The following is a 105,931-nucleotide window of genomic DNA, read 5'->3' on the forward strand; positions in this document are numbered from 1 at the left end:
CGCCGACAACTTACCCCACACCCCACCCCCCGCCCCGGGCAACCGGCACACGGGGGCACCGGGGACACCGCAGAACACCGCGTCCACTATACGGCTCCCAACCAACAACCCCGCCGGGGTCACGGTTGCACCAACCGCACAATTGCATCCACAGTCATCACTGTGACCAGATTTCCCCCCCACCCCGGCCCACCGGCCAGGGACCACGGCGGGGAGACAGAGTTACGGCGGTCATAGCGTGGGGGAAACGCCCGGTCCCATCCCGAACCCGGAAGCTAAGACCCACAGCGCCGATGGTACTGCACCCGCCAGGGTGTGGGAGAGTAGGACACCGCCGGACCACACCCAGGGTCGAGCCCCCGCACCACCCGGTGCGGGGGCTCCCCACACATCAGGCCCCCACCAGCACCGGTGCGGGGCCTTTTCTCATGGCTGCACGCGACGCAGGAGAAGCGCCCGACCGGCCTAGCATTAGCGGCCCTTCACAAATGAGCATGGGTAGGTGTCTTTCTCCACGGCCGGTGTCCGCCGGCGGCGAGCAGGGCGCGTAGACGGTAGTTCTCGAAGTTCCGGAACCCGCGGGCGACCCTGCGCATCGTCTCGATCACCCCGTTCACGGCCTCGGTGGGCCCGTTCGAGGCCCCGGCGGTGTCGAAGTAGGCCAGGATCGCGGCCTTCCACCGCCGCAGAGTGCGGCCGAGCCGGGCGACCTCCGGAATCGGGCAGGTGGGGAACGCATCGAGGACCTCGGCGACGAGCCGGCGCCCGTGCTCGGGGCGGGCGTGGTAGACGGCGCGCAGCTTCTGGTAGCAGTGCCAGGCCAGGGTCACCTCATGGTGCGGGTCCCCAGCCACCAGCTTCGCGTTGAGCCGGGTGATCTGCTTGGCGGTGAGGTGCTCGGCGCCGATCTGCAAGGTACGGCGGATCCCGTAGAGAGGGTCCCCGGCCCGGCCTCGGTGGCCGAGGGTGTCCTGCTGCACGCGGCGACGCACCTCGTCCACGACCTGCCCACCGAGCTTCACCACGTGGAAGGCGTCCAGGACGGTGATCGCCTCCGGGAGCTCGTCGCGGATCGCGTTGGCGTAGCCGTGGAACGGGTCCAGCGTCGCCGTGCGGATCCCGCTCGTGAACCCCGGCCCCTGGGTAGCAAGCCAGTCGCCGTAGGCCGCCCCCGTGCGCCCGGGCACCAGATCCAGCAACCTCGCCCGGGGCCGGCCGTCCTCACCGCGGGAGTGATCCACGATGCCGGTGACCAGCCCGGTGCCGGGCGGACCCACATGGCGCCAGACGTGCTCGTCGACGCCCAAGGCGTTGACCCCGGCCAGCCGGTCCTCGGCTGTCAGCTGGGTCTCGATGACGGGGACGATCGCGTGCCAGACGGTGTTCCAGGCGACCCCGAGCATCTCGGCCAGGGCCGAGACTGCGATGTCGTGGGAGCGCAGCTGCGTCACCGCCCAGGCGATCGCGCGGGTGGTGAGCTTGGCCCGTGGCGCGGCGAGTTCGTGGACCTCGCTGAACGTCGAGATCTCGCAGGCATCCTCCCGGCACCGGAGGATCCGCTTGCGCCACAGCACCCGCACGGGCACTCCGGCACACGGCAGATCGTGGAGCAGGACCTCCCGCCGGCCGTGACCGGTGGCGAGCACCCCGCATCCTGGGCAGCCCGCCAGCGATGAGGCGGTTTCCGCCACCACGGTGAACGAGCGTGGCCCGCGTTCCACCGTCAGGACGTGGACGTCGGTCAGGTCGAAGAGCGCGCACGCGGGTGCGCAGATAGCATGAGACACGTCGAGGCCTTCATGGATCAGGTTGCTTGGTCGCTACCCATCCTGGAGGCCTCGACCTCTACCCAGGCCTCACAACACGCGCTCCGGAACGTCCCCGCGCACCCCGCTACCCATGCTCATTTGTGAAGGGCCGCATTAGCGCATGCACCTGCGGCCGACCACCCCCGAGGATCTCGAGGTGCTCCGCACCTGGGTCCCCACCGAGACCGACATGTTCCTGTGGTCCGGGCCAACCTTCGCCTGGCCGTTGGACCGCGCGCAGCTCGAGGCCTACCTGTCGGACGAGCGCCGGCTCTACTGGTCCGGTTCCGCGGCGATCGCGGGGCAGATGTCCGGGCACGGCTCCCTGCTGGTGGACGAAGCGGCAGGCAGGATGCGGTTGGGCTGCGTCGTCGTCGATCCGGCGCTGCGGGGGCACGGGCTGGGCCGTCGGTTCGTGACCGCCGCGGTGCACGAGGCGTTCCGGATCTCGGACCTGCCGGTGCTGACGCTGGGCGTCTACGCCCACAACGCCGTTGCGCGGCGGCTCTACGGCAGTCTCGGTTTCCGCGAGACCGGTCTGGTGCGCGACACCAGGGTGGGTGAGCACATCTGGCGCGTGCTCGATCTGGAGCGTCCGCGCGTCCTGTGACCGTCTCCCGCGTCACGGGCGCCGGGTGATCACCTCAGTGGGCCCGGTGGAGCTGTCGACGTGCGTGCTGTCCGGCGCGGTTCCGTGGCCATCCGTCGGCATGGCACCGGACAGGACGTCGCTGGGCAGGGCACCACTGTTCCGATCGGCACTGTTCCGATCGGCACGGGACCGGACGTCGTCGGCCCGCTCGGCGCCGGAACCGCCTCGACGGAGCCGGAGGGCACCGGGGTCGGCCTCGACATTGGCCGGAGTGAGGGCGAGGACGACCAGCGCGACGCCGATGACGGTCAACCCGGTCCAGCCGAGACCCGACAGCCGCTCACCCACCACGAGCACGGCCAGCACGGCGGCGACAGCCGGTTCGGTGAGGGTGAGGGTGGTCGCCGTGCTCGGACGCACCCGGGTGAGGCCGAGGCCGAAGAGGAAGTAGCCCAGGAACATCGGCACCAGGGCCGTGTAGGCCGCGGCGGTGAACGCCTGCGCCGAGTGGAGCAGGGGCGCGCCGGTGAGCAGCAGGACGGGCATCAGCAGCGCCCCGCCGGCGCCGAAGACCGCGCCCATCGATGCCGCACGGCCCACCTCGTGGCCCATGAGACGGTGCACGACCCAGGAGTAGAGCGCATAGGTCGTGCCGGCGACCAGGCCGAGCCCGATGCTCGCCGCGGTGGCCGGAGCCGAGGCCGCCGAGTCCCCGGCCCTCGCCAGGCAGAGCATGCCGCTGCCTAGGATGCCCAGGAGCGCGGCCAGCTTCCACCACCGGCTGAGCGGAAGGCGTTCGATCACCCGCTCCAGGACGCCGGAGGCGAGCGGCGCGGAGGCCAGGGAGACCACCGTGCCGATCGCGACCCCACCCAGGCGCATCGAGCTGTAGAACGCCAGAGGATAGATCGCCACCGCGACGGCGCCGAGCGCCACCAGGCCCGCGTGCGTCCGCAGCGCCTGCTGGGCGCGGCGCAGGGCGGGCAGGGCGATGGCGGCCTGCAGGAGCCCGCCGATGCCCAGGGCGGCGGCGCCGATGGCCAGGGGCCCGGCCGCGGGGGCGAAGGTCGCGGCGGTCCCGGTCGTCCCCCACAGGACCGAGGTCACCAGGATCGCGGCGATGCCGCCGGCCCGGCCCCTCACCGGGCGGCCAGCAGGTCGGCGGCGATCGCGCGGGCACGCACCAGGCGGGTCGGCTCGCCCTCGAGCCCGGCGCGGGCCATGGAGCCCTCCAGCAGGAAGCTCAGGTGCTCCGCCAACCGATGGGCGGTGGCCGGGTCGGTCAGTTCGCCCAGCGGGTCGAGCAGGAGCTGCTCGACCTGCTCCTTGTGGCGGCGCACGGCGGTCCGCGCCGGGTCCGCGGCGGAGAGCTCGGCGGCCGCGTTGAGCAGCCCGCAACCCCGGAACCCTTGCTCGTAGGCGGCCGCCGCGTGGTCGGCGTAGGCGTCGAAGACCGCCAGGACGCGCTCCTGCGGGGTGCTGGTGTCCTGCACGCGGGCCCGGTACAGCTGGAGCCACTCCTCGTGGCGGGCCTCGACGTAGGCCTCGACCAGGGCCGCCTTGGAGGCGAAGTTGTTGTACAGGCTCATCTTGGCCACCCCCGCCGACGCGGTGATCGCGTCGATGCCGGTGGCGGCGATGCCGTCGGCGTAGAAGCGCGCGGCTGCGGCCTGCAGGATCCGCGACCGCGCGGATCCTTGACGACGGTCCACGGCGTGCTGGTCCGTGCTCATGGAACGACCTCCTCGGAGCTGGTTAGACCAGTCTACCTATTAGGGGTGCGGGGTGCGGGCGGGGCCGTCCGCAATTCGTGCCGGCGCCGGACGCTCCCGGGGGCGCATCCGGCCCTCCGAGGACCTACTCTGTCAACATGCTGATCACCACTGCGGCTCCGACCGCCCCTGTTGAGACCGCGCCGGAGGTCCTCCGATGAGCGGCGGTCTGATGGCCCTGCTGGACGACGTCGCCGCCCTGGCCCGCGTCACCGCCGCCTCCGTGGACGACATCGGCGCGGCCGCGGGCCGGGCGAGCATGAAGGCGGCCGGCGTCGTCGTCGACGACACCGCTGTGACCCCGCAGTACGTCCAGGACGTCACCCCGGCGCGCGAGCTGCCCATCATCTGGCGCATCACCAAGGGCTCGCTGCGCAACAAGCTGGTCTTCATCCTCCCGGCCATCCTTCTGCTGAGCCAGTTCGCGCCGTGGCTGCTGACCCCCATCCTCATGCTCGGCGGCAGCTACCTGTGCTTCGAGGGCGCCGAGAAGATCTGGGCCAAGGTCTCCGGCCACGGGCCCAAGACGAAGACGCCTGTGGTCGAGAAGGGCAAGAGCGCGGAGGACACGATGGTCGGCGGCGCGGTGCGCACCGACCTGATCCTCTCCGCCGAGATCATGGTGATCTCCCTCAACGAGGTCGCCGACGAGCCGCTGTTCTCCAGAGCGGCCATCCTCGTGGTGGTGGCCATCGGCATCACCGTCCTGGTCTACGGCGTGGTGGCCCTGATCATCCGGATGGACGACTTCGGTCTGCACCTGGCCGAGCGGTCCTCCTTGACCAGCCAGAAGATCGGCCACGGCCTGGTCAAGGGCATGCCCGGGCTGCTCGCGGTGATCTCGGTGGTGGGCACCGCCGCCATGCTCTGGGTGGGTGGGCACATCATCCTCGTCGGCCTCGACGAGCTGGGCTGGCACCCGCCCTACGAGGCCGTGCACCACGTCGAGGAGCTCGTGCACGGCGCCGTGCCCGGCGGGCTCGGCGCGGCGCTCGCCTGGCTCACGAACACCTTCTTCTCCGCGGTCCTCGGCCTCGTCTGGGGGGCCGTCCTGGTGCTGGTCTGGGAGCTGCTGCCCTTCGGCAAGGGGGAGCACGAGGCCGACCACGCCGCCCCCGGCCAGCACGAGGCCGAGCACGGCAGGCACGAGGACCACGGCGAGCACCACGGCAAGCACTCCAGGGCGGCCACGGACGGCAGCGCCGCCCCGGACGGGTCCGGCCGGACGCCTCCGGGCGAGGGGGGTTCCTCGGCGGTCCGGTGACCGCGGCCGGCCGATCCCGGAAGCCCGACCTCCCGGGACGTGCCGGGGACGTGCCGCCCAGCACGAGCACCCTCATGGCGATCCCTCCCGGACAGCCTCAGGCTTCCGGTCGGTGCGCACCTACCCCCACGGGTCGGCGTCGTCGGCGTCCTTGGAGCGGGCGTCGAGGTACTCCTGCAGGACGGCCGAACCCAGGTCCGCGGGATCCGGGGCGACCACCCGCCCGTCCACCCGTTCGGCCATCCGCAGCAGGAACCGCTCCAGCCCCGGGTCGTCGCCGAGCCGGAAGAACGTCGTCTGGGCGCCCAGGCGGCCCAGCCGGTCCAGCTCCTGGACGGTGGCGCGCAGGGTGGCGGGCTCGGCCGGCCAGGAGAACCAGCTCTCGCCGTCGGGCAGCAGGTGGGCCGTGGGCTCGCCGTCGGTGACGACGAGCAGCACGGGCTGGGCGGAGGGGTGCTTGCGGAAGAAGCGGGTGGCGAGCAGCAGCCCGTGGTGCAGGTTGGTGCCCTGCTCCCGCCGCGGCGGCAGGGACGTGAGCTCCTCGATCCGCAGGTCCCGGGCGTAGCGGCCGAACCCGATGAGCTGGAGCCGGTCCCCCCGGAACCGGGTCGAGACCAGGTGGTGCAGCGCCAGGGAGGTGCGCTTCATGGGCACCCAGCGTCCTTCGGCAGCCATCGAGAACGAGGTGTCCACGAGCAGCGCGACGGCGGCCTGGGTCCGCGCCTCGGTCTCGGCCACCTCGATGTCACGCACGTCGATCCGCAGTCCCCGCCCGGCGTCGCCGCCCTCGGCGACCGTCCGGGTGATGGCGTTGGTGAGGGTGCGGGTGACGTTCCAGGGCTCCGCGTCCCCGAACTGCCACTCCCGGGTGGCGCCGGTCGGCTCCCCGGCCGCGCCCGCCAGCCGGGTGTCCCGGGCGCCGGGCCGCCCGGAGAGCCGCTGGGCGGTGTCCCGCAGCAGCGACTTCCCGAGCCGCCGCACGGCCCGCGGCGAGAGGCGCAGGTCCCCGTCCTGGTCCCGCTGCAGATAGCCGCTCTCCCGCATGGCCCGCTCCAGCTCGGCGAGGGTCCGCGCGGACACTGCGGCGTCGTCGCCGAGCTGGCGGGCCAGCGCGTCGAGGTCGAGGTCGTCCAGGTTCGCGCCCTCGTGGTGCTGGGACAGCTCGTCGGCCAGCGCGTCGAGCTCGGCGATGTCCTGCAGCACCCCCGTGCCGTCGCCGAGACCCAGGCCCTCCCCGCCCTGGAAGCGCTCCGACCCGTTCCAGTCCTCGCCGGGGCGCAGCGCCTGCAGGTTGGCGTCGAGCTGGCCCAGCTGCGCCATGAGGTCGGGGGAGCCGAACGCCTGGGCCGAGAGCTGCATCAGCTCCTGGCGCTGCTCGGGGGTCATGGAGTTCAGCATCCGCTGGGCCGCCGCCGATCGCTGGGCCAGGGCGTCGATCAGCTCGTCGACCGACTGCGGGTCCTCCGGGAAGTGCTGGCCGTGCTTGGCCATGAAGTCCTGGAAGTCCTCGTCGGTGTCCTCGCCGCGCCCGTGCTTCTCCAGCAGCTCGTTGAGGTCGCGCAACATCTCGGCCACCGCCTCCCGGTCGGCGTCGGTGGCGTTCTCCAGGGCCTGTTTCATGCCGGCGAAGCGCTGGTCCAGGATCTCGCGCCCGAGCAGGTCCTTGATCTGCTCGTAGGCCTCCCGCGCGGAGTCGGACTGCCAGTCGTAGGAGGCGAGCTCGCTGACCGCCGCGGCCGTGGAGCGGGGCAGCCCGTCCAGCTGCATCTCGCGGAAGGACCGGTCCATCGGGTCCATCCGGGCGTCGCGCAGGAACTGCTCCCGCTCCAGGCGCAGGGCCTTCTCCAGCAGCTGCTTCGCCTCGTCGAGCGTGCCGCCCAGGCGGTGCTGCTTCAGCAGGTCGCGCCGCCGCTGGTGCACGCGCCGGGACAGGTCGTCGAGACCCTCCCGGCCGCGTCCGCCCCGGCGGAGGAACTCCCGCATCGCCTCCTCCGGCGAGTACCCCGCCATGACGTCCTCCGAGACGGCCGCCAGCGCCTCCGAGAGGTCCACCGGCGGGGCCAGTGGGTCCGGCCCTCCGGCGTACCGTCCGTACCGCGATGACCGGTGGTGTGCGGGCATGACGCCCCCTAACGTGTCGTGGCGCTGACGCGGCGAGCGGTCAGCCGTAGATGGTGCCGTCCTCGTCGGAGTCCTTGGAGATCTTCTGGGCCAGGAACAGCCCCTCGAGGGCCAGCTCGACGGCGCTGGCGCGCTGTCCGGCGCTGGTGGCCCCGAGCCGGGCCGCGATCTGGTCGTAGACCGCGCCGTCCCCGTCGGACTCCGGCAGCTCGGGCAGAGCGGCGAGGAAGTCCCGGGCCGAGACGTCGTCGCCGGTGGAGACCGTGGTGCGGCCGTCGAAGGCCTCCACGACCGGGCCGAGGTCCAGGCCGCGGAAGCGGTCCCGGACGGTCTCGGCGGTCGCCCGGCGCAGCAGGTGGTCGAGGATCGCGCGCTCGCGGCCCTCCTCGCCGGACTCGAACTCGATCTTGCCGCCCAGGACGTCGGTGGCCGTCTCGACGTCGACCATGCGCGCGACGGCGTCGTCCTCGCGGCGCACCGTGGCCCGCCGCAGGGCCGCCGCCGCGACCGTCTCCGCGCCCGCGATGGCGAACCGGGCCGAGACCCCCGAGCGCTGGTCGACGGCGGAGGAATCCCGCAGCAGGCGCGTGAAGCGGGCCAGGATCTCCAGGATCGTCTCGGGGACCTCCGCGACCAGCTCCGCCTCCTGGCGGATGACGGCGATCTCGTCCGCCAGCTCCAGCGGGTAGTGGGTGCGGATCTCGGCGCCGAACCGGTCCTTGAGCGGGGTGATGATCCGGCCCCGGTTCGTGTAGTCCTCGGGGTTGGCCGTGGCCACCACCAGCACGTCCAGCGGCAGCCGCAGGACGTACCCGCGGATCTGGATGTCCCGCTCCTCCATCACGTTGAGCATGGCCACCTGGATGCGCTCGGCGAGGTCGGGCAGCTCGTTGATCGCCACGATGCCGCGGTGGGCGCGCGGCACGAGCCCGTAGTGGATGGTCTCCGGGTCCCCGAGCCGGCGTCCCTCGGCCACGCGCATCGGGTCCACGTCACCGATCAGGTCGGCCACGGAGGTGTCCGGGGTCGCGAGCTTCTCCACATAGCGCTCCGAGCGGTGCCGCCACACGACGGGCAGCTCGTCGCCCTCGAGCAGCACGCGCCGCCGGGACTCCTCCGTCAGGGGCTCCTCGGGGTGCTCGTTGAGCTCCGAGCCCTCGATGGCGGGCGACCACTCGTCCAGCAGGCCGGCGAGCGTGCGCAGCAGCCTCGTCTTGCCCTGGCCGCGCTCTCCGAGCAGCACGACGTCGTGGCCGGCCAGCAGCGCCCGCTCCAGCTGGGGCAGGACCGTGCGCCCGAGCCCGTGCAGTCCCGGCCAGGGATCACCGCCCTCCGCCAGCGTCCTCAGCAGGTTCTCCCGGATCTCCTGGCGCAGCGGCCGGGGGGAGTGCCCGGCCGCGCGCAGCTCGCCGAGCGTCCGGATGTCGGGTCGATCTGTCCGATCAGTCACAGCGCCACATTAACCCCGGCGTCAAGGGGGGCCGGGGTCCTCGGCACCGGACCCTCTGGTCAGCGCCGCCCCGATCGGTACGCTGGTACATCATGGCAACGCGGAAGAGGCCCCGGAGCACGCTCGTGCTGCTCGTGCGCCACGGCGAGACGCCCACCACCGGCAAGGTCCTGCCGGGGCGGGCGCCCGGCCTGCACCTGTCCGACCACGGCCGGGCCCAGGCCGAGCAGGTCGCCGAGCGGCTCGCGGGGGTGCCCGTCGACGCGGTGCTCACGTCCCCCCTCGAGCGCACCCGGGAGACGGCGGAGCCCACCGAGGCCCGGACCGGCCGGGCGGCCGTCGTGGACCCCGGGCTGCTCGAGTGCGACTTCGGGGAGTGGACCGGGGCGGAGCTGTCCCGGCTGTCCCGGCTCACGGCCTGGTCGACCGTCCAGCGCGCGCCGTCGACCTTCCGCTTCCCCGGCGGGGAGAGCTTCCCCGAGATGCAGGCCCGGATGGTGGGCGCCGTCGACCGGGCCCGCGCCGAGCACGAGGGCGGGGTCGTGGTCTGCTTCTCGCACGCGGACCCCATCAAGGCGGTCCTCGCGCACGCCCTCGGGACGCACCTGGACCTCTTCCAGCGGATCGTGGTGAGCCCGTGCTCGGTCTCGGCGATCTCCTACGCGCCGGGGCAGGCGCCGGCCGTGCTCACGCTCAACTCCACCCACGAGCCGCTGAGCGGGTTGAGGGTCTCGTGAGCAGGTCCCGGTGAGCGAGCTCGCGCTCCTCGCGGAGGGGCGGATGGAGCTGCTCGGGATGATCCGGGGCAGCAGCAACTCCGCGCTGCTCGTGCAGGTGTGCCTGGAGGACCGTTCCGCATGGGCCGTCTACAAGCCGCGGGAGGGGGAGCGGCCGCTGGTCGACTTCCCCCCGGGGCTGCACCGGCGGGAGCGCGCCGCGTACCTGCTCAGCGAGATCCTGGGCTGGGGGATCGTCCCGCCCACCGTGCTGCGCGAGGACGGGCCGTTCGGCGTCGGCTCCCTGCAGCTGTTCGTGGAGCACGATCCGCTGGCGCACTACTTCACCCTGTACGACGGCGTCCCCGGCAGCCACGAGGCGCTGCGCCGGATCGCCCTCTTCGACGTCGTGGCGAACAACGCCGACCGCAAGGGCGGGCACGTGCTGCGCGGGACCGACGGCCGGGTGTGGGGGATCGACCACGGCCTGTGCTTCGCGGCCGGCTACAAGCTGCGCACGGTGGTGTGGGACTTCGGCGGCGACCCGGTCCCCGAGGGCCTGCTGGCGGCCCTCGCCCCCCTGGCGGAGTCCGTCCCGGACGAGCTGGCCGACCTGCTCACCGCCCCGGAGGCCGCCGCGCTCCGGCAGCGGGTGTGCCGGCTGCTGGAGCGTCCGGTCCTGCCCGTCGACGTCACGGGGCGCCGGGTCCCCTGGCCGCTGCTCTAGGATCCCGGACCCTGCCGGTGTCCCGTGCCGCCGCGGCGCGGTGGCCCGGGACACCTAGCGGCGCAGCGTCTCGACCGGGCTCTCGCCGTAGACCTGCCGGTGGCGGCGGGCGAAGTCCCCGGAGTGCACCATCCCCCAGCGCAGGGCGATGGCCCGGACCGTGTCGCCTGCCTCGGGGTCCGCCTGCAGGAGGTCCTGGTGGGCCGCCGCGAGCCGCAGCTCGCGGAGACAGCCCCCCGGCGTCGTCCCGGTGTGGGAGCGGAAGGCGCGGGTGAGCTCGATCGTGCTCAGGCCTGCGTGGCGGGCGACGTCCTCCACGGTGATCGGCGAGGACAGCTGCGCCCGCATGTACTCCACGGCACGCCGGTAGGCGGACTGCCGGTCGGTGGTCGAGGTGCGACGGGTGCGCGGGTCGCCGAGGAAGGCGAAGGTCTCCAGGGTCGCCACCGACATCCTCCGGAGCAGGTCGGTGCGCAGCAGGGGGACGGCGGCGACGGCGGGGTCGGTCAGGGCCTGTGACACGAACTCGTGGGTGCTGCGCCAGTACCGGGCGCGCCCCGGGGAGACCGGGTGCGGGCCGTCGAAGGCCACCTCGAGCGACTCGTCGCCGTGGACGTCCCGGGCCGTGCGGCGCAGGGTCTCCGGGCCGAGGTTCACCGAGGCGACCGACAGCCGGTCCACCTCGCCGTAGTACTCCTGTCCCGGCTGGAGCAGGAACAGGCCCGGTCCGCCTCCGGCCCGCCCGTCGATCCGCCAGCTGACTCCTCCGGCGCGCGGCAGCATGACCGAGAAGGCGCCGTCGACGACCATGTGCCCGGCGATCCTGCCGCGGAAGGTGAGCTGCCCCAGGTTGAGGTCGGAGTCGCCGTCCACGTCCTGGCTGTACAGGAAGGACGTCCGGTCCCGGACCGTGCCCATCCGCGCGCGGGAGTAGACCTGCTGGAGCGCCTCGTTGGCCGTGTCGGGATCGGTGGTCGCGAGGTGCAGGCTCACCGGTGTGGCGGGTGTCATCCTCTGGTCCTCTCGTGGGGTCAGGTGCGCAGCGTGACGGCCGGGGATCGCCCGTACCGGTCCCGGTAGGCGGCGGCGAAGCGCCCGCGGTGGGTGAAGCCCCACCGCGCGGCGACGACCTCCACGGTCGCCCCGGTGCTGGGGTCGGCGGCGACCAGGTCCCGGTGTGCGGCGTCCAGCCGGGCGGCGCGCAGATGGGCGGTCGGGGTGGTGTCCAGTTCGCGCCGGAAGGCCGCCTGGAGCCCGCGCACGCTCATCCCGGCGGCCGCGGCGATCTCGGCGAGGCCGATGTCCGCGTCCACGTGCTCGTCGATGTAGGCCACCGCGCGCCGGAGCCCCGCCGGAGCGGCGCGGGACTGCCCGGGCAGGGCCTGGCTCCGGTCGAGGAACGAGCCGGGGAAGGTGTGCAGCAGCGCGGTGGTGAGGGAGCGGGTGAGCTCGGCCCGGAGGAGCGGGCTGGTCAGCGCCTCGTCGTCGGCCAGCAGGTTCCGGCCGAGGTGGGCGACGGTGCCCAGCCAGTACCGGGACATGGCCGCGGAGACCGGGCGGGACCCGGCGAAGGCGAGCCGGAAGGTCTCGTCCCCGAGCAGCCCCCGTGCGTGGGCCTCCGCCGCCGCGGGGTCCACGGCCACCGTCATGGCCTCGATGTCCTCCCACCAGCTGGTGTACGTGCGCTGGGGGAACAGGAAGGGCCCGGTCCGCGGAAAGCGGTCGCCGGCGCTGACGGCGCTGACGGCACCCTGCGTCACGTGGCACACCCGCAGCACCCCGGCCCCGTCCGTGCGCCCGGTCGTGGAGGAGCCCATGAGCCGGACCCGCTCGTAGCTCACCGGGCCCACCGCGGTCTCGGACAGGTCCATCGAGAACCGGCCGTCCCGGTCCCTGCGCACGTCCCGGATGGCGAAGACCTCGTCGAGCACGGCGACGCCCTCGGCCGGGTCCCGGGTGCTGAACACGGAACGCCGCACCTGGCAGTTCATGCCTGAAACGCTACGCCTCGGCGCGGGCCGCGTCGACCGTTCCGCGCGCGGGAACCCGTCCTGCTCTCAGCCGCGCAGAGTGGCGGCGGGATTCTCGCCGAACCGCTCCCGGTAGGCGGCGGCGAAGCGCCCGGGATGGCTGAAGCCCCACCGGCCGGCGACCTCGGCCACGGTGGCGCCGGCCCCGGGGTCCGTGGTCAGCAGCTCGGCGCGCACCGCCTCGAGGCGCAGCGTGCGCAGGTGGGCCAGGGGGGTGGTGGACAGCTCCCGGCGGAAGGCCGCCTGCAGTCCTCGCGGGCTCATCCGGGCCGCACGGGCGATCTCGCCCAGGCCGATGTCCTCCGCGGCGTGCTCCTCCATGAACGACACCGCCCGGCGCACTCCGGCGGGCGCCGCACGCTCCGGCTCGGGCACGGCCGAGCGTTCGAGGAAGCTGTTCGGGAACGCGTGCAGCACCGCGGTGGCCAGGGCCCGGAACGTCTCGGCGCGCACGAGCGGGCTGGCCATGGCCTGCTCGTTGCCCAGCTGGTGCTGCCCCAGGGCGGTCACGGACCCGGTCAGGTACCTGGCCATGGCGGGGCTGACCGGTTCGGCGGCCGTGAAGCGCAGGCGGAAGTCCTCGGCGTCCAGCAGGCCGGCCGCGTGCGCCTCCACGGCGGCCAGGTCCAGGGAGAGCGTCAGCAGGTCCAGTTCGTCCCACCGGCAGGTGTAGGAACGCACCGGGAAGAGGAACGGGCTGGGGCCGGCCGCGGTGGACGTGGCGTCCGTGAAGGCGAGCCGGCCGCCCAGCACCCGTGCGACGCGCAGGGTGCCCGGGGCGTCGATCAGGGCCGCGGCGGGCGCGCCGCTGAGGCGCACCCGCTCCAGGCTCAGCCGCTCCACCGCCCCCAGGGCCTGGTGCATGGAGAAGGGGTTGCCCGGGGACACCCGGACCCGGGCGGCATAGACGCGCTCGAGGACCTCGACGCCCTCCGACGGGTCGTGGGAGATGAACCGGAGCTTGCGCACGGCCGGTCGCCGGTGCGCCGTCTCGTCCGCCCCCCACGCGCGGCGGGACACGGGCGCGGAGGGGACGTCCGGCGGGATCGAGACCTGCGCGTCGGGGGCGGGACGAGGCATGGAGGAGTCCTTCGGGTGCGGCGAACGCTCCGGCCGTCTGCTTGACCTGCCGGTGTGGAGCGGTCCCGCGCTGCGCTCTGCAGCCCGGGGCCGGGTGCACCGGTGCACTTGTCAGTGTAGTCACCACGACCCGCGCACCGCCGGACACCGATCCCGCACGAAGACCCCCGACCTCTGGCCAGAGGGGGTGCGCGCGATCTACTCTTGTCAAGAGACATTGCGTTTTTCGAACTAAGGTGCGCCCAGCGGGCCGTCATGATCCGACATCTCGCGGCCGGACCGTCCGGGGAGATCCGGGGCGGCTGCCGTCCCGGGGCTCTGCACGACGAGTGAGGAGGGCGTCTTGACCATTCCACAGCCTGCCGGTGCGAACCGGGCGGCGCAGGTGGTCCTGCGCCCGGCCCGGGTCTCCGACATGTTCCTGCTCATGGACCTCGCCGACCAGGTGGGGTACAGCCTCAACCCCGAGTGGATCCGCACGCGACTCCGGGCCGAGCCCGCGACCGAGGACCACGTGGTCGCCACGCTCCACGACATCCCGGTCGGGGCCGCGCACGTCTACCTGTCCCCGCGGCAGACGCCCGAGGACGCGGTGCGGGCGAGCGTCACGGCGCTGGTCGTGGACGAGGAGCACCGGGACGAGCGGATCGGGTCCCGTCTGCTGGACCGGTGCGAGGAACTGGCCCGGCAGATGGGGGCGCACACCTTGGAGATCGTCATCCCCTCCCGGCGCCACGAGGACCTGCACGGGTTCTGGCAGCGCCACGGCTACGCCCGTGACGGCTCCTCGCCCTTCGCCAAGGTGCTCGGCGCCCGCCCGTGAGGGCATGCCCTCGGGGAGGGCTCAGCCGCGGGTGATGCGGGCGAGCGCTGTGCGCACCGACCGGGTGCCGTACGGTCCCCGCCGGGCCGCCGCACCGGCTGCGCGCTCCGGGTGCAGCCCGAGGCCGAGCTCCGGGTGGAGCCCCAGCAGGGCGGCGCGGACCTCCGGGTCCGCGGCCGGGCGGGTCCGCGTCCTGCGGGCGGTGTAGCGGGTGCCGGGCCACTGCCACCGGGACACCGCGATCCGCGCCAGCCGCCGCGCGCCCGGGCCGGCGGCGAGCCGGGTCCGGGCCTCGGCGGTGAAGAACGCGAGGTGGCGTTCCTTGAGCCGCACCACGGCCCCGGTCGTGGCGGCCAGCCGCGGTTCGGCCGCCCCCAGCCGGCGGTAGGACTCGGCGAGCACCGCGGTGTCGAGCCGGCTGGTGAGCATCTGGGCGGCGGTGGTCTCGGCGCCCAGGAGGTTGCTGGCGATTGCGCCGAGCACCGGGCCGAGGCGCTCGTCCCGGGCGCGGCGCAGGCGCCCGAGGGCTGTGGCCCGGTCCTGCCCGGCGGCGCGGCCGTTGGCGGCCAGGACCGCTCCCAGGGTCTGGACGAGCCAGTGCTGCTCGTAGGCCCAGGTGGTGAGGAAGGCCGTCACCCTCGACTCCGCATGGGTGGGGGTCACCAGGAAGTCCCGCATGCGGTGCAGCAGGGCGCGCTCGGCGGCCTCCAGGCGGGTGAGCGCCTCCAGGGTGGCCGGGTCCAGGTCGCCCAGGGCGGGCAGGTCGAGGTCGGTGGGGCGCACCTGGAGCGGGTCGCGCATGTAGGCGCGCACGTCGAACCCGGTCGGGTCGCTCACGCCGGCACGCCCCGGGCGTCCAGGGCGTCGGCGACCACGGTGAGCCCCTCCATCCCGGGCAGCTTGGCGATCTGCCGGTCGATGGCCTCGATCTCCTTGCGCCCCTCGGGCCCGGCGAAGAGATGGGTCATCACGTGGGTGACCTCCTCCTCGGGCGAGACGCCGGAGCCGACCGGCTGCCACGCGGTGCGCAGCGCCAGGCGCGCCAGCTTCTGCGCCCGCGGGTTGTCCTGCAGCCGGGCCCGGGCCTGGGTGGTGTAGAAGGCGATGTGCTTGGTCTCCTGCGCGGCGATGCGCCGGACCAGCGGGGCGAGCACGGGGTGGTCCTCCAGCGCGGCCAGCCGCCGGTAGCCGGCGGCGGCCGAGCGCTCGTTCACCGCGCCCCAGAGCATGTGCACGGCGACGAAGTCCGTGCCCACGATGTTGGACAGCAGCGACTGCTTCACCGGGCTGATCCGGTCCCGCCAGCCCAGCTTCACGCGCTTGGCCTTGACCTCGTCGAAGGTCACGGTGATCCCGTGCAGGTCCAGGACGTGGGCGAGGGCCTCGCCGTGCCAGAACTCCTCGTGGTTCCAGATGGTCATGAAGGTGGCGACCTCGGGGTCCCGGCGGGACGGGCTGACGAGCATGTCCCGCAGGTAGCAGACGGTGTGGAACTCGACGTCGCACATGTAGCGCAGGGTGCGCAGCGTCTCCGGGGGCAGCGGGTCCTCGCGGAACGCGTCGAGCCTGAGGTCCTCCCAGTGCACGCTGGTGGACTCGTGGGCGAAGCGGTCGATGTCGAAGGCCATGACATCACTTCCTCTGGTCGTGGGGGCGGTCTCGTGGAAGTATTCGGAGCCGGTGGCGCAGCGGATGGGTGGCCGGCACCCCGGCCCGGCCGGGGGCGTGACGACGGCGGGGCCGGGTCCGCTCCGGCGGCCCGCCGGGGCGGTGGACCGTAGGCTCGTCAGCACGCCGCCCGGCCGTGCACCGGACCCGTGCACAGCATCGACAACCGTGAGGTGAGAACGTGGTGAGCAGTCCCCGGACGATCGTCTTCGACGTCAACGAGACCCTGTCGGACATGGCCCCGCTGGGGGAGGCCTTCGCCGCGGCCGGCGCCCCCGCCCACCTGGCGCAGGTCTGGTTCGCCGGCATCCTCCGCGACGGCTTCGCCGTCACGGCCGCCGGCGGCAACGCGGGCTTCGCCGAGATCGCCCAGGACAGCCTCGTGCGCCTGCTGGCGGAGGCCGGCGACGGGGCGGACGAGGCCGCCGCGGGCTCGATCCTGTCCGCGCTCAGGAGCCTGGAGGTGCACCCCGACGTCGTCGCCGGGATCGAGGCCCTGAGCCCGCTGGCCGAGCTGGTCACGCTGAGCAACGGTTCCGCGAGCGTGGCCGAGGGCCTGCTCGGCCGGGCCGGGGTCCGGGAGCGCTTCCGGACCCTGCTCAGCGTCGACGACGCCCCGGCCTGGAAGCCGGCCCGGTCCGCCTACGCCTACGCCGCGGCGCAGTGCGGCCGCCCGGCCGAGCAGATGCTGCTGGTCGCCGTGCACCCGTGGGACGTCCACGGGGCGCACGAGGCGGGACTGCGGACGGCGTGGCTCAACCGCACCGGAGCCCAGTACCCGGGCTACTTCGCCCAGCCGGACCTCGAGGTGGCCGACCTCCCGTCCCTGGCCGCCCAGCTGGGCGGCTCCCCGGCCTGATCCGCGGTGCCGCGACCCGCCGCACCGCGCCGGCCGCCTGGACGCCGTCGTCGCCCGGGTCCTTGCCGCGCGGCGGCCGCCGGCGTAGCTTGGGGCCATGTTCTCGTCCTGATGCCCCGGCCCGCGTCCGCGGCCGGCACCGTCGATCCGAGCCCGTGCGGCTCCGCGCATCCGGTGCCGCACCGGCCCGGCGGGCCCCGCTCCCGCATCGACAGGACCCCACCATGGCCTCGGCCCCGCACCGCCCCCTGCACCTGCGCCTGGACGGCGTCGCCTTCGGCTTTCCCGGCCGCCGCGTCCTCACCGACGTCTCCCTGACCGTTCCGGCCGGTGGGCGCATCGGCCTCATCGGCGAGAACGGCGCCGGCAAGACCACCCTGCTGCACCTGGCCGCCGGTCTGCTGGTGCCCGCCGCCGGCACCGTCCACCGCCCCGAGCGCACCGGGCTGCTCCGGCAGCAGCTGGACCTGCCCGGGCGGGTCACGGTGGGGACGGTGGTCGAGGACGCCGTCGCCGACGTCCGCGCCCTGGAGCACCGCCTCGCCGCGCTCGCCGCCGGGATCGCCCAGGACCCCGGCGACCCGGCGACCGCCGACGCCTACGACACCGTCCTGCGCGACGCGGAACGCCAGGGCCTCTGGGCCCTCGACGCCCGGATCGAGGCGGTCCTCGGCGGCCTGGGCCTCGGCGGGCTGCCCCGGGACCGCCGGATCGGGGAGGTCTCCGGCGGCCAGCAGCGGCGGCTCGCCCTCGCCGCGCTGCTGCTGTCCCGGCCCACGGCCCTGCTGCTCGACGAGCCGACCAACCACCTCGACGACGCCGCCGTGGACTTCCTCGTGGCCGAGCTGGCCGCCTGGCGGGGGCCCGTGCTCATGGCCAGCCACGACCGCTGGTTCCTGGACGCCGCCGCCACCGGGGTGGTCGACCTCGACCCCGCGCTGGGCCCGGACGAGTCCGCCGGCGGCCCGGCCCGGCAGGGCACCGTGTCCACGGGCGGCTACTCGGCCTACCTGGGCCGGCGCGAGTCCGCCCGCCGCCGCTGGGGCGAGCGCTTCACGGCCCAGCAGGAGGAGCGGCAGCGGCTGCAGGAGGTCGTCGACGTCTCCGGGCGGGAGATCTTCCACACCACCGCTCCCAAGTCCGAGGGCCGCATCACGCGCAAGTTCTACAGCGACCGCGCCGCCAAGACCATCGGCGGCCGGGTCCGCTCGGCCCGCCAGCGGCTCGATGCGCTCGAGCGCACCGCCGTCGGCGCGCCGCCGGCCCCGCTGCGCTTCGCGGGGATCGCCGGGACCGCGGACGACGACGCCGCCGGCACCCTGCTCCGGCTGAGCGGGGCGGCCGTCGCGGGGCGGCTGGCCCCGACCGACCTGGTGCTGCACGCCGGGGACCGGGTGCTGGTCCAGGGCCCGAACGGCACGGGGAAGTCCACGCTGCTCTCCGTGCTGGCGGGCGAGCTGCGCCCCGACGCGGGCACCGTGGAGCGTCGGGGCGGCGCCGTCGTCGGGCGCCTGGCCCAGGAGGACGACTGGCCGGACCTCGCGGTGCCCGCCGAGGCGGCCTACCGCGCCCGCCTGCGGGACCCCGTCCGCGCCCCGACCCTGCGCGACCTCGGGCTGCTGCGGGACGAGGACGCCGCCCGCCCCCTCGGGGAGCTGTCCCCCGGCCAGCGCCGCCGGGTGGCGCTCGCGGCCCTGGTCGCCGATCCCGCCCCGCTGCTGCTGCTGGACGAGCCGACCAACCACCTGTCCCTGGCGCTGGCGGAGGAGCTCGAGCAGGCCCTGGAGGACTTCCCGGGCACCGTGGTGCTGGCCACCCACGACCGGTGGATCCGGCGGCGCTGGACCGGCCGGGTGCTCTCGGTGCGGCCCGCCGCGGCGGACAGGTCCGCGGTGGGGCGCGGGGCGACCCTTGAGGGCGTTCGGAAGCTGGCTTAGTGTTGAGGTCCGTCGACAACCCACGGAGGAGGAGACATGGCCGCAGCAGCGGACAGGAACTGGTGGCGGAAGGTGCTGGTGATCGCGACCCTGCCGTTCGCGGCGCTGGGCGTCACCGGGTGCGACAACACGGAGCCGGGAGGCGAGGAGGGCATCGAGCAGGAGGCCACCACCGGGACCGAGGAGACCGCCGGCAGCGGGGAGACCATCGGCGAGGAGGAGAGCACGCCGGAGGAGGAGAGCGCCACGGAGGGCGAGCTGCCCTACGAGGACGGCCAGCAGGAGGAGGGACAGGGCGGGAACTGACCCCGCCGGGGCCCTGCTCCGCTCCGCTCGGCTCCGCGCGGGCGCGAGTGCGCCGTGCCCGCCCTGATCGACCGCCGTCCGGTCCAGCCCCACAAGAGGGGGCAGGGCCGGACGGCGCGCTCCTGCGGGGACCGGCGACCCCCCGGCGCGCGGCGGCACCGCACGTCAGCGCGGGGGCACGGGTCCGCCCCGCCGCGGCGCCGACCGGTGACCACGGGTGCCCGGCGTCGTCGCAGGCGGGTCACGGACGAGCACACGGTTCCGGTCGGCCGCCCCGCGGGGTCAGGATGAGGCCATCCCCGGCACGGACGATCGGGGGGACTCCGGCCGAGGCCGCCCGCCGGGGCCGCTCGCCGGTCCGTGCCGCTCGTCCTGACGGTCGTGCGCCGCGGACGGGCCGGACGCGAAAGGACCGCCGTGACCACGCCACTCGTTCCCGAACTGCCAGAGGTGCCCGGGACCGCGCGCCGCGCCTCCGACCGGGGGACGGGGCGCCACCGTGCGCCCGACCGCACGATCGAACGGGCCGCCGTGCTCGCCCTGCTGGCGCTCCTCGTGCTCGCCCTGGTCCTGGCCGCGTCCACCCGGGTCGCGCCGGTCGTGCCGCTGGTCACCGCGACAGCCCTGCTGCTCGTGGCCGTCGCCGCGCTCGGGCGGGACACCGCGGCCGACCGCCCGGCGCCGCCGGCCCGCCCGGCGGCGGACGGCGCGACGTGCGGGCTCGAGGACCGCTCCGACGTCCTGCGCTGCCACCGGCCGGCCGGTCACCCCGGTCCTCACCACGACGAGCGGGCCGACCAGGCGTTCGAGGACACGCTCGCCGCCCACATCGGCGACGCCGGGGCCTACTACCTCGACCGGCAGGGCCGCCCGGTGCCGATCGACGACGCCTTCTGAGCAACGCGTTCCGCCCGTCACGTCCTGCAGGAGGACTTTCCGGCGAGGTCGTGTCCGAATCGTGTCCGTCATCTTCCCGCCACGTCGGCCGTGCCCGCTGACCTGCGCCTACGTTGGGGATGTCGTACAGACACGGGGTTCGACGGGCGTCCGGGGGGACGCCGCGAGCCGGCACCAGTCGCGAAGCGGTCCCCGCTTCTCCACCGGATGGGACAGAACCATGAGAAGAACCACCAGGGCAGTCACGGCCGCCGTCTTCGCGGCGGGAGTCGGCCTCGCCGCGGCCGCACCGGCGCAGGCGATGGTGATCTCCGACATCAGCGACGCCACGCGGATCGCCGAGGGGGCGGCCGTCCAGGGCACCTACACGGTCTCCTGCACCGCGGGCAGCAACGTCTTCGTCTCCCTGAGCGTGACCCAGCGGGTCTCCGAGGGGCGCATCGCCAACGGCAGCTATTTCGAGCAGTGGGTCTGTGAGGGCGGCGAGATCGAGATGGACTACCAGGCCGTGGCCTTCAACATGGCCTTCGACGAGGGGCCGGCCGTCATCTCCGGGTTCATCCAGGAGTGCCAGGCCGAGTTCTGCGGGACCGGCACCAACCTGCCGCTGCAGGTCATCGAGATCAGGGACTGACCGCGGCCCGGCCCCGCTCCGCGTCGACCCCCGCGCCGGCGAGGGGCGGGGCCGCCCGCCGAGCGCACTCCGGGCACCGGGGCCCGGGAACTCTGCCCGAAAGTCCACTGCCCGGTCCCCGCTCCCCGACCTAGAGTCGAGCGCATCGACCGCACCGCCGTTTCCCCCCGCCCCCCGCAGTGGACCGACGACCGCGCCGTGCCCGTCCTCCAGGAGGAGGTCCTCACGAGGCAGCCGGCGCGGATCGACGCCGTGAGCGGGGCCGACCACGCCGTGCGGGGCTACCGCTCCGCCTTCCGGGAGCTCGTGGACCGGGTCCGGTCATGAGCGCCCCCGCCGTCGAGCTGCGCCGCCCCAAGGGCCGGCGGCACCTCCACCGGGAGCGGATCTGGGGCACCACGGTGACCGTCGACGTCCGCGCCGGGGAGGACGCCCTGCCGGCCGAGCGCGTCGTGCAGCACGCCCTGGACGTGGCCGTGGCCAACATGGGCTGGGTCGACGCCGTCTTCTCCACCTACCGGCCCGACTCCCTGGTGACCGCCCTGCGGACCGGTCTGCTCGACGAGCGCCGGCTCACCCGGGGCGACCCGGCGCAGGGGGCCCTGCTCGACGTGCTCCTCCGCTGCCGGGAGGGGCGGCTGCTGACCGGCGGCTGCTTCGACCCCTGGGCCGTGCGCGGCGGCTTCGACCCCTCCGGCTACGTCAAGGCCTGGGCCGCGGAGCGGCTCGCCGACGACCTGGTCCGCGCCGGCTGCGCGAACGTGTGCATCGACGCCGGCGGGGACGTGGTCACCCGCGGGGTCGCGGCACCGGGGGAGCCCTGGGCGGTGGGGATCCGCCACCCGGACGATCCCGGCGCGCTCTCGTGGACCGTCCTGCCCGGCGACGGGGCGGTCTCGACCTCCGGGACCTACGAACGGCCCGCCCACATCGTCGACCCCCGCACCGGCCGGCCCGCGGCCGGGGCCCGCTCCGCGACCGTCGTCGGCCCGGACGCACGCCTGGCCGGGATCCTGGCCACGGCCCTCGTGGTGGCCGGCCGGGACGGGGCCCGCTGGTTCACCGGCCTGGACGAGTGGTCCGCGTGGGTGGTGGACCCCGCTCCCGCGGACACCGCGTGGACGATCGGCCGGGACCGGCACCGGACCGGCTGAGTCCCGCCGCGCGCCCGCGGTCGCTAGGGTGGACGCGGTGAGCATCGACCTCGACACCACTGCGGCCATCGTCCCCGTCGCCGCCCGCTCCGGCATGGTCCGGGTCCGCGGGGCCTCCGAGCACAACCTGCGCCACGTGGACGTGGACATCCCGCGCGACGCGATCGTCGCCTTCACCGGCGTCTCCGGCTCCGGGAAGTCCTCCCTGGCCTTCGGCACCGTCTACGCCGAGGCCCAGCGGCGCTACCTGGAGTCCGTCGCGCCCTACGCCCGGCGCCTGATCCAGCAGGGGCACAACCCCGCCGTGGAGGAGATCACCGGTCTCCCGCCCGCCGTGGCCCTCCAGCAGCGGCGCGGCGCCCCCAGCTCCCGCTCCACGGTGGGCACCCTGACCACGCTGTCCAACTCGGTGCGCATGCTCTTCTCCCGGGCGGGCACCTACCCCGAAGGCGCCGAGGGCAGCCTGGACTCCGACGCCTTCTCGCCCAACACCGCCGCCGGCGCGTGTCCCGAGTGCTCCGGCCTGGGCACCGTGCACGACGTCACCGAGTCCTCCCTGGTCCCGGACCCCGGGCTGAGCATCCGCGAGGGCGCGGTGGCCGCCTGGCCCGGCGCGTGGCAGGGCAAGAACCTGCGGGACATCCTCGTGCACCTGGGCCACGACGTCGACGTCCCGTGGCAGGAGCTGCCCCGGGACGTCCGGGACTGGATCCTGTTCACCGAGGAGCAGCCGGTCGTGGAGATCACCCCGCAGCGGGACCGCGTGGCGAAGCCCTACAAAGGCCGGTTCTGGAGCGCCCGCAGCCACGTCCTGCACACCCTGGCGGACTCCGCGAGCCCGCAGATGCGCGAGCGCGCCCTGCGCTTCGTGGTCACCGGCCCGTGCCGGGTGTGCGGTGGCGCCGGCCTGCGCCCGGAGGCGCTCGCCGTGACCTTCGGGGGCCGGACCATCGCAGAGTTCAACGGGGCGACCCTGGCCGAGCTGGCCGAGGCGGTGCGCCCGACGGCCGGGCTGGAGCAGGCCGGGACCGCCTCGCGCGCGGTGACCTCCGGGGAGCGCAGCCAGGCGGCCGTCACCATCGCCCGGGACCTGCTCGCCCGGCTGGAGGTGCTCCTCGGCCTGGGTCTGGGCTACCTGAGCCTGGACCGGTCCACCCCCACGCTCTCCCCGGGGGAGATGCAGCGGCTGCGCATCGCCACCCAGCTGAGGTCGGGACTGTTCGGGGTGGTCTACGTGCTCGACGAGCCCTCCGCGGGCCTGCATCCGGCCGACGCCGAGCCGCTGCTGGCGGTGCTGGAGGAGCTGAAGGCCTCCGGCAACTCGGTGTTCGTGGTGGAGCACGACATGGCCGTGGTCCGCCGGGCCGACTGGGTCGTGGACGTGGGCCCGCAGGCCGGGGACCGGGGCGGCTCGGTGCTCTACAGCGGTCCCGTGCCGGGGCTGGCCGAGGTCCCCGCGTCCGTCACCCGCCCGTTCCTGTTCCCGGACCCGGCGACCGCCGCACCGGCGCCCGCCGCCCGGCGGCCCGAGCGGTGGCTTCAGCTGCGCGGGGTGAGCCGCCACAACCTCGTCGACCTCGACGCCGAGATCCCCCTGGGCGTGCTCACCGCCGTCACCGGGGTCTCCGGCTCGGGCAAGTCCACCCTGGTCAGCCAGGTCCTGGCCGAGACCGCGGGCCGGCACCTGCACGGCGGGCCGGGGTCCACGGGCGACGACGAGGCGGCGCCCGCCCCCGGGGCGCGGGTGGGCTCCGCCGAGGGCCTGGAGCACCTGGACCGGCTGATCCGCGTGGACCAGCGGCCCATCGGCCGCACCCCGCGCTCCAACCTGGCCACCTACACCGGGCTCTTCGACGCGGTCCGGAAGCTCTACGCCGCCACCGACGAGGCCCGGGCCCGGGGCTACGGGGCCGGGCGGTTCTCCTTCAACGTGGCCGGCGGGCGGTGCGAGACCTGCCAGGGGGAGGGCTTCCTCGCCGTGGAGCTGCTCTTCCTGCCCGGCACCTACGGCCCCTGCCCCGACTGCCGGGGCGCGCGCTACAACCCCGAGACGCTGGAGGTCACCCACCGGGGCCGGAGCATCGCCGACGTGCTGGGCATGCGGGTGGAGACGGCCGCGGAGTTCCTCGCCGACGTCCCGGCCGCCGCGCGCAGCCTGCGCGCCCTGCTCGACGTGGGCCTCGGCTACCTGCGGCTGGGCCAGCCGGCCACCGAGCTCTCCGGCGGCGAGGCCCAGCGGATCAAGCTGGCCGCGGAGCTGCAGCGGGCCCGGCGCGGGCACACCCTCTACCTCCTGGACGAGCCCACCACCGGGCTGCACCCCCAGGACGTGCAGGCGCTGCTGGGCCAGCTGAACCGGCTCGTGGACGCGGGCAACACCGTGGTGGTGGTGGAGCACGCCATGGACGTGGTGGCGTCGTCGGACTGGGTGATCGACATGGGCCCGTCCGGCGGCGAGGCCGGCGGGCGGATCCTCTGCGCCGGCACCCCCGCCGAGGTCGCGGCGTGCCCGTCGAGCCGTACCGCTCCCTACCTGGCCGCAGCCCTGCGCTGACCCGGTCCCTCCTCCAGCCACCTCGGCGGGGGAGGGGGGCCGGAACGGCGCAGCCCCCGCGCGCCGGTCGGCGGGCGGGGGCTGGGGGGCTGCCGGGGATCAGTTCTGCTGGTCCTTCTGGTCCTGCTGGCCGGTGCAGAGGAAGTCCCCGGCCTTCTCCTGGCCCTGGTCCACCTGGCTCTCGTACTTGTTGCCGGTGCGCTCGTCCACGGCGTCGCCGCCGCGGTCGATGCCCTGCTGCACCTTGTCCGGGTGCTGCTCCGCGAAGTCCTTCGCCTTGTCCGCGAATCCTCCCATGTCCACCACGGTCGTTCCCTTCGTCGATCGGTTCCGGTGGGGGCGCGCCCGCCGGAGGGACCCTCCCATCCTGGCCTCCGGGCGGGGGCCCTGGCCACCCCGCGCCGAGATCGCGGCTCACGGCGACGCGACCGTGCCCGGTCACCGCCCCGGGCAACCTCGCGGGCAGTGGCGGGCAGCGGAGGGGGAGAGGGGGTCAGCGGGCGTGGCGGGTGGCGTGCAGGGTCCGCACCTCCGGGGCCAGGTCGGGGCACGGGCCGTCCACCGGCACGCCCGGGGCCACCTGGGCGATCGGCAGCGCCGCGACCGGGGCGGGCGGGACGCCGAGCTCCTGCAGCCACCGGACCAGCTGCGCGGAGGAGGAGGCGTGGACGATGCGGCCCAGACCCACCCAGGCGTGCGCGGCCGAGCACATGGGGCAGTGCTCGCCCGAGGTGTAGACCGTGGCCGCGGAGCGCTCTCCCGGGGCGAGGTGAGCGGCTGCCCAGCGGGCGATCTCGAACTCGGGATGCCGGGTGGCGTCACCGCCGGCCACCCGGTTGCGGTCCTCGAACAGCACCTCGCCTCGCGCCGAGACGAGCACCGAGCCGAACGGCTCGTCCCCGGCGTCGAGGGCCTCGCGGGCCAGTTCCACACAGCGTCGCAGGTGCCCGCGGTCGGTCTCGGAGATGCCCATGGGCTCAGCCTACGAGTCGTCCGGTCCGCCCGCCGGCAGGACCGGGGCGTCACCCGGTCCCGTCGGCGACCTCCTCGAGCACCTCCGTCACCACGGCCCGCGCCCGGGCCTCGGCCGTGGCGGCGTCCCCGGAGGCGACGGCGGCGGCCGTGGCCTCGTGGTCCTCGAGCGCCCCGGGAGCGGGGTCCCGGGGCATGAGCCCCAACGCGGTGCGCCCGGAGAGCACCTCGGCCACCACCCCGCCCAGGGCGGCGAGCATGGGGTTGCCGCTGGCCGCCAGCAGCAGCTCGTGGTAGGCGATGTCGATCGCCAGGTACTCCGGGTCCGTGCCGCGGTGGGCCTGGCCCAGCTCCTTGAGCCGGGCGGCCAGCTCCACGAGACGGCGGCGGGTGGACTCGTCCGCCCGCGCGGCGGCGAGCCGGGCCGCCATGGGTTCGATCGCCGCGCGCAGCTCGGTGAGGCTCAGCAGCTGGGCGTCCCGCCCGGGGCCGCCGAGCCGCCACCGGATCAGCCGGGGGTCGAACGGGTTCCAGTCCCGGGGCGGCCGCACGGTGACGCCCACGCGACGCCGCGACTCCAGCATGCCCATGGACTCGAGCACCCGCACGACCTCGCGCACGAGGGTGCGGGAGACCCCGAACTCCTCCTCGAGGCCGGCGAGTGTCAGGACCGTGCCGGGCACGCGGTCGCCCGAGGCGATGCTGCGGCCGAGCCGATCCAGCACGCCGCTGTGCTGCTCCACCCCGTGCATCCCGGCCCCGTCCCTCTCGCGGCGCCCATGACGTGCCCGCTGTTGCCAAAAGTATGATCTTTCTGTCAGCCTAGCGCGTGTCGTGGATCACGACGAGCACCCGAAAGGCCTGCGTGCAGGCCCGAGATCACGGAGACCCTCAGTGGAAGACTGGACACAAACCCTCGGAACCGCCCCCCTGCTGGGCATCGCGGCCGCCGCCATCGCGCTGATCCTGATCCTGGTGATCAAGTTCAAGCTGCACGCGTTCCTGACCCTGATCCTCGTGGCGCTGCTGACCGCGCTCGCCACGGGCATCCCGCCGGCGCTGATCGTGGACACCGCCGTGGAGGCCTTCGGCGGCACGCTCGGCTCGGTGGCCCTGCTGATCGGCCTCGGCGCCATGCTCGGCAAGCTCGTGGAGCACAGCGGCGGCGCCAGGGTGCTCGCCGACAAGCTCGTGGACATCTTCGGCGAGAAGCGGGCCCCCTTCGGCCTCGGCATCGCCTCGCTGATCATGGGCTTCCCGATCTTCTTCGACGCCGGCCTGGTGGTCATGCTGCCCATCATCTTCGCCGTCGCCCGCCGCGTGAGCGGCACCAACGTGCTGCTCTACGGCATCCCCGCCGCCGGTGCGTTCTCGGTGATGCACGTCTTCGTGCCGCCGCACCCGGGCCCCGTGGCCGCCACCGAGCTCTACGGCGCCGACCTCGGCATGGTCCTGCTGATCGGCCTGCTGCTGGCCTTCCCGCTCTGGTACGTCACCGGCTACCTGTGGGGCAAGCGCGTGGGCTCCAAGTTCATCCTGCCCGTGCCGGGCCTGTTCGGCGAGATGGACGACGACCAGCCGGCCAACCCGCCCAAGGTCGGCACCATCATCGCCCTGCTCCTGCTGCCCCTGGTGCTCATCTTCATGAACACCGGCCTGGACTTCCTCCGCGCCGCCGGCACGGTCTCCGAGGACGCCCCGTGGTACGGCGCGCTCTCCATGGTCGGCGCGTCCCCGGTGGCCCTGCTGATCTCGGTCCTCGTGGCCCTGTTCGTCCTCGGCACCCGCCGCGGCGAGCACGGCACCGCCCTGGAGAAGGTCGTCGACTCGGCCCTGGGCCCGGTGGCCTCGGTCATCCTGATCACCGGCGCCGGCGGCATGTTCGGCGGCATCCTGCGGGCCTCCGGCATCGGCGACGCCCTGGCCTCCTCCCTGGACGGCATCGGTCTGCCGGTCATCTTCGCCGCCTACCTCATCGCCGTCGTCCTGCGCCTGGCCCAGGGCTCGGCCACCGTGGCGCTCGTCACCGCCGCCGGCCTCATGGCCCCGGCCGTGGCCGCGGGCGGCTTCAACGCCGTGGAGGTCGCGGCCGTCGTCCTGGCCACCGCCGCCGGGTCGGTCTTCGCCGGCCACGTCAACGACTCCGGCTTCTGGCTCGTCGGCCGGCTCATGGGCATGGACGTCAAGACCACGCTGCGCACGTGGACCGTCCAGCAGGCCCTGCAGTCCGTGGTGGGCTTCGCCATCGTGCTCGTCATCTTCTACATCGCCTGAGGTGGACATGAACAGCGTCTTCGACATCACCGGCCGGCTCGCCCTCGTCACCGGGTCCTCCCGGGGGCTGGGGCGGGCCCTGGCCGCGGGCCTCGCCGAGGCGGGCGCCCGCGTGGTCCTGCACGGGCGCGACGGCGAGGCCCTCGTCCGGGTGCGCGACGAGATCGCCGGCCGCACGGGCACGGCACCGGCCACGGCCGCCTTCGACCTCACCGACGCCGATGCGGTGCGCTCGGGGATCGAGGCGGTGGTGGCCGAGCACGGGGTGCCGGACATCCTGGTGAACAACGCCGGGATCCAGCGCCGCGCCCCGTTCGCCGAGTTCACCGCCCAGGACTGGGAGGACATCGTCGCGGCGAACCTCTCCAGCGCCTTCCACGTCTCCCGCGCCGTGGTCCCCGGGATGCAGGAGCGGGGCTCCGGCAAGATCGTCAACATCGCCTCGGTGCAGTCCGTGCTCGCCCGGCAGACCATCGCCCCGTACTCGGCCACCAAGGGCGGGGTGGTCATGCTCACCAAGGGGATGGCCGCCGACCTGGCCCGCTACAACATCCAGGTCAACGCGATCTCCCCCGGCTACTTCGCCACGGAGATGAACCAGGCCCTCATCGAGGACGAGGCGTTCAACGCGTGGGTGGTCGACCGCACCCCGGCCCAGCGCTGGGGGCGCGTCGAGGAGCTCGTGGGCACGCTGATCTACCTGTGCTCGGACGCCTCCAGCTTCGTGTCCGGGCACAACGTCCTGGTCGACGGCGGCATGACCTCCGTCGTCTGATCCGAAACCGCCACTCACCGATCCGGACGTCCCAGCTGATCCGGGCGTCCCAGGAAGAGAACCCATGAGAGCCATCGTCATCCACGGCAAGCAGGACCTGCGCGTCGAGGAGCAGCCCATTCCGGAACCGGCCGCGGGGCAGCTCCGGCTCCGGATCGCCTACGGCGGGGTGTGCGGGTCCGACCTGCACTACTGGGCCGAGGGCGCCAACGGGGAGTACGTGGTCCGGGAGCCGCTCGTGCCCGGCCACGAGGTCTCCGGGACGGTGGACCTCGACCCCGCGGGCGAGCTCGCACCGGGCACCCCGGTGACGGTGCACCCGGCCACGTTCGGCACCCCCGAGCCGGGGATCGAGGACCGGCGCCACCTGTGGCCGGGCGGGGCCTACCTGGGCAGCGCCGCCACCCGGCCGCACACGCAGGGCGGGATGAGCGAGTACCTGCTGGTGCGCCCGGACATGGTGCGGGTGCTCCCGGAGGGCCTCCCGCTGCGCCGGGCCGCGCTGGCCGAGCCGCTGGCCGTGGCGCTGCACGGGCTGACCGTGGCCGGGGACGTGGCCGGCCGGCGGGTGCTCGTCTCCGGGTCCGGGCCGATCGGGCTGCTCGCGGCGGCCGGGGCCCTGGCCCGCGGCGCGGCGGAGGTCGTGGCCACCGACGTCCTCGAGGGCCCGCTGGAGCGGGCCCGGGCCCTGGGTGTGCACGGCACGGTCCGGATCGGGGCGGACCGGCTCCCGGCCGAGGCCTTCGACGTGGTGCTGGAGTGCTCGGGAGTGCCCGCGGCCGTGAGCCCCGCGCTGGCGGCGGCGCGACGGGGGGCCGTGGTGGTCCAGGTGGGGATGGTGCCGAACGAGGCCAGGCCCGTGAACCTGGCCCCGCTGGTGTCAAAGGAACTCCAGCTGCGCGGCTCGTTCCGCTTCGACGACGAGATCGACGAGGCGATCGAGCTGCTCGCCGCCCACCCCGGGATCGAAGGCGTCGTCACGCACGAGATCCCGGCCGAGCGGGCCCTGGAGGCCTTCTCCGCGGCCCGGGACTCCGCGGCCTCCGGCAAGGTGCTCGTCTCCTTCGGCCAGCAGACCCGCTGATGACCGGGCCGCACGGAGATCCCACCGCCGGCACCGTGGTGCTCGGGGTGGACATCGGCACCACGAGCACCAAGACCGTGGCGTTCGCGGTGGGCGGCGAGCAGCTCGCCTCCGCCTCGGCGGGCTATCCGCTGGAGGAGCCGCACGGCGGCCACGCCGTGCAGGACCCGCAGCTGATCCTCCGCGCCGTCCTGGACACGGTGCGCGCCGTGGTCGAGGAGGTCGGGGCCGAGCGCGTGGCCGGACTGTCCTTCAGCTCCGCGATGCACGGCCTGCTCGGGCTCTCGCCCGAGGGGGAGCCCCTCACCCCGCTCGTCACCTGGGCCGACACCCGGGCCAGTGCGCAGGCGGAGCGGCTGCGCGCCGCCGTGGGCGGACTCGCGCTGCACCGGCGCACGGGCACCCCCGTGCACCCGATGTCACCGCTGGCCAAGCTCGTGTGGTTCCACGAGCAGGAGCCCAAGCTGTGCGAGCGGGTCGCCTTCTGGGCCGGCATCAAGGAGTTCGTGCTGCTGCGGCTGTGCAACGCCCTCGTGGTGGACCACTCGGTGGCCTCCGCCACGGGGCTGATGAACATCCACGAACTGACCTGGGACGACGAGGCCCTGGCCCTGGCCGGGATCCTGCCCGAGCAGCTGCCGGAGCTGGTGCCCACCACCACCGTCCTGCCCGGGCTCACGGAGGCGACCGCCCGGGCCACCGGCCTGCCCGAGAGCACGCCGGTGGTGGTCGGCGCCAGCGACGGGCCCCTCGCGAACCTGGGGCTGGGGGCGGTGCGGCCCGGGGTGGCCGCCTGCTCGATCGGCACGAGCGGCGCGCTGCGCGTCGTCGTCGACCGTCCTGTGGTGGACCCGCTGGGCCGGGTGTTCTGCTACGCCCTGACCCCCGGCCGCTGGGTGGTGGGCGGGGCCATCAACAACGGGGGCGTGGTCCTGGGCTGGGCGGGCGACGCGCTCGCCCCGGACCTCGGTGAGGACTCCCAGGAGGCCCTGTGCGCGCTGGCCGAGAGCGTCCCCGCCGGCTCCGGCGGGCTGCTCATGCTGCCCTATCTGCTGAGCGAGCGCGCCCCGCACTGGAGCTCCCTGCCCCGGGGCGCCTACGTGGGGCTCACGCGTGCGCACGGGCGGGCGCACCTGGTGCGCGCGGCCCTGGAGGGGGTGTGCCAGCAGCTGGGCCTGGTCCTGCAGTCGATGCGCTCGGCAGGCCTGGGGGTGGAGCAGATCCGGGCGACGGGCGGGTTCGCGCGCAGCTCCCTGTGGCGGCAGATGCTCGCCGACGTGCTGGGCACGGACATCTCCTTCGCGTCCGGGCACGAGGGCTCCGGGTTCGGCGCGGCGCTGCTCGGGATGCAGGCGCTGGGGCTCATCGAGTCGATCGACGTGGCCGCTGACCTCGTCGAGGTGGACTCCACCCTGCGCCCCGACCCGGCCGACGCCGCGGTCTACGCGTCCCTGCAGCCGGTCTTCGAGCAGCTGTACGAGGCGCTCGTCCCCACCTTCACGTCCTTGCGGCGCCTGGCCCCCGCCCTGCCGCTGGAGCGGGACTGACCGCCGCCCCGGCCCGAGTATGCCTTCGGGAGCATATTCAGTGCCGGGGCCGGCGGGGCGGGCCACAGGTGCTGGCCAGCGCGGCGACAGCTCTGCATGATGGAGTCGTGACAGCACCGCGGCGGACTCGCGGCGGTGACCGCTCTCGGAAGGAGACGTCATGGTGAACCTCAAGGGGCTCACGGCGAAGGCCAAGCAGCTCGCGCAGCGCAACCCGGACAAGGTGAACAAGGTCCTGGACCAGGCCGGGAACTTCGTGGACAAGCGCACCGGACGGAAGTACGAGCGGCACGTGGACTCGGTCCAGCAGAAGGCCCGGGACTACCTCGGCGGACACCGGGGCGCCGGGGGGACCGCGCCGGACGACCGGTCCCCGGGCGCCGGGCCGGGCGGAACGGACCGGCTCGGCGGGACGGACCGGCCCGGCGGCACGGACCGGCCCGGTGAGGGTCCGGGGGGAGTCCGCCCGGACCGCGACCCCCGCGGCTGAGCGGTCGGCACCGCCGCAGCACGTGCCTGATCGGCCCCCGGCCGGGGGCCGATCAGGCACGAACGACGGCCCCGGTCCGCCGGGAGAGGCGGGCCGGGGCCGTGGGACCACCCGCGCAGGGGACGCCGATGGTCCGGGAGAACGCGGGGGGATGTTCTCGTGACGTTACGTTACACATTCGTTATCGATCGCACCAGCGGGCGCCCCCGGCCGATCCGGGGCCGGGCCGGTCAGTCGGCGAGGAAGTCCAGCAGCGCCTCGTTCACCTCGGGAGCGTGCGTCCAGAGCATGCCGTGCGGGGCGCCCTCGATCTCGACGTAGCGCGCCTCCGGCAGCGCCTTGGTGAACTGCCGGCCGGTGGCGTCGATCGGCAGGATGTTGTCCGCGGTGCCGTGCACGATCAGGACCGGGACGTCGATCCGGGGGATGTCGGCGCGGAAGTCGGTCAGCCAGGTCGGCTGCGCGGCCACGGAGGCCACGGCGCCCGAGCGGAACGCGATGTTCTTGCTGGCGTCCACGATCTCCTGGCTGAGCCGGTCCGTGCCGAGGAAGGTGTCGGCGTTGTAGAAGTTGCCGAAGAACTCCGTGAAGAACGCGTACCGGTCCGCGGCCACGGCGGCGGCGAGGCCGTCGAAGACCTCCTGCGGCACGCCGGTGGGGTTGTCGTCCGTCTGCAGCAGGTAGGGCTCCAGCGAGCCGAGGAAGACCGCCTTGGCCACCCGGGAGGAACCGTAGGTGCCGAGGTAGCGCGCCACCTCGCCGGTGCCCATCGAGAAGCCCACGAGGACGGCGTCCTGCAGGTCGAGGTGGGTCAGCACGGCGTTCAGGTCCGCGGCGAAGGTGTCGTAGTCGTAGCCGGTGGTGGGCTTGCTGGAGCTGCCGAAGCCGCGCCGGTCGTAGGTGATCACGCGGTGGCCGGCCTCGAGCAGGGCCACGGTCTGCTTCTCCCAGGACGACCCGTCCAGCGGATAGCCGTGGATCAGCACCACGGGCTGCCCGCTGCCGTGGTCCTCGTAGTACAGCTCGATGTCGGTGCTGTTCTCGGTGCCGACGCTGATGTACCCCATGGAGGTTCTTCCTCTCGGTCGTTCGCACTGCGCGTGAGAACGGTCGTTCTCACCGGTCCGAGTCTAGGGAACGACCGTCCTCGAACGCAGGCACCGGGCGTGGGAGGACGGGGCCCGCGCGCGGTCCAGGACCGCGTCGTCGTGCTCGTCGAGGCGGCTCAGGACACCAGGGACGCGTAGACGACGTAGTTGTCGTCGAACTCACCGGTGGCCGGGTCGTAGCCGTCACAGGTGATCAGCCGCAGCTCGGCGTCCGCCGTGTTGCCGTAGACCTCCAGGGTGGGGAAGTCGTCCTTGCCGTACTGCTCCCCGCGGTCGACGGCGAAGACCGCGGTGCTCCCGTCCTCCCGGGCGACCTCGATCCGGTCCCCGGGAGCGAGCTGCCGCAGGTCCGCGAAGACCCCGGGGCCGCCGCCGGTGGCGTTGACGTGGCCCAGCAGCACGGCCGGACCGCGCTCGCCGGGGGTGGGGGAGCCGGTGTACCAGCTCGCCGGGGACCCGGGGCCCTCGGGCGGGACCTCCAGGGACCCGTCCTCCCGCAGACCCAGGTGCAGCAGCTCGGATCGGGTGCCCGTGGACGGCACGGTCAGGGAGACGGGCTCGGAGGCGTCGAGGACCGCGGGGCGGCCCTCGGGGGCGGCGGTCGGCGTCGCGCGTGCGGCCGGCGGTGTTCCCGTGGGCGACGGCGCCGCCGTGGACGACGACGTGGGGGAGGGCGTGCCGGTGGCGCTGCTCGAGGCCGCCGGGGACGTGCTGCCGGAGGCGGCCGGGGGGCCGTCACCGGATCCGGCGGCGCAGCCGGTGGCGAGCAGGACGGCGGTCGCCGCGGAGGCCAGCAGGCCCCCGCGGCGACCGGTGGTCGATCCCGTCATGACAGGAACCGTCCCGTGGGATCAGGCCCGGGCAGCGCGCCGGCGCAGCGCCCAGGCGCCGCCGGCCACGGCCGCCAGGAGGCCGCCGCCCAGCGCCGCGGTCTCGGTGCCGGAGCCGGTCTCCTGGGTCACGCCGGTGTCGGCGCCGCCCTCGGGCATCGCGCCCATCTGGGAGGCGGTCAGCGTGCCGCAGGCCGCCGGGAGAGTGGCGGCCAGGGGCAGCTCCTCGTTCAGCGAGCTCATCTTCTCGGCGGCGGCGGCCGGCATCTTGGCCGGGTCCACACCGTGGACGACGACGACCGCGGTGCCGTTCTGCAGGGACTCGGCGGTGGCCGCGTCCAGCTCGAAGGTCCGCTCGTAGGTGTAGGCGGACCCGCCGGGGAAGCGCTCCACGGCCAGGGCCGAGTCGGCGCTGGTGTCGCCCTCGGTGGTCAGGGACGTGCCGATCATCCCGTAGAACGGGTGACCCTCCGGGGTGGAGACCACGCCGTCGCCGTCGGTGTCCGCGGTGGGGGGCGGGCACACGCCCTGGGCGGCGATGTGGATGTGCTGGGCGTGCGGGAACGGCCCGTCCATGAAGGTCTCGGCCGCACCGGTGACGTTCATCGTGACGGTGGCCTCGGTGCCGTGGACGTCGACCATGACGTCGCCGGTGGTGCCGGAGTTGTTCAGGGTGTTCAGGGTCGCCTGGGAGGACCACGTGTCCTCCGCGTGGGCGGAGGCGGGGGCGGCGGCAAGGGTGAGGGCGCCGAGGGCCAGGGTGGGGACTGCGAGGAACGTGGACTTGCGCATCAGTTTCTCCTGTGTCGTACCGGGGGTCGTGCCGTGTGCGCACATTCGGTGTGTGCACAGGGGGTTCGGCGCCGGGGCGGCCCCGGATGGGTGCCGCCGCAAAGTTTTTTTCGGCCTCCTGGATCGGCGCCCCGGAACCGGGTGCCGGACCGGGGTCCTGGACCGGCCCCGGAACCGTCCGGACGCGCCGCGGACCCATCCGCGGGGCGTCCGGTGACGAACACCCGGCATGGAAGGACAGCGTGTGTCGACAGTGCGGCACCGGTCGGATGTGGCAGTCTGCGGTACAGGACTGTCCTCGCCCGGGTGGCGGGCGAGGCGTTGCCCCCCGAGTGAACAGCGAGATCGCGTGAGTGAAGGATCGACCGGCCGCGGCTGCGGCGCGGGGACCCAGTCCCGTTCCTCCAGCGGGACCGACGACCTGGCCGACCTGCTGCGGCGCAGCGCCGCCGGGGACGAGGCCGCCTTCGCCCAGCTGTACGACGCCACGTGCACGAAGCTGTTCGGGCTCGTGGTGCGGCTGACCCGCTCCCCGGAGCTGGCCGCCGAGGTGGTCCAGGAGGTCTACCTGATGGCCTGGCAGCAGGCGGAGCGCTTCGATCCGCGGCGCGGCACCGTGCTGGCCTGGCTGTGCACCATGGCCCACCGGCGCGCGGTGGACCGGATCCGGCAGAGCCAGCGGGAACGCGTCCGGGACGAGCAGTACGAGCTCCGCCAGGCGGGCCCGCCCTCCGACGAGACCTGGGGCGAGGTCGAGCAGTCCTTGGACACCGAGGAGGTCCGCACGGGGCTGGGATCCCTGAGCGAGCTCCAGCGCGAGGCCGTCTGCCTGGTGTACTACCGGGGCTACAGCCACCGACAGGTCGCCGAGCACCTGGCCGTCCCACTGGGCACGGCGAAAGCACGGATCAGGGACGGGCTCAACAATCTACGCTCAGCATTGGGGGTGCAGCGGTGAACGACATGCAGGGGGACGACCGGTCCGACGACGTCCACGGGGACGCGGCACTCTACGCCGTGGACGCCCTCGAGCCCGAGGAGCGTGCCGCGTTCGAGGACCACCTCCGGGGCTGCGCGGCGTGCCGCGCCGAGGTGGACTCGTTCGGAGAGGTCGGCGCTGCCCTGGCCTCGGCGGTGGCCCAGGAGCCGCCGCCGGCCCTGCGCGCGAACGTCCTCGCCGCCATCCACGGGACCCGGTCCGGGGCACCCGCCGGGACGCCGGCCACGTCGCCCGCCGAGCCGCCGAGCGCTGCCTCCTCCGGGAGCTCGGCGGGCCCGGGGTCCGGCGCGGACGTCGTCTCCCTGGCGGAGCGCCGGCGGCAGCGGCGGCAGCGGCTGGCCGTCGCGGCGGCGGCCGCGGTGCTCCTGCCGGGTGCCGCCCTGGGCGGCTGGGCGATCGGGACGCAGACGGAGCAGCGCGAGCAGCAGCAGCTCGCCGCGCAGGAACAGGACCGGCAGGCCCGCCTGCTGGCCGCCGCGGACGTGGCGACCCACCGGCTGGAGGTCGACGGGAGCGCCGCCACCCTCGTGGTCTCCGAGCAGGAGGACGCGGCCATGCTCGTGGCTGCCGACCTCCCGGACCCGGAGGAGGGGCGCGAGTACCAGCTGTGGCTGATGCAGGACGGCTCCCCGGTGCCGGACGCGCACTTCGGCGGCGGGCAGGTGCAGGTGTGGCTGAAGGGGGACGTCGACCGTGCCGGCGCGGTGGCCATGACGGTTGAGCCCGCCGGCGGATCCGAGACGCCCACCACGCCGGTGCTGGCCGCCGTGGAGGTCTGACCGGGCACGGAGGAGGGGACCGGGCATGAGGCGGCTGTTCGCCGTGACCCGTGCGGCCGCGGCCGCGGCAATGGTCGCGGCCGTGCTCGGACAGTTCCGGGTCAGCCTGCAGTTCTGGGTCGACCGCGGTGACCGCCACATCGCGGTGGACGTGGCGAACTTCTTCAGCTACTTCACGATCCAGAGCAGCCTGCTGCTCGCCGTGGTCCTGGCCGTCGGGGCGGGACTGCTGCTGCGCGGTCCCGGCGCCGAGCCGGGAGCGTTCAGCGCCCTGCGCGCGGCGGCCACCACGTACACGGTCGTCACGGGGCTGGTCTACAACGTGCTGCTGCGCGGCATCCCGCTCCCGGCCGGCCTGGAGCAGCAGTGGTCCAACGAGGTCCTGCACCTCATCGCGCCCGTCTACGTGCTCCTGGACTGGCTGCTCGCGCCCGGTCGGCGCCCGGTGCGGTGGCGGGTCGTCGGCTGGACGGCCGTCTACCCGGTGCTGTGGGTGGTCTACACCCTCGTGCGGGCGCCCCGGGTGCTCGACGAGGCCACCGGCGCGCCCTACTGGTATCCCTATCCGTTCCTCGACCCCTACGCCACCGCCGGCGGGTACTCCGCCGTGGCGGTCTGGGTCGCGGTGCTCGCCGGGCTGGTCACGGTCGTCGCCGGCGGCGTCGTCGCAATCTCGCGGCGAGGTCGTGCCCCCGTCCGCCCCCTGCCATCATGAGGCCATGACCGACGCAGACCTTCCCGCGGACGCGGTGCGCACCGGTGTGTGGGCCACGCTCGGCGACGCCCGCACCACGCTCGCGCTCGAGCGCGCCGGCTTCGACTGGGTCGGCGTCGACGCCCAGCACGGACACTTCGACGACGCCGCCCTCCGCGGCCTCTTCGCCCTGCGGCACGAGGCGGCGGCGCCGGTGCTGGTCCGGGTCGCCGCGAACGACCCCACGGCGATCGGCCGGGCCCTCGACGCCGGGGCGGACGGCGTGATCGTCCCCCTGGTCCAGAGCGCCGGGCAGGCCGAGGCTGCCGTGGCCGCGGCGCACTACCCGCCACGGGGCGCCCGCAGCTGGGGTCCCCTGCCCGGGAGCCGGGACTCCACCGGGGGCGCGGCGTCGATGCCGCGCCCCCGGTGCGCGGTGATGGTCGAGACCGCCCCGGCAGTGGCCGCGGTCGAGGAGATCGCGGCCACCCCGGACCTGGACATGGTCTTCGTGGGGCCCTTCGACCTCTCCCTCGCGCTGGGCCGGGACGTCGACGACCTGCTCGCGGACACGGCGGAGGACGCGCCCCTGCCGGTGATCGTGCGCGCGTGCCGGGCGGCCGGTGTGCTGCCGGGGGCGTTCGCGGGGTCCCCGGAGCGGGCGGCCGCGCTGCGCGCGCAGGGCTTCTCCTGGATCGCGGTGACGACCGACTCGGGTGTCCTGCACCTGGGCAGCGCGGCGGCGCGCGCCGGGCTGACGCCCCCGGCATGAGCTCCCGGTCGGCCGGACGGCGGTCCCACCCCCTGCGGTGGGTGCTGTCCCGTGCGCTGGTCCGCAGCTGGCTGCACTCGTTCCGGACCAGCCGCAGCGCGCTGTACTTCCGGGCGCGCAACCGCTTCGTGGGGACGCCCGTGCGGGGGGACGCCCCCGTCGTCGTCAGCCTCACCTCCTACGGGAGCCGGATCCGCACGGTGCACCTGGCCGTCGAGTCGATGGCGCACGGGACGGTCCGCCCGCGGCGGCTGATCCTGTGGCTGGAGGACCCCGCCGTGGTGGCCGATCCCCCCGCGCCGCTGGCCCGGCTGGTGCGCCGCGGCCTCGAGATCCGCGCCACCGAGGACTGGGGCCCGCACAAGAAGTACTACCCCTACGTGCGGTCCGAGGCCCGGCACGAGCTGCCCCTGGTGATCGCCGACGACGACGTCCTCTACGGCGGGACGTGGCTGGAGGAGCTGCTCGCCGTCCACGAGCGGCACCCCGGCGACGTGGTGGCGCACCGGGCGCACCGCATGCGCGTGCAGGCGGGACGGATCCAGCCCTACGCCACCTGGGTGCCCGGCGCCCCCGCGGGAGCCTCGTTGCTGACCTTCGCCACGGGCACCTCCGGTGTGCTCTACCCGCCGCGCCTGCTCGACGCCCTGCGCGAGGCCGGGAGCGGGTTCACGGCGTGCGCGCCCCGGGCCGACGACGTGTGGCTGCACGCCGTCGCCCTGCGCCAGGGCGTGGGCACCCGGCCGGTTCACGACGGCCGGACCACGTACCGGCCCATTCCCCGGCTCGTCATCCGAGGTCTCAAGACGGCCAATGTGCTCCGCGGAGGCAACGACATGCAGATCGAGGCGACGTATTCGCCCTCGGACGTGGAAGAGTTGGAGCGTGCACGGGCGGCCGAGGGCCCCTGAGCACTCGGACGGGCGGTTCCCCCCAGCTTCCCGTCCCTCCGGCCGTCCCCCACGGCCACCGACTGCGCTCCCATCCCCCCAGGAGTATCCATGCCGAACGACCCCCACCGACCGGACCCGCTGGACTGCAGCTCCGCAGGGACCGCCTCCCGAGCAGCACAGCACTCGATCTTCTTCGACTCGCCGGCCGAGCTGGCGGCCTACACGCGGCACGACCGCCTGACGGCCACCGGGCCCCTCCTGCTCGCCCGCCGCGGCGGCTACCACCCCGACGGCCCGTGGCCGTGCTCCGCTCTCGAGTCGGCCCAGAACGTCCTGGCCACCCGGCCGCGGACGATGATCGAGATCGATCTGCGCAGCACCGTGGACGGCCGGTGCGTCGTCCTGCACGAGCCCGTCATGGGGCACGGGAGCACCGGCGTCGGGCCGGTGAGCGAGCAGTCCGCCGACTACGTGCTGAGCCAGCACCTGGTGGACAACTACGGTGAGGTCACCCGCTGCCCCGTGCGGGAGGCCGGCGAGTTCCTCACCTGGGCCGTGCTGGCCGGGGCGGTCCTGTGGCTGGAGGTGCACCACGTGGCGCCCGAGGTCGTCGTCGAGCTCGTCCGCACCCACCGTGCGGAGAGCCATGTGGTGGTGGGGGTGCAGGGGCTGACGCAGCTGGCCGTCTACCGCCGGATCGCCCCGGACCTCGTCTACTTCGTGCCCACCCACCCGGATGGGCTCGCCACGGCCGAGGATGTCCGGCGCGAGGTGCCCGACATCGGGCGGGTCATCGGCTTCGCCGGCCACTACGTCCCGGACATGGAGACGAGCCTGCGGATGCGCGGCTGGGACGTGCCCATGCGCCTGGAGCTGCACCGCTACGACGAGAACCTGCCCGCCGACGCCCTGGACCCGCACTACTACCGCCGCGCGGTGGAGACGGGCTTCGGCATCCTCTCCACCTGCCACTACCGCGAGGCGTCCGACCTCCTCGGCCTGCCGGGGTGGGCGCCGACGTCCGGGAGCCGGCACGGCCGGGGGCTGAGCCGGCACTGAGGTCCGCGCCCGGAGCCGGGCCGGGCACCGCGGACGCCGGGGGCTCCCGGCCGGGCGGGGCCCAGGAGCTCGCGCCGGGCACGAGGGAAACGCCCCGTCACGGCGGCGCCGGGCGCCCCGGGATCGGGACGCCCGGCGCCGGGGGCTCGGGTCTCAGTCGTCGCCGGGGGCGTCCTCCGGCGCGTCGCCCTCGGCCTGGGAGGGCTTGTTGCCGGCCGGGTCGACGGCCGACTCCACGTCCTGGTCCTCGGGAACGTCCCCCTCGGCCTGGGACGGCTTGTTCTCGGCGGGGTCAGGGGTCTGCGTCATGACGGTCCTTCTTCCTCAGTAGGGTGATGGTCCGGTGCCACGCTACGCCCGCGCCAGGAGCGCCCACAAGGGGAGCGGGCCGCTACGCCGCCCGGCCCGCGACGACCGCGGCGAACAGCGAGGCCGGGATGAGCCCGGCCCGGTGGGCGCGCTCGACCGCGGCGAACCCGTCGGGGGTCTGCTCGTAGGGGAAGTGGATGAGGTCGGCGGCGAGCTCCCAGTGGTCGATCATCCCGCCGGCGTAGAGCTGGCAGATCGCCCAGGGGGTGTCCGCGGAGAAGCTCGGCTCGTCGGGCAGCACGTACTCGTCGGCGGGGACGCGCCAGGCCTCGAGGTCGTCCAGGGCCGCCTCGAGCTCCTCGAGGGTGTCGTAGTGCCCCGAGCGGTCGGGGTCCACGGTCCCGTTCGGGTTGGCGAGCTCGACGTCGTAGCCGCCCTCCGCCGCGGCGAAGACGGACGTGGGCCCGGGCTCGCCGCCCACCCCGGCGTCCAGCGGCAGCTGGGACGGCAGCCACTCCCAGCCGTCGCCGAGCTGGTCCATCTCCAGGTCCCGGTAGGCCACCCAGCCGCGGGCGACCAGCAGCTCGTGGGCGTCGTCGTCCCACGTGCCCTGCGGGGCGCCGTCGATCTCGACGCCGCGGGCGCCGGCCGCGGCGTGGAACTCCCGCCGCTGCTGCTTCTTCTTGGCGGCGGCCTTCTTGCGGGCCTTGCTCTTGGGCACGGAACTCTCCTGGCGGTCGGGGACCGGCGTCGGTCCTGCGGGGGCGTGCTCCCATGATGGCCCACCCGGCCCGGACCGTGCGCGGGCGTTCCACCCGTCCCCGCCCGCCGCTAGTCTGGCCGGGACCGCCCCGTTCCCGACCGCGAAGGACATCCCATGACGATCCCCCGCACCGCCCCCTCGACGAACGGCCCCGTGCGCTACGCGGTGGTCGGGCTCGGCCAGATCTCCCAGCAGGCGTTCCTGCCCGCCATCGCCCGGACCGGCAACTCCGTGCTGGCCGCCCTGGTCACCGGCACCCCGCAGAAGGCCCAGGAGCTCGCGGCCGAGTACGGCGTGCCCGCGTACTCCTACGAGGACTACCCGGCGCTGCTGGCCTCCGGTGACGTGGACGCCGTGTACGTGGCCACGCCCGTGTTCCGGCACCGGGAGTTCGCGGAGCCGGCCCTCGAGGCGGGCATCCACGTGCTGGTGGAGAAGCCGATGGAGACCTCCGTGGAGGACTGCCGGGCGATGATCGACGCCGCCGCGCGCGGCGGGGCCCGGCTCATGGTCGCCTACCGGCTGCACCACGAGCCGGGCACCCTGGAGCTGATCACCCGGGTCCGGGACGAGGCCCTGGTGGGCGAGCCCCGCCTGTTCACCGCGGTGTTCGCCCAGGACATCGACGAGGCCAACCACCGCGGCCACTCCGGGTTCTGGGGCGGGCCGATCCCGGACATGGGCAGCTACCCGCTCAACGCGGTGCGCAACCTGTTCGCGGCCGAACCGGTCGAGGTGCACGCGATGGGCGTGCGGACACCGGGCCGGGGCTTCGACTTCGACGACACCGTGGCGGTGACCCTGCGCTTCCCCGGGGAGCGGCTGGCGCAGTTCACGATCAGCTACGCCACCGAGGCCACCGAGCAGTTCACCGTGGTGGGCACCGGCGGTGCGCTGGCGGCCCAGCCGTGCTTCGGCTTCGGTCCCGAGGTGGGCATCAGCTACACCGTGACCCGCGACGGCCGGACCGAGACCCGCACCCACGACCCGGTGGAGCAGTTCGCGGGCCAGACCGACTACTTCTCGGCGTGCATCCTGACCGGCGCCGCGCCCGAGGCCGACGGGGAGGAGGGGCTGCTGGACATCCGCGTGCACGAGGCGGTGCTCGCCTCCCTCGAGACGGGCCGGCCGGTGCGCCTGGAGCCGGCGGACCGGGCCGTGCGCCCCTCCGCGGACCAGGTGCGCACCCTGCCGCCCGTGGCGGAGCCCGACGACGACGAGCTCGTGGCCCAGCTGCCGCAGAACGGCTGAGGGCCCCGTGACGCAGGAACGGGGCAGCCCGGGACCGGTGCGCGAGCGCCGGGTGGTGGACGTGCAGGTCTGTTTCGGGGGACCGCCCCGACCGTAGACTCCGAGGACCATCCGACGCCCCAGGGAGGCTCACCCGCCATGAAGCACTACCTGCTCAGCATCGAACAGCCCGACGGCGGGCCGGCGGCCCCCGAGGTCCTCGAGCCCGTGATGCGCGACGTCGCCGCGTTCAACGAGGAGCTGCGGGCCGCGGGGGCGTGCGTCTTCGCCGGGGGCCTGGACCGGGCAGAGGCCTCCGTCGTCGTGCGCTTCCACGGCGCGGACGTGGTCACGACCGACGGCCCGTACGAGCGCGAGGACGAGCACGCGGGCGGAATCTGCATCGTGGCCGCTCCCGACTACGACGCCGCCATCGAGTGGGGCCGGAAGCTGGCGCGGGCGACCACCCTGCCGGTCGAGGTGCGGGAGTTCCAGGGGGCGCCGGAGGAGCACCTCCCGGGCTGAGGGGCCGGGCGGGTCAGCGGCCGATCCGGCGGGCCTGCTCCTCCCACGCGGCGTGGGCGTCCCGGGAGCCCGTGGGCCGGTGGATCTCCCGCAGCGCCCGCAGCGCGGCGTTGCGCTCCCGGGCCAGGGAGTCCGCGGCGGCCTGCGCGGCGGCGTCCGCCCGGGCCTGCGCCCGGGCGGCGGAGATCGCACCCATGATCGCCTCCACGGCCTCGGACCCGCCCGCCAGGTAGGCGGCCCGGACGTCGGGATCGGGGTGGAGGAGGTACCGGTCGTCGCGCTGCCCCAGGCGGGTGTCGAACTCGTCCTCGGTCAGGTCCGAGATCACGGCGGCCACCCGGTCCAGCCGGGCCTCGACCTCCTGGTGCAGAGGTGTCCGTCCGGCCGCGTCCCGGACCGACCACAGCGCCCGGCCGTGCAGCCGGAGACGGGCCACGTCCCAGTCCGCCCGGGGCACCTCGGCCAGCCGGGCGGCGACGAAGGCCGTGTCCGCGGTCCGCTGCTGGGGCGGCAGGAGCCCGAGCTGCCGGTGCATCCAGGCCGCCCGCATGTCCTCGGTCCCGGCTCGGCGGGCGGTCTCCAGCGTCCGGTGCCGCGCTCGCCGCCGGCCGGCCGCGCCCGGGCGCAGGGCCCGGAGGGTGGTGCGCAGCAGCAGCACGACGACCAGCAGGCCGGCGAGGACCAGTGCGGTGACGGCAATGATCCGCAGGTCGGCCAGGACGGACGACACGACGGACACGACGGTGGCCCCGGTGACCAGCAGTGCGACGCCGGAGCCGTCGCTGTTCCCGGTGCTGTTCATGGCGGATCCTCCCGCATCCCGCAACCGCTTGACCCCGCAGTGTAGTCGCTTCCACCGGCAGCAGGCTGGGGAGCAGCCCGGCGGGACCCGCGACCGGTCCGCCGGGGGCCTCGATAGGGTGGACGGCATGAGGTCCTGGGTGCTGTCCGTGTCCGCCGCCGTCCTCCTGCTCGCCTCCGGGTGTGCGGGCGGGAACGCCGAGCGCGAGGCCCTGCTGCGCGAGCACGGGCTGGAGGGCGCGAGCACCGAGGAGGTCGTGGAGCGGCTCGACCGCACCCACGAGGACCGGGCGGCGGGACTGGCGGGCTCCGTCACCTACGACGAGGTGGTCCTGACCGACGGCGGGTCGGAGGCCGTGCTGCCCATGCCGGAGGACCGGTTCTACCTCGCGGTCGCCCCGTGGACCACCACCACCCACGAGTGCTTCCACCACAGCCTCTCCGGCTGCCAGGGCGAGCTCGTGGGCGAGGAGTTCGACGTGCGGGTGACCGACGACGCCGGCCGGGTGCTCCTCGACCGGACGCTCACCAGCTACGAGAACGGGTTCGTGGGCCTGTGGCTGCCCAAGGACATCACCGGCACCCTCGAGATCAGCTCGGCCGCCGGGACGGCGACCCAGCAGGTCAGCACCTCCGCCGACGACCCGACCTGCCTCACCACGCTGCGCCTGGCCTGATCCCGGCCCCGGGGGCCGTGGGTCCCGGGAGCGAGGCCCGCGCCCACCGCCCGGCCCGTCCGCGGGCACCGGTGGCGTCCGCGGACGGGCCGGGCGGGCACGCTCAGGAGGAGATGACCTTCGGCACGCCCAGGGCCTTGAGGCCCTCCACACCGAACTCCAGGCCGAACCCGGAGCTCTTGATCCCGCCGAAGGGCATCCGGGGGTCCACGGTGCCGTGCTTGTTGATCCACACGGTGCCCGCCTGGAGCCGGGCGGCGACCTCCCGTGCCCGGTCCGGGTCCGAGCCCCACACCGAGGCCCCGAGGCCGACGTCGAGGCGGTTGGCCATGCGCACGGCCTCGTCGACCGAGGAGTACTTCACGATCGGCAGGGCCGGACCGAACTGCTCCTCGGTCACCAGGGGGTTGTCGTCGTCGACGTCGGCCACGAGCGTGGTGGGGTAGAAGTACCCCGGCTGCTCCGCGGCCGGCTCGCCGCCGATCAGCACCCGGCCGCCCCCGGCCCGCGCCTGCTCCACGAGGTCCGCGACGATCTCGAACTGCGCCCTGTTCTGCAGCGGGCCGAGGACGTTGCGCTCGTCCCGCCCCTGGCCCATCGGCATGGCCGCCGCGACCCGGGTGAGGGCCTCGCACACGGCGTCGTGGACGTCCTCGTGGACGTAGAGGCGCTTGAGCGCGGCACAGGTCTGGCCCGTGTTGATGAACGCACCCCAGAACAGGCCCTCGGCGATGGCCTCGGGGTCCGCGTCCGGGAGCACGATCCCGGCGTCGTTGCCGCCCAGCTCCAGGGTGAGCCGGGTCAGGGAGTCGGCGGCCGAGCGCATGATGGCCTTGCCCGTGGCGGTCGAGCCGGTAAACATCAGCTTGTCCACGCCCGGGTGCTTCGACAGCGCCTCGCCGACCTCCCGGCCCCCCGCCACCACGGTCAGCACGTCCTCGGGCAGCACCTGGTTGAGCACGTGGGCGAGCCCGAGCACGGACAGCGGGGTGTACTCGGAGGGCTTGGCCACCACGGTGTTGCCCATCCGCAGGGCCGGGGCGAGCTGCCAGACCGAGATCATTATCGGCCAGTTCCAGGGGCTGATGGCCCCCACGACGCCGATGGGCTCGTAGCTGAGCACGGCACGGCCGGACTCGTCGTCGAAGAGCGTCTCGGGCTCCAGCGGCAGCGTCGCCGTCGCGCGCAGCCAGGCCACCGCGCCGCCGACCTCGAACAGGGCGTTCGGCCCGTTCTGCACGGGCTTGCCCTGCTCGCGCGAGAGCAGCTCCGCGAGCGCGGCGGCGTTCGCCTCGACGGCGTCGGCGGCCCGGAGCAGCAGCGCCGAGCGCTCGGAGTCCGGGACGGCGGCCCACTCCGACTGCTTCCGGCGGGCCCGGTCCAGGGCGTCGTCCAGGTCCTCGACCGTGGACTCCGGGGACCGGCCGACCAGCTCCCCGGTGGCCGGGTCGAAGATCTCCCGGCCCTGCGGGTCGGTGACGGCCGCCAGCAGCTCGTCGAGACCGAGGACGGTCGGGGTGTCGGTCGTGGCAGCGGGAGTGGTGGTCACGGTGGCTCCTTCGGGAGGACGGATGCGGTGCTGCCCCCATGGTGACCCGGGACACAGCCGGACGGCTTGACCGTGCGAGCACGGCTGTTGACCCACAGCGCGGATTCCCGCGCTGTGGGTCAAGGGCCGTGCGCGCCGGGACAACTCGCCTCGACGTGCCCTGGATCACACTGGGGCCATGCGCAACGAGACCGCCAAGACCTACGTCGTCGTGGGCGCCGGCACCGCCGGCAGCATCCTGACCCGCCGCCTCCTGGACGCCGGCCACGAGGTGATCCTCCTCGAGGCCGGGGGCACGGACCTCAACCCGGCCATCCACCAGGTGTCCCGCCTGGGCGAGCTGTGGCACTCGCCGGAGGACTGGGACTACTTCACCGTGCCCCAGCGGCACGCGGACGGCCGGGTGATCCACTGGCCGCGCGGACGCGTGCTCGGCGGCTCCCACGCCCTCAACGCCACGATCTGGGTGCGCGGCGCCGCCCAGGACTACGACGCCTGGGCGGCGGACGGGTGCCCGGGATGGGGGTGGGAGGACGTGCTGCCCTGGTTCCGGGCGCTCGAGACCTACGTCCCGCCCGCCGGGGCGGTCCCCGGCGACAGTCGTGGCACCGACGGGCCGGTGCCCGTGGTGCAGGACTACCCGCTCAACCCGGTGTTCGCCTCGATCATCGAGGCGGCCGAGCAGGTGGGGGTGCCGTACAACGCGGACTACAACGGCGGCACGCTCGACGGGGTCTCCCAGCAGCAGATCAACGTCCGGGACGGGCGGCGGTTCAACACGTGGATGGCCTACGTCAAGCCGGTGGAGGATCACCCGCGGCTGAGCCTGCGCACCGGAGTGCTCCTGCAGCGGGTGCTCGTCGAGGACGGGCGCGCGGTCGGCGTGGCGGTGGTGCCCTTCACCGCCCCGGACGGCGCGCCCGAGGAGATCCGCGCCGACGAGGTGGTCCTGTGCGCGGGGGCGCTCGACTCGCCGAAGATCCTCCTGCGCTCGGGCATCGGCCCCGCCGCCCACCTCACCGACGTCGGGGTCCCCGTGGTCCACGACCTGCCCGGGGTCGGGTCGAACCTGCACGACCACCTGCTGGCCCCGGTCATCGCCGAGGCCACGGCCCGGACGATCGAGCACCTCGCGTCCGACTGGTCGGTCACCCAGACGCACCTGTTCTGGCGCTCCCGCCCGGACCTGGACGCGCCCGACACCCAGCCCATCCACTTCTCCGTCCCGATGTACGACGAGGGCATGGAGGGGCCGACGAACGCGTTCACGCTGCACGCGGGGCTCGTCCGCCCCCGGTCCCGTGGCACCGTGCGCCTCACCGGGCCGGGCGTGGCCGACCCCGTGGCGCTCGACCCGAACATCTTCGAGGACCCGCGCGACCGCGAGGCCCTGCTCGCCTCGCTGCGCCAGGCCCGGGAGATGGTGCGCACCCGCCCCCTCGCGCAGGACTGGGGCGCCGAGGAGCTGTACCCCGGCCCGGAGGTGCGCACCGAGGAGGAGGAGATCGCCTACCTCCACCGGTTCGTGACCACCTACCACCACCAGGTCGGCACCTGCCGGATGGGCACCGGCCCGGACGCGGTGGTCTCCCCGGAGGACCTGAGCGTGCACGGCGTCGACGGCCTGCGGGTGGTGGACGCCTCCGTGATGCCGCGGGTGCCCAGCGGCAACACCAACGCGCCCACGGCGATGATCGCCGAGCGCGCCGCGTCCCTCATCACCGGCGGCAGCACCACCCTCGCCGCCGCAGCGGCCGCAGCGGCCGCCGCGGGCGCCGAGGGCTGACGGCCGGCGCGCCGTCCCGGACCGCCGCGCCGGGGCCCCGGTCCGGGACGGCGCGCCTACACTGGCCGCGACGGGCCGCCCAAACGCCGAGGGCGGCCCCGCCGGTGCGGCGGTGCCGCGCCGGGGGAGTGGGCCGCCCGGCCCGGAGGGGATGATCGATGAGCCTGCGGATGGACCTGACCGCCCGGGCGGTGGCCGTGCGCGCCCGCCTCAGCCCGTTCCGGGAGGTGGACCAGCTGCGGGGCCGGCCCTATCCGGAGCCCGCGGCGGTGCCGAAGGACCTGCGGCGCTCGCACGAGCTCACCCGCGAGGAGGTGGGCGGGCGCCCGGTGCTGCGCCTGACCCCGCGCGACGGCGCGGACGGGTCCCACCTGATCTACCTGCACGGCGGGGCGTTCGTGAACCCGCTGCTGCCGGCGCACTGGTGGATCATCCGCGAGGTCGTCAAGGGCACGGGCACCACGGTCACGGTGCCCCTCTACCGGCTCGCCCCGGAGGGCTGCGCGGACGAGGGCTACGAGTTCCTCGGCGCGGCCTGGGCCGACCTGGTGGCCCGGCCCGCCGTGGACCGGATCGTCGTGGCGGGGGACTCCGCCGGCGGGTGCCTGGCGATCGGGCTGGCCATGCTGCTGCGCGACACCGGGCTGCGGGCGCCCGACCACGTCGTCGGCTTCTCCCCGGCCCTGGACGTCACCGCGAGCCACCCGGCCGTGCGCGAGATCGACCCGCACGACCCGATGCTGAGCACGGACGAGGTCGTCCCGCTGTGCCAGGCCTGGGCCGGGGACCGCTCGCTGACCGACCCCCTGGTCAGCCCCGTCCACGGGGACGTGGAGGGCCTGCCCCCGGTGCACCTGGTGCAGGGCGGGCGGGACATCCTCGCGGCCGACGCCCTCGGCTTCGCCCGGGCCCTGCAGCGCGCCGGCAACCCCGGGCGGCTGCTCTACGAGCCCGGCGCCTTCCACGTCTACGTGGGCGCGTGGTGGACCCCCGAGGCCCAGCGGGCCATCCGGCACGTCCGCTCGCTGCTCTGAACGCCCCGCTCCGGACCCTTCCTGCCGCCCGTCCCACAGCCCGTCCCGCCGTCCGGCCCGGGCCGGTGCGGTAGTCTGCCGGTCATGTCGCAGATCCGTCAGGCCCGCCCGGAGGACGTGCCCGCCATCCTCGGGATGGTGCGGGACCTGGCCGTGTACGAGCGCGAGCCCGACGCCGTGCGGATGACCGAGCAGCAGCTGGCGCAGGCGCTGTTCGGGGAGCACCCGGCGGTCTTCGCCCACGTCGCGGAGGACGAGGGCCGCCTGCAGGGCTTCGCCCTGTGGTTCCGCACCTTCTCCACCTGGGAGGGCGTGCACGGCATCCACCTTGAGGACCTCTACGTGCGCCCCGAGGCCCGCGGCGCCGGCCACGGCAAGGCACTGCTGCAGGCCCTGGCCCGGCACGCCGTGGCGCAGGGCTGGGCCCGGGTCGAGTGGAGCGTGCTGAACTGGAACGAGCCGTCGATCGGCTTCTACCGCAGCCTCGGCGCGCTGCCCCAGGACGAGTGGTCCGTCTTCCGGCTCACCGGGGACGCCCTGCACCGGGTCGGCGCCGCGCGGGAGCACCAGCCCGGCCGCGCCTGAGCGCCCCTGACGTCTCCCCGGGGCGCTGCGGTCGGACCCGGTGTCCGCACCCCGCTGCGTGCCGGTGCGGTTCCGGCCCCGCCCCGTCGGCCGGAATAGCCCATGGCCGCCTGGCGTTCCCTGATCAGTGATACGTCAACGAACGGGGGGTGCTGTGCAGAAGGTCGTGGTCGTCGGGGCCGGGCAGGCGGGACTGTCCGCGGCCCACCACCTGCGCCGCCGCGGGCTGGTGCCCGAGGAGGACTTCGTGGTCCTCGACGCCAATCCCGGGCCCGGGGGAGCGTGGCGGCACCGCTGGCCCTCGCTGACCTTCGGCGGGGCCCACGGCATCCACGACCTGCCGGGGATGCCCCTCGGGGTCCCCGATCCGGCCGAGCCCGCCTCCGCCGTGGTCACCCGCTACTACGGCGAGTACGAGCGCCGCTTCGAGCTGCCCGTGCACCGTCCCGTGGCCGTGCGCCGGGTGGAGTCCGTCTCCGAAGGCGGGCCGCTCGACGTGGTCACGGACACCGGGACCTGGCGGACGCGGCTGCTGATCAACGGCACCGGCACGTGGGACCGCCCGCACTGGCCGTACTACCCCGGCCGGGAGCGCTTCCGGGGGCGGCAGCTGCACACCCACGACTTCCGCTCCGCGCAGGAGTTCCGCGGCCGGCACGTCGTGGTCGTGGGCGGGGGCACCTCCGCCGTGCAGTTCCTGCTGCAGCTGGACGCCGCCGGCGCCACGACCACGTGGGTCACCCGCCGCCCGCCGCAGTTCACACCGCGCCCCTTCGACGCCGAGTGGGGCCGGGACGTGGAGCGCCGGGTCGACGAGCGGACCCGGGCGGGGCTGCCCACGGAGAGCGTGGTCTCGGCCACCGGCCTGCCCCTCACCCCGCAGTACCGGGCCGGGATCGAGGCCGGGGTCCTGGTCTCGGCCGGTCCGCTGCGGGAGCTCACCGCCGAAGGGGTCCGCCTGGCCGGCGGTCGGGAGATCCGCGCCGACGCGATCCTGTGGGCCACCGGCTTCCGGCCCGCCCTCGACCACCTCGCCCCGCTCGGGCTGCGCGAGCCGGGCGGGGGGATCCGGACGGACGGGGTGCGGGTGCTGGCCGACCCGCGCGTGCTGCTCGTCGGCTACGGGGCCTCCGCCTCGACCCTCGGCGCCACCCGGGCGGGACGGGCGGCCGCCCGGGAGGCCGTACGGCTGCTGGGCGCGGGGACCTCCGGGCCCCGGGAACTCGCGTCCACCGTCCGCACCTGATCCATCCCGCGCCCCTGATCCGTCCCACGCAGGAGGAACCGTCATGGTCCGCATCGGCATCATCCTCGGCAGCACCCGCCCCCAGCGCAACGGGGAGGCCGTGGCGCAGTGGGTGCTCACCCACGCCGCCCACCGCGACGACGCGCACTTCGAGCTCCTCGACCTGCGCGAGCACGACCTGCCGCACCTGGACGAGCCCGTGCCGCCCTCGGCGGGCCGGTACCAGCACGAGCACACGCGACGGTGGGCCGCCACGATCGACGGCTTCGACGGCTTCGTCGTCGTCACTCCCGAGTACAACCACGGTGCCCCCGGGGTGCTGAAGAACGCCTTCGACCACCTCTACGCCGAGTGGAACAACAAGGCCGTGGCCTTCGTCTCCTACGGCTCCGCCGGCGGGGTGCGCGCCGTGGAGCAGCTGCGGCAGGTCGCCGGGGAGCTCCAGCTGGCGGACGTGCGCCAGCAGGTCGCGCTGTCCCTGCGCACCGACTTCGAGCACTACAGCACCTTCGCCCCGGCGGAGCACCACCTGCGCGCGCTGTCCACGATGCTGGACCAGGTGATCGCCTGGTCCACGGCGCTCGCGCCGCTGCGCGCCCCGGCCGACGGCGCCGGATGAGCGCGGCGTGGTCGTAGGCTGAGCACATCCAGCCGTCCCGACGAAGGAGCACCCGTGAGCGACCAGCCGACTTCCAGCCCCGACCCGATCGAGGACGCGGCCAAGATCGACGACGCCGACATGACCACCGAGATGACCCCGGTGCCGCACGAGCACGGCGACGCCAAGAACGAGGACTCCGACCCGGAGGACTGAGACCGCACGACTCAAACCGCACGACCGGTGCCGTACGGCACCCCGCCCGTGCGGCCGCACGGGGACGCCCCCGGGGAGCAGCTGCTCCCCGGGGGCGTCCCCGTGTCCGCCGGCGGGCTTCGGCAGGAGGCCGGGCCAGCTCGCCACGACGTGCCGGGCGCAACACGCCGCCCGGCCCTCGGATCGACAGGATGCTTGACACCGTGACGGCCGCCACGCACAGTGAGGGTGGGGTGGGAGCGCTCCCACGAACCGGGCGCCCCGCCGAATCGGCCCGCTGCCGCTCCTCGTGGCGACCGGATGCCACCTCGTTCCCGGACCCGTGCAAGGAGCAGTCACAGGATGAGCACCACACCGCTGTCGTTCCCCGACCACTTCGTCTGGGGCGCGGCCACCGCCGCCTACCAGATCGAGGGCGCCGCCCATGAGGGCGGCCGGGAGGACTCCATCTGGGACGTCTTCGCCCGCGTCCCCGGAGCCGTGGCCGACGCCCACAACGGGGACGTCGCCTGCGACCACTACCACCGGTCCGCGGAGGACGTGGCCCTGATGCAGGAGCTGAACCTGCAGGCCTACCGCTTCTCGACGTCGTGGGCCCGGTGCGTGCCGGACGGCGTCACGCCCAACCCCGAGGGCATCGCGTTCTACTCCCGCCTGGTCGACCAGCTCCTCGAGGCGGGGATCCAGCCGTGGCTGACTCTCTACCACTGGGACCTCCCGCAGGCGCTGGAGGACCGGGGCGGCTGGACGAACCGGGAGACCGCCCACCGGTTCGCCGAGTACGCGGCCGTCATGCACGAGGCCCTCGGGGACCGCGTGCGGATCTGGACCACCCTCAACGAGCCGTGGTGCTCGGCCTTCCTGGGCTACGCGGCCGGCGTGCACGCCCCGGGCCGGCAGGAGCCCCGGGCCGCGCTCGCCGCGGCGCACCACCTGCTGCTCGGGCACGGCCTGGCCGTGCAGGAGCTGCGGCGGCGCGATCCGGAGGCCACCCTGGGGATCACCCTGAACCTCACGGTGCCCGATCCCCTGGACCCGGCCAGCGCCGCGGACCGTGACGCGGCCCGCCGCATCGACGGGCAGTTCAACCGCATCTTCCTGGACCCCCTGTTCCGGGGGGAGTACCCGGCCGACGTGCTCGAGGACGTGCACCACCTGGGCCTGGCCGACCACGTGCAGGAGGGTGACCTCACCGCCATCGCCGCACCGTTCGACGTGCTGGGCATCAACTACTACCACGGGGAGGCCGTGACCACGGCCGCGCCGGACGCCCCCTCCGCGCCGGAGGGCCACGCTCCGCTGAGCCGTCCCGTCTCCTCCCCGTACGTCGCCGCCGACCGCGTGCAGTCCGTGCCGCGGGGCCTGCCGGTCACCGGGATGGGCTGGGAGGTGCAGCCCGAGGGGCTGCGCCGGCTGCTGAACCGGGTGCAGGAGGAGTACACCGGCCCGGCCGGGATCCCCGTGTTCATCACGGAGAACGGCGCGGCCTACGACGACGCCCCCGACGCCTCGGGGTTCGTGGACGACCAGGACCGGCTGCACTTCTTCGACGCCCACCTGCGGGCCGTCAAGGACGCCATCGACGACGGCGTGGACGTGCGCGGCTACCTCGCGTGGTCCCTCATGGACAACTTCGAGTGGGCGTGGGGCTATCACCAGCGGTTCGGCCTGGTCCGGGTGGACTACGGGACCCAGCGCCGCACCCCCAAGGCCAGCGCCCGGTGGTACGCCGCCGTGGCCGCGGCCAACGCGCTTCCGGCGTCCCCCTCGCAGGAGCCCGGACCGCTCGAGGGCGCCGCATCGCCCGGCCGGTGAGCGCGGAGCGGCACGGGGCGGGCCACGCCGGCACCGGGCGGCCCAGCCCCACCCTGGAGGACATCGCCGCGGCGGCGGGCGTGTCCCGGTCGACCGCCTCACGGGCCGTCAACGGCGGTGACCGGGTGAGCCCGCGGGCGCGGGCGGCCGTGGACGCCGCCGTCGTCGAGCTCGGCTACACGCCCAACCGCGCGGCCCGGAGCCTGGTCACCCGGCGCACGTCCTCGATCGCCCTGGTCATCCCGGAGCCGGACGTCCGGATCATGGCGGACCCGTTCTTCGCCGTGATCATCACGGGCATCACCGACGCCCTCCGGGAGACGGACGTGCAGCTGGTCCTGCTCATGTCCCGCACCGGGGACGACTCCGGGCGGGTGCTGCGCTATCTGCGCGGCGGGCACGTGGACGGCGCCGTCGTGGTCTCCCACCACCGGGACGATCCGTGGACGACGTCCCTGCCGGGGGCCGGTCTGCCCACCGTGTTCATCGGCCGCCCCTGGGAGGGCCGGCCCGGGGTCCCCTACGTGGACACCGACAACCACCAGGGCGGTCGGCTGGCCGCCCTGCACCTCGCCGCCGGCGGCCGCACGCGGGTGGGCACGGTCGCCGGCCCGGTGGACATGACCGCGGCCGCCGACCGGCTCGCCGGGTGGCGCGAGGGGCTGCGCGAGGCCGGCCTGGCCGAGGGGCCGGTGGTGCACGCGGACTTCACGACGGCCGGCGGCCGGCAGGCCGCGCTGCGGCTCCTCGAGGAGGCCCCGGAGCTCGACGGCGTCTTCGCGGCCTCGGACCTCATGGCCCTGGGGGTTCTCGAGGCCGCGCGCCGGCGCGGCCGCTCGGTGCCCGAGGACGTCGCGGTGGTCGGCTACGACAACCACGCCCTCGCCGCCACCGCCGTTCCCCCGCTGACCACGGTCACCCAGCCGATGTCGGCCATGGCCGGCGCGGCGTGCCGGATCCTGCTCGAGGAGATCGACTCCCCGGGGGCCCGCCGTGCGCCGATCGTCTACCCCGCGGAGCTGGTGGTGCGGGAGAGCAGCGGGGCGCGGCGGCTCTCCGCGCGCTGAGCGCCCATCGGTGGCAGCGGGTCCTCCCGCCCGCACGGCCCGCGGTCGGGACCCCGGCGGTCAGGCCGCGGTCCGCGGCCGGTGACCCCCTCCGGCGCCGGTCGGGCCGCCGCCGGTCGGGCCGCCGCCGGCCGGGCCGCCGCGGTCAGGCCGCCGTGTCGAGGGCGGCGCGGAGCCCGGACAGGTGCGGCGCGTGCTCGGCCAGCTCCTGGAGATAGCCCAGCTCGGCGAGGTCGTGCAGGGCGGTGTCGAGCTGCCCCGGAGTGAGCTGGGCGTCACGGGCCACGGCGTCGAGCGAGGGGGCCGCCTCGGCCGTGACGTGCTCGGTCAGGGCGTCCAGGACGACCACGGCGTCGACGCTCACGTGCTCGTCGTGGATGGCTTCGGCGAGCAGCCGCTCCGCGGCGTAGAGACTGGCGGCGAACATGTGGGGAAGTGGGGTCTGCATCGTGGACATCACAGTTGCAACGATAATCCGCTTCCATGAAAATCCCCTGAATCCGGGCGACGGGCCGATCCCCCCGGCGGAATGCCACGCACGGCGCGGACGTTCGCTCCACCGTGGGGCCCTGGACGTGCCGGCGGCCCCGCCCGCGACCGCGTCGACGGCTCGAGACCGCAGAGCTCGAGACCGCACGGATCCGGATCGCACCGATACCCAGTACCGATCCGCAGCCCACAGACAGAGACATCGAAGGAGATGCCCATGCAGGAGTTCGCCCCGCTCTGGTCCCCCGTCCGGATCGGCGCCACGGAGGTGGCGCACCGCGTCGCCCTGGCCCCGATGACCCGCATCAGCGCCACCGAGGACGGCCGGGCCACCGACCGGATGGTCTCCTACTACGAGACCTTCGCCCGCGGCGGCTTCGGGCTGCTGATCACCGAGGGGATCTACCCCGACACCGCCTACAGCCAGGGCTATCTGCACCAGCCGGGCATCGCCACCGTGGAGCAGGCGAAGTCCTGGGCCCCCGTCGTCGACGCCGTGCACGCGGCCGGGGCGCGGATCTTCGCCCAGCTCATGCACGCCGGCGCCCAGACCCAGGGCAACCGGTACGTCGACGCCACGGTCGGACCCTCCGCGGTGGCGCCCAAGGGCGAGCAGCTCGGCTTCTACCGCGGCGAGGGCCCGTTCCCCGTGCCCGAGCAGATCACCCCGGAGCAGATGGACAAGGTCCGGGACGGCTTCGTCACGGCCGCCCTGCACGCCCAGGACGCGGGCTTCGACGGTGTGGAGATCCACGGCGCCAACGGGTACCTGCTGGACCAGTTCCTCACCGACTACCTGAACCGGCGCACCGACAAGTACGGCGGCTCGCCCGAGAACCGGGTGCGCTTCGCCGTGGAGATCTGCCGCGCCGTGCGCGAGGCCGTGGGGCCGGAGATGACCGTGGGGATCCGCATCTCCCAGGCCAAGGTCAGCGACGCCGAGCACCGGTGGAGCGGCGGGGCCGAGGAGGCCCGCGTGATCTTCTCGGCACTGGGGGCCGCGGGCATCGACTTCGTCCACACCACCGAGTACCGGGCCACCGCCCCGGCCTTCGGAGGGGACGGCGAGTCGCTGGCCGCGCTCGCCAAGGAGCACTCCGGGGTCAGCGTGATCGCCAACGGCCACCTCGACGACCCGGACGCCGCGGCCACGCTGCTGGGCACGGGCGCGGCCGACGTCGTCGCCCTGGGCAAGGGCGCCCTGGCCAACCGGAACTGGCCCCACCTGGTGCGGGAGGGCCGGGAGCCGGCGCCGTTCGACGGCGCCGTGCTCGGCCCGCTCGCCGACATCAAGGACGAGGAGCTGTCCCTGCGCGGCTGACCGCGCACTCCGGGGACGGCACCGGGCCGGGCGCGCCGTGCGCCCGGCCCGGCGGCGTCCCCGGGACGCTGCCCGGAGCGGCAGCGGTCGCTGCCCAGCGCGGGAATCAGCGGCCGTGCCGGCGGTTCCGGGCGAGCGCGGCCGTGGCCAGCGCCCCTCCGGCCAGCAGGGAGGCGGCCCGGGGGTGGGTCTGCAGCCAGGTGTAGGCGCTGACGCCGCGGGCCCGGGCACCGAGATCCCCCTCGGTGCGGTTGTCCTCCTCCCGGGGGGCGTAGAGGGTGCCGGGGGCGCCGCCCGGGGCGGGCGTCGAGGTGCTCTCCAGCGGCACGGCGCGGGACAGCGCCGCGTCCATCAGCCGCGGCGCGAGGGCCTGGACGGCGGACATGATCCGCCCGGCCCCACCGGCGTAGAGGTCCCGGACCGGGTGCTCGGCGGCGTAGAGCACGCAGTCGGCCACCACGGAGGGCTGGTAGATGGGCGGCGGGCCGGTGGGCTCCACGTCCAGGGTGTGGGCCGCGCTGGTGAAGAACGGGGTGTTGATGGTGGCCGGCTTGATGCTGGTGACCGAGATCGGCGCGCCCTCGGCCATCAGGTCCCGCCGGAGGGCGTCGGTCATGCCCTCCACCGCGTGCTTGGAGGCGGCGTAGGCGCTGTGCCGGGGCAGGGCGACCCGGCTCTCCACGGAGGAGACGGTGATCAGGGCGCCGCCGCCGGCCTCGCGCAGGCGCGGCAGCGCGGTGAGGGCGCCGTGCACCTGGCCGAGGTAGTTGATCTCCATGAGGCGGCGGAACTCCTCGGGCAGGGTCTGCTCGAAGGGGGCGTGCACGAGCACGGCCGCCACGTTGACCCACGTGTCGATCCGCCCGTAGGCGGACACCGCCGCCTCGGCGACGGCCTGGACCTGGTCGGGGTCGACGACGTCGCACACCACGTAGGCGGCCCGGCCGCCGCGGTCGGTGATCTCCTGGACGAGGGACTGCAGGCCGGGCTCGCTGCGGGCCGCCACGACGAGCGCCGCCCCCTTCTCGGCCAGGCGCAGGGCGGACGCGCGGCCGATGCCGCTGGAGGCGCCCAGGACGACGACGACCTGGTCCGCGATGGGCTTGAGCTGCATGATCGGTGCTCCTGTCGGTGGGTGTGGACCCACCGTAGAGAGTCGCCGCGCGCGACAGCAAGTGTGCTGATCAATTGCGTCCCGGGGACGTCTGCCGGTCCGCGGTGCGCCGGGCGCTGCGGCGGGCGTGGGCCGCGCGGGCGGCGGCCAGCAGGGCCAGCAGGGCGACGACGAGCAGGACCGCCCACGGCTCCCGCAGCCAGGCCCAGACCACGGCCATCCCGACCGTCCCGTAGACGGTGCCCCAGATGAGCGTGCCCACCAGCATCGCGGGGATCCAGCGGCGCAGGGGCATGCCGGTGACGGCGGTGGTGAGGATGACGGCGGTCTGCAGTCCCACGGTGAGGAAGCAGGCGGGCACGGCCAGCACGCCCCAGCGGTGCACGAGCCGCTGGGCCCGCCGGTAGAGGGCGGTGTCCATCAGCCGGCGGACACGGTCGGAGCGCCGGCTGCCGCCGGTGGCCGCGGCGCGGCCCAGGGCGAAGACGGCCGTGGTGCGCACGATGCCCACGGCCCAGAAGAACAGGATCGCGGCACCGAGGGGGAGGGACTCCATCCAGGCCTGCACCGGTCCAGTCTAGGGAGCGGAGCTGACAACACCCGACGACAGGATGTCAGCACGGACCGCCTCCGCCTGGGATACCCTCGCCTCAGATCCGGCCCTTCCGGGACGGTCACCGGCACAGGAGGACGCACGAGCATGAGCGTGGAGATCGACGACCAGGGCACCGTGACCTCCGGCGGACGCCCCGTGGACTACGCCACCGCCTACGGCTGGGCCGTGGAGTCGCCCGAGACGATCACCGACCTGGTCCACGACACCAAGGCGTTCGTGACCGTGATCGCCGCCGCCGAGCACGCGGGCCCGGAGGAGCAGGCCGCCGCCGTGCGGAAGGCGTTCGCGGCCGGGGTGCCGCGCGCGCCGGGCGCCTCCTGGGCCGCCGCGGCGGCCCAGGAGACGGCGCCGCAGGAGACGGCGCCGCAGGAGACGGCGCCGCAGGAGACGGCGCCGCAGGAGACGGCGCCGCAGGAGACGGCGTCACAGGAGACCGTGCCTTCCGAGCCGGCGGCCTCGGATCCGGACGCCGGATCGCCGGAGCCCGCGACCTCGGACACCGCACCGCAGGAGCCGGCAGCCGACGCGGCTGCGCCGCAGGAGCCAGCAGCCGGGCGGCGCGGCTAGTCCTCGCAGGCCACGCCCGGCTCCCCGCCCCGGTCCAGGGCCGGGCGGTAGCCGGGCTCGTCCGCGCGCAGCGGTGCGGCGCCGGCCTCGCGCACGGCGTCGCAGTTCGGGTAGTACACCTCCACCGGGGCCGACGGCGCGGGGGAGGACGCACCGGCCCCGGTCGCGGAGGCGCCGTCGGGCAGGTCCTGCTCGGGGCACCCGGCCAGGACCTGGGCCATGGCGGCCTTCTCCTCGGCCGTGACGAAGAGCTCGTAGCGGGTCTTCACCGCGATCTGGAGGGCCACGTACGGGCAGTGGAACGCCTCGTCCGGCGGCAGCCATGCGGCGGCGTCCGAGGCGGACTTCTCCCCGTTGGTGGGCCCGTCCACGGCCAGCAGGTTCAGCGGGTCATTGGCCAGTGCCTGCCGCTCGTCCGCGGGGAGCCGGTCCGCCCCGGTGACCCATGCGTTCTTGAGCGCCACCACGTGGTCGATCTGCACGTCGGCGGAGGTCAGCGGTCCGCGGCGGAAGTCGATCGTCGCCCCCGTGTAGGGGTCCTCCAGCGTCCCCGAGAGGACGGTGCACCCGTCGTCGCCGAGCACCGTGCCGGTTAGGTCCCGGGCCAGGACGTCGTTGCGGGCGTCGCAGCCGTTGCCGTCGGGATCGGCCCAGTCGCCGAACTGCGCGAGCCGGTCGTAGTCGTCGCCGCTGCCGGCCTCCTCGACGGGCAGCGCCTCGAGGGCCTGCCCGGCCGGGGAGGCGCTCGCGGTGGTCCGGGCCGGGGCGGTGCACCCGCTCAGCAGGGCGAGGGCGAGCGGGACGGCCACCGCCCAGCGGGCCGGGTGCCGGCCGGCCCGGCGGGCGGAGGGGTCGTGCGCGTGCTGCATGGATCTCCTGGGAGCGGGGCGCGCCCGCATCGGACGCGGGTGGAGGTCCATTGTCCCAGGTCAGCACGCCGACGGCACAGCCCGGAGGGGCCGCCCGGGCCGTGCCGGGCTGTCCCTCCGGGCCGTTCGACCGGCGGTCGGCCGATCAGCTCCGCTCGTCCACGGCCGCGACCGCCAGATCCGGGTGGTCGGAGAAGAGACCGTCCATGCCGGCCCCGACGTTCACCGCACCCGATCCGTGGAACGGACCCGCGGGGCCCCGCCGCTCACAGCTGCGGGACGCACTGTCCGGCGCCGAGCTCGGCCAGGCCGGCCCGGTCCCCGGCGGCGAGCGTCGTGACCTCACCCGCCGGGTGCATCACCTGGGCGGGGTCGTCCACGTGGGCGAGCCCGACCACGTGCGCCAGTTCGTGCACGATGGTGGCGCGGACGTGATGGGCGCCGCCGGGCGCCTCCAGGATCGGCGCCAGGCCCGGGGCGTCGAGGGTGACCTGGCCGGTGACGTAGACCAGCGGCTGCCCGGGTGCGCCCCGGGGCGTGCTGCCGCCGAGGCCCACGACGTCGCCGGCCAGCTCCGGGACCTCGTCCGGGTCCGACCAGGTGATCAGCACCGGCGCCCACCGCGAGCCGTACCGGTCGGGCTGATAGGGCTCCCGCCGTGTGTCGGGGTCCTCCGTCGTCGTGCCGTCGTAGATGAACTGCAGGCCCGTGGCCGCGGAGATCTCGGCCACGGTCTCCTCCACGAGCTGCTGCCCTCCGGGCGGGGCGCCGTCCGGGCGCAGGACCCAGTGCACCGGCCGGCAGGGGTCGTAGGCGACCATCTCCTGCTCCGGGTCTGGCGAGTCCATGAAGCGGTAGCCGCCCGCCTCCTCGACGACCGGCGGGTCGCCCAGCGGGGTCCGGGAGGCCTCCACCCCCGGTGGCGGCGCCGCGGCGTCCGGCAGGTGCGGAAGGAGGACGGGCAGGGCGTAGCGGTCGACGAGGCCGGGGGCGAAGCAGAGCACGGTCAGCAGCACGACCCCCACCGCCGGGCTCGTCCGCCGCACCCGGCTCCGTCGCCGGGGAACCCGGTGCGGTGTGGTGCCACCGTGCTCGCGCATCGTCCCCGTCTCCAGTGCTCGATCGACCCTGTCCCCTTGACCGTACTGAAGTGTACGAAAGCAAAGGGAAATGGCGGTCTTTCCCGTCCGAACATGACGGGCCGCCTGCCTACACTGGCCGGGCCGGATCCCCGACGAAGGAGCACCGCAGTGGAGCAGAGCCCGCACCAGAACGTCACCTTCCCCTCGGCCGGGGAACAGGCCCACGGCTACCTGGCCCTGCCGGAGACCGGCCGCGGTCCCGGCGTCATCGTGGTCCAGGAGTGGTGGGGGCTGACGGACCACATCCGCGACGTGGCCGACCGGCTCGCGGCGGAGGGCTTCGTCGCGCTGGCCCCGGACCTCTACGGCGGGTCCATCACCCACGACGCCGAGGAGGCCGCCGCGATGATGGCCCGGCTGCCCGAGGAGGAGGGCGCCCGCCTGCTCGGCGGGGCGGTGGACCACCTGCTGGGCCACGAGGCCGTCACGAGCGCCACCCTGGGCGCCGTCGGCTTCTGCATGGGCGGCGGGTTCGTCCTGGCGCTCGCCGCGGACCAGGGCGAGCGGATCGGCGCCGCAGTGCCGTTCTACGGCGTCGGCCAGGGGCTGCCGGACGCCTACCAGGGGCTGCGCGCGGCCGTGCAGGGCCACTACGGCCGGCAGGACCGGTCGTACCCGCCCGAGAAGGCCGAGGCCCTGGAGGAGCAGATCCGCCGGGAGTCCGGGGCCCCGGTCGTGCAGTTCCACTTCTACGACGCCCCGCACGCCTTCCACAACGACGAGAACCGGCACAACCACCGGCCCGAGGACGCCCGGACGGCCTGGGCGCGCGCGGTCGCGTTCCTGCGCGAGCACGTGCGGTAGGGCCTCCGCCGGGACGAGGGCGGGGCCGTCCGGGGCGTTCAGGTCCGGGGCGTTCAGGTCCGTGGCCGCCGGCTCACCACTCCGCGAAGGAGCCGTCGGCGTGGCGCCAGACCGGGTTGCGCCAGCGGTGGCCCTCGCGGGCCCGCTCCAGGACGTAGTCCTCGTTGACCTCGATGCCCAGCCCGGGCCCGCCGGGGATCCGGACCATGCCGTCCTCGTAGTCGAAGACCGACGGGTCGGCCAGGTAGTCCAGCAGGTCGTTGCTCTCGTTGTAGTGGATGCCCAGGCTCTGCTCCTGGATGAAGGCGTTGTAGCAGCCGGCGTCGATCTGCAGGCACGCCGCGAGGGCGATGGGGCCCAGGGGGCAGTGCAGGGCCAGGGCGACGTCGTAGGCTTCGGCCATGTGCGCGATCTTGCGGGCCTCGGTGATGCCGCCGCAGTGGGAGGGGTCGGGCTGGATGATGTCCACGGCGCCGGAGGCCAGGACGTCCTTGAAGTCCCAGCGGGAGAACAGCCGCTCGCCCAGGGCGATGGGCGTGGACGTGCTGCGCAGGGGATCGAGGAAGCCGTCGACGTTCTCGCTGAGGACGGGCTCCTCGATGAACATCAGCCGGTAGGGCTCGAGCTCGCGCAGCAGGACCTTGGCCATGGGCTTGTGCACGCGGCCGTGGAAGTCCACCCCGATGCCGACGTCCGGGCCCACCGCCTCGCGGACCGTCCGCACGCTCTCCAGGCACAGGTCGACCTTGTCCCAGCTGTCGACGTACTGCAGCTCCGCGGTGCCGTTCATCTTCACCGCACTGAAGCCTCGCTCGACGGCGGCGCGGGCCGCGGCGGCGGTCTCGGTGGGGCGGTCCCCGCCGATCCACGAGTACACGCGGATCCGGTCGCGGACCCTCCCGCCGAGCAGCTCGTGCACCGGCACCCCGAGGGCCTTGCCCTTGATGTCCCACAGGGCCTGGTCGATGCCGGCCAGGGCGCTCATCAGGATGGGTCCGCCGCGGTAGAACCCGCCGCGGTACAGCACGGTCCACAGGTCCTCGATGTTGCGGGGGTCCTGGCCGACCAGGTGGTCCGAGAGCTCCTCGACGGCGGCGGCCACGGTCGCCGCCCGGCCCTCGACGACCGGTTCGCCCCAGCCCACGACGCCCTCGTCGGTCTCGATCTTCAGGAACAGCCACCGCGGGGGCACGGTGTAGGTGGTCACGCCGGTGATCCTCATGGAGTCTCCTCGCTCACTTCTCGGGGTGGTCGCTCGCGGAGCGCCAGGCCCGGACCAGGGCCTCGGCGCGGGCGGACAGGTCGGGGCCGGACACGCCGGGCCGGTAGAGGGACGAGCCGATGCCGGCCCCGCCGGCCCCGGCGGCCACCCAGTCCCGGAGGTTCTCGGCGCCGACCCCGCCCACGGGCAGGAACTCGACGTCCGCCGGCAGCACGGCCCGCCAGGCCGTCATCCCGGCGATCCCGACCGCGTCGGAGGGGAACAGCTTGAGGTTCCGGGCGCCGGCCCGGAGCGCGGCGAAGGCCTCGGTGGGCGTGGCCACGCCGGGGTAGCTGCGCATGCCGAGGCGGACCGTCTCGGCGATGACCTCCGGGTCCATGGCCGGGGAGACGATGAGCCCGGCCCCCGCGGCACGGGCGGCACGGACCTCCTCGACCGTCAGGACGGTGCCCGCGCCCACGGCGCAGTCCTCCGGGAGGTTCTCGCGCAGCACCCGGACCGAGGTCAGGGGGTCGGGGGAGTTCAGCGGGACCTCGAGGGCGCGGAAGCCCGCCGCGTACAGCCGGTCCCCGACCTCGGGGGCCTCCCGCGGGGTGAGGCCCCGCAGGATGGCGACGAGGCCGGTGGGAGTGTGCGTCATGCCGTTCCTTCCGTCGGGGCATCGAGAAGGCCGGCGGCGAGCGCGATGCTCCGCAGGCCGTGGGTGACGACGTCGCCGCCGACCACCGGGGCGTCGACGCCGAGCTGGTGCAGGGCGCGCTGGTAGCGCCGGCACAGCTCCGGCTCCCCGCACAGCAGCACCTCGGCCGGCCCTGCGCCGGGGGAGCCGCCGGAGGCCGGCCGGTCGCGCGCCCAGGAGGCCACCTCGGCGCCGATCATCAGCCCGGAGATGTAGTCGTCCACCTGCTCGGCGGCCAGGCGCCCGGTCAGCGGCAGGGTCCGTGCGGAGAAGAGGGTGGCCAGGATCCCGCCGTCGGCGTCCGCGCTCAGCGACGTCCGGACCCCGCGGTCGAAGGCCTCCAGGTCGGGCGCGTCGGGCCGGCGGGCGAGCCGGCCCAGGATGCTGTGCCGGGTGACCAGGCCGTAGACCTCACCGGTCATCACGGTGCGGAAGTCGAGGACGCGGCGTCCCTCCACGTGCACCCACTTGGTGTGGGTGCCGGGCAGGACCACGACCGTCCCGCGGCGCCCGCCGGTGTGCGCGTCGCCGTGGGCGGTCTCGAGCAGGCCCAGGATCTGGGTCTCCTCCCCGCGCATCACCTGGGGCAGCTCGCCGTCCGCCAGCAGGCCCGGCACCACGTGCACGGGCCCGCGGCGGGTGGGGATCGCCGTCAGCGCCCCGGCCAAGGCCTCGAGATCCTGGGGCAGGCGCTGATACGGCACGTCCGCCCAGCCCTGGGTGCTGCCGACCATGCCGGAGGCCAGCACGGGGAGCGCCGGGTGCGCCTCCAGCCACCGCCCGCACATCCGCTCGAACTCCTCCTCGAACGCCGCGCGGCGGTCCTGCGCGGTCGTCAGCCCGTCGGTGACGGCCAGGACGCCCCGGCCCGCCGGGGCGGTGTCGAGGACGGTGCCGGCGGTGTCGAGCAGGTAGGCCCGCGCCGAGGTCGTTCCCCAGTCCAGCGCGACCAGCCGGGAGGAGGCCGGGCCGGGGGCCGACGGGTCAGGACCGGAGGGGGCGGGTGAGAGCTGAGGCACATCTGGAGTGTGCTCAATCTGTCTCACTATGTCGAACAGCGTCGTAGATAATGGGACATGACGACTCCGTCCCGGACCGGAAGACGGCCGGTTCCCCTCCTAGACTTCCCTGCATGACCTCCGAGAGCAGCCCGCCCCGGCCACCCGTCCCGCAGGGGACCCTCACCCTCGCGCGCGGACTGGACATCCTGCACGCCGTCGCGGAGGGCGCCCACGACCTGAAGGGCGTCGTGGACGCCACGGGCATCGGCCGCAGCACGGCGCACCGGCTGATCCAGCTGCTGGAGCTGCGAGGCTTCGTCCGGACGGTCCACGGCACGTCCTACACGCTGGGGCCGCAGCTCATCGACTACGGCTTCCGCGCCCTGCACCAGCAACCCCTGCCGGTGCTCGCCCGCCCGGTCCTGGAGCGGCTGGCGGCCACGGTGCAGGACACCGTGCACCTGGCCGTGGAGGACGCCGGGCAGGTGCTCTACCTCGACAAGATCCCCGGCTCGCGCGGAGCCGAGATGCGCTCGCGGATCGGGCACCGGATGCCGCTGACCCGCACGGGCATCGGCAAGTCCCTGCTCCTGGACGAGCCGCACCGCTGGGCGGAGCAGTACACCGCGGAGCACCCGGGGGCGCACTCCCCGCAGGAGCTCGCCGCGTTCCGCCGGACCATGGAGGACGGTGCCGGCCGGGACAGCACGATGGACCTGGAGGAGAACGAGCCCGGGATCCGCTGTGTCGCGGCCCCCGTCCGCGACGCCCGCGGCGCGGTCGTGGCGGCGATCAGCGTCTCGGCCACGCAGCCGTACATGCCCGCCGAGCGCATGCAGGCGCTGGTGCCGGTCGTGCGGCAGGCGGCGCAGGCCATCGGGCGCGAGCTCGGCCGGAGCGCGTGACCCACCCGAGGGGAACCCGAGCCGCGGCCGCGGGTGGGCGTGGTCCCGGCCGCCCCGGCCGCCCCGGCGGCACCGCCGGGGCGGGTCGGTCGCCGAGGCGTCGTGTGCGGTCCGTAGGGTGGAGGAATGAACGCCGGGAAGACCCCGCAGCCCGCCGGCTCGCCCAAGGAGCAGCTGCTGGCGGCCGTCTGCCTGGGCGGGCTCCTGCCGCTGCTGTCGTGGGTGCTGGACAGCTACCTGGTGGCACTCGTCTGCTCGCTGGCCCTGAGCTTCGTGGTCTCCGGGCTGCTGCGGCAGCGCGCGCTCCTGCGCCGTGGCGCCGACCAGCACACCGACCCGGAGCCTCCCCCGACGTAGTGCAGGCGCGTCACCGCACGGCATCGTCCGGTGACGGCCCGCCGCAGGACAGAGGAGTCCGCATGACCGAGATCTGGCCCGTGGTGCACGCCGAGCGTCAGGCGCTCGCGCAGGACCTGGAGCACCTGCCGGCGCCGCAGTGGGCCACCCCGTCCCTGTGCCCCGGCTGGGATGTGCACGACGTCCTGGCGCACCTCGTCGACGACGCCCGGACGACACGACTGGGCTTCCTGTGCCGTCTCGCCGCCGCCGGCTACGACTTCGACCGCTGCAACGCCCGGGGAGTCTCCCGGGAGCGCCGTGCCGATCCGCGCGCGACCCTGGCCGCCTTCCGCGCGGTCGGCGGCCGCACGACCAGCGCCCCGGCGCCGCCGGCCACCCGGCTGATCGAGGCGATCGTGCACGGAGAGGACATCCGGCGGCCCCTCGGCATCTCCCGCGCCTATCCGATCGGGCCCGTCACCGAGGCCCTGCGCCACCAGCTGCGGACCGGTGTGCGGTTCGGCGGCGGCAAGGAGCGCGCTCATGGACTGCGCGTCGTGACCACCGACGCCGGACTCGAGACCGGCACGGGCCCGGAAGTGCGCGGGACCGCCGCCGCCCTGCTGCTGGCGGTGTCCGGGCGCGCGGTCGGGCCGGAGGAGCTCGCCGGCCCGGGTGCCGCGGCCCTCGTGCGCTGATCGCCGCATGCTCGTCCTGGCCGACCCGGTCCGGCACCCGGTGGCCGAACGGGCCGGGCGTGCGGTCAGCTCCGGCGCAGCGGGCGCTCCAGGATGCCGGTGGAGATGGTGACCAGCACGGCGCCCACGACCAGCAGCGCGGCCCACCCGTACGACTGGGCGCCCAGCGCCAGCACCGCGCCGTTGGCGATGAACAGCGCCACGGCCACCACCGTCAGCCACTGCGCCACCTGGTCTTCCCGAACTTCTCGAACCCCCGCCACTGCGATCCCCTTCGTCGTGTCCTCCGCGGCTGCGACCGCAGCCCGGTTGCTCCCCAAGTTAGGTGCCGACCGGGTTATATGTCTTTGGACTTAAGTCCAGAGCTCCGGGTGCCCGCGGAAACATCGGGTCTGGTCAGCGGGGATACCCGAACATGACGAAAGATTGCTCGACGGCCCCGACGGCCCCGACGGCCTCGACGGCCTCGACGGCCTCGACGGCCTCGGTGACGCCTCGGTCCCGGCTCAGTCCGCGGCGGCACCGTCGTGGGCGCCCCGGCCGAAGGTCCCGCAGGTCACGGCGCGGTAGGAGGCGGCGACGACGTCCTCGAGCACGCCGAGGTCGATGCCGTCGAGGTCCTTGACGTAGAGGCACCCGACGCCCGTCGTGTGCGGGCCCAGCCGCGCCAGCTCGCCGGGGTAGGCGCTCACGCCGTCGAACAGGTAGATGGTGGTGGCCGCCCGGCGCGGGGCGAAGCTCGCCGCCGGGGCGTCGCCCTCGTGACCGCTGGCGTAGCGGTAGTGGTACTCGCCGAAGCCGATGATCGTGCCCCACATGGTGGGGGTCTCTCCGGTGGCGCGGGCGAACAGCGGGAGCAGCCGCTCGGCGTCGTTCCGGCGTTTCCTGGGCGTGACGCCCTCGAGAAACTCCTCGACCGGCTGGGGTGTCTTCTCCACGGGGTCTCCTCGGAAGCGAGCGTGCGGGGCCAGGTGCCCCGCGTCGGCGGCGTCGCCGGGTCGAGTGCCACGGTACGCCGCGGGGCGGACGGCGAAAGGGTCACGGACGGCGACAGGGGCGGCAGCCGTGGTCGCCACGTCTGCCGCCCCTGTTCCGCGGGTGCCGGGTTCTGCCTACGGTGCGGCGGGGGCCGCTCCGGGGTCGGTGCCGGTGGCGCCCTGCTGGGCCGCTCCCGGGTCGAGCTGGCCGGTTCCGGTGCCCGTCTGGCCGCCGTCCAGCGGCTGGCCGCCCGTGCCGGCGGCCGCGTCGCCGGACGTGGCCGAGCCGTCGCCGGTCACGGCCCCGCTGGTCGGGGCGGTCCCACCGGGCACCACCTCGCCCGCCGCGGGGTCGGTGGTCGGCGCCTCCGCAGGGGCGGCGCCCTCGGCCGGGGCGAGCTCGCCGGTGCCCGGTGCCTGCTCCTCGGCCGGGGCGGGGGTGCTCGCGCTGCGCACGGCCACGGACTCGGAGCCGGTCACGGTGCGCTGGATCGTGCCCGTGCCGCCGGAGAGCTCGGTGCCGGTCAGCGCCTGGACGCCGAAGACCGCGGCGACCGCCAGGCCGATGATCACCCCGGTGCTCACGAGCACCTGCTTCCACGGCAGCCGGAAGCGCGGCCCGGGGGCGTCGTCGGCCACGGCGCTGCTGCCGCAGGTCTCGGGGACCCGCAGTCCGTCGCGGGTGAGGATGCGCGTGGTCACCACGGTGCGGACCTTGGTCAGGCCCCGGCGGCTCCGTTCGAGCGAGGTGGAGTAGACGACCACGGCGATGCCGGAGACGATGCTCGTCAGGGCGGCGCCGAGGACGGTGCCGACGACGCTGAGGTGACCGCCGATCACGGACATGGTCGCGGCGGTGGCGGCACCGGCGAGCAGTCCCGGGATGTTCAGGGCCGGGCTCTTCTTTTCCGGCTTCTCGTCCGTGGGCGCCTGCTCGTCGGCGGGCGCGGTACTGGTCTGGGGTTTTTCGAGGGTCATGCTGATGTCCTGGTCCGGTCGCGGGTTGGGGGGCCGGATCCCCGCGACGTCGCTCGGGTCGGCCGGATCCATTATCCCGGCTGACCTGGGAGAACACAGGATGAGTGAGCATCCTCACATCCTGCTGGCGGGCAGGGCGCAACGCTGCGTCACAGCGCCTGGTCAGGGCGGAGTCCGGCGGCGACCGTGGTGGTGGCTGTCGGCGACCGGAGGCGCGGCCGGGCCCGTCGCGGCCGTGGGGTGCGTCATCTTCCGGTGTCGGGTAACGATCCGGGACGGGGCCGGAGGCCTGTCCCGGAGGCGGTCCTACGCTGGACGGAGCGGTCCCCCCGGGTGCGGACCCGGGCCGGGGCGCGTGATCCGCGGGGCCCGGCACCGGCCCGCCCCGGCTTCGATTCCCGTGTCCGTGCGCACGGCCAGGAACTGCCGTCGCCGTGGCGCGCCGCAGGGATCGACATCGTCGCCCACGACGACAGTGCCCGAAGCACCGCCTCCAGGGCGGAGAGTCCGCGCCGACGGCGTGCTCCGCCGACCGGGAAGAGAAGACCCATGTCACCATCCACCCGATCCACTCGTCCCCCGTTCCTCGCCGCCGTGGCGGCGGTGCTGCTCCTCGGGGCCGGCGGCGTCGTCGGCGTTCCATCGGCGGCCACAGGGTCCGCGGCCGGACCGGCGACGGGAGCCGCGGCCGCCCCCGCGCCCTCCGTCCCGGAGGCCTGCGTTCCCGACGTCGACCGCGTCGTCAGCGCCGGTCCGTCCCCGCAGACGGCGGAGCCGCTGCCGCAGGAGCTCACCGCGAGGCTGGATGCCGCCGCGCGGCGATCCTTCGCGCAGGCCTCGGCCCCCGGTGCGGTCGTCGGAGTCTCCTCCCCGGAGGGAACCTGGACGCAGGCCTACGGAGTGGCCGACCCGGCCACCGGGGAGCCGATGGACGTCGACGTGCACACCCGCATCGGCTCTGCCACCAAGCCCTTCACCGCCACTCTGGTGCTGCAGCTGGCCGAGGAGGGCGAGCTGTCCCTGGACGACCCCATCGGGGACTACGTCGAGGGCATCCCCAACGGGGACCGGATCACGCTGCGCCAGCTCGCGGACATGACCAGCGGCATCGCCAGCTACTCCCGCAACGAGGAGTTCCAGAAGGTCCTCTTCGCGGCCCCGGAGACGGTCTTCACGCCCGAGGAGCTCGTCGCCTTCGGCGTGGCGGAGTCCCCGCTGTTCGCCCCGGGGGCGCAGTTCGACTACTCGAACACCAACTACGTCCTGCTGGGCCTGGTCGTCGAGCAGGTCACCGGACGCCCGGTCGGGGAGGTGCTGGAGGCCAACATCTTCGACCCGCTGGAGCTCGACGAAACCGTCTGGCCCGGTGCCTCCACCGAGCTGCCCGAGCCCTTCGCCCGGGGCTTCACCCTGCAGGGCGACACCGCGACCCCCGAGGCCCCGGCCGATGCCACCCACTGGAGCCCCACCTGGGCCTTCACCGCCGGGGGCCTGATCTCGGACGTGGACGACCTGCTGACCTACGGCCGGGCCCTGGGCACCGGACAGGGTCTGCTGGAGGCCGAGAGCCAGCGGGAACGCCTGATGTCCTTCTCCCCGCCGGAACGAGGCTACGGACTGGGCTTCGGGTGCATGGACGGCTGGGTCGGGCACACTGGGGAGCTGCCCGGGTACAACACCACCGTCTACTACGACACCACCACCGACACCACCGTGGTCGTGCTGGTCAACAGCGACATCGCCTCCGGGAACTGCCCCGAGTCCCCGGTGCTGGCCGGCGACCCGAGGACGCTGCCGTGCTCCGGGCCCGCCACCCGCATCTTCGCCGAGCTCTCCACCGCGCTGGGCCACACCTTCACGCCCAACCCGCAGGAGTGACCACGGCGGGCTCCGGGCCGTGGGCCGGCACGGGGGCGACCCTAGGACGACGGCGCCGTCCCGGCCTCGACCAGGCGCTTGAGCCGCCGCAGGCTCTCCCGCAGCCCCTCGCGCATCGTGGTCATCCGGTCCGGGTCCCGGCCCAGGGTGCCGATGATGAACCAGCCGATCCGGCCGACCGGGCGGGCCACCTCGTAGGACTCCGTCACCCGGGTGCCGGTGCCCTCGGGCTCGAAGCGATAGCGCCACACGATGGTGCCGGCGAACTTCTCGGTGCGCGCGAAGGCGAACTCCCGGCCGGGCTCGGCGGCCATCACGATCGGGGTGTTGTGCCAGGAGAAGCGGGAGTCCTCCGGGGCCCGGTTGCGGGCCCGGAACCGGGCGCCGACGTGCGGGCCGCCGTCGTCGAGCCAGACGACCTCGTCGACCTCGGGACTGTACTCGGGGGTGCGGGTGACGTCGGCGACGACGTCGTAGACCGCCTGCGGCGGCGCCTCGATGTGCACGGACTCCTCGGCACGGCCCAGGGTCTGCATGGTGGTCCTCCGTGGTGCGGTGGCGGAGCGGATCAGGTGCCGGGACTTCGGTGCGGGTGGGACCCGCACCGAAGGGTGCCTCGACCATAGGCGCCCGTCGAGGGCGCGCCCAAGGGCGGAGGCCGGATCGTCTCGGGCCCGTGACTCTGTGCGCCTTCGTGTCGCTGGCGCTCCCGGGACGTGGTCGCCCGCCGCGGTGCGACGGTCCGTGCGGGGGCGAGGTCGGGGAAAGCGCACAGGGTGCGCCGTCGCCCCTGTGCCCGAGTCAGCGCAGCGACCGGCGCATGAGGACGCGGGGGAAGCCGTTCAGCGTCGAGGTCGTGTCGGCGGCCCAGGTGAAGCCGGCGCGCTCGAACATGGCGCGGGTGCCGACGTAGGCCATCGTGGTGTCGACCTTCCGGTCCCCGTTGTCGACCGGGTACCCCTCGAGCGCCGGCGCCCCGTGGCCGCGGGCGTGCTCGACGGCCCCGTCGAGCAGGGCCCGGGCCACGCCCCGGCCGCGCCGGCCCCCGCGCACCCGGAAGCACCACACCGCCCAGACCGGGAGGTCGTCGAGGTGCGGGATCGTCCTGCTGTGGCTGAACGCGTGCAGCTCGGCCCGCGGGGCGACGCCGCACCAGCCGACCACGGTGTCGCCGTCGTAGGCCAGGATGCCGGGCGGGATCGGCCGGGCGCACAGCTCCTGCACCTTCTGGGCCCGCTCCCGAGGGCTCAGTGCGCGGTTCTCCCGGGACGGCAGCCGGTAGCTGAGGCACCAGCACACCGCCGAGTCGGGGTTCCGGGGGCCGAGGACGGTGGCGACGTCGTCGAACCGCTCGCTCGTGGCCGGCCGGATCGTGAACGGGGTCGTGTCCATGGCCCATTCTCACGTGGGCGCGGGCCGGGAGGCATCTCGGAACGGGAAGGAGGCGATCCCGCCGGGCAGGTGTGGCCGGATCGTGACCCGCGGACCCTGGCCGACCTTGATCGGTCGTACGAGAATCTGACCATGCGGTCAGACACGGGGCGGGACGGCGGGAGGACGTTCACGGAGCGGGCCCGGCGCGAGCAGATCCTGGCGTGCGCGGTCGAGGCGATCGCGGAGCTGGGCTACGCCCGGGCCTCCCTGGCGGAGATCGCCCGCCGGGCGGGGGTCAGCAAGGGTGTGGTCTCCTACTACTTCCCGGGCAAGGACCGGCTGCTCGAGCAGGTGGTGGCCGACGTCTACACCCGGGCCGGGGCGGCCATCGCCGCGGCGACCGCCGGGCGCACCGGGGCCGCGTTCCTGCGGGCCTATCTCGAGGCCAACCTCGGCTTCCTGGCCGACCACCCGGCGGACATCCGGGCCGTGACCGAGATCGTGATGAACCTGCGCGGGCCGGACGGCGCGCCCCGGTTCGCCCCGACCGGGGAGGACCCCGTGCTGGGCCACCTGGAGCAGATGCTGCGGGACGGCCAGCAGGCCGGGGAGTTCCGCGACTTCGACGCCCGCAGCATGGCCGTGCTGCTGCGCGGGGCCGTGGACACCGCCTCGGGACGGCTGGTCACCGACCCCGGGTTCGACCTCGCGGCCTACACCCGGGAGCTCATGGCCACGGCCGAGCTCGCCACCCGCAGGGTGCGCTGAGCGCACCGTCCCGAGGAGGACGCCATGAGCAGTCCACGCTTTCCGGCCCCCGACGACGCCGCTCCGACCCCGCGCCGGCGCGGCAGTGCTGCCGGGTGGCTGGGGGTGGACCTGGTGCTGCCCTTCGCCCTCTACTACGGGTCCCGGCTGGCCGGGGCGGACGCGTGGACGGCCCTCATGCTCGGCGCCGTCGGGCCCCTGGCGCGGGTGGTGGTCACGGCCGTGCGCGCCCGGCGGCTGGAGCGGCTGGGCCTGTTCACGCTCACCGTGCTCGCAGCGGGCACCGTCGTCGGACTGCTCAGCCCCGACCCGCGCCTGCTGCTGGCCCGGGAGAGCTGGCTGACGGCCCTGGTGGGCGGCTGGATCCTCGCCTCCCTGCTGGGGGGAAAGCCGGTGCTCTACGAGGCCACGCTGCGGCTGATGCCGGCCGACGCCGCCGCGGGGTGGCGCCGGGACTGGGAGACCAGCCCCGGCTTCCGCCGGCTGCTGCGCCGGATGACCGCCGCCTTCGGCGCGGCGTTCCTGCTCGACGCCGCGGCCCGGGTTGTGATGGCCTACACGCTGCCGGTCGACGTGGTGCCCGCGGCCAGCGTCGGGCTGCTCGTGCTGCTGCTCGTGGCCGTGGTCCAGGGCGGAAAGGCCTACGGCCGGCGTCACCTGGGACCCGGTGCGGGCCAGGGCGTGCCCGGCCACCGGACCTGAACCCTCGGCCGTCCGACGTCCTCCCGCCCCCGGGTGTAGACACTGAACAGGACACCACCGATCGGAGGAGGCGCCGTGCAGGGATCAGCCGTCGTCCTCGGGGCCGGCATCGCCGGTCTCGCCACCGCCCGCGGGCTGCTCCGCGCGGGCTGGACCGTCCACGTGCTCGAGCGCTCGCCGGGCCTGCCGGACACCGGCACCGCCCTGGGCATGTGGCCCGAGGCCATGCACGCCCTGGACCGGCTGGGGGTGGGAGAGGGGGTCCGATCTTCCTCCGTCGAGCAGCGCGGCGGGCGGCTCCTCCGGCCGGACGGCACCGAGATCGCCCGCCTGGACCTCGGCCGCCCGGTCCGGCTGGTGCCCCGGCCCGTGCTGCTGACGGCACTGGCCGCAATGATTCCTCCGGGAGTCATCGCGTGGAACACCCCGGTCACCGACCACGGTGAGCTGCCCGCGGCCGACATCGTCGTCGCCGCCGAAGGCATCCACAGCCCCACCCGCGCCGCCCTGTTCGGCACCGCCCCGCGGGCGCTGGGCACCGTCGCCTTCCGCGGCACCGTGCCCGGTCCGGCGGACGGGGTCACGGAGACCTGGGGGCCCGGGCGGCTCTTCGGCATCACCCCGCACGACGCCGGGAACACCAACTGGTTCGCGAGCATCCGCGCCGATCTTCTGCCGCCGGAAACGTCTCCGCGCAGCGCCGCCCAGCTGCTCCGGAAGCTCTACGGGGACTGGCACCGGGAGGTGCGGCGGGTGCTGGACGCCCTCGGGGACACCCCGATCGACCGGCGGACGCTGCTCGACGTCGCTCCGCCGCCCTCCTACGTCAGCGGACGGACCGCGATCCTGGGCGACGCCGCCCACGGCATGGCGCCCAATCTCGGAAGAGGCGCGTGCGAGGCCCTCCTGGACGCCACGGTCCTCGTCGAGGCGCTGACCGCGGCACCGGACGTGGCCGGCGCCCTGCGCCGGTACGACGACGTCCGCCGCAGGCCGGCCACCCGCACCGTGCGCCTGGCGCGCCTGGCCAACACCGTGAGCACCGTGCAGCATCTCCTGCCCGTGCGCAACACGATCATGGCCGCGGCATCGCACCTGAGCCGGCTCGGGTAGCCGCCGGCGGCCGGCCGTCCGAGGGGCGACCGGCCGTCCGAGGGGTCGCCGGCGTGGACCCCGCCCGGACCGGCGTACCGGACCGGATCAGGTGCCGGGTGGCCGGTACCGGACCTGCTGGGCCCGGCCCAGGGCGTCCAGCGTCTCCTCGACGCTCATGAGTACCGTGGTCTCCAGCGAGCTGAGCGCCCCGCCCCCGCCGATGGCGAGGGCCACCGCGGCCATGGACACGTTGTCCGGTGCTTCCCAGAGGTTGTAGCCGTCGTGCTCGCCGAAGGTGTACCAGAATCCGTGCAGCTTCCCGCCGACCGATTCGATGTAGGCCCGGGCGGCCTCGCGGCGGTCCTCCGGGTGCTGGATCATCCGGGCCCAGGTCTCCGGGGTGTAGCTGAACTTCGACAGATAGAGCGGCATCGTCTCGTCCTTCCGGTGCCCGAGGGCGTCCTGGCGGCTGTTCCGCCGGATTCCTCGAGTGCGGCTGCCCCGACCGTAGGCCCCCGGCGGGAGGCGGCCCAAGGGCATCGACCGGATCGTCGCCGGGCCGTGACTCATGTCGTCTCCGTGTCGGAGTCGCACATCGCGAACTCCATCGGTCGTCGGCCTCCCGTGGACCGACCTCGGGGCCGGTCGGACTCGTCGCGACGAGGGGGAGGGCCATTGCCGTCCGCGCAAGAGGGGACGCCCTGCCGGTCTCCTCCGCCGAGAAACACGCCGCTGACGTGGGACGATGATGCGCAGTTCCCGTTCCCCCACGTCAGGAGATCCCCGTGGAAATCATCCCTGAGGGCCGGCCCCTTTACGTGCTGGCCGTCCTGCTCGGCATGCTGGTGGGCGTCAAGGCCCCGCCCGAGTCTCGGCGCTCGCTCGCCGGGTGGATGCTGGCCGGGGTCGCCGCCACCGCCTACGCGGCTCTGGTTGCGCGGGACCGGGACCGCAACGTCCAGTGGTGGCTGGCGCGCGCAGCGTATGACCGTGAGGGTGATTGGTGCCGGTGCTGCTGACGCCTCCCGGCCCCATGCGGGTCCACGCCGAAGGTGAGCCGGGAGGCTCGCAGTCCGGCGAGCGTGGACTGTCCGGCCCAGCGATGGCCGAGGCCGGATGGGCCATCATCGGGGCTGGTGCTGATCGGCCCGGAGCAGATGGCGGTCAGGCAGCATCCAGCCATTGTCACCGACGGCGAGCTGCCACAGCAGACTCAGGGCCGACGAGGCCGTCCCAGGAAGGGCCCGGTTCGGCGTCCGGCGCCTTGACGCGCTCCGGTGAGTCGCTGCGCCGCCCGTGGATTCCCCGCCGGTGGACTCAGCAGGGCTTGAAGAACTTCCCGCCCGGCGCGTAGCAGCGCGGACCCGTGTAGCCGGGAATGTCCGCGTAGTACCCGGGCGGTGCCTGGTTGACGATGTTGGCCCCCGGGTTCGGGGCAGGCTTCGGTGCGGGTGCGGGTGCGGGTGCGGGTGCGGGTGCGGGTGCGGGTGCGGGTGCCGGAGCGGGCGCGGGCGCGGGCGCCACCGCCCGGCGCGCGGCGTCGGCTGCCGCCTGCCGGGCCGCCTCCGCCTGGCGCGCCAGCTCGTCCTGCTGGGCCGCCGCGGCCTGGCGCGCCGCCTCCGCCTGACGATCGGCCTCCGCCTGCCGGGCGGCTTCGGTCTCTGCCTGGCGGCTCTGCTCCTCGGCCTCCGCCGCGCGGCGCTGCTCGGCGGCGCGCTCCCGGAGCGCGGCGACGTCTTCCCGGACGTCCGAGAGCTTGCCCTTCAGCGACGGCAGCCCGGCCAGGTGGCGCACGTGCGGGTGCGCGTCCCCGTCGACAGCGTCCAGGGCGGCCAGGAACGCGAGGGCAGCCGCGACCTCTCCGGCCACGTCGTCGAGATCCGCCGGCGCGGCGTCGGCGAGCGCGTTCGTCGCCTGCTGCAGCTGCGCCGGGATGGTGCAGCCGTGGGCCGGGTCGAGCAGGCCGGCCTGCTGCTGCTCGGCCTCGGCGAAGGCCTCCTCCACGGGCGGCAGGAACCGGTCGTTCGGGGCGATGTAGAGCGGCGTGCCCAGCCCCTGGCGGGCGATCTCGGCGTTGACCAGGGTGCCGTCCTCCAGGAACACGCCGGCGAGCCTGCGGCCGTAGGAGTCGGTGCGCTCCTGGTCGTACTCGAGGCCGACCACCGTGCCCGGCGGCAGGAGTTCCTCCAGCAGCGCGGTAGCCTCCGGGCCGAGGCACTCGACGACCTCGTTCGGGTCCTTGGTCTCCGGGGTGTCGATGTTGAGCCGCCGCACCCGCACCACCTCGCCGCCCAGCTGGACGTCGACGGTGTCGCCGTCGATCACCCGCTCCACCACGGCGCGCTCGCCGCGCAGCTCCGCGGCATCGGAGGTCACGGTCGAGGAAGCGTTCGACGGCGGTGCCGCGTCGCTGGAGGCCGCCGTCCCACCGCAGCCGGTCAGGAGCAGGAGGACGAGCGCGGAGGCGCCCAGGCGGCGAGATGCCGGGAGGAAGGTCATGGGGGTCCTGTCAGGAAGCCGTCAGTACCCCTCCAGCCTAAGGATGCGAATGCAATCATCGCGGAGGGGCCCGTCCCCAGTTCGGGGGATGTGCCGCGCCTCGTGGTGCGTCGAGGACGGGGGCCGAGCGCTGCTGCAGCGTCACAATGGGGCACACGGGCACTCCGACTTGTCGTGTACTAATGCAAACACATGAGATGCAGGAAGACATCTCCGCTCCGTCCGAAAGCCGACGACCATGACGACTCCTGCCACGCCCGGCCCACCCGTCCTGCCGCCTTCTCCACGGCCGGTGCATGCCGGGAACCGCGCGGGACTCCCGCCGGCCGCGGCGCCGGGGGAGTTCCCGCCCGAAGCCCCTATCCGCAGCACGGGCTTCGCCGCGTTCCGGCTCCTGCCCCCACCGGCGGATGTGAGCAGCCCGAGGCCCGGACCCAGCCTGGCGGACCGGCCTGCCGGCCAGGCGGTGATCGCCGAGACGCTGCGGATCCAGGACGAGCGACCACCCCGGTCACGGTGGGCCCGCTTCGTCGGCGCCGATCCGCTCAGCGACCGGAGTCGCTCGTGGTTCCGGGGCGCGGAAGGGGAGATGGCGGTCGGGCAGATCCTGGGTCGGCTCGGACCGGAGTGGACGGTGCTGCACGCCGTCCCGGTCGGGGCCGGGACCTCGGACATCGACCACGTGGTCATCGGCCCGGCCGGGGTGTTCACGCTCAACACGAAGAACCATGCAGGCAAGGAGGTGTGGGTCGGCGCGCGCGCCATTCTTGTCGGCGGGCACAAGCAGCACTACCTGCCGCACTCCCGGCACGAGGCCGCCCGGGCGGCGAAACGGTTGAGCGCGGCGGTAGGTGCACCGGTGCCGGTCACTCCGGTGCTGGTGCTGATCGCCCCGAAGTCGCTGACGGTCAAGCAACGTCCCGTGGACGTCGCCGTCGTCACCGACCGCCAGGTGCTGCGCTGGCTGCAGCGGCGTCGTCCTGTGCTGACGCCCGCGCAGATCGACCGGATCAGGGCCGCGGCCGTTCGCTCGGATACCTGGCACGACCACCCCGCGCCGCCCGAGGACCCAGCGGTGCTGCAGGAGCGCTTCGAGCAGCTCCGGTCCACCGTGCGCGGCGCGCGGGTGCGGCGCGACCTGTGGAAGCTCGCCGGGGTCGCCGCGGCGCTGGCGGCGTTCCTCGGCTCGGGGCCGGCCGAGGCGGTCCTGGACTCCTTCTGATCGGCGCCGGTGTGACGGTGCGGTCCCCGGCGCGGTCGTCGGGACCGCACCGGGGACCGCGTCACCGCAGGTCGGGGAGCGGGATCAGCCTGGCTGGTCCGCCGGGGTGAGCTCCATGGGCAGCACGCGCCGCAGGACGTCGGAGAGGGTGATCACCCCGACGAAGCGGCCGTCGTGCCGGACGGCGGCGAGCTGCTCGCCGGCCTCCCGGATCCGGGACAGGGCCTCGTAGACCGGGGTGTCGGCCTCGAGCACGAACGCCGGGCGGGACAGTTCCCGCACGGGCCGGCCCGGCGGTTCGAGCAGCGTGTCGCGCACGTGCACGACGCCGGGGGCGCCGACCTCGGGGTCCCCCACGAGGATGCGCAGGTGCCCGGTGCGGGTGGCGGCCTCCTGCACGTCGGCGGCCGTGGCCCCGACCGGCACCGTGGTGGGCGGCCCGTCCGAGGCGATCAGCGCCTCGACGGTGAGCTTCTCGAGCTCCAGGACACCGGAGACCTGGCTGCGGAAGGAGGAGTCCAGCGCCCCGACGGAGGCGGAGTGCTCCACCAGGTGCTGGATCGTCTCGGCGTCCTGGCCGCCGACCGCCGCGCGGTTCACCGGGGTGACCCCGCTGGCGGCGACCAGCCGGTTGGCGATCGCGTTGACCCAGACCAGCAGCGGCCGCACCACCCAGATGAAGCCGCGGGAGGGCACGCCGATGAGCTTGGCCGAGGTCTCCGGGTGCGCGATCGCCCAGGACTTCGGCGCCATCTCGCCCACCACCAGGTGCAGGAAGGTGACGAACAGCAGCGACAGGGCGAAGGCGGAGCCGTCGGCCAGTCCCTCGGGGGCGCCCCAGGCCGCGAACACCGGACTCAGCCACGCGTCCACGGCCGGCTTGGTGACCGCGCCCAGGGCGAAGGTGCAGGCGGTGATGCCCAGCTGTGCGCCGGCGAGCATGATGGTCAGCTCGTTGATCCCGCGCAGCGCGGCGCGGGCGGAGCGGTTGGTCGCGGCCTCGGCCTCGAGCCGGTGGCTGCGGGCGCCCAGCAGGGCGAACTCGATGACCACGAAGAACGCGCTGAGCACGATGAGCAGCACGGTGGTGACGGTGACGATCAGGGGGTCGGTCATCGGTCCTCCTCCCGGGTGGTGTCGGTGGTGGTCTCTGCGGTGGTCTCGACGAGCCGCACGAGCAGCTCGCTGGGCACGTGCCGGGACAGTTCCAGCACCTCGACGTCGAGCGCCCGGTGCACGGGGTCGTCCAGGACGAGGTCGCGGGGGTCGTCGGGCAGCTCGATGCGCACCACGTCCCCGGTGGCCGGCAGCTCACCGCGGTGGGCGATGAACAGGCCCGAGATGGTCTCGTAGTCGCCGTCGGGTAGCTCGTGACCGACCGCGCGCTCGACCTCGTCGACGTGGATGTCACCGTCCATCCGCCAGGTGTCTTCCTGCTCCGGCGTGATGACGGCGGGAGGTTCGTCGTCGTGCTCGTCGGTGATCTCCCCGACCAGCTCCTCGGCCAGGTCCTCGACCGTCAGGACGCCGGCGAAGCCGCCGTACTCGTCGATGACGCAGGCCAGCTCGTGGCGCGACTCCGTCAGCCGGGCCAGCGCGTCGGGCAGGGACATGAGCGTGGGCAGCACCAGCGGGGGCGCCATGATGGTGGCCACCGCGGCGTCGTCGGGCGCGCTGCTGCGCAGCAGGTCGGCGAGCTGGACGACGCCGAGGGGCTCCTCGGTCTCGGAGAGCACCGGGTAGCGGGTGTGCTCGGCGGCCATGAGGGCGCGCAGCTCGCCCACGGTGGTGTCCGGGGCGACGGCGCCGACTTGGGAGCGGGGGATCATGGCGTGCTCGACGTCCCGGTCCGGGAAGTCGATGATGCGGTCGATGAGCACCGACAGCTCCTCGGGCAGGTCCCCGCTCTCGCGGGAGTCGGCCACGATGCGCTCGAGGTCCTCGACGGTCGCGGTGGCGTCGACGTCGTGCACCGGCTCCACGCGCACCAGGCGCAGCAGGGCGTTGGCGGCGTGGTCGAACACGGTGATGAGCCAGCCGAACAGCGCCAGGTAGATCGTCGTGGAGCGGGCCAGCGCCCGGGCGAGCGGCTCGGGGTTCGCGATGGCGAGGTTCTTCGGGTACAGCTCACCGAAGATCATCTGCACCACGGCGGCCACGACCAGGGCGATCACCGTGCCCACCGTGATGCTCAGCGCCGCGGGGATCCCCGCCTCGCCCAGCAGCACGGCCAGGGACTCCCCGACCATGGGCTCGGCGACGTAGCCGATGAGGAGGCCGGTGACGGTGATGCCCAGCTGGGCGCCCGAGAGCATGAACGAGGTGCGGCGGGTCACCTTCAGCGCGCGCTGGGCGGCCTTGTCGCCGGCGTCGGCGCGGGCCCCCAGGCGGGCGCGGTCCACGGACATGTAGGCGAACTCCTGGGCCACGAAGTACCCGTTGGCGGCGATGATCGCGAGGATCACCACGATGCCCAGGAGCAGGGTGAGGAGCGCTCCGATCATCGGGGGCTCACCCCCGGGGAGGAGGAGCCGGGCCGGAGCCTGCGGCGGTGGTCAGCTGTGGCGGGAAAAGGACAACTGTCGCCCGGGTCGTCGGACGACCCGGGGCTCGCAGGCGATGGGCCCATGACGGTGGTACACACACTCCATTGGTCGGGGATGCAGATGCGCCGACCAGTCTATTTCCCGCCGCACCGCCGGCCGGGATCCCAGCGCTGATTCCGAGAGGATCCCCAGGTTCGCCCGCGCGGTCTCCGCGGACGGCGCGGCTTCGGCAGGCAGTCCATGTCCCGGTGTCACGGACCTGGCCTACGCTGGAGCTGTGATGTGCCCCGCCGCCGCGCGCACCCGCTCCTGACCGTGCCGAGGCCCCGCCGCCTCGGGAACGAACTCCTTCCGCGACCCGGATCCGGGCCGCGGGCTTCCCCACGCACCAGGAGACGGACCATGCACCTTCGCACTTTCCGCGCCGACGACCTCGAGACCCTCATCGGCCTCACCGTCCGCGCCTTCCGGCCCATCCAGGACGGCATCCGCCACCAGCTGGGCCCTGAGCTGTTCGCCCGGCAGAACGGACAGTGGCAGCAGGACTACCGCGACACCCTGACGGAGCTCACCGCCCCGGAGCGCCGGCACCGGTTCCTCGTCGCCGACCTCGACGGCGCACCCGCCGGCTACGCGGCCTGGGCGGTCCACCCCGGTCCCGCCGGGCCCCAAGGGGAGATCACGCTGCTCGCGGTCGACCCCCGGCACCAGCGGAGCGGCCTCGGCCGCGCCCTGATCGAGGCGGCCTGTGCGGCGATGCGCGCTGCCGGATGCGTCGTCGCCTGGGCGAGCACCGGCGGTGACGACGCGCACGCCTCCGCCCGGGCCGCCTATGCCGCCGGAGGCTTCACCCCGCTGCCCACCGTGTTCTACAGCCGCGTGCTGTAGGAGATCCCCCGGGGGGCGGGACCTCCCGGGCGGCCCCGGCCTGTCGGCCCGGAGTTCACCATTGCGCACACGCCGTGCGGGGGCGCACAGTGGCTGCATGACGACGCGGAGACAGCCCGGGTTCGTGCTCGCGGTCGTGCTGGCTGCGGTCGCCCACCTCGTGGCGGGGTACTTCTACCTGGCCAGCGGTCTGATGGCCCCGCTGTGGGCCGTGGTGCTGCTGCTGGTCTGGTGGGCGGTCCTCACCGTCGTCGGCGTGCGGCTGGTGCAGCGCCGGTCCTACCTGGTGCTGCTCGTGCCCGTCGTGGCCGCGGTGAGCTGGTTCGGCCTGATGTCGTTCGGCGGGCAGGTCCTGGGCTGGACCCCCTGACGGGGCACAGCACCCTGATCGAGGTGCGGCGAACGGCCCGGCTGCAGGAGACCCTCGGCCGTGCGGGAAAGGGTGCGGACATGGCCGGAGGCGGATCATGCCCCCCAGCACGATCCGCCTCCAGCGCTCCCCCTCAGGGCAGGGACGGCCGCTGCGACCGCCTCGGGGACTCCCTTGTCCAGCGAGTGGTGCGCAACGGCTGCGGGTGACCAGAAGTGCCTCTGGTCAGGCCCTGGTCTTTCCCCACGACCACCATGGAGGATCTGCCGCCGGGCTCGCAAACGGTGCCTGAATATGACGCACACCACAGGCAACATTTCGTTGCGGGCGCGAAGCCCCCGGCCGGGACCATCCCGATAACTCGGTCCCGGACGACGCCGGGGAAGCCGGCGTCCACCGCGGAAACGACCGAGCCGCCGAGGCCGGGGCTCACCCCGGCGGGGACGTCGCTGCGTGGAGCAGGACGGTACGGACCTCGCCCAGGATGTCCTCGGCGTCCGGGTCCGCCGCGATGAGCACCAGGACCGGGTGCTCCGGTGCGGGCCGGCCGGGCGGGCGGGGGCGCAGGTCCACCCGTCCGCCCGAGAGCTGGATCTCGTGCCACCGCCCGGCCGGATCCTGGAGGAATCCCTTGGCCCGGACCAGCCGCCCCGCCTGCCCGGCCAGCACCCGGGCGAACGCGGCGACGTCGAGCGGGCCGAGGTCCTCCAGGGCGGTGGACCTGTGGGTCGTCGCGTGGCGGTCCGCGGGGTCGTCCGGCGGCGCTCCGCCGTTCTGCGTCCCCGGGACCGGGCCGGCGAAGGCGGCCGTCGCCGCCGCGCCGGGGTCGGTGGGATCCTGCACGAGCAGACGCGCCCGCGGTGCGGCCTCCCGGCAGGCCTCCACGGCCTCCTGCGTCTCGGCGGGCAGCGCGAGGTCGGTCTTCGTCACGAGCACCACCTCGGCCGCGGTGAGCTGGCGCCGCACGGTGTCCCCGACGTACTCGTCCCGCAGCAGCCGGCGCACGGCGGTCGCGTCCGCGCAGACCAGCACCGGGCCGGGGGAGAAGCCCGGGAAGTCCCGCCACGCGGCCAGCTGGGCGGGGTCGCCCACGCCGCTGACCTCGCACAGCACGTGGTCCAGGTCCCCGCGGGCGGCCAGGGCGGTCATGGTGCGCAGGGCGTCGTCGCTGATCTGGCAGCAGATGCACCCGTTGGTCAGCTCGATCGTGTCCCCGGAGGCCGAGGCGATGAGGTCCGCGTCGATGTTGACACTGCCGAAGTCGTTGACGACCACGGCGGTCCGGCCGGGCAGCACCCCGGCCAGCAGCCGGTTCACCAGCGTGGACTTCCCGGAGCCCAGGTAGCCGCCGATGATCCCCAGCCGGGCGGTCACGGCGCTGCGCCCGCCGGCGGGGCCGGGACCCGGGTGGCGTGGTGGCGGCCGCCGACCACCGTGCCGAGGACGTGGATGTCCCCGATCTCCTCGGGGGCCACGGCGAGCGGGTCCTCGGCCAGGACGGCCAGGTCCGCGAACTTGCCGGCCTCGAGCGAGCCGACCTCGTGGTCCATCTTCAGCAGGTACGCCCCGCCGACGGTGACGGCCTCCAGGGCCTCCTGCACGCCGATCCGCTCGTGCTCGCCCATGACCCGTCCGGACACCGTCAGCCGCGTCACGGCGTGCTTGACCGAGTGCAGCGGGCCCAGCGGCGTGACCGGGGTGTCGGAGTGCAGCGAGATCGGCACGCCCAGCCGCAGCGCCGTGGCGGCGGCGTTCATGCGCGCCGCCCGGTCCGGGCCCACGGTGAGATCCATGTGCTGGTCGCCCCAGGCCCAGATGTGGTTGGCGAAGACGTTGGCGCACGCGCCCAGGGCGGCCATCCGCCGGTACTGGGCGGCGGTGCTCAGCTGCGAGTGCGTGCAGGTGTGCCGGTGGTCGGGGCGGGGGTGCGCCACGAGCACGGCCTCGAGCGTGTCCAGGAAGAGCTGGGTGGTCTGGTCCCCGTTGCAGTGCACGTGGATCAGCAGCCCGGCCCGGTGGAACGTCTCGAAGGCCTCGCGGAACTCCTCCGGGCTCACGGCCCAGATCCCGTTCGGCTCGCCGTTGAGGTAGCCCGGCTCCAGCAGGCGTGCGGTGAAGCCCTGGATGGAGCCGTCCAGCATGAGCTTGACGTTGCCGAAGCGCAGCCGCTCCGTGTTCAGCTCCCGGAGCCGGACCAGCCGTTGCGCGGCCTCGGGCAGGGAGCGGGACACGGGACCCACGCCGGCGCCGAAGTGGAAGACGTTGAGCCGGGCCGGGAAGTCGTCGTCGACGCTCGAGCGGTACAGCGCCACGCCGTCGTCGTCCATCAGGATCAGCGACCCCAGGTCGGTCAGCGTGGTGGTGCCCGTGTTGACCCCGTCCTGGCCGAACCGGCGCAGCGCCCGCGCGTCGATGGTGAGCAGGCCGGAGCCCGCGGTGAGCTCGCCGACGAGGCCCATCGCCGCGAACTCCCGCAGCTCCCCGGTGGGCCGGCCCGCGTCGTCCTTGACCACCCCGGGAACGGGGGTGGCGGCGTCGATGCCGAACCGGTCCAGGACCGCGGAGTTCACGGCGCACACGTGCCCGCTGGTGTGGGAGACGTGGATCGGGCGCGTGGCGGAGACCCGGTCCAGTTCCGCGGCGGCGAGCGGCTGCCCCGGGAAGTAGATGGGATCCAGGCCCCAGGCCAGCAGGGGAGCGTCCGGGGCGTCCAGCTCCGCCTGCGCCTCCCGCAGCCGGTCCAGCACCTCGTCGATGGTCCGGCAGCCGGGCCACCGGCGCCCGTCGGGATCGGTGCGGTCCACGAGGCCCACGTACGTGCTGGCCCACACGTTGCCGGAGCCGGCGTGGCTGTGCGCCTCGACGAAGCCGGGCAGCAGGACGGCGTCCGCGTATCGCTCGTCGAGTTCCGCGCCCGGATAGGACAGCAGCTCGGCGACGCCTCCGACGGCGCGGATCCGGTCGCCGCGCACGGCGACGGCCTCCACCACGGGCCGGGCCGGGTCCATGGTGCGGACGGTGCGGGCCGGGTAGACGGTGGTGGGCTCCATGGGGTCCTCTCGGTGGTGGGCTCGGGCGTCCGCGGGGTCGGCTCAGTCCCGGCCGTCGCGGCGGGGTGCCGCGAGGCTCGGACCGTCCTGCCCCGTCGGCGCCGCGGTGTCCTCCGTCGGCGCGTCCGGCGCGTCCGGTGCGCGCAGGCGGCCGCGGCGGAACTCGTGGACGTAGGCGGTGACCTGCTCCTCCCGCGCGTGGGGCGTCAGGAGGCTCACCACGACCAGCAGCACGGCCGAGACCACGAGGCCCGGCGCGATCTCGTGCAGGCCGAACGGCTGCCCGGCCAGGCGCCAGAGCAGGGTCGCGGCCAGGGCGCCGATCGTGCTGACGATGACGCCGGCCTTCGTGGCCCGCTCCCAGAACATGGCCGCGAGCACCGGCGCGACCAGCGCGGCCGCCGTGAAGGACAGCGCCACCTGGTAGATCGCGATGATGTCCTCGACCCACAGGGCGATCAGCAGGCCGAGTACGGCCATGAAGCCGACCGACAGACGGGAGACGCGCAGGATCCTGGCGTCGTCGGCCGCAGGGTTGACCCACCCCTGGTAGATGTCCTTCGAGATGTTGATCGCCCCGCTCAGCAGGAACGACGTGGCGCCGGTGAGCAGGGCCGCCAGCAGCGAGACCATGAGCAGACCGCCGACGGACCCGGGGAACACCTCCGCGACGAACGACGTGTAGACGGCGTCCGGGTCCGTCCCGGCCGGGAACGCCTGGACCGCGGTGATGCCGATGAGGATGGCCAGCACCGCGATGACCCCGGAGATGACGAACCCGACGACGACGGCGGAGATCCCGGTCCGGGTGGAGCGGGCCGCCGTCAGGCGCTGCCACGTGGTCTGCCAGACGATGTAGAACGGCCCGAAGACCAGGAACCAGTTGAGCAGCTCCGTGAAGCCGATGCTGCCGAAGTCCAGCAGGCGGCCGGGGGTGGCCTCGACGACGACCGAGGGGCCGCCCACGTACACGATGCCCAGCACGAGCATGAGCGCCACACCGGCCACGATGACGACGGTCTGGACGGTGTCGGTCCAGGCCACGCTGGGCATTCCGCCGATCATGGTGAACACCAGGGTCACCGCGAAGCCGAGGACGATGCCCCAGAAGACCGGCAGGTCGGTGATCGAGGACAGGATCGAGCTCATGCCCACCAGCTGCATGCCGAACGTGGGGGTCATGTAGAGGAAGCCGATGATCAGCGCCGGGATCAGGGCCGAGAGCTTCCCGAACCGGCGGGCGAACAGCTCCGGGACGGTGTAGAGCCGCAGGGCGCGGATCGTGGGACCCAGGACCAGCACCGCGACGATCGTGAACAGGGTGAAGCTGATGACGGTGACGGCGTAGGAGATCCCCAGCTCGAAGCCCTGGCCGGCCCCGCCGATCAGCGCCGCCGAGCCCGTCACCGTGGCGATGACCGAGCCGCAGATCGGGAAGAAGCCGAGGCGGAAGTCGGCCATCGCGTAGTCGTCCGCGGTCTTCACCGTCTGCGCCGACCGCACGCTGACGGCGAAGAGGAGGAGCAGGAACCCCACGATCCACACCAGATACCAGTTCATGGGCCCTACCGCCGTTCCTGTCGGGGTTCTTCGGTTCTCGCACCTGATCGGTTGCACACCGCGTGCAGAGCCTCCCGCCGGCGGGCCGCCGCGGACGTGCTGCGGCGGGAGGTCCCCGAGGCAGGGTTCGGGCACGGGTTCATCCTTGCGGCGCGGAGGGGGCTCCCACAAGTCCGACGTCCGGAAAGCGGGCATTCCGGTCGGCCGGCAAGGACGGGGGCCGAGGGGCTGGATGCCCTGCTGGGCGTCCCGGCGGGCTCTTCCGAACGGTGCTCCTGAGCGGTGTGCGCGAGGCCGTCGTCAGGAACGGGCGCTGCGCGTCACCGGACGCCCCGGTCCGGTGCTCACGTGCGGTTGACCCGGTTGGTGTACGCGCCGCCCTGCGCCAGGGCCCGGAGGTTCTCGAGCAGCAGCGGCGCGGCCCCGATGGGCCGGCCGCCGGCCATGTGCGGGGTGATGGTCAGGTGCGGCGCCGACCACAGGGGGGACTCCGCGGGCAGCGGCTCCTGGGCGGCGACGTCGATCGCCGCGCCGGCGATGGACTCGGCGTCGAGGGCGTCCACCAGTGCGTCCTCGTCGACGGTCGATCCCCGGCCCACGTTCACGACGAGGGCGCGCGGGGGCAGGGCGTCGAGCCGCTCACGGTTCAGCGCCCGCTCGGTCGCCGGGTCGTGCGGCAGGATCAGGACGAGCACGTCCGTCCCGGGCAGGTGCGCGGGCAGCTGCTCCGGGGTGACGACCGGGTATCCGCCGCGCTCACCGGCGCTGCGCGCCACGCCGGTGACCCGGGCGCCCAGGGCGGTGCACAGGCCGGCCAGGTGCTGCCCGATGGCGCCGAACCCCCAGATGAGCACGTGCGCGTCCAGGAGCGTGGTGACCCGGTCCTCGGGGTGCAGCGGCTGCAGCCCGCCCAGCCGCGGGTCCCAGGAGTGCTCCTCCTGGGACCGGGCCGCGGCCGGCAGCTGCCGGACCAGGTGGAGCATGAGCGCCAGCGCGTGCTCGGCCACGGGCAGGGTGTGCAGGCCGACCCCGGTGCAGATCACGGCCTCCTCGCGGAACCCGGCCTCCAGGACGCTGTCCGGACCGGCCGCCAGCGCCTGCACCAGCTGCACGCGGGAGAGCCGGCGGGCCGTCTCCTGCAGGGCGTCGGGCGGGGTGCCCCAGACGACGACGACCTCCGCGTCGGCGTGCTCCGCCGGGACGGGGACCGCCGCGTCGTAGCGGACGACCTCGTGGTCGGTGAGGTCCGTGGGGTCGATGTCCGTGGTGTCGGGAATCAGGATCTTCATCGGGTCGGGCTCTCCTGGTCGGGGTGGGGCGTCGGGCGGTCCATGGGCAGCGGGACGCCCGGCAGGTGGTGGGGTCCACGCTACGGGCTGTCATTCTTCGTCCACTCACTCCAGCGCAAGGACTCGGACTTAAACTGTTGGCCCCGGAAAGGGCCAGATCCGAAGGAGCGTGCGTCATGGCCTTCGTCCAGCTGATCGAGTTCAGCACCTCGAAGCCGGAGGAGGTGGAGAAGATCGTCGCGGAGTGGGAGCGCAGCTCCCAGGGGAACAGGACCGCCCGGCGGGTCCTGTCGACGCAGGACCGCGACGACCCGAACCGCTACACCCACATCGTCCACTTCGACTCCTACGAGTCCGCCATGGAGAACTCGAACCTCCCGGAGACCCAGGAGTACGCGCGGAAGCTGACAGAGCTCATGGACGGCGAACCCGTCTTCCGCAACCTCGACGTCCTGGAGGAGCACGACCTCTAGACGCCAGCAACGGGGCCCCGGTGCGAACACGCACCGGGGCCCTCGTCCTGCCGGGCCGCCATGGTCGGCTCCGATCCCTCATCGTCCCCGCGCAGCGCCGACGCCCGGGGCGGAGTCGCCCAGCACCACCAGGCTGCGCCGCAGCGTGTGCACCCAGCCGTCCCAGCCGAGGTCGCGCAGCGGGACCCGGTCCTCCGCGGGAATCGCCAGGCGCCCGATCAGCGTGTACACCGACAGCACCGCGGCTGTGGTCAGCATCAGGAACAGGTCCGTCATCATGGTGGGCTCCTTGCCTGTGGTGCGCCGGTCCGATCCGGCTCACTCTCACACTGACAAGCCTGGTCGCTCGGACCTCCCCGCACGAGTGGCAGAAATGCCTACCTCCGGTCGATTCCTGCCATTTCCGTCGATGCCTCGTCCCGGCTCGTCAGGCGGCACTTCTCGGGCCCTGACCGCGACCACGGCCAACGACCTCAGCCGCCTCCGCGGCCGAAGTGGCGCTCAGGCGGTGCTGCTCAAACGGCGGCCGCGAAGCGGCGGCGGTACTGCTGCGGGCTGAGCCGGCGGATCCGGGTGAAATGGTGGCGCAGCGTGGCCGCGTTGCCGAAGCCCACGTCCGCGGCGATGCGCTCGACGGGTAGGTCGGTCTCCTCGAGGAGCTGCTCGGCCCGGTGCAGGCGCCGGGCGGTGATCCAGGCGTGCGGCGTGGTGCCGGTCTCGTCGCGGAACCGGCGGGCGAAGGTGCGCGGGGACATGGCGGCGCGCCGGGCCAGGGCGTCGACGTCGAGCGGTTCGTCGAGGTGCCCCACGATCCAGGTGAGCAGCGGGTCCAGCGTCTCGGCCCGCTGCTCGGGGACCGGGTCCTTGATGAACTGCGCCTGCCCGCCCTGGCGCTGCGGCGGCACGACCATGCGCCGGGCCACGGTGTTGGCGGCCGCCGAGCCGAACTCCTGGCGCCACAGGTGCAGGCAGGCGTCCAGGCCTGCCGCGGTGCCGGCGCTGGTGAGGATGGTGCCGTCCTCCACGTAGAGGACCTCGGGCACCACCTGGGCGGCCGGGAACCGCTCGGCCAGTTCCGCGGTGTGCATCCAGTGCGTGGTGCAGCGGCGGCCGTCGAGCAGCCCGGCGGCCCCCAGCACGAAGGCGCCCGAGCAGATGGACAGGATCCGGGCGCCGCGGTCGTGGGCCGCGTGCAGTGCGCGGACCACCTCGGCCGGAACGTCCCGGTTCCGCGAGATGGCCGGGAGGACCACGAGATCCGCCTCGGCCACCCGGTCGAGCCCGTGCTGGACGGCCACGTCGAAGCCGGCGATCGTGCGGACCGGCCGCCCGTCCGGGCTGCACACGGCGAAGTCCATGACCGGCAGCCCGTCCCCGGAGCGGTCGATCGCCCAGGCCTCGCAGGCCACCCCGAGCTCGAAGGGGGAGACCTCGTGGAACACGATGACGGCCACGTTGCTGATCATGGGTCCATGCTCCCACGGATCTGGCAGGGAATCGATGGGAGTCAGAAAAGTGCCATACCCGGCGGGGCGTCGACGCCCGGGCCGGTGCGGGCCCGGACGCCGCGTCCGACGGCGGATGACGTCCGGGAGCCGGTCACCGCGGTCCTGTCCTGAGCGACGGACGGCCCGGCCGCTACCCGATCGGCGTCGGCGGCCGTTCCCCGCCGAGCACGGCGAGCACGTTGTCGGCGGCGAGCACCGCCATCGCGGTGCGCGTCTCCACGGTGGCGGAGCCCAGGTGCGGCACCAGCACCACGTTGTCGAGCTCCAGCAGGTCGGGATGCACCTGCGGCTCGTGCTCGTAGACGTCCAGTCCGGCGCCCGCGATCCGGCCCTCGCGCAGCGCGGACGCGAGCGCCGCCTCGTCGACGATCGGTCCGCGCGCGGTGTTGACGAGGTACGCGGTGTCCTTCATCGCCGCCAGCTGCTCGGGGCCGATCAGATGGCGCGTGGCGGGCCCGTAGGGGCAGTGCAGCGACACGACGTCGGAGACGGCCAGCAGCTCGTCGAGCTCGACCCGCCGGGCGCCCAGCTCGGCGGCGACCCCGGGATCGATCTCGCTGCGCGACTGGTAGACGATCTCCATGCCGAAGGCCTTGGCCCTGCGCGCGGTCGCCTGGCCGATGCCGCCCATGCCGACGACGCCGAGGGTCTTGCCCTGCAGGCTGCTGCCGAGCAGGAAGAACATGCCCCACTTCCACTCCTGGCCGGAGCGGATGAGCCGTTCCCCCTCGCCGAGCCGGCGGGTCGCCATGAGGACGAGGCCCAGCGCGATGTCCGCGGTGGCCTCCGTGAGCACCCCGGGGGTGTTGGTGGCCACGACGCCGCGCTCGCTGCAGGCCGGCACGTCGATGTTGTCGTAGCCGACGGCGACGTTCGCGACCACCTGAAGCTGCGGGCCGGCGGCGTCGAGAAGCTCCGCGTCGACGCGTTCGGTCAGCAGGCTCACCACGGCGTCGGCGCCGGCCACGCGGCGCAGGAGCTCTTCGCGGTCGATCGACTGCGGGCCCGGCCAGGCGTCGACCTCGTGCGCGGCGCGAAGCTTCTCGACGGCGGCGTCGGGCACCTGTCCCGTGACGACGACCCGGCTCATGCCGACTCGATCCACTGGCACAGGCGGCCGAGGCCGTCGCGGATGTCGGCGACGTCGATGCCCGAGTAGGCGAGCCGGATGTACTGCTGCTCCTCACCCGGCAGGCGCCGGCCGAAGTGCTCCCTCGTGCAGAAGGAGACGCCGGTCTCGTGCAGCGCCGCCGTGGCGAAGTCGCCGACCGCCGTGTACCCCATGCGCTCCATGGCGGCGGTGACGTCCGGGAACAGGTAGAAGGTCGACTGCGGCACGGCAACGTGCATGCCGGGAGTCGCGTTCACGAGCTCGCAGGCGGCGTCTCGGCGCTCACGCAGGACGTCGAGCATCTGCTGCACGGGCTCCTGGGGGCCGCGGAGCGCCTCGACGCCGGCCCACTGCACGTAGTGCGTGGTGCAGGACTCGTCGTTGGTGTTGAGGGTGCTCAGCACCTTGGCGATCTCGGGCGGCGCGACGGCGCAGCCGAGGCGCGAGCCGGTCATGGCGAACTTCTTGCTGAACGTGTACAGGATGACGGTGCGCTCGGCCATGCCGGGGAGCGACGCGATCGAGCTCGAGACCCCCTCGTAGCGCGTCTCGAAGTAGGCCTCGTCGGAGAGCACCCAGAGGTTGTGCTCCTGGGCCAGCTGAGCGATGGCCTCGCGCTCGGCCGCCGTCGACTCGGCCGAGATGGGGTTCTGCAGGTCGTTGTAGATGATGGCGACCGTGTTCGAGGTGATCGAGGCGCGCACCTGGTCGAGGTCGATCGCGAAGCCGCTCTCCGTGGGGAGGTAGCGGTACGGCACCGCCGTGCCGCCGAGGTACTCGATCTGCGACTCGTAGATCGGGAAGCCGGGGTTCGGGTAGAGCACCTCCTGGCTTGGGTTCATGACCGCCTGCAGGAACTTCGTGATGACGGGCTTGCCGCCGGTCATCACGACGATGTTCTCGGGGGTGAGGTCGATGCCGCGGCGCGAGCCGAGGTCCTCGGCGAGGGCCTCCCGCAGCTGGGGGATGCCGGGGCCGGGGCAGTAGCCCGTGTAGCCGTCGGCGATGGCCCGGTTCATGGCCTCGATGATGTGCGGGGCCGTCGGGATGTTGATGTCGCCGAGGTGGAAGGGGTACACGCGGTTCCCCTGCGCCTTCCAGGCGGCCGCGGCCTGGGCGACGCTGAAGGCGGTTTCGGTGCCCAGCCGGTCGAGCCGGTGCGCGAGTTCTCGCATGCTGTTCCACTCCTCGTCGAGTTGGCGGTCGATCCGTGGGCGGATCCACCCTGAGCATACGACTCATATATCAGGCTGTGAAGGGTGGTGCGGTAACCAATTCCGACAGGGAGCAGTGCCGTGGGGTTTCCCCGTTCCAGACGTCGTCCCGATGTGAGCGGGAGCGCGGTTCCGTCGGAACCGCGCTCCCGCTCACATGCGTGGGGTCAGCGCACGCGGATGTAGACGGGTCCCGAGCCGACGTGGACGGTCTGGATGACCGTCTGGTGGCCGTTCCAGCCGCCGTGGACGGCCTTGCTGCCGCCGATGTACACGGCGATGTGGGCGAAGCCCATGCCGCCGTTGGCGTAGTAGACCAGGTCACCGGGCTGGGCCTGGGCGGCGGAGACCCGGTGGCCGAGATTCAGGTAGGAGACCGGCCACCCGTGGTGGTTGATCCCGGCCGCACGCAGGGACTTGGTGACCAGAGAGGTGCAGTCCTGACCCACACCGAGCTGGCTCTTGGCCGCGGCGGCGATGGTCGCGGCCTTGCCGGACTGGGACTGGATGCTGAGGAGCTGCTGGGGGGCTGCGGCCGGGGCGGCCTGGGCCGGAGCCACGCTGCCGAGCGCCATGGCGCCGGCGGCGACCGCCATGGTCGCCGTGCGTCCCAGGGGGAACGCGCGCTGGGCGCGGTGGCGGGGCGTGCGGGAGTGGAAGATGGGCATGAGTGATGTCCTCCCTCTTGCCTGCGAGGTGAGCTGTCGGATGCGGGTGGGAGACACCCGGTCGCAGGGTGGAGGCCCTGGCGACTTAACCCCTAGGTCCCAGGGGAGGGACCGTTTCTGGTTCCCCCGCTTCTGCCGAGCGATGTGTTCAGGGGGCCCCGGGCACCGGCAGAATTCGGCGATGTGCACGGGGGTGCCGATAAGTGGGGGAATCGGCACGGAGAGAACACTAATCGAAAAGTAACGAGAAAGTCTCGTTTTCATCACGGGCGTGTCTCGGAATCTGCTGCAATCCGGCCGTGAGCCTTCGCGTTCGCGCGAAGCTGCTTGGGGAGGGGCGCCGACGGGGATCCTCTGGTAGGCGCATCTCAAGACAAAAGTGGGCTTGACCTGGGGCTCTGTTCCACTCGTGTCCGCTGGCGAGTCCGCCTCTGCCCTGGGGCGGGGCGTCCGGGGGTGACACGCGCGTTATGGCGCGAGAAACCGCGGGGAATGCTTCACGGAGCATTAGGCGGCCGACGTGAGCGGCTCCTTGGCAGGGGCGGAAAGGGCGACATCTTTGTGGGTCACAAGGTTCAAACAAGAATTCGCTAAAAGAAATTATGGCGCTTGTCATGACCGCCGGTGTGGGTCGGTTCTCTTCGCGGACCCTTCCGGCGTGCCTGCCCTACATCCCGCCCTCGTCGACCTCGGCGGCGTCGAGCAGGTTGTCCAGGACCCGGTCGAGTTGGGCCACGAGGGAGAGGTGCCCCTCGTGCTCCAGCAGGTGCGCCCAGGCGCCTGGTATGCGCGCGGCGAGCCACTCCCCGTGGGCCAAGGGGACGGTGCGGTCCTCCCGGCCGTGCCAGATCCGGGTGGGCACGGCGATCTCCTCCACGGCGAAGCCCCAGGGGCGGTTTACCGCCAGGTCGTCGTCGCGCCAGCCCACGATGCCCTGGCGCCGGGAGTGCTCGGCCGCGCCCATGACGTAGTCGGCGAAGTCCCCGGTCATCACCGCCCGGTCCACCGGCGGGAGCATGGCGCGCAGCAGCTCGACGACGTCGCCGTCCGGCGCCGAGGCGGCCGCGGTCATGGCCTGCACCTGCTCCTCGAGGTAGGCCTCGAGTGCCCGGCGACCCTGCCGGGCGGCGGTGAACTCGGCCGCGCTGTCCTCGTCCATCCCGGCGACCGGGTCCAGTCCCTCGGCGCGCGGCGGGGCGTAGCCGGCCAGCGAGGCGACCGCGCGGCAGCGGCCGGGCAGCAGCGCGCCGCACGCCAGGGCGCGCGGGCCGCCACTGGACCAGCCCAGGGCGAGGAACTGCTCCGCACCCACGTTGTCCAGCACGCATAGAGTGTCGGCCACGGCGCCGGCCACCGTGCCGGGGGCCGTCTCTTCTGGGAGCGGGTCCGAGGTGCCGTAGCCGGGGCGCGAGACGGTGAGCACTTGCAGCCCGCGCTCCGTAGCCGCGCGCTCGAGCGGCCCGAACGGGACCGCGGCGCCAGGCGCGCCGTGGTGGAAGACCACCGGCAGGCCGCCGGGCGGGCCGATGAGCCGGAACTCCAGGCGGCGTCCGTCCGGCGCGGTGACGCTGCGGTTGCCCTGGTCCTCCGTGCGCGCGCTCATGCGTTCTCCCGGTCTCCGATGGTCGCTGTTGTGCTCCTGTGGCGCCTGGTTGCCTTCACGCTAGGACTCGGCAGCGCCCGGGACTAAGGGTCCTGGCGGCATGTGACGGATTGGCGCCGGGAGCGCCGACAGCGCGGCCCACTCAGCGTGAGTTGCCTGCTCCAGCGCTCGGCCGAGCTCGTCACCCCAACCGGCTGTGCCACCAGCAACGTCGCCGCTACCCGCCCCGGTGCTTCCTCCGCATGCGGCCTACGACAGCGGGGCTCGCCCCGGGCCCGGTCGGCCGGCGAAGGCCTGGACGATGTCGAGCCAGGCGTCGGCGTCGGGTCCTTCCGCGACGAGGCTCCCGTCCTGGCGGTGCCGCCGCCGGGTGGCGAGCAGGGCGAAGTCCAGGGCGGGGCCGTGGACGCGTTGAGCTGCCTCGGCCGGTCCCCAGGTCCAGGTCTTGTCCTCGTGGGTGAGCTCGACGCGGAACGGCTCGGCCGGCGGGTCCAGCTGGCGCTGCTTGAAGGCGTAGTCGCGGGTGGCCACGCCCAGGTGGGCGACGTGCCGCAGCCGCTGCGAGGCGACCGGGGGAACCCCGAGGGCGTCGCGGACGTCCTGGCCGTGGGCGAAGGTCTCCATGATCCGGGCGCTGGCCATCATGGGCGCCCCCATGGGCGGGCCGATCCACGGGATGCGCTCGCCTTCCGGCACGGCGGCGAGCCGCTCGAGCACACGGCGCCGGCTGTCCTGCCAGGACGCCAGGATCTCGGCCGGGGGCCGCGCGGCTCCCTCCTGGGCGCCGCGGTCGACGACGTCGGTCTCCGCCGCGAACCGCTCCCGCAACTGCGCGAAGACCTCCGGCTCCTCGAGGGCAGTGAGCACGGTCCGCTCCGTCCAGGTGAGGTGGGCGATCTGGTGGCGGATCGTCCAGCCCTCCGCCGGGGTGGGGAGGTCCCAGTCCTCCGCGGACAGCGGCCGCAGCAGCTCTTCGAGCAGGTCTCCCTCCTGGCGCAGGTCGGCCAGCAGGGCGGAGAGGTTGGGACGGGTCATCGGCTCATCACGGTGCGCGGCTCAATAGTTTCGATAGCCAACGTGCATGATTCCCCCGCGCTGTTGCGGCACCGAGCCGCCTGCCGCCTCGTCCTCATGAGAGCAGTATGCATCCATATGCTGACAGCCGGAGGCGCACCTCGCGCTCGCCCTGGAATCCTTCAAATGGTGGATCTGCAGACATGCAAGCTGTCCATCAATCAAAGGGGTGTGATCCACCCAGGTTGTAAGACTCGACCTGGGAGGGGGGCGGCGTCAGTCGGATGAGTTCCGATAGTGCTGCAGCCAGGTGGGGTGCGATGTGGGTCAGTCGTGCGAGGTAGCCGCGGGCTTCCAGTTCGTGCAGGGCATCCGGGATCCGGGTTTTGGGTGTACTGGCGCGTGCGGCGAGGCCGGCCAGGGCCAGGGTGTCGGTGGGGTGGGTGCGCGTCACCGCGCGCAGCACGCGGCGGGAGTCGGGGCTGAGGCGGGGGTCGGTGCCGGCCTCAGCAGCGAGGGCGTCCAGGGCCGGCCGCAGGCTGGTGAAGGCGGCCGTTCGGGCGCAGGCATCCAATAAGGATGCGTCCCGGGCCGTGTTCGCCCCGGCCCTTTGTGTGCCGTCCATGGATTCCTCCTGCGAGGTCGGGGCGCGAAGACGGGGCCCTGCTCCATCGGGGAAGCCCCCGCATGAACGCGGGTTATCCGTCGGGCGCTGGCGCCGCCCCTGCACCAGAAGAACAGCACGAGGCCCCGCGGGGCAGCAGGTCGGGGTGTGGGTGGTGTGAGGGCCGCCGACCTGGTGGCAGAAGAATCGCCCCCCGACGACAGACCTCGCGGTCCCGGTGTCTTCTGCCGCCAGGGCGGCGGCCGTTCGACCGATGTCGAGTCGCTGAGCCCCCCGGCTGAGCACTCGGACACGGTCCACACCGTGCGATGCAGCCCCCCGACTGATCACCTGGCGTGATACGTCAACGCTATCGCGAAGTACGTAAAAGATCGACTTTCATATTGTCCCCAGTTCCGTCGGCAGGCCAGGGAAGTTGAGTCAGCGGCCATGGTGCTCGCAGGGTCCGTCACTGCGGGTGAAGGGCCAGGGACGGTGTGGAGCGCTCTGCGTGGTGCCCGTCGCGGGGGAGCAGTAGATGCTGTGGGTGGGCGCCTTCGACGACGACGGTGGCCAGGCCCCAGTGTCATCCTCCGGCCGGCAGGTTCAGCCCGGGCGGCCGCAGTGTGGCGGCGCCGATATTGGCTCCGCTGTCGGTGCAGGAGAGCCGGTTACGGGTTATCGCACCGATCGTGGTCACTGTGCCTGTCGGGGCAGGTCCCGGTGATAGGCGCAGTGGCACCTACGGGGTGTGGGCAGGGCCTCGCGTGGGAAGGGAGAGGGGTAGCTCAGGGGACCGGGATGATCGTGCCGCCGAGTTCGGTCTGCAGCTGCCGCAAGGGTGCTTCGTGTCGGGCCACGACCATCCAGTTGGCCGCATGCAGCACCGGTGTAGAGCCGGGGCCGGTGTTGTTGCGGGAGCTCACGAGTTCTTCCATGTCCTCATTGGAGCTGGCTACGGCCATGGCTATGGCCGTCATGCCCTTGTTGCACACGAGATAGGCGATCCCGTCCTCGGCTGGGACCACTCGCTGGTCTGTGCTCGGGCACTGGAGGCCGGCGGCGATGATGTCCTCGCGCAACTCCAGGGCATCGTCGTAGGTGGTGGCGCCGGCGGTCACCATCGAAGTCACCTCGTCGGTGGTGGGCCCGCAGCCGGTGAGCACCACGGCGGACAGGGCCAGCAGGGCGGTTGTGGTGCGGGGCATGAAGTGCTCCTGTCGTCGGGGGCTCGAGGCGGGGCAGGGGGCTGAGGTGGATGGGTGCTGCGGGAGTGTGTGCAGCGAGCCTATGCAGCCGAGTCCGCCGGGAGAGGCCGATCAGCTCACCGCGGCGCGTCGAACCACGCACGTCCTCAACGCCGGGCCCGTGCGGGCGGTGCTGTCCACCCCGCACGCGACGATGGACGGCCCCCGCTGGGGCGAGGGCCGTCTACCGTGCATCGTCTCGACCGGGGAGACCGCAGGCTCAGTGGGCGGCGTAGTAGGCGTTCTTGACGGTTTGGTGGATCCGGCCGCGGTCGGAGACCTCGTGGCCGTTCTCCTTCGCCCAGGCCCGGATCTTGGCGGTGTCCGGGTTACTGCCCGAAGCGCGCTCTCGAGAGCCACTTCCAGCGTCCACGGGAGAGCTCACGTGGCGTGCTGGCACGTGACGAATGTGGCGGTGCTGGGGTGTTTGTGCTGATGGGGCGCATGTAGATCATCAGTCGATGGTGGCTGAGCGACCCGGGACGGTGAGGTCTGTGCCGAAGATGTGGACGCTGCGGGTATCCAGGCTCTGGTTGACCGCCAGAACGCTTCCGTCGGACAGCTTGGTGATCAGAACACCGTTGTCCTGGAACGGGGCGGCCACTGGGTGGGTGGAGGAGGTGAGGGCCTGGGTCAGGGCGGTGATCTGCGGGTCCGTGGTGTCCACGGAGGCGCGGGTGACGTCTTCCCAGTGCCGGTCGTCGTCCCAGGCGTTGTCCTGGCAGGTGGGTTCGGCCTGATTGAGGGTCGCTGTCATGGTGGTGGTGTCCGGGGTGCGGTGGAGCAGGACGTTGCCCAGGGTGAACCGGTGGTCCAGGGTGCGGCGCTGATCTGCGGCTTCGACGACCTGGGTGCGGTTCTCGGAGTCGTCTTGGAGGCAGGCTGCAGAGCCGTCGATGGGTAGGCCGCGGTCGTAGGCGATGGTCGACACCTGACGCAGGGGCACGGAGTAGTCGTGCTGGACGATAGGCAGCCCGGCGGAGGTGATGGCGCGGAAGGCGGCGGCTTCTTCGTGCATCCGTTCCGGGGAGAAGGGGGCGCCGGTGCTCTCGGCGGTGCTGTGCTCGCGCAGGGCGAAGTCCACCGCACCGGTGGCAGCCAGTTCCAGGGCCAGGTCCACCTGGTTGTTCCACGCCGGGTAGAGGCCCAGGTTCATCGCCACGGGCACGTCGGTGCCCATGAATTCGGTCAGGGCGGAGTCGATGCGGGCGACGGTATCGATCATGGCGCGCCCGTAGGCGTCGTCGTCGGCCCAGGGGCCCCACTGGCCGATGTCGACCATGTCCTGGCCGTGTGCTGGGGACAGGGAGGTGTCATCGAGGAAGATGCCGTCGAAGCGGGCCGGCGGGGCGTCCGTGCTGCCGCGTTCGGCATCGGTGGTGAGGATCTTATGCGCGGTTTCCGCGCAGGCTTTCGCGTAGGCGGGGGAGAGGTCGGCGACGGTGAGGTAGGAGAAGTCGGGATAGCCGGCGTGTCCGGCGGAGGTGGTGGCCACGGCCGGGTTGGTGGTGGTGACGGCGTACTGGGCGCTGCGCCGATCGCTCATGTCGGCGCAGGAGTTCTGGAAGATGCCGTTCCAGTGCTCCCAGGGGCGCATTGCGCCGACGTTGAGGTAGGCCAGGAACTGGGTGTCCGGGTTGGCGGCCTTCATGTCCCGCAGGGTGCAGTCCCCGGGGGCATCGGTGGTCGCCATCATGGGATCGACGATGGCCACGGACACCTTGCCGACCAGTGCGGCGCCGGGGCACAGCAGCTGGCCTTGCCGGTAGCCCTGCAAGTACGCCGGAAGCCGAGGCGCGCGGTCACTGGCAGTGGCGGACGTGAGGCTGGTGGCAACCACGGGGGCCGGTGCGGTGGACAGGGCCGTGAGCGCACCGGCAAGCAGGACCGTCGCGACGGTCATCGTTTTCATGTGCACATAATGACCCACACTGGCTCATGAGTTGCACATGTGAACCCTCGTGGGTTAGGCGCGTCGCAGCACCTGCCCGCGGTGCGGGGCCAGCACCAGGTGAGAGCCGACCGGGTCGCCGTGGGCGTCGATCATGCCGGGTGGCACTTTCAGGCGTCGTCGTCGCCGTCCGTCCCTGTTGAAGTTCACCGCGGCCCACCCACCGGTGAACTCGCGGGACCAGGTGTGTCCTCGCCGCACCGGGTCCTGCAGCGGGGCGCCGAGGTCCCAGTCGAGTTCGGCCACGTGCTGGGTGTGGTTGTAGTCGTCGTGGCCGGTGGCGGAGTACGCGCCCCGGCCTGCGCCGAAGATCCAGAACGCCGCCAGTCCGTAGCGGAAGTTGGGGTGGTCGTCGTTGCCGTCGGTGGGCACCCGCAGGATGCTCAGCCCGGGGCCGGTGGCCTGGGGAAGCTGGGCCTCGGTTGTGTCCGGGTCGAAGAGATCGGTGGGGCTGTAGCCCAGCCACACCTCCTCGAACCCGCCTCCGTAGGAGGCGTGGGCGTCCCATCGTCCGGGTTGTCGCCGGGACTCGGCGATGTTGGGGACCAGGACTTTCCCCACCTCGTTCAGCGCGCCGCCGGCGGCGTGCACCAACGCGTCGAGGCCTTCGCGCAGCTCGGCCATCGATCCGGCCTCGCGCAGCGGCAGGTTCAGGCCGTAGTAGTCGTCGAAGACGTCGTTGTCGGCCATCACTCCGTCGAAAGGCGAGTCGGTGAGCTCGGCCGTGACGTTGTCGACCCAGCGTGCCCGGTAGTCGGATGACCACACGGTCATCTGCCAGTGCCCGGGGTAGCGTTCCCACTCGACCCGTTCACCGGTGGTTCGCCGGGCGAACCACTCCTGGTCGGCCTCGGCGTAGGAGACCCCTGAGCTGTAGAGGGGCCCGGGCTCGTAGCTGCGGGTGGAGGACAGGCACTTGTAGCACAGCACGGTCATGTCCGGGCGGCGTTCCTTCAACTCCGCTGCGGCCTCGAGCTCCCACGGCTGCAGGATCGCCGCACGGTAGTGCTCGGCGGCGAAGTCGATCTGTGCGGCACTGATCGGATCGCCGTAGCGGATCCAGGCGCCCACCCCGCTCACGAGACGATCTCGATGGCCTCGGTATCCGCAGCGATCGCAGGGTTCGCGGTGTACTCGTAGTTGCGTTCGGCGTCCATGTTCCCGAGCATGCGGTAAATCTGGTTGTAGGAGGACATCACTTCGTGGAGCTGGAAGAAGTCCTCCACCCGTCCGCGGGCGTTGGCGCAGTAGGTGCGGTAGCGGTCGGTGTCCTCGATGACGGTGCGGATCTGGCGGGCCATGCCCTCGACATCACCGGCGGAGAGCAACTCGCCGCAGGCCCCCCAGGTCCTGCCGTCGGCGGTGTGCAGGTCATCGGCGACCAGCTGGCTCATGCCCCCGACGTTGGACCCGACGGTGGGGATGCCGGCGGCCATGGCCTCGAGCACCACGATGGGCTGGCCCTCGTTGTAGCTGGGCAGCACCAGCAGGTCGAACTGGTCGAGCATGTCCCGGACGTTGACGGTGCCGTGGATGGTCACCATGTCCTGCAGGCCGAGGGCTTCGATCTTGGCCAGGCAGGCCTCGTAGTACTCCGGGACGTGCTCGGTGGGGCCCAGCACGTCCAGGTGCAGGTTGGGATATCCGTGGCGCTTGAGGATGTCCATGCTGGAGAGCAGATCCATCAGTCCCTTGATGGGCACCACCCGGGCGATGTAGACCAGCTTCCAGGTGTGCTGGTCCCGGTCCTGGGCGATCTTCTCCACGGCGGCCTGGCGGGCGTGGTACTTCTCCTCGAACTCCTCGATGGTCATGCCGTTGGGCAGCACCACCGCCTTGTCGATGTCGGTGCCCAGTTCGGCGGCCTCGGTGATCGCGGTGGGGTAGAGGTAGGTGATGACTTCGGCGCTGGGGTAGCAGAAGTGGCCCATCTCGATCCACCAGGCCATCCAGGCCCGCTGCTCGGCGGTGACGTCGAAGGTGCGGTAGTCCGTGGAGGTGATGGACAGGGCCATGTTCCGCTCCAGCAGGGTGTTGACCGTGTCGCGCACATAGAGGTTGTGCTCGGTGAGCAGGAAGGAGGTCCCGTGGTCGCGGGCCGCGGCGGCACCGAGCAGGGAAGCGTATCCGGTGGTGTGCGCGTGGTAGACCCGGGCCTTGGGCATGGTCTCGCCGAGCACGGCATAGGCCAGGGAGAAGAAGCCGCGCAGCACCCAGAAGGACTCCGACAGCGACAGGCCCAGCTGGGGCATGCGCTCGGTGAGTGCGTGCATGAACTCCTTGGAGCCCAGCACCGCCCACAGCGGGTACGCCCGGGTCCGCTCATTGAACCCTTCATCGATCAGTTGCCATAGCGGCTCGGTCTCCCGCCGCTCGGACAAGGCGTAGAGGGCGTCGAAGATCCGGTTCGACAGCTCGGCTCGCTGGGGGGAGGTCATGCCCAGGTCTTTGGTGCGCGCGGCCATGAAGTCGTGCCGGTGCTCCTGCATGCTCAGGTACACCACCCGCACCCACTTCACGTTCGAGGGCATGCCGTAGAGATCCTCATGGGGGCTGGAGGAGTCCCAGGCAATGTGGATGATGCCGTAGGTCAGGTCAGGGTTGCCCACGACGATGTCGTGGACCACCGCCGACACCCCGCCCTTGAGATAGGGGTAGGTGGACTCCATCACGATGGCCACGTCCACCTCCTCGTACTCCTGCTGGCGCTGCCGCTGAGCCGGCAACAGGCCCAGAGCGTCCGTGGTGGTGGCGCGGTGCTTGGCGCGGGAGAGAGTGAAGGGATACATGCCAGGGGCTCCTCAGGAGACAGGGGTGATCTTGGCCGGTGGGCACCGGGCCGGGGAATCGCACCGGGTGCCGGGCTTCGGTCCTCGTGCAGGCGCGCCGACCGGTGGTGCGGCGGGTGAGGGGGGTGTGTTACCAGGAGGTGGCGTGGCGCCAGAACAGGGTGTACTCCGGCTGGATCCAGTGGCGCTTGTACAGCCCCCAGGCCACGGCCACGAGCACGAGGTCGGCCAGCAGCAGCACGCCGTATGCGCCATTGGTGCCCAGGGCGGTGAACGCGAGCACGCACACCAGCAGGTGGGCGGCGCTGAGGGCCTGGGCGGTGATCTTCTCCCCGATGTAGTCCAGCTCGTAGCTGAGCAGCGTGAGCATCATGAACGTCCAGGAGGCCACCGACACGGCCACGGCCAGCAGCACGTGGGCCGGCTGCAGCCCGCCCAGCAGCATCGAGGCCGCCAAGGTCAGGGCCATCCCGATCGCCCCGGTGCGCAGCACTGCACGATCGACGATGTGGCTGAGCAGCGTGGAGTGGGAGGCCAGCACCGGCAGCGGCTCGCGTTCGATCGCCCGGTGGAGCCCGGCCACGGCACGGTCCACGTGCGGGGCCAGGTTCACGAAGTAGAAGTTGTAGGCCAGCACCGCCGGGAGCATACCCATGAACACCACCACCACCTGGAAGGTGCCGTCGGTGACGAGGAAGAGCACGAACTTGTCCGCCCACAGCACCGCACCGAGCAGCAGCCCCCGGATCACGTCTCCGGCGAAGTTGCGGTGTCCCAGGCGTTCGAAGGAGCGGGCGTGGGTCAGGTGCTTGCCCATGGCCGCGATCTGGGTGGCGGCGGCCAACACGGGCGGCAGGATCCACAGCGTCGGTGCCGCGGCCAGGGCCATGGCGTAGGCGCCCCAGGCCAGTGCCCACAGCCCGCGTCGTTCCCCGACATTGGCCAGCACCAAGGACTGCACGAACAACACGTGCGCCCCGCACAGCACCAGGTAGGTGCCCATGGCCTGGGCCGACCAGCCGGTGGCCAGCCACAGCGGGACCGCGAACAGCCCGACCAGCGGCAGCGTCTGGACGAACATCGCAGGCCACACCTGGCAGAACCGGCGAGTGATCTGTTCCATGTCCCGCTCGGCCATCAACCCGCCGATGGCACGGTAGGCGGGCATGCACGCCGCCTGCGCCAGCCACGGCACGGTGATCGAGGACGCCAGCACCACGTAGGTCAGCTGCACGCCTCCGACCGTGGCCTCGGCCATCCGGGGACTGACCAGAGGAAAGACGATGTTGAGGAAGATCACCGGGGACAGGTACAGCAGGAGGTTCACCCCACCCCGGCTGCTCACCGGCGAGTCCGGATCGTTGCCGACCATGCCAGGGGCCCCACCGCGCATCATCAGCGCGACCACGGATACGACCAGCAGCCCCCCGGTCAGAGCCAGGAGCGTCAGACTGGACTGGGTGAGCCGGTCGACGGCCGCCGGCACGAGGGCCGTCAGCAACAGAGCCGACACGATGACTGCGGTGCGGCGCCGACTGAAGGCGTCGTGCACCAAGGACTGGATCGATCTCATGGTTCCCCCTGCGAATCGGGAAACGCCCGCGACCCCCGTCGCGACAACGCCCGATGAACTAGACGCGGTAAGACATCCCCTGCCCTCCGCCGAAGTTAGCTTGCCGGTAACAACGGTGCATACGCAAAAGAAGTGATCAATCTCTCATGAATGTGCAAGGGAAGCCGTGGTTCGCCCCGATGCCATGTGGGTATCCCCGCACGTCATCGTGAGGTGTCTAGTAGCGGCGACCCACCGCTGTACTGCGAATGAGGGACAAGACGGAGCACGACGTCAGCGATCCTGGGGTCAAGCGGCGGCCTGATGCTCCGAGGCTCACACGCCCCGCTGACCTCGTCGGAACCATCGGTGTTCCCTTCTGCTAGCGTCTGACTGTCCCTTTCCCCCGGGACGTGTACCCGTGACCCCGCACGGGCACGGAGACGTCCCGTCTCGCACTGCGAGGCGGGACGTCTTCGATTCGGGTGCTTGTCGATCGCACAGTTAGCGTGTGCCTATGAATGCAAGCGATGACTCCCGCGCGGTCCGCAAGGCCGTGATCCCCGCCGCCGGGCTCGGCACCCGGTTCCTGCCCGCGACGAAGGCCATGCCCAAGGAGATGCTGCCGGTCGTGGACCGCCCGGCCATCCAGTACGTGGTGCAGGAGGCCGTGGACGCCGGTCTGCAGGACGTGCTGATGATCACCGGCCGGTCCAAGAGAGCTCTCGAGGACCACTTCGACCGGGTGCCGGCCCTGGAGCACCAGCTGGAGGAGTCCGGCAAGACCGCCCTGCTGCGCGAGGTCGAGCACGCCTCGGAGCTGGGGGAGATCCACTACCTGCGCCAGGCCGATCCCAAGGGGCTGGGGCACGCGGTGCTGCGGGCCAAGATCCACGTGGGCGACGAGCCCTTCGCGGTGCTGCTGGGCGATGACCTCATCGACGCCCGCGACGACCTGCTGACCCAGATGATCGAGGTCCAGGAGCGCACCGGCGGCTCCGTGGTGGCGCTGATGGAGGTCGAGCCCGAGCAGATCAGCTCCTACGGCTGCGCCGACGTGAGCGCGGTGGAGGGCGACGAGTACGTGCGGATCAACGGGCTGGTGGAGAAGCCGGCCCCGGAGGAGGCGCCGTCGAACCTGGCCATCATCGGCCGCTACGTGCTGCACCCGGACGTGTTCGAGGTGCTGGAGAACACGGCCCCGGGCCGCGGCGGGGAGATCCAGCTCACCGACGCGCTGCAGACCCTGGCCGGGCGCGACGGGGCCGGCGGCGGGGTGTACGGGGTGGTCTTCAAGGGCCGCCGCTACGACACCGGCGACAAGCTCAGCTACCTGAAGGCCAACATCATCCTGGCTTCGGAGCGGGAGGACCTGGGCCCGGAGCTGCGGGAGTGGCTCAAGGACTACACCCGGTCGCTGCCGGTCGACGAGAATGCGTCGCTGCAGACAGTCTGAGCACTACCCAAACTGCGCCTGTTGAGAACGGACTGGTCCAGAGCTCGTTCAAGAGCGGGCCCTGGGTCAGCCCGTTCTCACACCCCATTCGCTAGATTCACCGGGCCGCGTATCAGGCGTCCTTGACAGTCTGGTGGATGCGGCCGCGATCTGAGACTTCGTAGCCGGGTTCCTTCGCTCAGGCTCGCATCTTGGCGGTGTCCGGGTCGCTGCCCGCAGCGCGGGATCGGGTGCTGCGGAGGCCGCCGCTGCGTGTCGCCTTTAGGCCGGTCTCTGCGTAAGGGGGCAGGGCTTCACGCAAATTCTCGGCGTTGGCGGTGGAAGGGCCGCTCGTAGTCCTTGCCGTCGAGGCTGGACTGGATGGTGTCTTTTGCGCGGCCACAGTCGAGGTCGTCTTCGAGGTGCACTTTAACTTTCTGGACCATAGGCGAGAATTATTTCGATTCCCGGGTGGGGGTGTGGGCCAGGGGCGGTAAGGGTCGTCGTCGGACTCTTCAAGGGACACTTCGTCGATGGTTGCTTCTACTGGTTCCGCGGAGTCTGCCGCTGCCGTGGTCTTGGTGCGGTTACCAGTGATGACGGTGCCCTCCTCGGTGAGGTCCACGCAGAGCATGCCGTTCTCCATCGCCGGGTGGCGGTGGTTTCGGTGTCGTAGTGAGCGGCAAAAGCGGTTGCCGAGACGATGGCCTGCCCGGAGCCGCGTCTTAATCCGCTGTGGACCGCGTAGGCGTGCGAGTAGGAGTCGTCATGGCGCGCAGCGCCATGACGTGGCGGTCGTACCGTAAAGACGTATCGGCGTTGCCTGCGAGGCTGTGGGCGGCATTGTCCCGCGGTATCACCCCGCGCTTCTGGGTGGTCACGCTCAGCACGTTGGCCAGAGGAGTCATCCTTTCGTTGCACTCGTCAAACCTCATAATCCCCTTATGGATTGTGATCGGCGATAGTGTGATTCATCGCAACCACCGCAGTCTTGCGCTTGACACTCATGCGCAGATCATTTGCTGTGTCTTCAAAAGTATGGGATGCGAGACGTCTCGCTCCGAAAATTTGCGCCCGCATGATTGCGCGGTTCCGGGTGTCTCGCATCCTTGTGCTTTATCTATGCCTCTAAAATCGGATACTCAACGTTAGTTGCGAGACAGATGAGGTAGACATGGGGAAGCTGATCGGATACGCGAGGGTGTCGACACGGCAGCAAGACGCAGACCGCCAAGTGTCTGACCTTCTGAGTGCCGGCGTTCGACGTGATGACGTGTACGTAGACAGTGGAGCGTCTGGGAGCCGTGCGTCCCGTCCCGCTTTCGACCAGGCGGTGGCCGCTCTCGAGGCGGGCGACACGCTGGTCATCACGACACTGGACCGTCTGGGTCGTTCGACGCAAAACATGCTGGTCTTCGCTGAGGCGTTGCGGGGGAGAGGTGCCGGGTTGCGGGTGCTGAACCTGGGTGGGGGAGACGTGGACACCGCGACACCGATGGGCTCCATGGTCTTCACCGTCATGGCCGCCCTGGCGCAGATGGAGCTAGAGATCAAGCGGGAACGGATTACCGACTCGGTGGCCAAACGCCGGGCCGCCGGCAAGGACCTGGGCGGGCGCCGGCAGACCTTCACCGACTCCCAGATCCGCAACGCCGTCCGGCTCATCGAGGGTGGGGAGCCGGCGACCCAGGTGGCACGGGACCTCGGGATGTCCCGTGCCACTCTCTACCGGCGGATCCGGGAACTCCCTGTGCTGACGACCATCTGAGCGAACGCTCGTAGGCGGACCAGGCTCTATGCGGATCATCTCCTCATTGGCCCCATCGCCGCACGGGGCAGGCGCGCACCGCAGAATGGCGGATCCACGCCGAGATCGTAAGGGGCTCGGCAAATTAGACGGAGGTCCCTCGGTTGCGCCTCTTTTCGGGCGGCGACACTTTGTCCTTAGATGGCCTCGAGGGCCGGCCCTGTGATGGGCCGGCCCTCGAGGTAGAGCACTGTGTGGAGGCGCGACGGTTTAGGTGTGATGTCCAGGGAGGTTGTCCCGCCGCAAGGCGGTGAGTCGGGCTGACACGGGAAGGCCTCCGGTAGTGAAGTGGAGCTGTCTAGTTCACCGCTTCACCCACCGGAGGCCTTC

At 73.4% G+C, this 105,931-nt stretch carries 107 protein-coding genes, 1 rRNA gene, 1 pseudogene and 1 riboswitch; of the genes and pseudogenes, 53 read left to right on the forward strand and 56 right to left on the reverse strand.

Annotated features, from left to right (window positions below):
* Positions 1–223: 223 nt before the first annotated feature.
* Positions 224–340: ribosomal RNA gene (rrf, locus tag PU704_RS14365) — 5S ribosomal RNA — on the forward strand.
* 142 nt (positions 341–482) lie between these two features.
* Here the strand turns inward: rrf and PU704_RS14370 are convergent.
* On the reverse strand, positions 483–1,808 hold the full coding sequence (locus tag PU704_RS14370; protein ID WP_420871642.1) for an ISL3 family transposase: 1,326 nt from the start codon (positions 1,806–1,808) through the stop codon (positions 483–485).
* Positions 1,809–1,929: 121 nt separating this feature from the next.
* Between PU704_RS14370 and PU704_RS14375 the strand changes: the two genes are divergently transcribed.
* Complete coding sequence (locus PU704_RS14375; protein ID WP_053004954.1) at positions 1,930–2,418, forward strand: GNAT family N-acetyltransferase; 489 nt, start codon at positions 1,930–1,932, stop codon at positions 2,416–2,418.
* A 12-nt stretch (positions 2,419–2,430) separates the two neighbouring features.
* Here PU704_RS14375 and PU704_RS14380 read toward each other — a convergent pair whose 3' ends face one another.
* Positions 2,431–3,543, reverse strand: a complete 1,113-nt coding sequence (locus PU704_RS14380) for a DMT family transporter (RefSeq protein ID WP_338130234.1) — start codon at positions 3,541–3,543, stop codon at positions 2,431–2,433.
* Positions 3,540–4,133: a TetR/AcrR family transcriptional regulator gene (locus tag PU704_RS14385; RefSeq protein WP_047803817.1), complete on the reverse strand. Its 594-nt coding sequence runs from the start codon at positions 4,131–4,133 to the stop codon at positions 3,540–3,542. The genes PU704_RS14380 and PU704_RS14385 overlap by 4 nt, the downstream gene beginning before the upstream one ends.
* A 196-nt stretch (positions 4,134–4,329) precedes the next feature.
* On the opposite strand from PU704_RS14385, the gene PU704_RS14390 reads away from it, so the two are divergent.
* The gene (locus tag PU704_RS14390) at positions 4,330–5,436 is read left to right on the forward strand and encodes a DUF808 domain-containing protein (RefSeq protein WP_277551802.1); all 1,107 of its coding nucleotides are present in this window, start codon (positions 4,330–4,332) and stop codon (positions 5,434–5,436) included.
* A 120-nt stretch (positions 5,437–5,556) separates the two neighbouring features.
* Here the strand turns inward: PU704_RS14390 and PU704_RS14395 are convergent, their stop codons facing one another.
* The gene (locus tag PU704_RS14395; RefSeq protein ID WP_277551803.1) at positions 5,557–7,557 is read right to left on the reverse strand and encodes a vWA domain-containing protein; all 2,001 of its coding nucleotides are present in this window, start codon (positions 7,555–7,557) and stop codon (positions 5,557–5,559) included.
* 40 nt (positions 7,558–7,597) lie between these two features.
* Positions 7,598–9,007, reverse strand: a complete 1,410-nt coding sequence (locus PU704_RS14400; RefSeq protein ID WP_047803814.1) for a sigma 54-interacting transcriptional regulator — start codon at positions 9,005–9,007, stop codon at positions 7,598–7,600.
* A gap of 92 nt (positions 9,008–9,099) precedes the next feature.
* Here PU704_RS14400 and PU704_RS14405 point away from each other — a divergent pair, with 92 nt between their 5' ends.
* Both PU704_RS14405 and PU704_RS14410 read left to right on the forward strand, forming a co-directional pair.
* A complete protein-coding gene (locus PU704_RS14405) occupies positions 9,100–9,744 on the forward strand; it encodes an MSMEG_4193 family putative phosphomutase (protein WP_277551804.1) in 645 nt (214 codons plus the stop codon).
* Positions 9,745–9,754: 10 nt separating this feature from the next.
* Positions 9,755–10,450: an SCO1664 family protein gene (locus PU704_RS14410; protein WP_238986049.1), complete on the forward strand. Its 696-nt coding sequence runs from the start codon at positions 9,755–9,757 to the stop codon at positions 10,448–10,450.
* A 54-nt stretch (positions 10,451–10,504) separates the two neighbouring features.
* Here PU704_RS14410 and PU704_RS14415 read toward each other — a convergent pair whose 3' ends face one another.
* The 3 genes from PU704_RS14415 to PU704_RS14425 form a co-directional block, all read right to left on the reverse strand.
* Positions 10,505–11,461, reverse strand: a complete 957-nt coding sequence (locus tag PU704_RS14415) for a helix-turn-helix transcriptional regulator (protein WP_277551805.1) — start codon at positions 11,459–11,461, stop codon at positions 10,505–10,507.
* A 20-nt stretch (positions 11,462–11,481) separates the two neighbouring features.
* A complete protein-coding gene (locus PU704_RS14420) occupies positions 11,482–12,441 on the reverse strand; it encodes an AraC family transcriptional regulator (protein WP_082157428.1) in 960 nt (319 codons plus the stop codon).
* 66 nt (positions 12,442–12,507) lie between these two features.
* Entirely contained in the window at positions 12,508–13,560 is a 1,053-nt protein-coding gene (locus tag PU704_RS14425) for a helix-turn-helix transcriptional regulator (RefSeq protein ID WP_277551806.1), read from the reverse strand.
* 343 nt (positions 13,561–13,903) lie between these two features.
* On the opposite strand from PU704_RS14425, the gene PU704_RS14430 reads away from it, so the two are divergent.
* Positions 13,904–14,383, forward strand: coding sequence for a GNAT family N-acetyltransferase (locus PU704_RS14430; protein WP_053004950.1), 480 nt, complete (start codon positions 13,904–13,906; stop codon positions 14,381–14,383).
* 21 nt (positions 14,384–14,404) lie between these two features.
* On the opposite strand, the gene PU704_RS14435 is transcribed toward PU704_RS14430, so the two are convergent.
* Both PU704_RS14435 and PU704_RS14440 read right to left on the reverse strand, forming a co-directional pair.
* Positions 14,405–15,220: a hypothetical protein gene (locus tag PU704_RS14435; protein WP_075871913.1), complete on the reverse strand. Its 816-nt coding sequence runs from the start codon at positions 15,218–15,220 to the stop codon at positions 14,405–14,407.
* Complete coding sequence (locus PU704_RS14440) at positions 15,217–16,011, reverse strand: ferritin-like domain-containing protein (RefSeq protein ID WP_277551807.1); 795 nt, start codon at positions 16,009–16,011, stop codon at positions 15,217–15,219. Before PU704_RS14440 ends, PU704_RS14435 begins: the two co-directional genes overlap by 4 nt.
* Positions 16,012–16,235: 224 nt before the next feature.
* On the opposite strand from PU704_RS14440, the gene PU704_RS14445 reads away from it, so the two are divergent.
* The 8 genes from PU704_RS14445 (at position 16,236) to uvrA (ending at position 24,392) form a co-directional block, all read left to right on the forward strand.
* Positions 16,236–16,910 carry a haloacid dehalogenase type II gene (locus tag PU704_RS14445; RefSeq protein WP_053004955.1) on the forward strand — a complete coding sequence of 225 codons (675 nt, stop codon included), beginning with the start codon at positions 16,236–16,238 and terminating at the stop codon, positions 16,908–16,910.
* A gap of 224 nt (positions 16,911–17,134) precedes the next feature.
* Positions 17,135–18,847, forward strand: a complete 1,713-nt coding sequence (locus tag PU704_RS14450) for an ABC-F family ATP-binding cassette domain-containing protein (RefSeq protein ID WP_082157427.1) — start codon at positions 17,135–17,137, stop codon at positions 18,845–18,847.
* Positions 18,848–18,883: 36 nt separating this feature from the next.
* Entirely contained in the window at positions 18,884–19,153 is a 270-nt protein-coding gene (locus PU704_RS14455; RefSeq protein WP_277551808.1) for a hypothetical protein, read from the forward strand.
* Between the two features lie 417 nt (positions 19,154–19,570).
* Entirely contained in the window at positions 19,571–20,050 is a 480-nt protein-coding gene (locus tag PU704_RS14460) for a hypothetical protein (protein WP_047803809.1), read from the forward strand.
* A gap of 220 nt (positions 20,051–20,270) precedes the next feature.
* The gene (locus tag PU704_RS14465) at positions 20,271–20,684 is read left to right on the forward strand and encodes a hypothetical protein (RefSeq protein ID WP_139318492.1); all 414 of its coding nucleotides are present in this window, start codon (positions 20,271–20,273) and stop codon (positions 20,682–20,684) included.
* Between the two features lie 198 nt (positions 20,685–20,882).
* Positions 20,883–21,011, forward strand: coding sequence for a hypothetical protein (locus tag PU704_RS14470; RefSeq protein WP_256363815.1), 129 nt, complete (start codon positions 20,883–20,885; stop codon positions 21,009–21,011).
* Complete coding sequence (locus PU704_RS14475; protein ID WP_075871917.1) at positions 21,008–21,838, forward strand: FAD:protein FMN transferase; 831 nt, start codon at positions 21,008–21,010, stop codon at positions 21,836–21,838. The genes PU704_RS14470 and PU704_RS14475 overlap by 4 nt, the downstream gene beginning before the upstream one ends.
* 94 nt (positions 21,839–21,932) lie before the next feature.
* Entirely contained in the window at positions 21,933–24,392 is a 2,460-nt protein-coding gene (uvrA, locus tag PU704_RS14480) for an excinuclease ABC subunit UvrA (RefSeq protein ID WP_277551868.1), read from the forward strand.
* A 99-nt stretch (positions 24,393–24,491) separates the two neighbouring features.
* Here uvrA and PU704_RS14485 read toward each other — a convergent pair whose 3' ends face one another.
* The 3 genes from PU704_RS14485 to PU704_RS14495 form a co-directional block, all read right to left on the reverse strand.
* A complete protein-coding gene (locus tag PU704_RS14485) occupies positions 24,492–24,689 on the reverse strand; it encodes an antitoxin (RefSeq protein WP_380113442.1) in 198 nt (65 codons plus the stop codon).
* Positions 24,690–24,885: 196 nt separating this feature from the next.
* On the reverse strand, positions 24,886–25,365 hold the full coding sequence (locus PU704_RS14490; RefSeq protein ID WP_277551810.1) for a nucleoside deaminase: 480 nt from the start codon (positions 25,363–25,365) through the stop codon (positions 24,886–24,888).
* A gap of 49 nt (positions 25,366–25,414) precedes the next feature.
* Positions 25,415–26,116, reverse strand: a complete 702-nt coding sequence (locus PU704_RS14495) for a FadR/GntR family transcriptional regulator (RefSeq protein ID WP_277551811.1) — start codon at positions 26,114–26,116, stop codon at positions 25,415–25,417.
* 142 nt (positions 26,117–26,258) lie between these two features.
* Here PU704_RS14495 and PU704_RS14500 point away from each other — a divergent pair, with 142 nt between their 5' ends.
* The 5 genes from PU704_RS14500 (at position 26,259) to PU704_RS14520 (ending at position 31,534) form a co-directional block, all read left to right on the forward strand.
* Positions 26,259–27,638 (forward strand): GntP family permease, encoded by a 1,380-nt coding sequence (locus PU704_RS14500; RefSeq protein WP_047803805.1) that lies wholly within the window; start codon positions 26,259–26,261, stop codon positions 27,636–27,638.
* Positions 27,639–27,645: 7 nt separating this feature from the next.
* Positions 27,646–28,413, forward strand: a complete 768-nt coding sequence (locus PU704_RS14505; RefSeq protein WP_277551812.1) for an SDR family oxidoreductase — start codon at positions 27,646–27,648, stop codon at positions 28,411–28,413.
* A 64-nt stretch (positions 28,414–28,477) separates the two neighbouring features.
* Positions 28,478–29,497, forward strand: coding sequence for an L-idonate 5-dehydrogenase (locus PU704_RS14510; protein WP_277551813.1), 1,020 nt, complete (start codon positions 28,478–28,480; stop codon positions 29,495–29,497).
* The gene (locus PU704_RS14515) at positions 29,497–31,044 is read left to right on the forward strand and encodes a gluconokinase (protein WP_277551814.1); all 1,548 of its coding nucleotides are present in this window, start codon (positions 29,497–29,499) and stop codon (positions 31,042–31,044) included. The genes PU704_RS14510 and PU704_RS14515 overlap by 1 nt, the downstream gene beginning before the upstream one ends.
* 160 nt (positions 31,045–31,204) lie before the next feature.
* Positions 31,205–31,534 (forward strand): antitoxin, encoded by a 330-nt coding sequence (locus tag PU704_RS14520; RefSeq protein WP_277551815.1) that lies wholly within the window; start codon positions 31,205–31,207, stop codon positions 31,532–31,534.
* A gap of 230 nt (positions 31,535–31,764) precedes the next feature.
* On the opposite strand, the gene PU704_RS14525 is transcribed toward PU704_RS14520, so the two are convergent.
* From PU704_RS14525 to PU704_RS14535, 3 genes are all read right to left on the reverse strand, one after another.
* On the reverse strand, positions 31,765–32,601 hold the full coding sequence (locus PU704_RS14525) for an alpha/beta fold hydrolase (RefSeq protein WP_277551816.1): 837 nt from the start codon (positions 32,599–32,601) through the stop codon (positions 31,765–31,767).
* A gap of 158 nt (positions 32,602–32,759) precedes the next feature.
* Positions 32,760–33,473, reverse strand: a complete 714-nt coding sequence (locus tag PU704_RS14530; protein WP_277551817.1) for a class F sortase — start codon at positions 33,471–33,473, stop codon at positions 32,760–32,762.
* Between the two features lie 21 nt (positions 33,474–33,494).
* Complete coding sequence (locus PU704_RS14535; protein WP_277551818.1) at positions 33,495–34,265, reverse strand: hypothetical protein; 771 nt, start codon at positions 34,263–34,265, stop codon at positions 33,495–33,497.
* Between the two features lie 349 nt (positions 34,266–34,614).
* Here PU704_RS14535 and sigK point away from each other — a divergent pair, with 349 nt between their 5' ends.
* The 6 genes from sigK to PU704_RS14565 all read left to right on the forward strand — a co-directional run bounded on the left by sigK (position 34,615) and on the right by PU704_RS14565 (position 39,462).
* On the forward strand, positions 34,615–35,223 hold the full coding sequence (sigK, locus tag PU704_RS14540; RefSeq protein WP_075871925.1) for an ECF RNA polymerase sigma factor SigK: 609 nt from the start codon (positions 34,615–34,617) through the stop codon (positions 35,221–35,223).
* Between the two features lie 5 nt (positions 35,224–35,228).
* Positions 35,229–36,044 (forward strand): anti-sigma factor, encoded by an 816-nt coding sequence (locus PU704_RS14545; protein ID WP_238986050.1) that lies wholly within the window; start codon positions 35,229–35,231, stop codon positions 36,042–36,044.
* A gap of 25 nt (positions 36,045–36,069) precedes the next feature.
* Positions 36,070–36,759 (forward strand): Pr6Pr family membrane protein, encoded by a 690-nt coding sequence (locus tag PU704_RS14550; protein WP_277551819.1) that lies wholly within the window; start codon positions 36,070–36,072, stop codon positions 36,757–36,759.
* A gap of 4 nt (positions 36,760–36,763) precedes the next feature.
* Positions 36,764–37,510, forward strand: a complete 747-nt coding sequence (locus PU704_RS14555) for an HpcH/HpaI aldolase family protein (RefSeq protein ID WP_277551820.1) — start codon at positions 36,764–36,766, stop codon at positions 37,508–37,510.
* Positions 37,507–38,421, forward strand: a complete 915-nt coding sequence (locus tag PU704_RS14560; RefSeq protein WP_083665045.1) for a hypothetical protein — start codon at positions 37,507–37,509, stop codon at positions 38,419–38,421. The genes PU704_RS14555 and PU704_RS14560 overlap by 4 nt, the downstream gene beginning before the upstream one ends.
* 90 nt (positions 38,422–38,511) lie before the next feature.
* Complete coding sequence (locus PU704_RS14565) at positions 38,512–39,462, forward strand: PI-PLC domain-containing protein (RefSeq protein WP_277551821.1); 951 nt, start codon at positions 38,512–38,514, stop codon at positions 39,460–39,462.
* Positions 39,463–39,615: 153 nt separating this feature from the next.
* Here PU704_RS14565 and PU704_RS14570 read toward each other — a convergent pair whose 3' ends face one another.
* Both PU704_RS14570 and PU704_RS14575 read right to left on the reverse strand, forming a co-directional pair.
* Complete coding sequence (locus PU704_RS14570; protein WP_158041216.1) at positions 39,616–39,771, reverse strand: hypothetical protein; 156 nt, start codon at positions 39,769–39,771, stop codon at positions 39,616–39,618.
* Between the two features lie 82 nt (positions 39,772–39,853).
* Positions 39,854–40,492 carry a hypothetical protein gene (locus tag PU704_RS14575; RefSeq protein WP_047803795.1) on the reverse strand — a complete coding sequence of 213 codons (639 nt, stop codon included), beginning with the start codon at positions 40,490–40,492 and terminating at the stop codon, positions 39,854–39,856.
* 156 nt (positions 40,493–40,648) lie between these two features.
* Here PU704_RS14575 and PU704_RS14580 point away from each other — a divergent pair, with 156 nt between their 5' ends.
* Both PU704_RS14580 and PU704_RS14585 read left to right on the forward strand, forming a co-directional pair.
* Positions 40,649–41,785, forward strand: coding sequence for a Gfo/Idh/MocA family protein (locus PU704_RS14580; protein ID WP_047803794.1), 1,137 nt, complete (start codon positions 40,649–40,651; stop codon positions 41,783–41,785).
* 138 nt (positions 41,786–41,923) lie between these two features.
* A complete protein-coding gene (locus PU704_RS14585; RefSeq protein WP_277551822.1) occupies positions 41,924–42,289 on the forward strand; it encodes a YciI family protein in 366 nt (121 codons plus the stop codon).
* A 13-nt stretch (positions 42,290–42,302) separates the two neighbouring features.
* Here the strand turns inward: PU704_RS14585 and PU704_RS14590 are convergent, their stop codons facing one another.
* Positions 42,303–43,091 (reverse strand): hypothetical protein, encoded by a 789-nt coding sequence (locus PU704_RS14590; RefSeq protein ID WP_277551823.1) that lies wholly within the window; start codon positions 43,089–43,091, stop codon positions 42,303–42,305.
* 127 nt (positions 43,092–43,218) lie between these two features.
* Between PU704_RS14590 and PU704_RS14595 the strand changes: the two genes are divergently transcribed.
* Positions 43,219–43,767, forward strand: a complete 549-nt coding sequence (locus tag PU704_RS14595; RefSeq protein WP_075871932.1) for a CueP family metal-binding protein — start codon at positions 43,219–43,221, stop codon at positions 43,765–43,767.
* 103 nt (positions 43,768–43,870) lie between these two features.
* Here the strand turns inward: PU704_RS14595 and PU704_RS14600 are convergent, their stop codons facing one another.
* Positions 43,871–45,316, reverse strand: a complete 1,446-nt coding sequence (locus tag PU704_RS14600) for an aldehyde dehydrogenase family protein (RefSeq protein WP_277551824.1) — start codon at positions 45,314–45,316, stop codon at positions 43,871–43,873.
* Between the two features lie 178 nt (positions 45,317–45,494).
* On the opposite strand from PU704_RS14600, the gene PU704_RS14605 reads away from it, so the two are divergent.
* The 8 genes from PU704_RS14605 to PU704_RS14640 all read left to right on the forward strand — a co-directional run bounded on the left by PU704_RS14605 (position 45,495) and on the right by PU704_RS14640 (position 53,663).
* Positions 45,495–47,102, forward strand: coding sequence for a GMC family oxidoreductase (locus tag PU704_RS14605; RefSeq protein WP_277551825.1), 1,608 nt, complete (start codon positions 45,495–45,497; stop codon positions 47,100–47,102).
* Positions 47,103–47,260: 158 nt separating this feature from the next.
* Complete coding sequence (locus PU704_RS14610) at positions 47,261–48,136, forward strand: alpha/beta hydrolase (RefSeq protein ID WP_083664962.1); 876 nt, start codon at positions 47,261–47,263, stop codon at positions 48,134–48,136.
* Positions 48,137–48,220: 84 nt separating this feature from the next.
* On the forward strand, positions 48,221–48,721 hold the full coding sequence (locus tag PU704_RS14615) for a GNAT family N-acetyltransferase (protein WP_047803789.1): 501 nt from the start codon (positions 48,221–48,223) through the stop codon (positions 48,719–48,721).
* 154 nt (positions 48,722–48,875) lie between these two features.
* Positions 48,876–49,967, forward strand: a complete 1,092-nt coding sequence (locus PU704_RS14620; RefSeq protein ID WP_075871405.1) for an FAD-dependent oxidoreductase — start codon at positions 48,876–48,878, stop codon at positions 49,965–49,967.
* Between the two features lie 43 nt (positions 49,968–50,010).
* On the forward strand, positions 50,011–50,586 hold the full coding sequence (locus tag PU704_RS14625; protein WP_075871406.1) for an NADPH-dependent FMN reductase: 576 nt from the start codon (positions 50,011–50,013) through the stop codon (positions 50,584–50,586).
* 54 nt (positions 50,587–50,640) lie between these two features.
* Positions 50,641–50,781, forward strand: coding sequence for a hypothetical protein (locus PU704_RS14630; protein WP_158041181.1), 141 nt, complete (start codon positions 50,641–50,643; stop codon positions 50,779–50,781).
* Positions 50,782–51,123: 342 nt separating this feature from the next.
* A complete protein-coding gene (locus tag PU704_RS14635; RefSeq protein WP_277551826.1) occupies positions 51,124–52,596 on the forward strand; it encodes a GH1 family beta-glucosidase in 1,473 nt (490 codons plus the stop codon).
* Positions 52,593–53,663, forward strand: coding sequence for a LacI family DNA-binding transcriptional regulator (locus tag PU704_RS14640; protein WP_277551827.1), 1,071 nt, complete (start codon positions 52,593–52,595; stop codon positions 53,661–53,663). Before PU704_RS14635 ends, PU704_RS14640 begins: the two co-directional genes overlap by 4 nt.
* Positions 53,664–53,808: 145 nt before the next feature.
* Here PU704_RS14640 and PU704_RS14645 read toward each other — a convergent pair whose 3' ends face one another.
* Entirely contained in the window at positions 53,809–54,090 is a 282-nt protein-coding gene (locus tag PU704_RS14645) for a hypothetical protein (RefSeq protein ID WP_139318434.1), read from the reverse strand.
* 279 nt (positions 54,091–54,369) lie between these two features.
* On the opposite strand from PU704_RS14645, the gene PU704_RS14650 reads away from it, so the two are divergent.
* Entirely contained in the window at positions 54,370–55,473 is a 1,104-nt protein-coding gene (locus PU704_RS14650; protein WP_277551828.1) for an NADH:flavin oxidoreductase, read from the forward strand.
* A 106-nt stretch (positions 55,474–55,579) separates the two neighbouring features.
* Here the strand turns inward: PU704_RS14650 and PU704_RS14655 are convergent, their stop codons facing one another.
* Both PU704_RS14655 and PU704_RS14660 read right to left on the reverse strand, forming a co-directional pair.
* A complete protein-coding gene (locus tag PU704_RS14655; RefSeq protein WP_047803782.1) occupies positions 55,580–56,587 on the reverse strand; it encodes an SDR family oxidoreductase in 1,008 nt (335 codons plus the stop codon).
* 70 nt (positions 56,588–56,657) lie between these two features.
* Positions 56,658–57,155: a DedA family protein gene (locus tag PU704_RS14660; protein ID WP_047803781.1), complete on the reverse strand. Its 498-nt coding sequence runs from the start codon at positions 57,153–57,155 to the stop codon at positions 56,658–56,660.
* Positions 57,156–57,287: 132 nt separating this feature from the next.
* Between PU704_RS14660 and PU704_RS14665 the strand changes: the two genes are divergently transcribed.
* The gene (locus PU704_RS14665) at positions 57,288–57,770 is read left to right on the forward strand and encodes a hypothetical protein (protein ID WP_277551829.1); all 483 of its coding nucleotides are present in this window, start codon (positions 57,288–57,290) and stop codon (positions 57,768–57,770) included.
* On the opposite strand, the gene PU704_RS14670 is transcribed toward PU704_RS14665, so the two are convergent.
* Entirely contained in the window at positions 57,767–58,639 is an 873-nt protein-coding gene (locus PU704_RS14670; protein WP_277551830.1) for a GmrSD restriction endonuclease domain-containing protein, read from the reverse strand. The genes PU704_RS14665 and PU704_RS14670 overlap by 4 nt on opposite strands.
* A 266-nt stretch (positions 58,640–58,905) precedes the next feature.
* Positions 58,906–59,685, reverse strand: a complete 780-nt coding sequence (locus tag PU704_RS14675; protein ID WP_277551831.1) for a peptidase — start codon at positions 59,683–59,685, stop codon at positions 58,906–58,908.
* A gap of 147 nt (positions 59,686–59,832) precedes the next feature.
* Here PU704_RS14675 and PU704_RS14680 point away from each other — a divergent pair, with 147 nt between their 5' ends.
* Positions 59,833–60,585, forward strand: coding sequence for a dienelactone hydrolase family protein (locus PU704_RS14680; protein WP_380113419.1), 753 nt, complete (start codon positions 59,833–59,835; stop codon positions 60,583–60,585).
* A gap of 73 nt (positions 60,586–60,658) precedes the next feature.
* Here the strand turns inward: PU704_RS14680 and dgoD are convergent, their stop codons facing one another.
* The 3 genes from dgoD to PU704_RS14695 are packed head-to-tail and all read right to left on the reverse strand — an operon-like array spanning position 60,659 to position 63,505.
* Positions 60,659–61,807, reverse strand: coding sequence for a galactonate dehydratase (dgoD, locus tag PU704_RS14685; protein ID WP_047803776.1), 1,149 nt, complete (start codon positions 61,805–61,807; stop codon positions 60,659–60,661).
* 13 nt (positions 61,808–61,820) lie between these two features.
* Positions 61,821–62,447: a 2-dehydro-3-deoxy-6-phosphogalactonate aldolase gene (locus PU704_RS14690; protein WP_047803775.1), complete on the reverse strand. Its 627-nt coding sequence runs from the start codon at positions 62,445–62,447 to the stop codon at positions 61,821–61,823.
* Positions 62,444–63,505: a 2-dehydro-3-deoxygalactonokinase gene (locus PU704_RS14695; RefSeq protein WP_277551834.1), complete on the reverse strand. Its 1,062-nt coding sequence runs from the start codon at positions 63,503–63,505 to the stop codon at positions 62,444–62,446. Before PU704_RS14695 ends, PU704_RS14690 begins: the two co-directional genes overlap by 4 nt.
* A gap of 113 nt (positions 63,506–63,618) precedes the next feature.
* Here PU704_RS14695 and PU704_RS14700 point away from each other — a divergent pair, with 113 nt between their 5' ends.
* From PU704_RS14700 to PU704_RS14710, 3 genes are all read left to right on the forward strand, one after another.
* Positions 63,619–64,392 (forward strand): IclR family transcriptional regulator, encoded by a 774-nt coding sequence (locus tag PU704_RS14700; protein ID WP_277551835.1) that lies wholly within the window; start codon positions 63,619–63,621, stop codon positions 64,390–64,392.
* 126 nt (positions 64,393–64,518) lie between these two features.
* A complete protein-coding gene (locus PU704_RS14705) occupies positions 64,519–64,749 on the forward strand; it encodes a hypothetical protein (protein WP_047803772.1) in 231 nt (76 codons plus the stop codon).
* A 62-nt stretch (positions 64,750–64,811) separates the two neighbouring features.
* Complete coding sequence (locus PU704_RS14710) at positions 64,812–65,429, forward strand: maleylpyruvate isomerase family mycothiol-dependent enzyme (RefSeq protein ID WP_277551836.1); 618 nt, start codon at positions 64,812–64,814, stop codon at positions 65,427–65,429.
* A gap of 65 nt (positions 65,430–65,494) precedes the next feature.
* Here the strand turns inward: PU704_RS14710 and PU704_RS14715 are convergent, their stop codons facing one another.
* The 3 genes from PU704_RS14715 to PU704_RS14725 all read right to left on the reverse strand — a co-directional run bounded on the left by PU704_RS14715 (position 65,495) and on the right by PU704_RS14725 (position 67,384).
* Entirely contained in the window at positions 65,495–65,659 is a 165-nt protein-coding gene (locus PU704_RS14715) for a hypothetical protein (RefSeq protein WP_158041183.1), read from the reverse strand.
* 276 nt (positions 65,660–65,935) lie between these two features.
* Positions 65,936–66,367, reverse strand: a complete 432-nt coding sequence (locus PU704_RS14720; RefSeq protein WP_277551837.1) for a DUF1801 domain-containing protein — start codon at positions 66,365–66,367, stop codon at positions 65,936–65,938.
* Positions 66,368–66,541: 174 nt separating this feature from the next.
* The gene (locus PU704_RS14725; RefSeq protein ID WP_277551838.1) at positions 66,542–67,384 is read right to left on the reverse strand and encodes a hypothetical protein; all 843 of its coding nucleotides are present in this window, start codon (positions 67,382–67,384) and stop codon (positions 66,542–66,544) included.
* A gap of 549 nt (positions 67,385–67,933) precedes the next feature.
* Between PU704_RS14725 and PU704_RS14730 the strand changes: the two genes are divergently transcribed.
* Positions 67,934–69,262, forward strand: a complete 1,329-nt coding sequence (locus PU704_RS14730) for a serine hydrolase domain-containing protein (RefSeq protein ID WP_277551839.1) — start codon at positions 67,934–67,936, stop codon at positions 69,260–69,262.
* Positions 69,263–69,303: 41 nt separating this feature from the next.
* On the opposite strand, the gene PU704_RS14735 is transcribed toward PU704_RS14730, so the two are convergent.
* Together PU704_RS14735 and PU704_RS14740 are read right to left on the reverse strand one after the other, a co-directional pair.
* A complete protein-coding gene (locus PU704_RS14735) occupies positions 69,304–69,798 on the reverse strand; it encodes an SRPBCC family protein (protein WP_047803767.1) in 495 nt (164 codons plus the stop codon).
* 265 nt (positions 69,799–70,063) lie between these two features.
* Positions 70,064–70,654 carry a GNAT family N-acetyltransferase gene (locus PU704_RS14740; RefSeq protein ID WP_277551840.1) on the reverse strand — a complete coding sequence of 197 codons (591 nt, stop codon included), beginning with the start codon at positions 70,652–70,654 and terminating at the stop codon, positions 70,064–70,066.
* Positions 70,655–70,786: 132 nt separating this feature from the next.
* On the opposite strand from PU704_RS14740, the gene PU704_RS14745 reads away from it, so the two are divergent.
* From PU704_RS14745 to PU704_RS14755, 3 genes are all read left to right on the forward strand, one after another.
* Positions 70,787–71,404, forward strand: coding sequence for a TetR/AcrR family transcriptional regulator (locus PU704_RS14745; protein ID WP_277551841.1), 618 nt, complete (start codon positions 70,787–70,789; stop codon positions 71,402–71,404).
* A gap of 24 nt (positions 71,405–71,428) precedes the next feature.
* Complete coding sequence (locus tag PU704_RS14750; protein WP_277551842.1) at positions 71,429–72,106, forward strand: VC0807 family protein; 678 nt, start codon at positions 71,429–71,431, stop codon at positions 72,104–72,106.
* A 75-nt stretch (positions 72,107–72,181) separates the two neighbouring features.
* Positions 72,182–73,219 (forward strand): FAD-dependent oxidoreductase, encoded by a 1,038-nt coding sequence (locus PU704_RS14755; protein ID WP_277551843.1) that lies wholly within the window; start codon positions 72,182–72,184, stop codon positions 73,217–73,219.
* An 87-nt stretch (positions 73,220–73,306) separates the two neighbouring features.
* Here PU704_RS14755 and PU704_RS14760 read toward each other — a convergent pair whose 3' ends face one another.
* Complete coding sequence (locus PU704_RS14760) at positions 73,307–73,633, reverse strand: GYD domain-containing protein (RefSeq protein WP_277551844.1); 327 nt, start codon at positions 73,631–73,633, stop codon at positions 73,307–73,309.
* Positions 73,634–73,986: 353 nt separating this feature from the next.
* On the opposite strand from PU704_RS14760, the gene PU704_RS14765 reads away from it, so the two are divergent.
* A complete protein-coding gene (locus tag PU704_RS14765) occupies positions 73,987–74,220 on the forward strand; it encodes a hypothetical protein (RefSeq protein ID WP_277551845.1) in 234 nt (77 codons plus the stop codon).
* A 298-nt stretch (positions 74,221–74,518) separates the two neighbouring features.
* Here the strand turns inward: PU704_RS14765 and PU704_RS14770 are convergent, their stop codons facing one another.
* Positions 74,519–75,700, reverse strand: a complete 1,182-nt coding sequence (locus PU704_RS14770) for a thermonuclease family protein (RefSeq protein ID WP_277551846.1) — start codon at positions 75,698–75,700, stop codon at positions 74,519–74,521.
* Positions 75,701–76,112: 412 nt separating this feature from the next.
* On the opposite strand from PU704_RS14770, the gene PU704_RS14775 reads away from it, so the two are divergent.
* Entirely contained in the window at positions 76,113–76,922 is an 810-nt protein-coding gene (locus tag PU704_RS14775) for a nuclease-related domain-containing protein (RefSeq protein ID WP_277551847.1), read from the forward strand.
* An 84-nt stretch (positions 76,923–77,006) separates the two neighbouring features.
* Here the strand turns inward: PU704_RS14775 and PU704_RS14780 are convergent, their stop codons facing one another.
* Entirely contained in the window at positions 77,007–78,038 is a 1,032-nt protein-coding gene (locus tag PU704_RS14780) for a CNNM domain-containing protein (RefSeq protein ID WP_277551848.1), read from the reverse strand.
* Positions 78,035–79,426: a hemolysin family protein gene (locus tag PU704_RS14785; protein WP_277551849.1), complete on the reverse strand. Its 1,392-nt coding sequence runs from the start codon at positions 79,424–79,426 to the stop codon at positions 78,035–78,037. The genes PU704_RS14780 and PU704_RS14785 overlap by 4 nt, the downstream gene beginning before the upstream one ends.
* 444 nt (positions 79,427–79,870) lie before the next feature.
* Between PU704_RS14785 and PU704_RS14790 the strand changes: the two genes are divergently transcribed.
* Positions 79,871–80,356, forward strand: a complete 486-nt coding sequence (locus PU704_RS14790; protein WP_277551850.1) for a GNAT family N-acetyltransferase — start codon at positions 79,871–79,873, stop codon at positions 80,354–80,356.
* A gap of 97 nt (positions 80,357–80,453) precedes the next feature.
* Positions 80,454–80,726 (forward strand): hypothetical protein, encoded by a 273-nt coding sequence (locus tag PU704_RS14795; protein ID WP_047803759.1) that lies wholly within the window; start codon positions 80,454–80,456, stop codon positions 80,724–80,726.
* A 429-nt stretch (positions 80,727–81,155) separates the two neighbouring features.
* Here the strand turns inward: PU704_RS14795 and PU704_RS14800 are convergent, their stop codons facing one another.
* The 4 genes from PU704_RS14800 to PU704_RS14815 all read right to left on the reverse strand — a co-directional run bounded on the left by PU704_RS14800 (position 81,156) and on the right by PU704_RS14815 (position 86,625).
* Positions 81,156–82,100 (reverse strand): CobW family GTP-binding protein, encoded by a 945-nt coding sequence (locus PU704_RS14800; protein ID WP_053004939.1) that lies wholly within the window; start codon positions 82,098–82,100, stop codon positions 81,156–81,158.
* Entirely contained in the window at positions 82,097–83,776 is a 1,680-nt protein-coding gene (locus PU704_RS14805; protein WP_047803758.1) for an amidohydrolase, read from the reverse strand. The genes PU704_RS14800 and PU704_RS14805 overlap by 4 nt, the downstream gene beginning before the upstream one ends.
* Before the next feature lie 42 nt (positions 83,777–83,818).
* The gene (locus tag PU704_RS14810) at positions 83,819–85,336 is read right to left on the reverse strand and encodes a sodium:solute symporter family protein (RefSeq protein ID WP_277551851.1); all 1,518 of its coding nucleotides are present in this window, start codon (positions 85,334–85,336) and stop codon (positions 83,819–83,821) included.
* 344 nt (positions 85,337–85,680) lie between these two features.
* Complete coding sequence (locus PU704_RS14815; protein ID WP_277551852.1) at positions 85,681–86,625, reverse strand: NAD(P)-dependent oxidoreductase; 945 nt, start codon at positions 86,623–86,625, stop codon at positions 85,681–85,683.
* A 176-nt stretch (positions 86,626–86,801) separates the two neighbouring features.
* Here PU704_RS14815 and PU704_RS14820 point away from each other — a divergent pair, with 176 nt between their 5' ends.
* Positions 86,802–87,098 carry a hypothetical protein gene (locus tag PU704_RS14820; RefSeq protein ID WP_047803756.1) on the forward strand — a complete coding sequence of 99 codons (297 nt, stop codon included), beginning with the start codon at positions 86,802–86,804 and terminating at the stop codon, positions 87,096–87,098.
* A gap of 78 nt (positions 87,099–87,176) precedes the next feature.
* On the opposite strand, the gene PU704_RS14825 is transcribed toward PU704_RS14820, so the two are convergent.
* From PU704_RS14825 to PU704_RS14890, 14 genes and pseudogenes are all read right to left on the reverse strand, one after another.
* Positions 87,177–87,377, reverse strand: coding sequence for a hypothetical protein (locus PU704_RS14825; protein ID WP_277551853.1), 201 nt, complete (start codon positions 87,375–87,377; stop codon positions 87,177–87,179).
* Positions 87,378–87,613: 236 nt separating this feature from the next.
* Positions 87,614–88,564 (reverse strand): helix-turn-helix domain-containing protein, encoded by a 951-nt coding sequence (locus tag PU704_RS14830; RefSeq protein ID WP_277551854.1) that lies wholly within the window; start codon positions 88,562–88,564, stop codon positions 87,614–87,616.
* Positions 88,565–88,736: 172 nt separating this feature from the next.
* On the reverse strand, positions 88,737–89,696 hold the full coding sequence (locus PU704_RS14835; RefSeq protein WP_277551855.1) for a 2-hydroxyacid dehydrogenase: 960 nt from the start codon (positions 89,694–89,696) through the stop codon (positions 88,737–88,739).
* Complete coding sequence (locus tag PU704_RS14840) at positions 89,693–90,892, reverse strand: pyridoxal phosphate-dependent aminotransferase (protein ID WP_277551856.1); 1,200 nt, start codon at positions 90,890–90,892, stop codon at positions 89,693–89,695. The genes PU704_RS14835 and PU704_RS14840 overlap by 4 nt, the downstream gene beginning before the upstream one ends.
* A 206-nt stretch (positions 90,893–91,098) precedes the next feature.
* Positions 91,099–91,599 carry an NlpC/P60 family protein gene (locus PU704_RS14845; RefSeq protein ID WP_380113435.1) on the reverse strand — a complete coding sequence of 167 codons (501 nt, stop codon included), beginning with the start codon at positions 91,597–91,599 and terminating at the stop codon, positions 91,099–91,101.
* Between the two features lie 5 nt (positions 91,600–91,604).
* A riboswitch (cyclic di-AMP (ydaO/yuaA leader) is annotated at positions 91,605–91,790 on the reverse strand.
* Positions 91,791–92,266: 476 nt separating this feature from the next.
* Positions 92,267–93,202 carry an alpha/beta fold hydrolase gene (locus PU704_RS14850; RefSeq protein ID WP_277551857.1) on the reverse strand — a complete coding sequence of 312 codons (936 nt, stop codon included), beginning with the start codon at positions 93,200–93,202 and terminating at the stop codon, positions 92,267–92,269.
* A gap of 249 nt (positions 93,203–93,451) precedes the next feature.
* Positions 93,452–94,237 (reverse strand): TIGR03084 family metal-binding protein, encoded by a 786-nt coding sequence (locus PU704_RS14855; protein ID WP_277551858.1) that lies wholly within the window; start codon positions 94,235–94,237, stop codon positions 93,452–93,454.
* Positions 94,238–94,433: 196 nt separating this feature from the next.
* Positions 94,434–94,841, reverse strand: a complete 408-nt coding sequence (locus tag PU704_RS14860; RefSeq protein ID WP_277551859.1) for a hypothetical protein — start codon at positions 94,839–94,841, stop codon at positions 94,434–94,436.
* 767 nt (positions 94,842–95,608) lie between these two features.
* Positions 95,609–96,028 (reverse strand): hypothetical protein, encoded by a 420-nt coding sequence (locus PU704_RS14865; RefSeq protein ID WP_277551860.1) that lies wholly within the window; start codon positions 96,026–96,028, stop codon positions 95,609–95,611.
* A 259-nt stretch (positions 96,029–96,287) separates the two neighbouring features.
* Positions 96,288–96,398, reverse strand: a pseudogene (locus PU704_RS14870) (Lsr2 family DNA-binding protein); the annotation flags it as partial.
* Positions 96,399–96,521: 123 nt separating this feature from the next.
* Positions 96,522–97,979, reverse strand: coding sequence for a hypothetical protein (locus PU704_RS14875; protein ID WP_277551861.1), 1,458 nt, complete (start codon positions 97,977–97,979; stop codon positions 96,522–96,524).
* Between the two features lie 54 nt (positions 97,980–98,033).
* Entirely contained in the window at positions 98,034–99,098 is a 1,065-nt protein-coding gene (locus tag PU704_RS14880) for a putative glycoside hydrolase (protein WP_277551862.1), read from the reverse strand.
* Positions 99,095–100,807, reverse strand: a complete 1,713-nt coding sequence (gene pelF, locus PU704_RS14885; protein ID WP_277551863.1) for a GT4 family glycosyltransferase PelF — start codon at positions 100,805–100,807, stop codon at positions 99,095–99,097. Before pelF ends, PU704_RS14880 begins: the two co-directional genes overlap by 4 nt.
* A 130-nt stretch (positions 100,808–100,937) precedes the next feature.
* Positions 100,938–102,380: a hypothetical protein gene (locus PU704_RS14890; RefSeq protein WP_277551864.1), complete on the reverse strand. Its 1,443-nt coding sequence runs from the start codon at positions 102,378–102,380 to the stop codon at positions 100,938–100,940.
* Between the two features lie 496 nt (positions 102,381–102,876).
* On the opposite strand from PU704_RS14890, the gene galU reads away from it, so the two are divergent.
* Positions 102,877–103,815, forward strand: a complete 939-nt coding sequence (gene galU / locus PU704_RS14895) for a UTP--glucose-1-phosphate uridylyltransferase GalU (protein WP_277551865.1) — start codon at positions 102,877–102,879, stop codon at positions 103,813–103,815.
* Between the two features lie 293 nt (positions 103,816–104,108).
* Here the strand turns inward: galU and PU704_RS14900 are convergent, their stop codons facing one another.
* On the reverse strand, positions 104,109–104,240 hold the full coding sequence (locus tag PU704_RS14900; RefSeq protein ID WP_277551866.1) for an Lsr2 dimerization domain-containing protein: 132 nt from the start codon (positions 104,238–104,240) through the stop codon (positions 104,109–104,111).
* A 728-nt stretch (positions 104,241–104,968) separates the two neighbouring features.
* Between PU704_RS14900 and PU704_RS14905 the strand changes: the two genes are divergently transcribed.
* On the forward strand, positions 104,969–105,562 hold the full coding sequence (locus PU704_RS14905) for a recombinase family protein (protein WP_277551867.1): 594 nt from the start codon (positions 104,969–104,971) through the stop codon (positions 105,560–105,562).
* Positions 105,563–105,931: the final 369 nt, after the last annotated feature.

This window comes from Kocuria oceani (assembly GCF_029524215.1).
Lineage (GTDB): Bacteria > Actinomycetota > Actinomycetes > Actinomycetales > Micrococcaceae > Kocuria > Kocuria oceani.

Coding starts and splice junctions, on each gene's coding strand:
- PU704_RS14375 (WP_053004954.1), top strand. CDS start 1,930: ATGCACCTGCGGCCGACCACCCCCGAGGATCTCGAGGTGCTCCGCACC.
- PU704_RS14385 (WP_047803817.1), bottom strand. CDS start 4,133: ATGAGCACGGACCAGCACGCCGTGGACCGTCGTCAAGGATCCGCGCGG.
- PU704_RS14390 (WP_277551802.1), top strand. CDS start 4,330: ATGAGCGGCGGTCTGATGGCCCTGCTGGACGACGTCGCCGCCCTGGCC.
- PU704_RS14395 (WP_277551803.1), bottom strand. CDS start 7,557: ATGCCCGCACACCACCGGTCATCGCGGTACGGACGGTACGCCGGAGGG.
- PU704_RS14405 (WP_277551804.1), top strand. CDS start 9,100: ATGGCAACGCGGAAGAGGCCCCGGAGCACGCTCGTGCTGCTCGTGCGC.
- PU704_RS14415 (WP_277551805.1), bottom strand. CDS start 11,461: ATGACACCCGCCACACCGGTGAGCCTGCACCTCGCGACCACCGATCCC.
- PU704_RS14420 (WP_082157428.1), bottom strand. CDS start 12,441: ATGAACTGCCAGGTGCGGCGTTCCGTGTTCAGCACCCGGGACCCGGCC.
- PU704_RS14425 (WP_277551806.1), bottom strand. CDS start 13,560: ATGCCTCGTCCCGCCCCCGACGCGCAGGTCTCGATCCCGCCGGACGTC.
- PU704_RS14440 (WP_277551807.1), bottom strand. CDS start 16,011: ATGGCCTTCGACATCGACCGCTTCGCCCACGAGTCCACCAGCGTGCAC.
- PU704_RS14450 (WP_082157427.1), top strand. CDS start 17,135: ATGGCCTCGGCCCCGCACCGCCCCCTGCACCTGCGCCTGGACGGCGTC.
- PU704_RS14455 (WP_277551808.1), top strand. CDS start 18,884: ATGGCCGCAGCAGCGGACAGGAACTGGTGGCGGAAGGTGCTGGTGATC.
- PU704_RS14465 (WP_139318492.1), top strand. CDS start 20,271: ATGAGAAGAACCACCAGGGCAGTCACGGCCGCCGTCTTCGCGGCGGGA.
- PU704_RS14475 (WP_075871917.1), top strand. CDS start 21,008: ATGAGCGCCCCCGCCGTCGAGCTGCGCCGCCCCAAGGGCCGGCGGCAC.
- uvrA (WP_277551868.1), top strand. CDS start 21,933: ATGGTCCGGGTCCGCGGGGCCTCCGAGCACAACCTGCGCCACGTGGAC.
- PU704_RS14485 (WP_380113442.1), bottom strand. CDS start 24,689: ATGGGAGGATTCGCGGACAAGGCGAAGGACTTCGCGGAGCAGCACCCG.
- PU704_RS14490 (WP_277551810.1), bottom strand. CDS start 25,365: ATGGGCATCTCCGAGACCGACCGCGGGCACCTGCGACGCTGTGTGGAA.
- PU704_RS14495 (WP_277551811.1), bottom strand. CDS start 26,116: ATGCACGGGGTGGAGCAGCACAGCGGCGTGCTGGATCGGCTCGGCCGC.
- PU704_RS14505 (WP_277551812.1), top strand. CDS start 27,646: ATGAACAGCGTCTTCGACATCACCGGCCGGCTCGCCCTCGTCACCGGG.
- PU704_RS14510 (WP_277551813.1), top strand. CDS start 28,478: ATGAGAGCCATCGTCATCCACGGCAAGCAGGACCTGCGCGTCGAGGAG.
- PU704_RS14515 (WP_277551814.1), top strand. CDS start 29,497: ATGACCGGGCCGCACGGAGATCCCACCGCCGGCACCGTGGTGCTCGGG.
- PU704_RS14520 (WP_277551815.1), top strand. CDS start 31,205: ATGGTGAACCTCAAGGGGCTCACGGCGAAGGCCAAGCAGCTCGCGCAG.
- PU704_RS14525 (WP_277551816.1), bottom strand. CDS start 32,601: ATGGGGTACATCAGCGTCGGCACCGAGAACAGCACCGACATCGAGCTG.
- PU704_RS14530 (WP_277551817.1), bottom strand. CDS start 33,473: ATGACGGGATCGACCACCGGTCGCCGCGGGGGCCTGCTGGCCTCCGCG.
- PU704_RS14535 (WP_277551818.1), bottom strand. CDS start 34,265: ATGCGCAAGTCCACGTTCCTCGCAGTCCCCACCCTGGCCCTCGGCGCC.
- PU704_RS14545 (WP_238986050.1), top strand. CDS start 35,229: ATGCAGGGGGACGACCGGTCCGACGACGTCCACGGGGACGCGGCACTC.
- PU704_RS14550 (WP_277551819.1), top strand. CDS start 36,070: ATGAGGCGGCTGTTCGCCGTGACCCGTGCGGCCGCGGCCGCGGCAATG.
- PU704_RS14555 (WP_277551820.1), top strand. CDS start 36,764: ATGACCGACGCAGACCTTCCCGCGGACGCGGTGCGCACCGGTGTGTGG.
- PU704_RS14560 (WP_083665045.1), top strand. CDS start 37,507: ATGAGCTCCCGGTCGGCCGGACGGCGGTCCCACCCCCTGCGGTGGGTG.
- PU704_RS14565 (WP_277551821.1), top strand. CDS start 38,512: ATGCCGAACGACCCCCACCGACCGGACCCGCTGGACTGCAGCTCCGCA.
- PU704_RS14570 (WP_158041216.1), bottom strand. CDS start 39,771: ATGACGCAGACCCCTGACCCCGCCGAGAACAAGCCGTCCCAGGCCGAG.
- PU704_RS14580 (WP_047803794.1), top strand. CDS start 40,649: ATGACGATCCCCCGCACCGCCCCCTCGACGAACGGCCCCGTGCGCTAC.
- PU704_RS14585 (WP_277551822.1), top strand. CDS start 41,924: ATGAAGCACTACCTGCTCAGCATCGAACAGCCCGACGGCGGGCCGGCG.
- PU704_RS14590 (WP_277551823.1), bottom strand. CDS start 43,091: ATGAACAGCACCGGGAACAGCGACGGCTCCGGCGTCGCACTGCTGGTC.
- PU704_RS14595 (WP_075871932.1), top strand. CDS start 43,219: ATGAGGTCCTGGGTGCTGTCCGTGTCCGCCGCCGTCCTCCTGCTCGCC.
- PU704_RS14605 (WP_277551825.1), top strand. CDS start 45,495: ATGCGCAACGAGACCGCCAAGACCTACGTCGTCGTGGGCGCCGGCACC.
- PU704_RS14610 (WP_083664962.1), top strand. CDS start 47,261: ATGAGCCTGCGGATGGACCTGACCGCCCGGGCGGTGGCCGTGCGCGCC.
- PU704_RS14615 (WP_047803789.1), top strand. CDS start 48,221: ATGTCGCAGATCCGTCAGGCCCGCCCGGAGGACGTGCCCGCCATCCTC.
- PU704_RS14625 (WP_075871406.1), top strand. CDS start 50,011: ATGGTCCGCATCGGCATCATCCTCGGCAGCACCCGCCCCCAGCGCAAC.
- PU704_RS14635 (WP_277551826.1), top strand. CDS start 51,124: ATGAGCACCACACCGCTGTCGTTCCCCGACCACTTCGTCTGGGGCGCG.
- PU704_RS14645 (WP_139318434.1), bottom strand. CDS start 54,090: ATGTTCGCCGCCAGTCTCTACGCCGCGGAGCGGCTGCTCGCCGAAGCC.
- PU704_RS14650 (WP_277551828.1), top strand. CDS start 54,370: ATGCAGGAGTTCGCCCCGCTCTGGTCCCCCGTCCGGATCGGCGCCACG.
- PU704_RS14655 (WP_047803782.1), bottom strand. CDS start 56,587: ATGCAGCTCAAGCCCATCGCGGACCAGGTCGTCGTCGTCCTGGGCGCC.
- PU704_RS14665 (WP_277551829.1), top strand. CDS start 57,288: ATGAGCGTGGAGATCGACGACCAGGGCACCGTGACCTCCGGCGGACGC.
- PU704_RS14670 (WP_277551830.1), bottom strand. CDS start 58,639: ATGCAGCACGCGCACGACCCCTCCGCCCGCCGGGCCGGCCGGCACCCG.
- PU704_RS14680 (WP_380113419.1), top strand. CDS start 59,833: ATGACGGGCCGCCTGCCTACACTGGCCGGGCCGGATCCCCGACGAAGG.
- dgoD (WP_047803776.1), bottom strand. CDS start 61,807: ATGAGGATCACCGGCGTGACCACCTACACCGTGCCCCCGCGGTGGCTG.
- PU704_RS14690 (WP_047803775.1), bottom strand. CDS start 62,447: ATGACGCACACTCCCACCGGCCTCGTCGCCATCCTGCGGGGCCTCACC.
- PU704_RS14700 (WP_277551835.1), top strand. CDS start 63,619: ATGACCTCCGAGAGCAGCCCGCCCCGGCCACCCGTCCCGCAGGGGACC.
- PU704_RS14705 (WP_047803772.1), top strand. CDS start 64,519: ATGAACGCCGGGAAGACCCCGCAGCCCGCCGGCTCGCCCAAGGAGCAG.
- PU704_RS14710 (WP_277551836.1), top strand. CDS start 64,812: ATGACCGAGATCTGGCCCGTGGTGCACGCCGAGCGTCAGGCGCTCGCG.
- PU704_RS14725 (WP_277551838.1), bottom strand. CDS start 67,384: ATGACCCTCGAAAAACCCCAGACCAGTACCGCGCCCGCCGACGAGCAG.
- PU704_RS14730 (WP_277551839.1), top strand. CDS start 67,934: ATGTCACCATCCACCCGATCCACTCGTCCCCCGTTCCTCGCCGCCGTG.
- PU704_RS14735 (WP_047803767.1), bottom strand. CDS start 69,798: ATGCAGACCCTGGGCCGTGCCGAGGAGTCCGTGCACATCGAGGCGCCG.
- PU704_RS14740 (WP_277551840.1), bottom strand. CDS start 70,654: ATGGACACGACCCCGTTCACGATCCGGCCGGCCACGAGCGAGCGGTTC.
- PU704_RS14745 (WP_277551841.1), top strand. CDS start 70,787: ATGCGGTCAGACACGGGGCGGGACGGCGGGAGGACGTTCACGGAGCGG.
- PU704_RS14750 (WP_277551842.1), top strand. CDS start 71,429: ATGAGCAGTCCACGCTTTCCGGCCCCCGACGACGCCGCTCCGACCCCG.
- PU704_RS14760 (WP_277551844.1), bottom strand. CDS start 73,633: ATGCCGCTCTATCTGTCGAAGTTCAGCTACACCCCGGAGACCTGGGCC.
- PU704_RS14770 (WP_277551846.1), bottom strand. CDS start 75,700: ATGACCTTCCTCCCGGCATCTCGCCGCCTGGGCGCCTCCGCGCTCGTC.
- PU704_RS14780 (WP_277551848.1), bottom strand. CDS start 78,038: ATGACCGACCCCCTGATCGTCACCGTCACCACCGTGCTGCTCATCGTG.
- PU704_RS14785 (WP_277551849.1), bottom strand. CDS start 79,426: ATGATCGGAGCGCTCCTCACCCTGCTCCTGGGCATCGTGGTGATCCTC.
- PU704_RS14790 (WP_277551850.1), top strand. CDS start 79,871: ATGCACCTTCGCACTTTCCGCGCCGACGACCTCGAGACCCTCATCGGC.
- PU704_RS14795 (WP_047803759.1), top strand. CDS start 80,454: ATGACGACGCGGAGACAGCCCGGGTTCGTGCTCGCGGTCGTGCTGGCT.
- PU704_RS14805 (WP_047803758.1), bottom strand. CDS start 83,776: ATGGAGCCCACCACCGTCTACCCGGCCCGCACCGTCCGCACCATGGAC.
- PU704_RS14810 (WP_277551851.1), bottom strand. CDS start 85,336: ATGAACTGGTATCTGGTGTGGATCGTGGGGTTCCTGCTCCTCCTCTTC.
- PU704_RS14815 (WP_277551852.1), bottom strand. CDS start 86,625: ATGAAGATCCTGATTCCCGACACCACGGACATCGACCCCACGGACCTC.
- PU704_RS14820 (WP_047803756.1), top strand. CDS start 86,802: ATGGCCTTCGTCCAGCTGATCGAGTTCAGCACCTCGAAGCCGGAGGAG.
- PU704_RS14825 (WP_277551853.1), bottom strand. CDS start 87,377: ATGATGACGGACCTGTTCCTGATGCTGACCACAGCCGCGGTGCTGTCG.
- PU704_RS14830 (WP_277551854.1), bottom strand. CDS start 88,564: ATGATCAGCAACGTGGCCGTCATCGTGTTCCACGAGGTCTCCCCCTTC.
- PU704_RS14835 (WP_277551855.1), bottom strand. CDS start 89,696: ATGAGCCGGGTCGTCGTCACGGGACAGGTGCCCGACGCCGCCGTCGAG.
- PU704_RS14840 (WP_277551856.1), bottom strand. CDS start 90,892: ATGCGAGAACTCGCGCACCGGCTCGACCGGCTGGGCACCGAAACCGCC.
- PU704_RS14845 (WP_380113435.1), bottom strand. CDS start 91,599: ATGCCCATCTTCCACTCCCGCACGCCCCGCCACCGCGCCCAGCGCGCG.
- PU704_RS14850 (WP_277551857.1), bottom strand. CDS start 93,202: ATGAGCGCGCGCACGGAGGACCAGGGCAACCGCAGCGTCACCGCGCCG.
- PU704_RS14855 (WP_277551858.1), bottom strand. CDS start 94,237: ATGACCCGTCCCAACCTCTCCGCCCTGCTGGCCGACCTGCGCCAGGAG.
- PU704_RS14860 (WP_277551859.1), bottom strand. CDS start 94,841: ATGGACGGCACACAAAGGGCCGGGGCGAACACGGCCCGGGACGCATCC.
- PU704_RS14865 (WP_277551860.1), bottom strand. CDS start 96,028: ATGCCCCGCACCACAACCGCCCTGCTGGCCCTGTCCGCCGTGGTGCTC.
- PU704_RS14875 (WP_277551861.1), bottom strand. CDS start 97,979: ATGAAAACGATGACCGTCGCGACGGTCCTGCTTGCCGGTGCGCTCACG.
- pelF (WP_277551863.1), bottom strand. CDS start 100,807: ATGTATCCCTTCACTCTCTCCCGCGCCAAGCACCGCGCCACCACCACG.
- PU704_RS14890 (WP_277551864.1), bottom strand. CDS start 102,380: ATGAGATCGATCCAGTCCTTGGTGCACGACGCCTTCAGTCGGCGCCGC.
- galU (WP_277551865.1), top strand. CDS start 102,877: ATGAATGCAAGCGATGACTCCCGCGCGGTCCGCAAGGCCGTGATCCCC.
- PU704_RS14900 (WP_277551866.1), bottom strand. CDS start 104,240: ATGGTCCAGAAAGTTAAAGTGCACCTCGAAGACGACCTCGACTGTGGC.
- PU704_RS14905 (WP_277551867.1), top strand. CDS start 104,969: ATGGGGAAGCTGATCGGATACGCGAGGGTGTCGACACGGCAGCAAGAC.